A 115,343-nucleotide genomic window follows, 5' to 3' on the forward strand; every position below is an offset into this window, starting at 1 on the left:
CACGTACTTCAGCATGTATAAGATCGCGAAGCTGTACCCGGATACGACCACTTACATTCATCCGAGGAACACTTATTTGCTCAGGGCTTACAACATTTTCAAAGCGTTGTACGACGGTCCCGTCGCCTATAACTGGAATACGGGGCTGATGGGCGAGCTGACGACGCCGGAAATCATCAAAGCGTTGCAAGACGAAGGCTATACAGCCCAAGCGAACGACGTCATCGCGAAGATGGCGACGAAGTACAACAACTTCAAGAATACGACTTATCCGTACGGCTCCGAGTACAACTATGACAACACCGGCGAAGAAGCGGTATATACGCTGGCTAAGATGAACAACAATACGACGATGAAAAGCAAGATCAACGCCAAAACCCGCGCAGCGCGCGGACATATGCCGATCTGGTATTACTATGCGGATCCGGTGACCATTACGGGCGAGAACTGGTGGAACTTCCAATACACCGTCTCCTTGGCGGGCTACGCGATGGACGATTGGATTCGCAACCATTCGTCGACGCCGGAGGTCGAGCAGCGGATGTCCTACGCAGCTAAGATCGCCAACGTAGGCGCGATCAACTCCGGACAGATCAGCTCCGATCCGGCGAATATCGGGGCGGTGGCATGGACCTATCAAGCGGAAAAAGGCAACTACGGCGCATTGGGGCACGGGGGAGGGCCGTTGCAGAACGGTTGGAGAGGAATGTCGGGAGAGGCGGATTTGGGCTTGTTCGGAGCGATTAAGATTCTAAGCTCCGACGTTGCCGTAGACCCGATATTCGGCTTATATTGCTACGGTTGCGACGTCACTTCCAGCGGAGGTAACTACACGGTTATTCCGAAGGACGGCGTATTCCAGCGCCTCAACTTGATCACCGAGAAGTTCGGGATGGAACTGGAACGCGACAAGTATACGGCGGCAACGGTCGCGATCGCCAAGAACAGCGTCAACTTCACGTTGAAAAATTCTACTCTTGGAGCGGCTCATGCGACGAAGGTAACGTTCACCGGACTTGCTCCGGGCTCCTACAACATTTTAGTGAACAACGCCGCAGCGGGAACGGTCAACGTTACCAGCGGCAATAAAGCGACGATAAGCCTCAACGTGGGAACGGCTGCCACGTACGACGTGAAGCTTCAGCAGGGAACTCCTCCCGCGAATACGGCTCCCGTCGTGAACGCTGGCACGAACGCGACATTCACGTTGCCCGCAAGCGTCGTTTTGGCCGGAACGGTAACGGATGACGGATTGCCTAGCGGAACGGTAACGACAACATGGAGTCTCCAAAGCGGCCCAGGCACGGCTACTTTCGCTAACGCCGGCGCTGCGAATACGACCGCGACCGTATCGGTTGCCGGAACGTACGTATTCAAGCTGACCGCGAGCGATGGCAGCTTGTCTTCTACCGCAACGGTAACCCATACGGTAAATCCGGCGTTACCGGTACCGGAAGTCATCGCGAACTATTTGTTTAACGAAACGTCCGGGGCTGCCGCGAACGACTCCTCCGGCAATGGCAAACACGCCGCGCTGACCGGCGGGACTTCTTGGTCCGCCGGTCATGCCGGGAATGCTCTTACCCTGAACGGTTCTAACGCATATGCGACCCTGCCAACCGGAATCGTAAGCAATCTAAACGATTTTACGATCTCGACTTGGGTAAAGGTGAATAGTTTAAGCGACTGGGCGCGCATCTTCGACTTCGGCACGGGCACTAACAATTACATGTTCCTCGCGCCGCGCGCGGGCGGCGCAGGACTTCGGTTCGCGATTACGACGGGCGGCAACGGCTCCGAGCAAGCGTTGAACGCGCCTGTATTGCCGACCGGCGTATGGAAACACGTCGCCGTCACGTTATCCGGTTCAACCGGTAGATTGTACGTCGACGGGGTTCAGGTGGCGAGCAATACGAGCATGACGCTCAAGCCATCCAGCTTAGGCAATACGAATTTGAACTATATCGGCAAGTCTCAGTTTAGCGATCCTTACTTCAACGGATCGATTGACGATTTCCAAATTTACAGCAGGGCGTTAAGCGCCGGAGAGATCAGCACTCTATTCAACGGAAGCCCGACCTCTTCGAATATTGCCCCGCTAGGCACGGCGTCCACTTCGTTCGTTTCGAGCTGGGAAAGCTTGACCGGCTTGAACGACGGGTACGCGCCGACCAGCTCGAACGACCGCGGACATCCGGTCTACGGCAACTGGGACAACCCGAATACGACGCAATGGGTTCAGTACGATTTCGCTCAGAACTACACGATATCCGGCGTCGAAGTGTATTGGTTCGACGACGATGACGGCATCGACCTTCCGGCATCGTATACGATCCAATATTGGAACGGAACGGCTTGGGTTAACGTAGCCGCGCCATCAGGACTCGGGCTGCTTGCCAATCAATACAACGTGACGACGTTCACGCCCGTATCGACGAATAAGATTAGGTTAAACGTGACCGCCAAGGCTACGACCTCGACGGGAATCGAGTCGTGGAAAGTCATAGGCAATTAGTTAAGTTCTAGTATGGAATCTAGCCACCCCAACGGTATGGGATGCCGTTGAGGTGGTTTTTATCCGTTGCGGACGTTGTCGATTCCGATGTAACCCTTTACAATGGAAAATGGAAAACCTAACTTTCAATCGATTCTTATAGCTGAGCGAGGAGATGCGAGAGATGGCTGACAAAGATAGAGAATGGATCCGCTTATGGCAGGACGGCGCACCTGGAGCGCAAGGGAACGGGGACGAGGATATTCCCGCGATTAAGGCATATCCGGTAAACGAAGCCGGTAGAGGTGCCGTCATCGTATGCCCCGGCGGCGGCTATGGCATGCGTGCCGATCACGAAGGCGAACCGATCGCTTTATGGCTGAACAGCATCGGCATCCCCGCATTCGTATTACGGTATCGAGTAGCGCCGTATCAATATCCTTGCGCGTTGAAGGACGTACAACGTGCCGTTCGATATGTTAGGCATCATGCGGACAAATGGGGGATTAACGCAAGCAAGATCGGGGTGCTCGGCTTCTCCGCGGGAGGCCATTTGACGGCTTCGATCGGTACCCAATACGATTCCGGCGATCCGTCCGCCGAAGATCCGATCGATCGGCAATCTTGCCGGCCTGACGCCATCGTCCCGTGTTATCCGGTGATTACGCTGACGCAACCGTACACCCACGCGGGTTCATTATTGAATCTATTGGGAGAAAACCCGGAACCCGCGATGGTAGAGTCTCTTAGCTGCGAGAACCGCGTGACTTCGGACACGCCTCCAACGTTCCTATGGCATACGGCGGACGACGGTGCGGTTCCCGTAGAGAACGCGCTGCTCTTCGCAACTTCCTTGAGCAAAAATAAAGTTCCTTTCGAACTGCATGTCTATGAGAAAGGGCGGCATGGCCTTGGATTGGCTGAGGATGACGCCCATGTCGCGTCGTGGAGTACGTTATGCGGAACATGGTTGAAGCGACAGCAATTTTAGGATAGGAGCTATCATATGCTTGTCGTCTGGATCGCATTATGGTCTGTAGCGCTTATTTTGTGTTTGGCCGATCCGCGCTCTTCCGTTAATCGCACACTAAGCGCGGTTGCCTTGTTCGGAGGAGCCGGGGCGCTGGCCGCGACGCTGGATAACGTGTTTATTCCTTATCTCCAAGTGAATCATCCCCACCAACGGGTGGAGGATATTTTGTATACCCTTCAAGCAGGTTCATCCTTAGCTTGTAATTACGGCCTTCCTTATTCTTTTCTCTTATTCGCGATGGCCTACAACCCTAGCAATATGACGAGCAAAACGCAGCGGATCATTCAACTGGCGTTGCTCATCCCTATCGTGTTGTGCGTTTTATTTACGCCTCCTTACAATGAATATCGACCGATCAGCCACTCTATCGTCGTTTGGTGGGCCGTTCCATATATTGTGGCCGGAACGTACTTCGTATTGTCCAGAAAATCGAGGCATTTCTCGTTATCCCATTCCCACTGGATCATTTGCTTGGCGGTGTTGCCGCCGGTATTGTTCGCTATGGCGATGAATTATATTTTGCCGAGCTTCGGTAAACTGAACATGTGGAAATACAACGTATGGGCCGTACTGATCGCGGTAGCCGTCTTCCTCATCGGATTGTTCACTTACGGATTTCTCGGCTTAAGAATCTTCATTGATCGTCGCAGGCTCGATTCCACGTTGCGGGCCGTCACGTCCGGTACCGCCATTCTCCATCATGCGATCAAGAACGACGTCGGCAAAATGCGGCTGTTTACCGAGAAAATGAAAGCATACGCCGAGTCGACGAACCAGCCGGAGCTGCTGGAAGACATTCGCGTCGTTCAGAGCGCGTCGCACCATATCCAGGACATGATTTCAAGGGTTCACCGACGTACGGAAGATCTTGAAATTCAGCCTAGAGAGGTGGAACTCGGCTCGCTCCTGCGGGAAACGGTGAAGGGGCACGAACCGTCCATGGGGAAAATAAAGCTTCATTTTACGGTCGCTGGCGGCTGGCGATGCAGGCTGGATCCGGCGCAAGTAGGGGAAGCGTTGAATAACGTCATTTCCAACGCCATCGAAGCGATGGGCGGGGAAGGAAATCTGTTCGTTTCGTTGCGGGAAGGAAAAAAAGAACTAACCGTGGAAGTTCGCGATACGGGAGCGGGGATGGATAAAGCGCAATCGTCAAGAGCGTTCGAGCCCTTCTATACGACCAAGTCCGGTAAAGAAGCCAACTTCGGACTCGGCCTGCCCTATGCTTATTATGTGATGCGCAAGCATGGAGGGTCGTTGCATATTCGAAGCAAGCCGGGAATCGGTACGCGGGTTTATTTCATATTTTCTAAGAAAAGCGTGGGAGCGGTAAAGGTTCCGAAGTTGGAAAACGCGTTGGTAGAAGGAGGCGCCGGTCATGGCTAACGTCAAGGTGTGGATCGTCGAGGATGATCAAGATTGGTTACGCGGCTTATGCGCTTATTTGGGCTCGCAGCAGGGAATAGAAGTCATCTTCACCGCCGACAATCCGGAAGACGTTCGGCTTGCCTTGGTCGGGGACGCGAATGCGGGCGCGGCGGACGTCGTGTTAATGGATATAATGCTGGACGGGGTTCCGGCCGGAATCGCGTTAGCGGAAGAAGTAACGCTCGCGACGGGAGCTAGAGTGATCATGCTAACCTCGATGGAGGAGAAGGAGCTTATTTTCCGTTCCTTCCAAGCGGGCGCGATCGACTATCAAATCAAATCGGAGTTCGAGTCGTTGCCAACGGCTATCGTCGCCGCTGCACGCCGCGAAGCTCCGATCAGCTCGTTAGCAGCCGAACAGATGCGCGAGGAGTTTCGTCGGTTGAAGAAGCTGGAACGCGAGTTCGAAGTTAAGAAAATGCAGGATCTCATTACCCCATCCGAGTTAGAGCTGCTTAAGCTCGTCGACCAAGGCTACACGCAAACCGAGATCGCCGGCCGGCTTGTCGTCTCGATCCGCACCGTCAAAAACCACATCAACCACATCCTCAAGAAGCTAGGCTCCAAAGGCTCCAAGGAAGCGGCGGAAGCGGCTAAGGAGAAGGGGTTGTTCTAGTTAGGGTCGTATGTTTTAGTACGATTTAACCCGAGTGAGTCGTGCTAATTGGCTTCCAAGTATGTTTTCGTACGGTTTAACCCGAGTGAGTCGTGCTAGCTGGCTTCCAAGTATGTTTTCGTACGATTTAACCCGAGTAATTCGTGTTAATTCGCCACCAAGCATGTTTGCGTACGATTTAACCCGAGTAAATCGTGTTAATTTTCCCCCCAACCAATCGTTCCCAAGTAGAACTCCTTATCATCCCTACAAAACATAGCCAGATGAATAAGGTTAAGCGAACCGCTCCGAGGGTACCAAATAAAGTTGGTACTATTTTTTTTGCGCCGATTTTCTAGAATGAAGGTGTAAAAGGGCAATCCCGCTCAAGGAAAAGAGGAACGGAAATGGCATTCATACCATTCTCGTGGGCTCATGGATTAGGGCTGGCCATGGCTGCGGCGATCGTGCTGGGAGTCGTGATCTTCCGCAAAAGCTTGCGAACGACCAGGTCAAACCGCAGCGCCAGATACGCATTGGTCGCCGTGCTCGTGGGCTGCGAACTATCGCTGCAAGTGTGGTACGGGCTAACCGATAACTGGGGGCTATACTCGCTCCCGTTTCAGCTTTGCAGCATCATGATGTGGTTATCGGCGCTGTTGTTGCTTACGCGCAATCGCAGGCTTTATGAGATTACGTTTTTCCTCGGGATCATGGGAGCCATGCAAGCGTTGCTAACGCCGAATCTGGATGCCGCTTTTCCCCAATTCCGCTACTTTCATTTCTTCATCGCCCATGGCGCGATTATCGGGGCAAGCGTCTTCCTAACGGTTATCGAAGGCTATCGTCCGACTGTCGCGTCCGTATTCCGGGCGATCGGCTGGCTGCACGTCCTGGCGATTCCCGCCGCGATCACGAACAGTTTGGCGGGCACCAACTTCATGTTCCTCGCCCGCAAGCCGGATACGGCTTCGTTGCTGGATCTGCTGGCTCCTTGGCCATGGTATTTGCTCCAACTTGAACTGGTCGCGCTTGTTCTATGTTTTTCTTTGCTTGGCATCGTGAAAGGGCTTGATCGGTGGTCGCGCGGATTAACGGAAAGCGGAAGAGGGTAAAGACGAGCAAACCGGCGAATTCCGATTTGTGACGAATGTCACATTTTTTATATCCTCAATATGATATAGTCAAACCATCGAAACCATCTCAACCAAGAGACGCTGAGGGGGGAGCGCAAATGGAGACTGAAGCCTTACAGAAAGTCGAACAGCTAGCCTCGAAAAAAGTAAAAGTATACGAGCACGGCCGGCTGCGTTATCTTGCGCGATCCATGTTAGCCAGTATGTTCATCGGCTTCGGAGTCATCGTCGCCTTCAAGACGGGCAGCTTCTTCTACTCGGAGCATTCTCCGCTCACGTATCCGATGGCCGCCCTTACGTTCGGAGCCGCAATCATCTTAATCTCTTACGGCGGCGGCGACCTGTTTACCGGAGATACGTTCTATTACACTTATGCGGCGCTGCGCAAAAAAATAAAAGCAAGCATGGCGGCGAAGTTATGGGTATGGAGTTACATGGGGAATGTTTTGGGTGCGGCGGTATTCGCTTTTCTAATTTATACGACCGGGCTTTTCGACGAATCGTCCGTAAACGGGTTTCTGCTCAGCGTAGTGGAGAAGAAAATGCATACACCGACGATGGAGCTGTTTTTTCGGGGAATTTTATGTAACTGGCTCGTCTGTCTGGCTTTCTTCATTCCGTTGTCCATGAAGGGCGACGGGGCCAAAATGTTCGCCATGATGCTGTTCGTGTTTTGCTTTTTCATTTCCGGTTACGAGCATAGCATCGCCAACATGTGTACGTTCGCAATCGCGCTCGTGCTTAACCATCCGGGAACGATATCGTTCGATGGCGTCATGCACAACCTGATCCCGGTAACTTTCGGAAATTTGATCGGCGGCGGGTTGCTAATGGGTTATATGTATTATTATGTTAATAAGCCTTTTATGGAAGATTAAATGCTGGGAGAGTGTTGAAGATGGCAAAAAGAACAAGAATCGTCATTATCGGTGCGGGTGCCGTAGGATCGACGACGGCCTACACCTTATTGTTGAGGAATAGGGTAGACGAACTGGTATTGATCGACGCGAATCATAAAAAAGCCGTCGGCGACGCGTTGGACATGAATCACGGCATGCCTTTCTTAGGAGGGGCTAAGCTATGGGCGGGTACATACGAGGATTGCCGCGAGGCGGATATTATCGTGATCACGGCAGGCGCCGCGCAGAGAGAAGGAGAGACGCGAGTCGATCTTCTGAAGCGTAACGTGGCTATTTTCGATAGCATCATCACGGAGGTTCTGAAGCATAACTCGCACGGCATCTTATTGATCGCATCGAATCCGGTAGACGTCATGAGCTATTTCTCGTGGACCAAATCGCAATGGCCGGTTAACCGCGTCATCGGTTCGGGAACGTTGCTGGATAGCGCCCGGTTCCGTTATTTGATCGGAGACAAGCTGGCGATCGATCCGCGCAGCGTGCATGCGCACATCGTAGGGGAGCATGGGGATTCTGAGCTTCCGATCTGGAGCCTTGCTAACGTGGCGGGATCGCAGATTCAATTGGACGATGAAGCGAAAGAAGAAATTTTCACGAACACCCGGGATGCGGCGTATCAAATCATCAGCGCCAAAGGAGCGACTTATTACGCGATCGCCCTTGCGCTAGACCGGATCTGCACGGCCATTCTGCGCGACGAAGGAGCCGTCCTGAACGTCTCCACCTTGCTGAAAGACTACCATGGCATTTCGGACGTATTCTTAGGCGTACCGTGCGTCGTCGATCGGACGGGCGTCAGGGAAGTGTTGCCTATCCAATTGGCGGACGAGGAGAAGGCGCTCCTTCACCGGTCGGCCGATAAGCTCAAAGGCTTGATCGAATCGATATCCTAATCAGGTTAAGATAAAAGGCGTCTTGGCGAAGGGAATTCCTTCCCAGGGCGCTTTTTTTACGTTGTCGCTTGATAAAAAGTCCATGCCAAGATCTAGTAAATCGCCTATTATTAATTGTACAATGGCAGTAGTCGAATCAATGAAAACGAATTCAGTAGGTCGGGGGAGAGACGGAAATGTTGTTGCAACAAGGTCAGAAAGTATTATTCATCGGGGACTCGATTACGGATTGCGATCGGGCGAAGCCCGCGGGAGAAGGATTGTTCGGAGCGCTGGGCAGAGGTTACGTGTCGTTGGTGGATGCCTTGCTGCAAGCGATATATCCGGACCTGGGCATTCGCGTGGTGAATACGGGAATTAGCGGCAATACCGTCGTGGATCTCGAAGCAAGATGGCAAGAGGACGTATTGGACCGGAAGCCGGATTGGCTATCGATAATGATCGGAACGAACGATGTTTGGCGCCAATACGATACTCCGTTCATTAAAGAATGGCATGTATACCCGGACAAGTACGAAGCGACGCTTCGTGCGTTGGTTGAGCGAACCAAACCTCATGTCGGCAAAATTGTCCTTATGACGCCATTCTATCTCGAAAGCAACGAACAGGATGCGATGAGACGGACGATGGATGAATACGGGGCTATCGTGAAGAAGATCGCGGAGGAAACGGGATCATTGTTCGTGGATACGCAAGCCGCGTTTAACGTGGTGCTTAAAGATCTCTACTCGGCAACCCTCGCATGGGATCGCGTACATCCGACGCAAGCCGGGCATGCCGTTCTTGCCCGGGCATTCCTGAACAAAGTCGGGTTTGATTGGAATAGAGAATAATTTTCTGCCCAGCGCCGCGGTGTCGGTACTGGGCTTTTTTTTGTATCGTCGGAGGCACCGGCTATTACGAGAAATCCAAGCCGTTTCCATCCATATTGAATCTCTCCAAGTGGCGGATCAGATTTTCTTTGCGGAGAATTTCCTGCTGTTTAGCTCCCATCAAGTCGAAGTGGGGGAACGGAGGACGGTTATGAATGTAATTTGGATTGAGTCCGTTGGCCGCGCACCATTCGGTTAACCGTTCAAGATTCGCGTTGCCTACTTTGGTTACCGTACGAAATTGCGGAAAACGCGGATCGAACCAATAGTGGGTCAAGAAGGCTGTTTCTCCCCTGATGACGGCTGCTTTCCACGCGTTCAACTCCGCTCTTTTTATGCCGAAAGCCATGGTGCTTCATCCTTTGCTCGAGAAATATCGGTTTGCTTCCCGTTTGCATCAGGAATAGTATAGCATGAAGATAAGGTTTGACGTGTTGCGGCAGGGGGAGGATAATTGACCGCATGGACATTTTTCTGCTTATCCTTACGAATAACGTACTGCCGTTATCGCTCATCATCGGTCTTGGGATCGTGCTGCATCGTATCTTCACTTTGGACATCAAGACGTTATCGAAGCTCAATTTCTATCTATTTTCGCCGGCGATCATGTTTGAGTTGCTGTATGGTACCGCGATTTCCGCCCAGTTGTTCGGGCAAGTACTGCTCTTTTTCGTCGTGTTCATGTTAGCGCAGTATGGCTTGCTCGAAGCCGTCGTTCGCCTGCGAAAATACGACGGGGGCATGCGCGCGGCTATGAGGAACAGCGTTCTATTCTACAATAGCGCGAACTATGGCATCCCTATTAACCAGTTGGCTTTTGCCGGCAATCCTTACACGTTGTCCGTGCAGATCATTATCATGATGATGCAATCTCTTATCCCGAATACTTACGGTATCTATAGCGTGAACGCTCACAAAGCGAATTGGCGAGAAATTCGCAAAGTGATCTTATCGATGCCCGTCATATACGTCATTCCTCTTGCTTTGTTATTGCGGGGGTTTCACGTTCCGTTGCCTGAATTCATGAGCATATCCGTCGGCTATTTGTCCCATGCGTTCATCGGTACGGCGCTTTTTACGCTTGGCGTACAACTGGGCAGCATGAAAGGAGCGTTCAGCCGCAAGCTGGCGTTCGATGTCGGCTTGGCGTCCGTGCTTCGTCTCATCGTAGGTCCGTTGCTGGCCTGGGGCGTCGTGCTCTTGTTCGACGTAGAACCGACCGTAGCCGCGGCGCTTATCGTATCTTCGGCCGTCCCGACGTCGTTATCAAGCGTATTGCTAGCCGTCGAGTTCGACAACGAGAAGGATTTCGCTTCCCAGACCGTGCTCGTATCCACTGCGCTGAGCATCATAACCGTCACCGCGGTTATTTACTTGTTGCGGGTTTGATTAGTATTCTGTTTAACAATGCTGCTAGCATTTAGGAACTCAATAGTATCGCCACGCGGTACTAATCCCGGTAATCGAGCACGATCGAGCCGAGGCGGGTTGGCGATGAAAAAGAGAAGTATCTATCGAAATGGGGCATTCTCTAAGATCGATCTTGATCTTAAGAGAAAGCCCCTCTCTCATTCTTCTGGATAAAGTCGAGTTAGCGAGTAGACTCACAGTTAAATGCGTCCTAATAATCGTTCCTCAGAGTGAAGTTCATCCACAGTTAAGGTGATACAATACCTGTAGATGAATATCAAGCGAAGAAGGAAGGCGAAACCCGTTGAACAAAGTGAGGATCGGTATCATCGGCCTAGGAAACATGGGGACCGGCCACGCCCAGTATTTGATTGAAGGTCAAGTGGCCGGAGCCGAATTAACTGCCGTCAGCGATGTTCGGCCGGAGCGTTTGAAGCTGGCGAAGGAGCAAGGGGGAGACGGCGTTCTGACGTTCGAGACGCCTGAGGCGATGTTTCGTTCCGGGGCGGTGGACGGCGTGTTATTGTGCACGCCTCACTACGATCATCCGAAGCAAGCGATCGAGGCTTTCTCCCATGGTCTTCATGTGCTCGTGGAGAAGCCCGCCGGCGTCTACACCAAACAAGTTCGGGAAATGAACGACGCCGCGACAGCAAGCGGCAAAGTATACGGGATCATGTACAATCAGCGCACCAATCCGCTCTACGCAAAGCTGCGCGACTTGATTTCTTCGGGGGAGCTTGGAGAGATCCGGCGTACGAATTGGATCATTACGAATTGGTACCGATCTCAAGCGTATTATAATTCCGGCGGTTGGAGAGCGACATGGGCCGGAGAAGGCGGCGGGGTACTCATTAATCAGGACCCTCACCAATTGGATCTGTGGCAATGGACAACGGGCTTAATGCCGAGGCGGATTCGCGCGTTCTGCGCTTTCGGTAAAAATCGCGATATCGAGGTCGAGAATGACGTGACCGCTTACGCGGAATACGAGAACGGCGCGACGGGGGTGTTCGTCACCTCTACGCATGATTGCCCGGGAACCAACCGATTCGAGATTTCCGGCGATCGCGGCAAAATCGTGATCGAAGACGATAAAATGACCTTCTGGCGATTAAGGGAATTGGAGTCGGAGTTTAATAAGAGCAACAAGTCGCCTTTCGCCCAACCGGAAGTTTGGAAATGCGACATTCCGGTGGAAGCGGGCGGAGCTCAGCATTTGGAAATCACTCGAAACTGGACGGACGCTATTCTTAACGGCACGCCGTTGCTGGCGCCGGGCGAAGACGGAATCAAAGGGCTCTCGATCTCCAACGCGATGCTGTTGTCGACTTGGACGGACAACTGGGTAGACCTGCCGCTGGACGAGGATTTGTTTTACGATAAGCTTCAAGAGCAAATTTTACGTTCGAAGAGCAGCGGAAGAAAAGGAGAATGACGATGTCCAAAGCCAATGGCATGAACTACGCGCCGCAAGGGAAGCCGCGGCCGGTTGTCGGCGACGGAGAGTTCGCGTTCGCGGCGATGTCGCTTGATCACGGTCACATCTATGGAATGTGCAACGGGCTGCGGGAAGCGGGAGCAACGTTGAAGTGGGTATATGATCCCGATCCCGAGAAGGTGAGCAAGTTCATCCAAACGTACCCTAACGTTCGCGTCGCCGAATCCGAGCAGCAAATTTTGCAGGATACGGAAGTCGCGCTCGTTGCCGCCGCTGCCATTCCTAGCGAACGCGGGCCGCTCGGCGTGAAAGTGATGGAGCACGGCAAAGATTATTTCACGGACAAAACGCCGTTTACTTCTATCGATCAATTAGAACGGGCTAAACAGACCGCCGAGTCGACCGGACGCAAATACGCAGTCTATTATAGCGAGCGCCTGCATGTGGAAAGCGCGGTATTCGCGGGACAGCTTATTCTTAACGGGGCGATCGGGCGCGTGGTTCAGGTGCTCGGGCTTGGACCTCATCGGTTGAACGCGCCGCAAAGACCGGATTGGTTTTTTAAGAAGCAGCAGTACGGAGGCATACTGTGCGATATCGGCAGCCATCAGATCGAGCAATTCCTCTACTATTCGGGTAATCAAGACGCCAAAGTGCTGCATAGCAAAGTGGCGAATTACCATAACAAGGGGTATCCCGAACTTGAGGATTACGGCGACGCCACGCTTGTCGGCGATAACGGGGCGACGAATTATTTTCGCGTGGACTGGTTGACTCCGAATGGACTGTCGACATGGGGGGACGGCCGGACGGTGGTTTTGGGGACGGACGGGTATATCGAGCTGCGCAAATATGTCGACATCGCGCGAGCTGCCGAAGGGGATCAGCTATACCTCGTGAACGGGGAAGGCGAGTTCCGCATGGAACTCGGCGGGAAGGTCGGTTTCCCCTACTTCGGCGAGCTTGTGCTGGATTGCTTGAACCGGACGGAAAACGCGATGTCCCAGGCTCATGTTTTCAAGGCGGCGGAGCTTTGCTTGCGGGCGCAAGCTCAAGCTGTTCGCGTCGAATAACTAGCGAATAATGATTCCTTAAGAGGAGGAACGTACTTTATGATTAAACTATCCGTCTTTACGGTCGCGACTCCGGAACTAGAACCGGAAGAACTCGCTGCGGCGGCCAAACAAGCAGGTTTGGCGGCAATCGAATGGCGCTATAAGGACACCCCCGCGGATGCGGCGAACGAGAAACCGTCTTACTGGGGCAACAATCGCTGCACGATCTCTCCGGCCGGCGGCGTAGCGGAACTGGATCGTTTTAAGCAAGCGGCGGAAAAACACGGACTGGCCAACTTGAGCGTCACCCCTTACTTGCGCGCGGGAGATTTGGAGGAGACGGAGAAGGTATTGCAAGCCGCGCAATATATGGGCGCTTCTTATATCCGCTTGGGCGTGCCGGGATATGACCGCAGCCGACCGTTCGGCGAATTGTTCGAGCTTGGCCGTACCTATTTGCAAGAAGCGGAAAAGCTATGCCGGAAGTACGGCGTTAAAGGTTTAATCGAGATTCACCACGTTACGATAGCCGCTTCGGCTTCCGGAGCGAGGAGACTGGTCGAGGGCTTGGACCCGAACGCGATCGGCGTACTCTTCGATCCGGGCAATACGGTACACGAAGGGTTCGAGAATTACCGAATGTCGTTGGAGTTGCTGGGGCCGTATTTGGCGCATGTGCATGTAAAAAACGCGGGATGGAGCATTAAGGAGACGGCCGAAGATGGAACCAAGAGCTGGCACTGCGATTGGATGGGGCTTAAAGACGGCATTGTTCCATGGAGACAGGTGGTATCCGACCTGATCGCGGTCGGATACGACGGTTACCTCGGAGTCGAGGATTTCAGCGGGCAATTTCCGGATTCCTCGCAAATGCTGAACCATTTTTCCGTGGTTATCGGAGGACTGTTGACGGAGCTGCAACCGAATGTTTGAGTACAATTACCGGTCGACGGGCGTATTCGAGCCGGTGTTTCATTCGCATACGTTCTACGAGGTGTATTATTTTCATGAGGGTAAATGCAATTATTTGATCGGGGACCAAATCTATAATCTCGCGCCGGGCGATCTTATTCTCATGTACGGCATGACGCTTCACTGCCCGAAGATCGACCCGTCCGTCCCGTATATCCGGTCGATTATCCATTTCGATCCATCCATCCTTCGTCCTTATACGGATTTGCCGCAAGCGGTTCCGATATTGCAGCCTTTCGAGCAGTTCAGAAATTACAGGCTCATCTTAAGCGCGGAGGATAGGGAAGAATTGGAGAGAATACTCGTGTTGATGCACGGCTATCAGCAACGGGGAGATCATGTCGGCGAAGGCCGGTTAATGCTTGCGTTCTTGGATTTGCTGCATTTTATTTACGACCGTTGCCGTCAACCGCTTCGGGAACAGAGGGAGTTTCCGTCGGATAAGGAAAAGGCGGTACAAGACGTAATCGCTTTGCTCGAGACCCGGTATACGGAAGAGGAACTGAGCATGGAGCGGCTCCAGCAAGAGCTTCATCTTAGCAAATCGTATTTGGCGAAAATCTTCAAGGAAGTAACCGGGGTAACGATCTTCGAGTACGTGTATCGGAAACGGATCAACGAAGCGAGAATCTTGTTTTTGCTCCATCCGGGCTTGGCGGTTACGGATGCGTCTTTTCGCCTCGGGTTCAAGCATCTCGCGCATTTCAGCAGGCTGTTCAAAGAGCATGTCGGCGTATCCCCGGAACGTTACAAAAAGCAATTGAAGGACGAGCAAGCCGCGATGAAAAGATCAGGAAAGCACTGAATAGTCAAAAAAAGATATATATATGCAGGAATATGATGTTTCATCGCGTTGACCGTGGTGGTAAAATGGGATACGTTGGTTACGGTGAATAGAAAGATCGACTACACCCAAAGGAGTTTTCATATGCCTTCAGAAATCATGCAAGCCTTGTCACGAGAGAAAATCGTAGCGATTATTCGCGGCATTTCCGCGGAATCCGGAGATGCGACCGCTAAAGCGTTGGCGGACGGCGGAATCGTTTTCCTTGAAGTTACTTTGAATACCGATGGCGCGCTAAACATGATCTCGCGTTTCCGCGAAAACTACGAAGGCCGTCTGCGCATCGGCGCGGGCACCGTGCTTGACTTGGGACAAGCCAAGGAAGCGGTCGCGGCGGGCGCGGAATATATCATTTCGCCTAACTTGGACGAAGAAGTGATTTACTACGGCGTCGAGAAAGGCGTCGAAGTATGGCCGGGCACGATGACTCCGACGGAGATCGTCCGCGCGTATAAGGCGGGGGCATCCGCGGTCAAGGTATTCCCGATGGGCTCTCTAGGCATTAATTACTTGAAAGAGATTCGCGCTCCGTTGAACCATATTCCGATGGTCGCCACCGGAGGCGTGAACTTGCAAAATATCAATTCCGTTCTGGATGCCGGCGCGATTGCCGTAGGATTAGGCGGAAACCTAGTCGACAAGCAACTGGTGAAGGACGGGAAGTTCGACGAGCTGCTCAAGCTGGCTCAGGCGTTCGTGAATGAGGTTCAAGGGGCGAAGCAGGCATGAGCACCCCTCGGGAAACGGATGTCGTTACTCTAGGGGAGAGCATGGTGTTGCTTCAGCCGATGAGCGAAGGCTCGTTAGCTTATGCGCCTTTGTTTACCCGTTCGATCGCCGGCGCGGAATCGAACGTTTCGATCGGCCTATCCCGGTTGGGATTTAAGGTTCGTTGGATTAGCCGCTTAGGCGCCGATCCGTTCGGCGATTTGATTTTATCCACTTTGGCCGGCGAAGGAATCGACGTGACGCACGTTGCCAGAGACAACGCGTATCCGACCGCGATTTATTTCAAGGAGTTTAAGGGATACGGAGATCCGAACGTCTATTACTATCGCAAAGGATCGGCGATCAGCCGGTTAACGCCTCGCGACGTGGAAGCTTCTTGGCTTCAAGGGGCGAAGCATTTGCATGTAACGGGGATCACGCCTGCCCTCGGCCCCGAGACGGGCGATGCCGTTAAAGAGTTGATGAAGCAAGCTCGCCGGCAGGGAATGACGATCTCTTTCGATCCGAACTTGCGACGCAAGCTTTGGGGCGAAGAGGAAGCGCGGGCGATGCTGCTTTCCTTGATTCCTTTGTGCGACATTTTCTTGCCGGGCGTCGAGGAGGCGGAATTTCTCGTCGGTGAAATGCCTGAAGACCAGTATGGGCCGCGGTTTCTTGAATTAGGAGCCAAGGCTGTCGTGCTTAAGCTAGGTGAACGCGGTTCCAAGGGATTCCTCGCTAACCGTACGGTCGAGGCGAAGCCGTTTCCCGTATCGCGAGTCGTGGACACCGTCGGCGCGGCGATGCTTTCGCTGCCGGATTCCTATCGGGATTTCTGGAGAACGGAGATTTGGAGCAGGAGGACAATCTGCTCAGGGCATTGGAGAGAGCCAACTTCATGGGATCGTTGGCGACGCAGTACAAAGGGGATTGGGAAGGCCTTCCGAAACGGGAAGAGCTTCTCAGGCTATTGTCCGGCGGCAAGGAAATAACGCGATGATGCGAAGACAACCGAGCAGGGGATCATCCCTTACGCTCGGTTGTTTTGTTATTGTGATAGACTAAGATAAGGCGTCGGGAGCATCATATACGCCCAGTTTGATTAGGATCGCTTCGAATTCGCTTTTTAAGGCGGCTTTCTCATGGCTTTCGAGGAAGGAAGCCTCCACTCCGTTCAGAATGAGCTTCGTGATCTCCCGCAGCGTGAAGCCGAACTTCTCCGCGATGACCCGGTATTCATTCGTAATATCCGTACCGGAAACGCCGGGGTTATCGGTATTGACCGTAAACACGATTCCTTGATCGTAATATTCCCTGATCGGATATTCCTCCCAGCCGAGTACGGCTTTAGTCTGGATGTTGCTTGTGGGGCAGAGTTCTAAGGGGATTCTTTGTTCTTTGATCATGTTCAAGACGTCGGAGTTTTCCTTTAACCGTACTCCGTGCCCGATCCGGCGAGCTCCGAGGCGGAGTACCGCCTCTTCGATATTATCCGGACCGGCAGCCTCGCCCGCATGGATCGTTACGGGAATGCCCAGTTCTCTTGCTCTGGCGAACACCTCGCGGAATCGCGCCGCGGGATAGGTCGTTTCATCGCCCGCTAAATCTACGGCTACGAGCCCGTGGCCGATATAATGGAAAGCTGCTTCGATGACTTCCAGGTTCGTTTCGGCGGAATGGTTTCTCATGCAGATGGCGATTGCTCTTGCTTTTACGCCGAACCGGGCTTCTCCGAGCTTTAAGCCTTCAATGACATGGTAGATCGCGTCGGCGGCGGATAGTCCGCCGCTCCGGTGCAATTGCGGGGCGAATCGCACCTCGATATATTTGATCCGTTGCTCGGCTGCTTGTTCGACGACTTCGAACGCGACCTGTTCCAACGATTCTTTGGTTTGCAGATAAGGAAGCACGAAATCGAATTTCGTTAAATATTCCGTAAGATTCGTGCATTCCTCGCCTACTTGCACGTAAGGAAGCAGATCCGTGGCTTCGTAAGATGGAAGGGGAAGGCCTTGTTGATCGGCCAGCTTAAGAAGCGTGGCGGGTTTGATGCATCCGTCGAGATGAACGTGTAAATCCACTTTCGGCAATTCCGACAAAAGGTGCAACGATTCCATCTTGATCAACTCCCTCGCAAATATATGTTATAGAATATAACATGATGATGGAGAAAGTGAAATCCCCTGTTTGTAAATGTGATGTAAATGTAAGGTAAATATTTGATTTTCGGAGGTTGAAATGGTAAACGGGAGCATTTTCGATTCGAATTTATTGAAGGCGGATTACTCTCCGCGCGTATATGCTTACTATTTCAAGCAGTGGGAACAGTTTCGAATGGCTTTCCATCAGCATGATTCCACCGAAATCATGTATGTCATCCAAGGCGATTGCGTCGTCGAATGGAACGGGGGAGCGGGACTTCGGGAGTCGATCAAGCTTACGAAAGGCGAGTTTATCTTATTGGATGCGAACGTGCCTCATCGGCTTATCGTCGAACGGACTTGCCGCATGCTGAACGTCGAGTTCGGTTTTGCCGAGCATGCCGGGAGCTTTCCCTCGATCAAACAAATCGCCGACGAAGAGGATTCGTTGCGCGCGATGATCGAAGCCCCGGCCTCCTATTTGATGCTGCAGGATCCGGATGAAGTTTATCACTCCCTGAAAAGCCTCGTACTGGAACTGGATAAGAGGGACGGCGACGGGGGGATGCTCGATCGTTTGCTCCTAACGCAGCTGTTCATTCGGATTAGCAGGCTAAGAGCCGATTCCCGGAAGAGCGGTTGGCAACAGGCCGAGCATTACGTCAAGCAAAGCATTGAGTTTCTGCACCAGAACTACGATCGCAATATTCTCGTACAAGAGGTTGCCTCCTTCGTGAGCTTGCATCCCGGTTATTTGCAAAGGATATTCAAGTCGCAGACGGGACAAACGTTAATGGAATATTTGACGGCCGTCAGAATGGAAAAGGCGAAAATGCTGCTCCTGCACACCGATATCCCCGTGGCGGACATTTCCGAATACGTCGGTGCGGGCAGCCGGCAATATTTTCACGCGCTCTTCAAGAAACATACGAACATGACTCCTATCGAATTCCGCAATACGATGAATACGCATCATTATCCGGGAATGAAAAAGTGAGGATTGTTGACAGCTTGAGGTTAAGATAGTCATGATTCCGATAACGCTTCCCCGATTAGGCTTGTTACAATGAATTCATCAAATCGATTTCATTTAACATGGACCTGGAGGGCTGTTGATATGTCATTCAAGATTGCATTCATAGGCGCGGGGAGCATCGGATTTACCCGCGGATTGCTTCGTGACTTGCTGAGCGTACCCGAGTTTAAAGACATTGAGGTTGCTTTTACGGACATTAATTCCCGCAACCTCGAGATGGTGACGGAGCTTTGCCAGCGTGACATTAACGAGAACGGGCTGGCGATTCGGATACAAGCGACTACGGATCGGAGACAAGCTTTGACGGGGGCGAAATACGTATTCTGCACGATCCGGGTCGGCGGCTTGGAAGCGTTCGCGACGGATGTAGATATCCCGTTAAAATACGGCGTCGACCAATGCGTCGGCGATACGTTGTCGGCTGGCGGCATTATGTACGGTCAACGCGGTATCGTCGAGATGCTGCAAATTTGCAAAGATATTCGCGAGGTAGCGGCGAAAGACGTTCTGCTCATGAACTACGCCAATCCGATGGCGATGCTGACATGGGCGTGCAATCAGTACGGCGGCGTACGCACGATCGGACTCTGCCATGGCGTGCAGGGCGGACATCGGCAAATCGCCGAGGCATTCGGACTGGAGAAGCAAGATGTCGACATCATTTGCGCGGGCATCAACCACCAGACTTGGTACATCCAGATTCGCCATAGAGGAGAAGATTTGACGGGGAAATTGCTCGAAGCGTTCGAACAGCATCCGGATTTCAGTCGTACGGAAAAAGTGCGAATCGATATGCTTCGCCGATTCGGCTATTATAGCACCGAATCGAACGGCCATCTGAGCGAATACGTGCCATGGTACCGCAAACGCCCGGACGAGATCGAGCAGTGGATCGACCTGGGCAACTGGATTAACGGAGAGACCGGCGGATACTTGCGCGTCTGCACGGAAGGGCGCAATTGGTTCGAGACCGATTTCCCGAACTGGATGAAGGAGCCGGCCATGAAGTATGCGCCGGAAGAACGCGGCGAAGAGCATGGTTCCTATATTATCGAAGGCTTGGAAACCGGCAGGGTTTATCGAGGGCATTTCAACGTAAGAAACAACGACGTCATTGCGAACTTGCCTGGAGATGCCATTATCGAAGCTCCGGGATATGCGGATCGCAACGGAATTTCCATGCCGATCGTCGGCAACCTTCCGCTGGGTCCGGCAGCGGTATGCAACGTCAGCATTTCCGTTCAACGTCTTGCGGTTGAAGCGGCCGTTCATGGCGACGACAAGCTGCTTCGTCAAGCTTTCATGATGGATCCATTAGTCGGAGCGGTGTGCAATCCGAAAGAAATATGGCAGATGGTAGACGAGATGCTCGTCGCTCAGGAGAAGTGGCTTCCGCAATACGGAGAAGCGATTGCCGAAGCGAAGCAACGTCTTGCCGCCGGCAACCTCATCCCGACGAACGAAGGCTACCGCGGCGCCGCTCGCTTGAAGGTGAAGACGGTGGAAGAGATGCAATTGGACCGAGAATCCGCCAACAAGAACGCCGGCGATTCCGACAAGGGCAAAGAACGGACGAAGGTTGGTCACTGAGGCGATCGAGAAGAGTGGATGATCGGGGTGTGAGCCCCGTGCTTCCACTCTTTTTTGCGATTTATAAAGTGGCTGAGCCGAGAGTGGTGAATTAACGGTGCTGAGCACCGTTAATTCGCGTCGGAGCCCGCAAAAAGCGTTAATTACGGTGCTGATGCAACTAGAATAAAAAGTGGACACCTCATAAGAGAATGCAGATAATTAACACAACAAAATGAAGAGGTGTCCGGCATGGGTGAGCATAGACAACGTTACAGCGACGAATTTAAGGAACAAGCAGTCAAGTACATTCAGGAACAAACGAAGACAATACCTCAAATTGCAGAGGAACTGAATGTACCGGTAGGCACATTGCATCAGTGGATGGCGAAGTACCGCAAGTTCGAGAACGAGCCGCTGGTAGATCGCGAGACAATCCGCCAGAAGGATGAGCAGCTTCTAGAGCAAGAGCGCCAGATCGAAGACCTCAAGGAGGAAATCGCCATCCTAAAAAAGGCCATGCACATCTTCAGCAAAGAAAGGAACTAAGGTTCCGGTTCATTGAAGATCATCGCTCCGAGTTTCGAATCGAGAAGATGTGCGTCGTTTTAGATGTATCGCGGAGCGGCTACTACAATTGGGTTCAAGAGAAAGCCGAACAAAATAGCTATCAGAAACGTCGTAAGGCACTACTGGCGCGTATTACATGGCTTTTTCTAGATTCCAAAAGACGTTACGGCAGCCCGAAAATCACGAAGCTACTGCGGGATGAAGGATGGACGGTTTCCGAGCGTTTGGTCGGCAAGCTCATGAGCGAAAACGCGCTTCGGTCATGCGTTTCTAAGAAGTTCCGTGTCACTACGACGGATTCCAATCACACGCTCCCTATTGCGCCAAATGTACTGAATCAGAATTTTAAGACAACGGCTCCGAACAAGGTTTGGGTAACGGACATTACTTACGTACCGTGCCGCGAAGGGCGCATGTATCTGGCAAGCATCATGGATCTTTACACGCGCAAAATCGTGGGCTGGAAGTTGGGTGACCGAATGACGACGGATTTAGTGCTAGCTGCGTTGGACCAAGCTTATAAGGCTCAAAAGCCCTCAAAAGGGCTAATACACCACTCCGATCGCGGCTCACAGTATGCCTCGGACGAATACCGCAAACGGCTAAAACAGTACAGAATGAAAGCCAGCATGAGCCGGAAAGGCAATTGCTACGACAACGCCTGCATCGAATCGTTCCATAGCGTGCTCAAGAAAGAGTTTATTTACTGTACGCGTTTCAGGACGAAAGTCCAAGCACAGCAAGAGATGTTCGAGTATATTGAGTTCTTTTATAATCGTAAAAGAATTCATGGTTCTTTAGGCTACGTTTCGCCGGATCGGTTCGAAGCCATGTACTACAAGATGTTGGGGTAACTTCGCTTAACGGGTGTCCACTTTCTTGACAGAGGTCCATGAGCACCGTAATATCACGGCGGAGCCCGCAAAAAGCGTGGATAACGGTGCTGAGCACCGTAATATCACGGCGGAGCTCGCAAAAAGCGTGAATAACGGTGCTGAGCACCGTTATTTCGCGTCGGAGCCCGCAAAAAGCGTGAATAACGGTGCTGAGCACCGTAATATCACGGCCCGCAAAAAGCGTGAATAACGGTGCTGAGCACCGTAATATCACGGCCCGCAAAAAGCGTGAATAACGGTGCTGAGCACCGTAATATCACGGCGGAGCCCGCAAAAGCGTGGATAACGGTGCTGAGCACCGTAATATCACGGCGGAGCTCGCAAAAAGCGTGAATAACGGTGACTGATGCAACTAGAATAAAAAGTGGACACCTCATAAGAGAATGCAGATAATTAACACAACAAAATGAAGAGGTGTCCGGCATGGGTGAGCATAGACAACGTTACAGCGACGAATTTAAGGAACAAGCAGTCAAGTACATTCAGGAACAAACGAAGACAATACCTCAAATTGCAGAGGAACTGAATGTACCGGTAGGCACATTGCATCAGTGGATGGCGAAGTACCGCAAGTTCGAGAACGAGCCGCTGGTAGATCGCGAGACAATCCGCCAGAAGGATGAGCAGCTTCTAGAGCAAGAGCGCCAGATCGAAGACCTCAAGGAGGAAATCGCCATCCTAAAAAAGGCCATGCACATCTTCAGCAAAGAAAGGAACTAAGGTTCCGGTTCATTGAAGATCATCGCTCCGAGTTTCGAATCGAGAAGATGTGCGTCGTTTTAGATGTATCGCGGAGCGGCTACTACAATTGGGTTCAAGAGAAAGCCGAACAAAATAGCTATCAGAAACGTCGTAAGGCACTACTGGCGCGTATTACATGGCTTTTTCTAGATTCCAAAAGACGTTACGGCAGCCCGAAAATCACGAAGCTACTGCGGGATGAAGGATGGACGGTTTCCGAGCGTTTGGTCGGCAAGCTCATGAGCGAAAACGCGCTTCGGTCATGCGTTTCTAAGAAGTTCCGTGTCACTACGACGGATTCCAATCACACGCTCCCTATTGCGCCAAATGTACTGAATCAGAATTTTAAGACAACGGCTCCGAACAAGGTTTGGGTAACGGACATTACTTACGTACCGTGCCGCGAAGGGCGCATGTATCTGGCAAGCATCATGGATCTTTACACGCGCAAAATCGTGGGCTGGAAGTTGGGTGACCGAATGACGACGGATTTAGTGCTAGCTGCGTTGGACCAAGCTTATAAGGCTCAAAAGCCCTCAAAAGGGCTAATACACCACTCCGATCGCGGCTCACAGTATGCCTCGGACGAATACCGCAAACGGCTAAAACAGTACAGAATGAAAGCCAGCATGAGCCGGAAAGGCAATTGCTACGACAACGCCTGCATCGAATCGTTCCATAGCGTGCTCAAGAAAGAGTTTATTTACTGTACGCGTTTCAGGACGAAAGTCCAAGCACAGCAAGAGATGTTCGAGTATATTGAGTTCTTTTATAATCGTAAAAGAATTCATGGTTCTTTAGGCTACGTTTCGCCGGATCGGTTCGAAGCCATGTACTACAAGATGTTGGGGTAACTTCGCTTAACGGGTGTCCACTTTCTTGACAGAGGTCCATGAGCACCGTAATATCACGGCGGAGCTCGCAAAAAGCGTGAATAACGGTGCTGAGCACCGTAATGTCGCCGCTTTGGCGAAATCCCATCGTCAACAAAAAAGGTCAACCATGTCTGGTCGACCTTAATCATATTCCTACCATAGGTTCTCCTATGGGCAAGCCTATTTAGATGAATGTGACCTAAACGCCCGAATATGCCATGAAGCCGCCGTCGACGGGAATGACGGTTCCGGTAACGAATCCGGAGGTCGTGTGGTCCGCCAGCCAGAGCAGCGTGCCGATCAAGTCGTCCGGCTCGCCGAATCTGCGCATAGGCGTGTTAGATAAGATTTTATGAGACCGTGCGGTAAGCGAGCCGTCCGGGTTGGTGAGAAGACTGCGGTTCTGCTCGGTTAGGAAGAAGCCGGGCGCGATCGCGTTAACGCGGATACCCGCCTCCGCCATATGAACGGCCAGCCATTGCGTAAAGTTGTTAATCGCGGCTTTGGCTGCGCTATAAGCGGGTACTTTGGTCATCGGGCTGGGCGCGCTCATCGACGAAATGTTGATGACGGTAGCGCCGGGACGTCCGATCATCCCTTTCGCGAACGCCTGCGTCGGAATCAGCGTTCCGATGAAGTTAAGGTCGAGCACGTTGCGGAATCCTTGGACGCTAAGGTCGAAAAATGTCGTCCGTTCGGGCTGATCGAGGTCATCCGTGTTAAAGGTTTCCAGAGTCGTGTTCGCGCTAGGATGATTGCCGCCGGCCCCGTTAATAAGGATGTCGCATGGACCTAGCCGTTCGCGGACGAACTGCTCGGCCGCCTTGACGCTATCCGCGTCGGTCACGTCGCATGCAGCCGATATCGCGTGATGTCCGAGTCGGCGAATGTGCTCGGCTACCGCGGCTCCTTTTGCCTCCGTCCGGTTCAAGACCGCAATCTTGGCGCCTTGTCTCGCTAACTCCACTGCCATCGCTTGGCACAGAACGCCGGAACCGCCGGTCACGACTACGACTTTTCCATGTAGATGAGGGTGCTTCGGCCATTCCTTCATACGGATTTTTTCCTCTCTTCCCGTTGACTAGCGCGTTCCATAGAATCCCATACTCCCCACAAATACATAATCCCTAGAGCCCGATCGTATAAACCGTAGCCTGGACGGCATTGCTCTCCCCATATGTGCCTGCCATGATCCGGTCGGCAGTAGCCTTTATAACCGTTCTCATGGTATGCCCGCACGATTCCGGCGATATCGACCGTTCCGTCCTGGGTTCGATGGGAAGTCTCGATGAAGTCTCCATTGTCGTATACGCGTACGTTGCGAATATGAGTGAACGGGATGCGATCCGCGAATTCATGAACCATCGACACGATATCGTTGGCCGGGTTGGCGCCGAGCGAGCCGCTGCATAGCGTGATTCCGTTAGACGGACTATCATGCAGTTTAAGGAATCTTCGCAAATGGCGTTGGCTCGTTATGATTCGCGGCAGCCCGAAGATCGGCCAAGGCGGATCGTCCGGGTGGATAGCCATTTGGATGCCGTTGCGTTCCGCTGCGGGGATGATGGCTTGGAGAAAATAGTCCAAGTTGCGCCATAAGTCTTCCGCGGTAACATCGCGATAGGCATCGAATAAGGAGGAGAGATGCGCCAGGCGTTCCGGTTCCCATCCGGGCATGCTTAGCTCGGAGTTTTCCGTAATATTGCGAACCAGCTCAGCCGGATCTACGTCGGTTGTCTTGCTATTCTCGAAGAATAGCGCGGTAGAGCCGTCATCCATCGCTTTGAACAAGTCGGTCCGAACCCAGTCGAACACGGGCATGAAATTATAGCAGATTACTTTGACCCCGATCTGTCCAAGCTTCTCGATCGTGCGAACGTAATTCTCGATGTATTTATCCCGGGACGGAAGCCCAGCTTAATGTCCTCATGAACGTTGACGCTCTCGACGACCTCGATGTGCAGTCCAGCGCGGGCCGCTTGTTCGCGGATGCTTATCAAGCGATCCAACGGCCATTCTTCTCCGGCCGGCACGTCATGGAGCGACCAGACGATGCCTTCCACGCCGGGGATTTGCCTGATTTGATCTAGCGTTACGGTATCGTTTCCTTCTCCGAACCAACGGAATACCATGCGCATCGTTCTCACCGCCTATTTGAGTTTGAAAAAATGAGGATATTCCTCTTGCAGCACGACCAAATTGGAAATGCTTAAGCTTAGGTGCTTCTTCATGATGCTTTCGGCATAATCCGGATTCCGATTGCGAATCGCTTCTACCAAATCTTTGTGCTGCTCGTAGAGCGGTTCCCAATGCGAATCGGCCAGAAGCCAGAGAACCCGGCTGCGATTGAAGTGGGCATTCATCTGCTCGATGGCGGACCAAGTCCTCAGCTTACGGCAACCTTCGAATAAGATTCGGTGAAAAGCGTCGTCAAGCCGGTACATGCGTTGATTGTCTTGTTGGCCAATGCTTTCGACTTGCAGGTCGAGATTGGCATCAAGAGCCTGAAGCAACGATTCGGGAAATCTTTCACAGGCTAAGCGAACGACAGCTCTTTCCAGCTGTTCCCGCATGAAACGCCCTTCCTCGATGAGTTCCGGATCGATAAGCGATACTTGCGTGCCTCGTTGCGGCAGGACGTTGACGAGTCCTTCCTGAGCAAGCCTAACGAAGCTTTCTCGTACGGGCGTACGGCTCATTTGGAACACGGCGGACATCTCTTTCTCGGATAGTGCCGTGCCCGGGGGCAGCTCGAGACTTAGAATTTGTTCCTTCAACCGCGCGTAGACGATGTGGCTTGCCGTTCCCTGCTGCGGCTCCGAGCTCTGGTTCAATGAATTCACCACCATTACGTTTATCGTATAGTTAGATTGTAACACACTGACATACTAGTATGGTAGTATGTCAGTTCATTTTTTCAACTCGAATTTTCCGCACGCATAATAGAAGTTATCTCTATTAATTAATCATTAAAAAGATAAAAACGACCGAATTTCAACAATATATAAAGATATAGGGTTAAATGTTGTGTCATAAATAGGATTATGGTATACCATATATAAGATTTGCATTCGTTGAGAATAACGGAAGCGGGCTTTAAGGCCAAACGAAGGAGTGAGACGGCTATCGAACTCACGGTAAGGCAGTTAGCGATTATCGATCTCGTGAAAAAACAAGCTCCCATTACCGGAGAGCAAATCGCCGAGTATTTGGGAATCAGCCGTCCGACCATCAGGTCGGACTTGTCCGTATTGGTAATGCTGGGCTATATCGACGCCAAGCCGAAGGTCGGGTACTTTCTCGGCAAGGTCATGACCTCCGAGGGTCGGCAGAGCGAGAAGTTCATGAACCTTAAGGTGAAGGACGTCATGAACCGGCCGGTCGTCATCGCGGAGAGTTCAACGGTAAACGATGCAGTCATTTCCTTATTCGTCGAGAATACCGGATTCCTGACCGTTACGGACGAACAGGGCACGCTTACGGGAATGGTTTCCTTGAAAGATTTGCTTAAAGTAACTTTGGGCAATCCGAATGCGACTTCTATCCCGATCAGTATGGTCATGACGAGAGTGCCTCGTCTTGCGTTTGTTTCTCCCGATGATTCCGTGCTGGAAGCCGCCAAAAAAATGCTGGATCATCATGTAGGAGGGTTGCCGGTCGTGAATGCGCATGGTGACCGCAGCCGTCTCGAAGTAGTCGGGAGAATTACGAAAACGAACATGACGCAAGCATTGGTAGACTTGACCTCGGGGTTTATTGCTGAGTAGGGGGAGAATGGATGTCGGAGCAAAGCCAGAAGGTTATATTCGTCTGTTCGGACGCCGTCGGGGAAACCGCGGAGGCCGTCGCGAAAGCGACAGCTCGTCAATTCGCGACCGAGCAGGTCAAGATCAAAAGATACGGACACATTAAACACGAGGATGAGATTAAGTCCATCATCCAAGAGGCGATCCAGGCGGGCGGTTTCATCGCTTATACTCTCGTTCAGCCGGAACTGCGCGAGACGATGAGGGAAGAGTCGATCAAGCAAGGCGTGAGGGCCGTCGACGTCATGGGCCCGATGATGCAAGCTTTTATCGAAACGTTTAATGACTCGCCCAAATATAAACCCGGATTGCTGCATGAAATGGACGAGAACTACTATCGTAAAATAGAAGCGGTCGAGTTCGCGGTCAAATACGACGACGGAAAAGACGTTCGGGGATTGTTGCAAGCCCAGGTCGTACTTGTCGGGGTATCCCGAACATCGAAAACGCCGCTAAGCATTTATTTGGCCCATAAGGGGATCAAGACGGCGAACTACCCGCTTACGATTGAGGTTAAGCCGCCGCAAGAACTGTTTACTGCATCGAATCGGCTTGTCGTCGGCCTGACGATGCAGCCCGAGCGATTGCTGAAGATCCGCACGGAACGATTAAAAGCTCTAGGGCTGCCGAGCCAGGCGAATTACGCCTCCATGGAGCGGATACAGAAGGAACTGCGCTTTGCGTCGGACATCATGGACAAATTGCAATGTCCGATTATCGATGTGTCCGAGAAGGCGATCGAGGAAACCGCCGGACTCATTATGGAGTTGCTGACGCCTTGAAAAGAAGCTGTCCCGGTAGCGGAACTTTTTGTTTCCGTTAGACGGGACAGCTTCTTTTTTATGAACTCTTCAATTCCTCGATCGATTGGACGTCCATATATTTCGGCACGACGAAGCCTAATCTCGTTCCGGTGAGGTTCTCGCCTAAATCCTCGAATTTGCCTTTGTACTTCTTGTAATAATCGATGGAAGTTGTCGGGAGCCAGGCAGCCACCATCGCATCCGCATCCCCGTTCGCGATACCCGCCCACATGGGGCCGATCTCCACTTGGAGCATATCGACCTTATAACCGAGCCGATCTTCCAATACGTTCTTGACGACGTAAGTGCTGGCTATTTCGGAGTCCCATGCGACGTATGCCAACTTCAGGCGCCGGCCGGAACCGGGAGAGACTCCTTTCACCCACGATTCCACGAGACCGGAATTTTCTTTCACCCATTGGTTAGCGGCATCGTCGGGAGCGGCCCCTCCGCTAATCCGGATCATGACCTTCTCCATGTCGGAGGGCTCCCAATGGAATCGGTCCAGAAAGCGAAAGGCGGCAGGCTCATCCTTGCTCAGGTTAAGGCGGGTTATCGTATGGATTTGCTCGCTTTCCCCGAAAGCTTGTTTGGGATCGTCCAAATACTTGAGGTCGTACTTCACGAACATCCAATGAGGCGTCCACCCGGTCACGATAATCGGTTGTTCGTTCTTGTAAGCTTTATCCAATGCGGCCGTCATGGCCGTGCCCGATCCCTCCAACAAAGTCCAACCTTCTAATCCGTAATCCTCGATCGCTTTGGCCGATGCCTTCATCAATCCGGCTCCCGGGTCAATCCCGACGATGCGGTACCCGACCTGTTCCCCGATCGCGTTTTTGTTGCCCTTATCCATAGTTAAAGTACTCTGATATATCCATGCTGCCGCCAGTACGACGACAAGACCGATTGCGAACAGCGATACGCTTCTTAACCAGCCCTTGTTCCTCTTGCGGTTGGAATTAACGAGTTTTTGCGACATCCGATCCAGCAGAATGGCTAGAATGACGACCGCCAATCCTGCCTCGAAGCCTTTGCCGGTATTCAACTGAGTAACGGACCGGTAAACGTCTGCGCCGACCCCTTGGGCTCCGATCATGGAAGCGATGACGACCATCGATAAGCTAAGCATGATCGTCTGGTTAATGCCGGCCATCATGCTGGGCAGAGCAAGCGGCAATTGCACTTGGAACAATTTCTGGCGAGGAGTAGAGCCGAAGGCGTCGGCAGCTTCGATGAGCTCTTCCGGCACTTGGCGGATTCCAAGATTCGTTAAACGAATCGTGGGCGCGATGGAAAAAATAACGGAAGCGATGACCCCCGGAACGACTCCCAATCCGAAAAAGGTAACGGCCGGAATCAAATAGACGAACGCCGGCATCGTCTGCATGAAATCAAGTATCGGGGTCAGGACGTTCCGCACGCCGCGGGATCGCGCGCAGGCGATGCCTAACGGAAGACCGAGCACGAGCGAGACGAGCGAAGCGGTTAAGACGAGAGCGGTCGTATCCATCGTGGGCGACCAATATCCGAGATTCCAAATTAACGACAATCCGATTACGGCGAACAGGGTAAGCGACCAACGTCCTAATCGATAGGCGGCAACGCCTAAGAGCGCGATAATTAGCCAGGCGGGCAGTAATTGAAGCACGTTGGAAAACGCGGTTACCGTTCCGCCGATAATCGAAGCCAGACAATCGAATAGGAAACCGATGTTCGCGGCCAACCAGTCCACGATCGTCTCTACCCAACGGTCCAAGGGAAGCTTAGGCATTCGGTTGTCCTCCCGTACCAGACTCGTCGGTACTGCCCGATAACGCGGACAGAACGGCGCCTCGCAAAATGATGCCCAGCAATCTTCCGCTTTCGGAGACGACGGCTCCGGGAATGCGGCTGTTGCCCACGACGTCGAACAGCTCGTTCAGATGCTGATCCGGGCTGAAGACCGGGACGTCGCGAATGACGATGTCCATGAGCGTCTGCCCGGCGCGGATGGCCGTTAAAGCGTCTTCGGCCGTTATCGCTCCGATCAATTTCTTGGACTTATCGACGACGTATAGATTGGATACCCCGCTGTCGCGCATGAACTGCAGCGCGACGCGAGGTCCGCGATCGGGACTTATCGTCTCGGGTCTGATCATGACATGGGAAGCGGTTAGCACTTTAGACAGATCGACGTCTTCCACGAATCGCGCGACGTATTTGTTGGCGGGATTGATCATGATCTCCTCGGGCGTTCCGATCTGAACGACCGAGCCGTCGCGCATAAGCGCAACCCGATCGCCGATACGCAGCGCTTCGTCGAGATCGTGCGTAATGAAAATAATCGTTTTCTTCATCGTGCTTTGGAGCTCCAATAGCTCGTCCTGCATGTCTTTGCGGATAAGCGGGTCCAGCGCGCTAAAAGCCTCGTCCATGAGAAGAATATCGGGTTCGTTGGCGAGCGCCCTCGCGAGTCCCACCCGCTGTTGCATGCCTCCGCTCAGTTGATCGGGATAGCGGGACTCCCATCCTTCCAAACCGACGAGCCGGAGGGAGTTTAATGCTTTTTCGCGTCTCGTTTGCTTGTCCGTTCCTCTGATTTCCATCCCGTATTCGACGTTCTCGATAACAGTTTTATGCGGGAATAACGCGAATTTTTGGAACACCATAGCCATGCTTTGTCTCCGAACGGTTCTCAGTTGTTGCGGATTCATGGCGACGATATCTTTCCCGTGGATCAGCACGCTTCCTCCGGTTGGCTCGATTAAACGGTTCAAGAGGCGGACCAAAGTCGATTTACCGCTGCCGGATAGTCCCATGATCACGAAAATTTCGCCTTCTTCTATGCTAAAGCTGACGCGGTTGACTCCTACCGTCATTTTGGTTTTCTCGTAAATCGCTTTTTTGCTTAACCCTTGCGCGAGCAGAGCAATGGCTCTCTCGGGCTCGCTGCCGAAAATCTTGGTTAACTCCCTTACTTCGACTATAGGCATAGACCCTCCGCTTTCTTGACGTTGACTTTGATCGATCGCTAAGTGTTAGATTTAGCCAAATAAGGCAACTTTACGCGCGAGAGGGTAGGGAATGTTCGATTTCCGGGAAAACAAACAAAGCCTGGGTCAACCGAGGAAGAATTCTCCCTGGGTTCACTCAGGCTTTGTTTGATTGCTTATCGTTACCCGACCGATTACTGATCGAGTAAATGACGAATCATCTGTTGCTTGCGTTGGGAGCAAGGAAGGCGTTTCGAGGTGTCGCCGAAGAAAATATGCTGTTCACCCAACACCGAAATGTTGCGTACGTTGACGTAACAGTCGGACGAGACGCGGAAGAAAGTCGAAGTATCCGTAATGAGGCGGTTTCTTTCATCGGCGGACATTCTCTTTTTGATGTTGTAATTCCGTCCGTGAAAGCTGATTAATCCATGTGCTCCGACTTTGAAGAACAACGTGTCCTGACGAGGCTCGAAGTCCTCGTACACATTTTTCCCCTGCAGCGCTACATTCATCGTTCCAATTCCCCCTTAGAATGATGTTGCTTTGGTAGCGCTTTCAGTATAACACAGATTTCGGCGTTTTGGGTAACATTCCTAAAAAAATTATAAAAAATCACAATAAATGAAGAAGCCTCGAAGCGACTAAGGAATGAATCCCTAAGGTAACTTCGAGGCTTTTCGTTATTGCAAGCTGATTCGAATGACGTTCCACGATGCTTTGCTCAACGCGGCATTAATCTTCGTACCGTCCGCAGCAGCGTTACCGTTCGCGTTCGGTTTAACGCGGCCGGGTTGGCTAGCCGTATTCGTCGCCTTAAGGTCATCGTTCTCGAGCACAATATGCTCGATGACGCTGCAAGAGCCGAAGCTGCGCAGGTCGACTTCCAGCGGCAGGGAGTCGGTCAGATTGCGATTAACCGCGAATACCGTTACTTCCTTAGCTTGCTCGTTGTATACGGCGATCGATTCGAGGTAAGGAATATCCGTAATTTCCTTCGTATCGTATTTCGGAGACTGAACAAGCGGAACGAGCGCTTGGCCGCGGCCGAATACGGATGCGTGCATGTAAGGGTAATAGATCGTCTGCGCCCAAGCTTGGCCGCCATTCTCCGTCATGATCGGGGCGATGACGTTAACGAGTTGGGCTAAGCAAGCCATCTTGACTCGGTCTGAGTTTTTCAGCAGGGCGATAAGCAAGCAACCTACGACTAAGGCATCTTCCATCGTATAGACGTCTTCCAGCTGCGGAGGCGCGATTTGCCACGGCTCGATTTGTTTGTCCGCGTCGTTGGAGTGGAACCATACGTTCCACTCGTCGAACGACAGGTTCATCGTTTTCTTGCTTCTTTTCTTAGCTTTAATGTAGTCGCAAGTCGCGACGACGCTGCGGATGAAATCTTCCATCTCGAGCGAACGCCCGAGGAAGGTAGCCGTATCGTTCCCGTGATTACCGTAGTAGCTGTGCAAGGAAAGGAATTCAACGTGGTCGTAAGTATGGTCGAGAACGGTAGCTTCCCATTCCGGATAGGTGGCCATCATCTTGCCTGAGCTGCCGCAAGCGACGAGCTCGATGGAGGGTCGACCCATTTCATGACTTTCGCCGATTCGGCGGCGATCCGGCCGTACTCGACCGCCGTCTTCGCGCCGATCTGCCAAGGGCCGTCCATCTCGTTGCCTAAGCACCATGTTTTGATGCCGTGCGGCCGTTCGTAGCCGTGACGGATTCGCAAGTCGCTCCAATAAGAGCCGGAAGTGTGGTTCGCGTATTCGACGATGTTGCGAGCTTCATCGACCCCGTGAGTACCGAGGTTAATGGCCCACATGATATCCGTGCCCGCGATGCGGGACCAGTCGACGAATTCGTTCAGTCCGAATTGGTTAGGCTCGACCGTTCTCCAAGCGAGCTCAAGCCGGCTTGGGCGCTGATCCTTCGGTCCGATTCCGTCTTTCCAATCGTAACCCGAGACGAAGTTGCCTCCCGGATAACGAATAATCGGGACGCGAAGGTCTTGGATCAAAGATAGAACATCTTTGCGGAATCCGCGCTCGTCGGCTGCGGGATGGCCCGGTTCATAGATTCCGCCGTAAACCGCGCGGCCAAGATGCTCGATGAACGAGCCGTAAATACGATCGTCGATTGCGGAGATAACGAAGTCTTTGTCGACGATCATTGTAGCTTTGTTGGACATGATGATCTCTCCTTGGAATAACAAAATTATTAATCAATAAACATATATATCTATTCAAAACATATTAAACAGGATAGAGAGGCGTTTGGCAACATGTTTTTAACAAAAAGATTTGATCTTTTTAGGATTTATATTTATATTAATCTAAGGAAAAGAAGGGGAGGTCCCCGATGATAAGAGCGAATACGGATCGAAAGTGGCTTCCGTTGTATGAGGCTCTGGCAAGCGAAGTGCGCTTGCGGATCCTGGAATTGTTAGCCGAGAAGCCCATGAACTTAAAGGAAATCGCCGAGAGGCTTGAACTGAGCAGCGCGATTCTTACTATGCACGTGCGCAAGCTGGAGCTGGCGGAATTGATTCATACGAAGATGGTTCGCAAGGAAGGCGGTACGCATAAGATTTGCTCTTTGGCGGAAACCGGAGTGGAAATCTCGTTGCCGCAGGCCGGCGCGACGGAAAGACTGTACTACGAGCAAAATATTCCCGTCGGTCATTACACTTCGTTCGAGGTTTATCCGACGTGCGGATTGGCTACAAGAGAGAAGATGGTCGGCCAATACGACGACCCGCGTTATTTTCTGGATCCCGAACGGGTGAACGCGGCCATCCTATGGTTCGGCAAAGGCTACGTCGAATATAAAGTGCCGAATTACTTGTTGCCCAGCCAGGCGCCGGAGGAGTTGGAAATCTCGTTCGAGATCGCGTCCGAAGCGCCGGGGGCGAACGACCAATGGCCTTCGGATATCCGCTTCTATCTTAACGGCGAGCGGCTAGGGGAATGGACGAGCCCGGGCGATTTCGGGGCGCACACCCGAGGGCGTTTCACCCCGGAATGGTGGCGGATCGAGGTCAACCAATACGGCTTATGGAAAGTCCTTCGAATCAATCGAAGCGGCACGTACATGGACGGCCAGAAAATATCCGATACGACGCTAGACGAGCTGAGACTGGATAAGCACTTCTGGACGCTGAGGTTCGCGGTGGAAGACGATGCGCCCCATGTGGGCGGCCTGACTTTGTACGGATCGGGCTTCGGCAACTATAATCAAGATATTCAAATTCGCGTGTATTACGGCCAGAGGAGATAACGAACTATGATTAACCGTAAAATTACCCCTTCCGAGGGCGGCAAAAGGCTGCATCGGTTCCTTAGAAACTTGATGCCCAACATTCCTCTGGGGCAAATCTATAAGATGATCGATTCCGGCAAAGTCAAGGTGAACGGGAAGAGGAAAAACCAGAATTACGAATTGGCAGCCGGAGACGAGCTCGTACTGTACGTAGAGGAAGCGGCATATCAAGAGGCGAGTATCGGCCAGAAGAAAACGAAGTATGTCGGCGTTAACGCCAATATTGACGTCTTGTACGAAGATGCCGAGCTGCTGGTCGCAATTAAACCGGTAGGCATGCTGACGCATCCCGATCAAGCGGATCAGAAGGACACGCTGGTCAATCGCGTGCATGCTTATTTGTATCGCAAAGGGGAGCTGGACAGTCCGCTGTTCATGCCCGCGACGGCAAACCGGTTGGATCGGAATACGAGCGGCATCGTGCTTGTCGGGAAGACGGCCGGGATGCTGCATCAATTAAACCAATGGATCCAGAAGCACGAGCTGCAAAAATATTACGTCACGATCGTCGAAGGCAGGCTGGCGGGCGAAGGGACATTGGCGGGAGATCTTATCCGCGACGAGAAGAAAAATCGGACCCATGTCGTAGGCAGCCTTACGGATGTTGCGAAGCACGGAGGCGCAGATCAGGTGAAGTCGGCGGAAACGCGTTACCGGGTGCTGCAAACCGGTGCTTCATACTCCTTCGTAGAGATCGAACTGATCAGCGGCCGGACGCATCAAATCCGCACCCATTTTCAGAATATCGGGCACTCTCTGCTGGGAGACATCAAGTACGGGGGCAAGAGATTCGGCGACGTGAACCATCAGTTGTTGCATGCTTGGCGCATCGTCTTGCCCGACGGCCGGGAGTTCAAGGCTCCGTTGCCGGTCCAAATGCGCACGGTCGCCGGCCAAGTCGGGTTGAATCCGAACGTTTAGCAAACGTGATGGACGGGAGTGAGGGGAACGCGTATGAGCGAATATACGGACAAACTGGCGGCTTGGTTCAGGCGGCATGCCGACCGGGAGAAGGCGCTGCCGATGGAAAGCTACATGCGGAATCGGTTTTCCTTCCTGGGAATCAAGACGCCGGAACGGACAAGCATAACCAAACGATTCTGGTCCATGCACGGATTGCCTTCCGGCAAAGAGATGCTTGTCGTTGCTCAAGAGTTGTGGCAACTGCCCGAGCGGGAATTCCAGAACGTAGCGATGGCTTTCTTGGAGAAGTACGGCAAACTGGCCGTTAAGGAAGACATCGATGCTTTCGAAAGATTCGTCACGACGAAACCCTGGTGGGACACGGTCGATTATCTAGCCTCGCATACGATGGGCGACCACCTGCGGAAATTCCCGGAGCTGATCCCGGCATATACGGAGCGTTGGATCGAATCGGACGATTTCTGGCTGCGCAGGACCGCGATTCTCTATCAATTGAGATATAAGCAACGGACCGACGTTGCGAGGCTCTTCGATTATATATTGCGATGCAAAGACGAAAAGGAGTTTTTCATTCGCAAGGCGATCGGTTGGGCGCTGCGCGAGTATTCGAAAACCGATGAGACGGCCGTTAGGGAATTCGTGTCGGTTAATGAGCTTTCCCCGTTGAGCGAGAGGGAAGCGTTGAAGTACGTTAATCGTCCGAAATGACACAACTTATTCACAGCATTCCGTCATGACCGTTGGTATGATAAAACTAATTTGGTCAGTCGGAGGTTATCAATATGTTAAAGACGCCGATCGGTCGGCTCCGCGCAATCGGCACGGCCGAAGCGATATCTTTCTTGGTTCTGCTGTTGATCGCGATGCCGCTTAAGTATTGGGCCGATATTCCCGAGGCCGTAACGGTTGTCGGGATAGCTCACGGAGTTTTGTTCACCTTGTACCTGCTCGCGGTTCTTAATGCTCTCATCGCGCGCAAGATTTCGTTCCTCATGTCCGTGCTTGCGGTTATTGCCGCCTTTCTGCCATTCGGTCCTTTTATCGTAGACCGTAAAATTCGTTAATCGAGGGATCGCCCATGATCGTTGACCACCTGTTCGATCGCTTTCCGGTTCTAGAATCGGATAATTTATTGCTTAAGAAAGTAGAAGAACGGCATCTGGACGGGCTTTACGAGATATACGACAATGAGCGGGTGTTCGAATATTGCGGCATCGTCCCGAAACACAATAAGGAAACGGTAGCTAACATGATCGGCCATTTCGAACGGGATTACAACAAACGTTTCAAAGTGAAATGGGGCATTTTCCGTAAGCAGGAGAGCGATGCGTTAGTCGGCATTATCGATACGTTCGACTGGAACCAACGCGTGGACATGGTGACTGTCGGATTTTACTTGGCGGAAAAGGTCTGGGGACAAGGGATCGCGACCGAAGCGGTTGGGAGATTGATTAAGTATTTGTTCGAGGATATCGGCGTAAATCGCATTCAAGCCGAAGTGATGCCGGATAACGGGCACTCCAAGCGAGTACTGTTGAAGAACGGATTTCTCTTGGAAGGGACGCTCAGGCAAGCCCGGATTTGGACGGGAAAAGGAATCGTGGATCTGGAGATTTACGGCTGTTTGCGCGAGGATTACATAACTAAATAATATAGAATAGATGGCCTTCAGGGGTCATCTATTTGTTTTCCGTTCATATTCAGTTCATAATAACGTCATATTATCATTTTTACATATTGAAAGTTTGGATGCATGAATTTATAACCCGGAGTTGATGCGTATGATAAAGCTTTTTCGGTACCTTAAGCCATATCGCTGGGCGGTTGCGGCGGTTATGGCGCTTATTCTCATGCAGTCTCTTAGCGAGCTGTATCTGCCGACTTTGATGGCGGACATCATCAATGATGGCGTCGTTAAAGGTGACACTGCGTACATTTGGAAAATAGGAGGTTTCATGCTCGCGGTCACGGCGGTAGGTACATTGGTGTCTATCGCGGCTAGCTATCTCTCCTCCAAGATCGCTTCCGGTTTCGGAAGGGATGTGCGCAGCAAGACGTTCCGGCACGTGGAAAATTTCTCGTTGCAGGAATTCGATAAAATCGGGACCGCCTCGCTCATCACTCGCACGACCAACGATATTACGCAGGTGCAAACGGTGCTCATGATGATGATGCGGTTGATGGTAGCCGCTCCGATGATGTGTATTGGCGGACTGATCATGGCCATATCCAAGGACGCCCATCTGTCGCTTGTATTTGTTGGGGCGATTCCGATTTTGGCGTTAACGATCCTGATTATCGCCGGCAAAGGAATTCCCTATTTCAAAGTGATGCAGAAAAAGATCGACAAGCTGAATCTGGTGCTTCGCGAAGGGTTGACGGGAATCCGCGTCATTCGTTCGTTTAATCGTTTCGAGCATGAGACGAAACGATTCAAGGAAGCCAACCAGGATCTGACGCAAACCGCGATCAAAGTAAACCAGATCATGGCGTTCATGATGCCTATGATGATGTTGATCTTGAACTTCTCGTCGATCGCCATTATCTGGTTCGGAGGCATCAGGGTCAGCGACGGCGATATGCAGGTCGGCGATTTAATGGCGTTCCTGCAATACGCGATGCAAATCATGTTCTCGCTTCTGATGGTGTCGATGATGTTCGTCATGGTTCCGCGCGCCTCTGCTTCCGCGGTTCGAATTAACGAAGTGTTGAACACGGAGCCCGTTATCGTAGATTCAAAAGGGAAAGAAGCAACGACGGCAGCAGGAGACGATTTGGAAGGGCAATATCCCTCCCCGCAAGGGTCGGTCGAGTTCGAGGATGTGACTTTCCGGTATCCGGGCGCCGAAAGCCCGGCGATCACGGGGATTTCTTTTCAGGCGAGACCGGGCGAGGTTACGGCGATTATCGGGGGAACCGGCTCCGGCAAATCCACTCTGATCAGCCTGATTCCAAGGTTCTACGACATTGAAGAGGGCGCTGTTCGAATTAATGGTACGGACGTACGCGAACTGTCGCTCGACGAACTGCGATCGGCTATCGGACTTGTCCCCCAGAAGGCGCTTCTGTTCACGGGGACGGTCGCGGACAATATTCGCTACGGGAAACCGGACGCAACCGATGAGGAAGTCAGCGAAGCCGCCAAAATCGCCCAAGCGAGCGATTTTATCGAGGGCATGCCGGAGAGCTATTCCGCGCATATCTCGCAAGGCGGAGCGAATCTGTCCGGCGGGCAGAAGCAACGGTTATCCATCGCGCGCGCGCTTGTTCGCAAACCGCAAATTTATTTGTTCGACGATAGCTTCTCCGCGCTTGATTTTAAGACGGATGCCAAGCTAAGGGCGGCACTTAAAGCCGAAACGACGGAAGCGACCGTCATTATCGTTGCGCAACGGGTGAGCACGGTCATGGATGCTGACAGAATTATCGTGCTGGATGAAGGCCGGATCGTCGGAATGGGCAATCATCGGGAGCTGATGGATACAAGCGGCGTCTATCGCGAGATCGTATCCTCGCAACTGTCCGAGGAGGAGATCGCATGAGCGAACAACGTGGAAATCAAGGCGGGGCAGGCCAAGGCACGGCTCCGGGAGGACCTGGCAGAGGCCCGGGAGGTCCGGGCATGGGTGGAATGGGCGGCATGGGCGGCATGATGCCCGTGCAAAAAGCGAAAAATTTCAAAGGCACGCTTCGCAGATTAATGGGGTATTTGCGCCCGCAGCGCTTTAAACTGTTGGCCGTACTCATTACCGCTATCTTAAGCACGGCGTTCGCGATCTATAGCCCCAAAGTGCTGGGGGAAGCTACGACGAAGCTATTCGAAGGCATGATGGGCAAGCTGAACGGCGATCCGAACGCGCATTTCGATTTGGCGGGCATTTGGCAGATCGTCGTTTTCCTCGCGGGGTTATATGTGGTGAGCTCCATTTTCAGTTATATCCAGCAGTTTTTAATGGCGGGAGTCGCTCAGAAAACGGTATTCGGTTTGCGTAACGAAGTGAACGCCAAACTCGGCAAGCTTCCTCTTAAATATTTCGATAGCCGCGCGCATGGTGAAATTCTAAGCCGCGCCGTCAACGACGTAGACAATATCAGCAATACGCTGCAGCAAAGTTTGACCCAACTTATTACTTCTCTTATTACGATAATCGGCGTAATCATCATGATGCTTACGATCAGTCCGTGGCTGACGCTGATCCTGTTGCTTACGCTGCCGCTCTCGATGATCGTCATCAGAGGCGCGGCCAGCAGATCGCAGCAGCATTTCAAGTCCCAGCAGATGGAGTTAGGGAAGCTGAACGGACACGTCGAAGAGATGTTCTCGGGACATAAAATCGTCAAAGCGTTCGGGCAGGAAGAGAAGTCCGTCGCGAAATTCGACGAGATCAACGAGCGCCTGTACGAATCCGGCAGAAAGGCGCAGTTCGTCTCCGGAAACATTATGCCGCTTATGAGCATGGTCAGCAACATCGGCTACGTCTTCATCAGCGTCGTCGGAGGGATCATGGTCGCGCGGGGATCGATCTCCATCGGGAACATTCAAGCTTTTATCCAATATGCGAGACAGTTCTCGATGCCGCTCGTGCAAACGGCGAATATCGCGAATATCATTCAGTCGACGATCGCTTCGGCCGAGCGCGTATTCGAGTTATTGGATGAAGAGGAAGAAGTGCCCGAAGCAGCCGACGGGAAAGACGTGAAGTTGACTGCGCCGAAAGGCGAAGTCGCGATGCATGGCGTTAACTTCGGCTATAGTCCGGATGCGATGCTGATCGAGAATATGGATATCGACGTCCGAAGCGGGCAGATGGTGGCCATCGTAGGACCGACGGGTGCCGGCAAAACGACGCTCGTTAACTTGCTTATGCGGTTCTATGAAGTAAACGACGGCAGCATTACGGTCGACGGAGCCGATATTACGAAGATGAAACGCGGGAATTTGCGCAGCTTGTTCGGCATGGTGCTTCAAGACACATGGCTGTTTAACGGCACGATTCGCGACAACATCGCTTACGGTCGCGAAGGGGCGACGGATGAGGAGATTGTCGAAGCGGCCGTTGCCGCGCATGCGGATCATTTCATTCGTACCTTGCCGGAAGGCTATGATACGGTGTTGAATGAAGAAGCATCCAACTTGTCGCAAGGACAGAAGCAGCTATTGACGATTGCCAGGGCGATATTGGCGGATCCGGCCATACTTATTCTGGATGAAGCGACTAGCAGCGTAGATACGCGTACGGAAGTTTACATTCAGAAGGCTATGCATCAGCTCATGCAAGGAAGAACGAGCTTCGTCATCGCTCACCGGTTATCGACGATCCGCGACGCGGATTTGATCTTGGTCATGAACCATGGAAGCATTATCGAGCAAGGCACGCATAACGAATTGCTCGCGAAGGGCGGTTTCTATGCGGACTTGTACAATAGCCAATTCGTGGGCGGAAACCTGCAACAAAGCGCGGGATGAGTAAAACGTTCAATTAACGAAGGGATAGATGGGGATGGCTAGCTTAGAAGAAATCATTCAAGGCAGACGCAGTATCGGAAAGGTCAAGGATGACCCCGTGCCTCGGGAATTAATAGAGAAGCTTCTTGAAGCGGCGACCTGGGCGCCGAGCCACCATGCGACGGAGCCGTGGAAATTCGTGGTCATGACGGGGGGAGGCAGACGGGTGCTTGGTCAAGCGTACGCCGACATTGCAGAGGATACAATGCAAGATTTAGCCGGAGAGGATCGTAAGCAGCGACTAGAGAAGGAAGTTGCCAAAGCGTTCCGGGCGCCGTCGTGATCGCCGTGGCTTGCTCGCCGTCCGATGCGCCGCGGGTGAATCCGGCCGAGGAGCTTGCAGCGGCGCAAGTCGCCGTGCAAAATCTATTGCTTACGGCGCATGCGAGCGCCTTGGAGCGGTATGGCGTACGGGTGATCCTGCCTATCATCCGAAGATGAAGCAAGCGCTAGGGTTTAACGGAAACGAGCAGGTCGTCGGCCTGATCTACGTCGGATATCCCGACATGAACCCGCCGGCGGGCAAACGAGTGCCCGCGGCCGAGAAGACCGTCTGGCTGGAAGGTTAAAGTCATATTAATAATCGAAAGAGCCGATCGCCGCGTTAATCCGTGGCGATCGGCTCTTTGTGCGCTTGGTAGAGAGCCGAGACTCCGACTCTCATAGGAGACCAGGAACCGGTCTAATTCCGACTTTAGATTATACCTTCTACCGCCGATACCGAGCGCCGAACGATCATGTCCGCGGGAAGGACGATTTTTTTCCACGGCAGGCCGGTTTCTCCGCGTTCCTGAATTCGTTCAACGAGCATCTGCATGCCGAGATAACCGAATTGGTAAGCTTGCTGGGCGATTACGGTCAGGAACGGATCGATCTCCGAGTACGGGCCAAGATCGTCGAAGCATACGACCGATATCCGATCGGGTACCCTAATGCCCCGATCGTGAAGCGTTCGTATGACTTCTACCGCGAGCACGTTGTTTCCCGCGACGATCGCCGTCGGCAAGGGGGACATTCGATCCAGCCAGCTTTCGATTTCGGACAAGTCGCTTCGCGGCTCGAAAGCAGTCTCGAGTACATAAGCGTCGTCGTATGCGAGATCGTTAAGCTTTAAGGCTTCCCGGTAACCTTCCAACCGCAATCGGGCGCTGGAAATGTGCGGCGAGCCGTTAATCAGCGCGATTCTACGGTGGCCTTGGGAGGTCAAGTGGTCCACGAGCTTCCGGGCGCCTTCCTTGCTATCCCCCAGCACCACGTCGCTATCCATTCCGGGCACTTCGCGGTCGAGAAGCACGAACGGGACCTGATGCTTGCGCAGCGTCTCCAAATGAGGCAACGAAGGATCGCCGGCCGGGGCGACCAATACGCCGTCCGCTCTCGTCGCTAGAATCGTATCCACGTAATCCTTTTCTTTGTCCACGCTTTCGTCCGAGTTCCCGAACAACAGTCGGTAGCCGTATTTTTTGGCGGCATCCTCCGCGCCTCGGGCCAATGTCGTGTAGAAAGGGTTAGTAATGTCGGTAATGAGCAGGAACAGCAGGTTGGATTGCTGCAGAACCAAGCTTCGGGCCATATGATTCGGGACGTAATTCAGCTCTTCCATCACGCGCCTGACTTTCGCCCTCGTTTTATCGCTGATTTTGCCAGTGTTATTGATAACCCTGGATACGGTCATCGCAGAGACGCCAGCTTTGGCCGCAATGTCGTAAATGGTAACCATGGGTGAAGCTCCTTGTTGTCAGGATGTTGTTTTTATATTACCGAATTAAACAATTGACAGCAAGCGTTTACCCTGATAATTTAAGGTTATCGGTAACATTATTTCTCCCATTTGGAGGTACTAACATGGTAGAGCAGCATTTCAGATGGAACGGCGGATTTCCGAAAATCGGCATTCGTCCTACGATTGACGGCAGACGCAAAGGCGTCCGCGAGTCGCTGGAAGATCAAACGATGAACATGGCCAAAGGCGTTGCTAAGCTGATTTCCGACAACTTGCGTTACCCGGACGGTTCGCCGGTCGAATGTGTCATTGCGGACTCAACGATCGGCGGCGTTGCGGAATCCGCGGCTGCGGCAACCAAATTCGCCCGCGAGAACGTCGGGGTATCGATAACGGTGACGCCGTGCTGGTGTTACGGTACGGAGACGATGGACATGGATCCGACGATTCCGAAAGCGGTATGGGGCTTTAACGGTACGGAGCGTCCGGGCGCGGTATATTTGGCGGCGGTTCTGTCCGCATACGCGCAGAAGGGCTTGCCGGCGTTCGGCATCTACGGCCATGACGTTCAGGATGCAGGTTCGACGGAAGTGCCGGAAGACGTGAAGAGCAAATTGCTCGGATTCGCGAGGGCGGGACTTGCGGTTGCCCTCATGAAAGGCAAATCCTACTTGTCGATGGGTTCCGTATCGATGGGAATCGCCGGCTCGATCGTGAACGATAGCTTCTTCCAGGAATACTTGGGCTTGCGTACGGAGTACATCGATATGAGCGAGTTCGTTCGCCGCATGGAAGAGAAAATCTATGATCCCGCGGAATACGAGAAAGCGCTTGCATGGGTTAAGGAAAACTGCATCGAAGGCCCGGACAACAACCCGCCGCAGCTGCAGACGTCCCGCGATCAGAAAGACAAAGATTGGGAAACCGTCGTCAAAATGACGATTATCGCCCGCGACTTGATGATAGGCAACCCTCGTTTGGCCGAGCTGGACTTCGGAGAAGAAGCGCAAGGTCATAACGCGATCGTCTCCGGTTTCCAAGGGCAACGCCAGTGGACGGATCATTTCCCTAACGGCGACTTCATGGAGACGATTCTGAATTCCTCGTTCGACTGGAACGGAATTCGCGCGCCATACATGGTGGCAACGGAGAACGATAGCCTTAACGGCGCGGTTATGCTGTTCGGCAACCTGCTCACGAATACGGCGCAAATCTTTGCGGACGTTCGTACGTACTGGAGCCCGGAATCGGTAGAGCGCGTTACGGGACATAAGCTGTCCGGCGCGGCGGAGAACGGAATCCTGCATTTGATCAATTCCGGTTCCGCGACGATGGACGGTACGGGAGAGCAATCGAAAGACGGCAAGCCGGCGATGAAGCCGTACTGGGAAATCTCCGCCGAAGAAGCGCAGAAGTGTCTCGATGCGACCTCCTGGCGTCCGGCATCCGTCGAATATTTCCGCGGGGGCGGCTATTCGTCGGATTTCCTTACCCGCGGCGGCATGCCGATGACGATGTCCCGCTTGAACCTGGTCAAAGGAATCGGACCGGTGCTGCAAATCGCGGAAGGTTATTCCGTAGATCTGCCGGCGGACGTTCACGATACGCTCGACAAACGTACGGATTCCACATGGCCGACGACTTGGTTCGCTCCGATCATAACGGGCAAAGGCTCGTTTAGAAGCGTATACGACGTCATGGACAACTGGGGCGCTAACCACGGATCGATCAGCTACGGACATATCGGCGCGGATCTGATCACGCTGGCTTCGATGTTGCGTATTCCGGTCAGCATGCACAACGTATCGGAAGAGAAGATTTTCCGTCCTCGCGTCTGGGGCCTGTTCGGAACGGACAACGCGGAGAGCGCGGACTATCGCGCCTGCAACAACTTCGGACCTCTTTACAAATAAATCTACCGACGACGCTGTCGCCTGTTTCTTCCGGGAGGCAGGCGGCGGTTGTCTGTCCATCGAATGGAGCGAACACAACCATGAGCAGCCAAGATATTCGTCTCGAATTATGCAAATACGCGCAAAAAACCGTGTCCAACAAGCTTGTCGTCGGTCCGGGAGGCAATATCAGCGCGCGTTACGAGGGGAAAATGTACCTTTCTCCAAGCGGTTTCGCATTGGACGAAATTAAGCCAGAGCAGTGGGTGGAAGTAGACATCGAGACCGGCCATATTACCGATATCGGACTGCGTCCATCCTCCGAAGTGCTTATGCACTTGTATGCTTATCGCCAAAACCCGAACATCGGAGCGATGGTGCATACGCATCCGCCCTATTGCATCGCGTTTACGCTAGTTGAGAAAGACTTGCCGATCATGTTCCCGGACCAAGCCGCTCTAGTAGGCAAAACCGTATACGTAGATTACGTGCTGCCGACGACCGATAAGCTCGCGGACGCCGTAGTCGAGAAAATCGAACATTCCTCGATCTTGCTTGGCAATCACGGGCTGGTAACGACGGGGCGCAACCTGCGCGAAGCTTATTACCGTACCGAGGTCGTAGAGGAAAGCGCGAAAATTTTCCTGATCGCCAAAGCGATCAAGGAGCCGAAGGTGCTGACCAAAGAAGAGTTCGAGGAGATCGCTTCCTTGGAGAGCGAAGCGTATCGCATCGAGCTGCTGCAGAAAATGAAATAGAAGCTCTCGCTTCGAAGAAGGGAGGGAATTACGATGACGACGGCAACGGATACGACGATATTGGCGTTCGACATGGGCGCAAGCAGCGGCCGGGCGTTAATCGGACGGCTGACGTCCGGATCGGATGGACGGCGGAAGCTGGAAGTGACGGAAATCCATCGCTTCCCCAACCATGCGATCCATGTCGGCAACCATTTGCATTGGGACGTTCTGAGATTGCTGCACGAGATGAAGAAAGGGATCCGATTGGCATTCCAAGGCGGTTACGAGCCATCCACGTTCGGTATCGACACGTGGGGCGTCGATTTCGGTTTGTTGGATGCGAACGGAGAGCTGCTTGGCAATCCTTATCACTATCGCGACTCGCAGACGGAAGGCTTGATCGAGGAAGTGAACGGTCTCATCGGTCAAGAAGCTCTGTTCCGGCAAAGCGGCTTGCAGTTCATGCCCTTTAATACGCTTTACCAGCTATATGCCATGAAGAAGGCGGCATCCCCGAAGCTGGACATCGCGCGGACGTTATTGCTCACCCCGGATTTATTGGCTTATTTGCTAACGGGAATCAAATCGTGCGAGTTCACGATGGCCACGACGACGCAGTTGTTCGATCCGGGCGCGCAAGCGTGGAACGCGGAGTTGATGGATAAGCTAGGAATTCCTTCCCGGTTGTTCCTCGATCCTGTACATCCGGGGACGATTATAGGGCCGTTATCGCCAGAGGTTACGTCGGAGCTGGGCGTTCCGGCGATGCGCGCGGTAGCGGTCGGAACGCACGATACGGAGTCCGCGATCGCCGCCGTACCGGCAGGGGACGATCCGTTTGCCTTCCTCGTATGCGGGACTTGGTCATTGTTAGGAACGGAGATGTCCGGGCCGCTGCTCAGCAATGAGACAATGGAATTGGAATTTTCCAACGAAGGCGGAATAGGCGGGACCTACCAGCTGCTTAAGAACATCATGGGCTTGTGGTTGCTGCAAGAATGCAAACGGGAATGGGACGAGAAAGGGAATGAAATCGGTTTCCCCGATCTCGTGCGCATGGCCGAACAAGCGACGCCGTTCCGCAGCCTTATTCATCCGGACGATCCGAGATTTTTCTCTCCCGGCGGCATGGCGGACAAAATCCGGGCTTTCTGCGAAGAGACGAAACAACCTATTCCGGAGTCCGAAGGCGAAGTGGCCCGTTGCATTCTGGAAAGTCTCGCGCTGCGTTACCGTCAAGCCCTGGAGCAAGCGGAGAAGCTGACGGATATTCGATACGGCGGCCTTCATATGGTCGGCGGAGGCATCCAGAATAAGCTGTTATGCCAATTCACCGCCAATGCTCTGGGAAGACCGGTTTGGGCCGGTCCGATCGAAGCGAGCGCGATCGGCAACATGCTGATGCAGCTTGTCGCGCTCGGCCAATGCAAGGATTTGCGGGAAGCTCGCCGGCTCGTTGCGGCTTCCTTCCCGATCGACGTTTACGAACCGGAAGCGGCAGCGAACTGGGTTGCGGCTTACGAAGTTTTCATCGGCTTCGGCCGGGTATGAGGAGGAAGGAACGTTTATGTTGATCGGAATATCCAGTTTGATTTCTCCCGAGCTGTTGAAGGTGCTGATGGAGATGGGCCATAGCGACGAAATCGTGCTCGCGGACGGCAATTTTCCCGGGGCGAGCCATGCGCAGCGCTTGATCCGCGCCGACGGCCACGGCATTCCTGAGCTGCTAGATGCCATTCTTCGTTTGTTCCCGTTAGACCCGTACGTGGACAAACCTGCAGCTCTGATGCAGGTCGTGCCGGGGGATACGGTGGAAACGCCGATATGGCAAACCTATGGCGAGATCATCGAGGCGCGCACCGGGTTCACGGCGCCTTTCGAGGAAGTGGAACGCTTCGCGTTCTACGAGCGGGCTAAGAAAGCCTACGCCGTGATCGCAACCGGGGAAAGCGCGTTGTACGCGAACTTGATTTTGAAAAAGGGCGTTATTTCGGAGTAGTTCGGGTTCGTTACGGTGCGATTCGTTAGCCTTGTTCGCGCCAGGTAAATGGATTTATACAGTTATTTTGTTGCGGAATGCGCTCTATATCTAAATTAACGGGAAAATACAGTTATTTATCGTCGGATGGACCTCATTCCATCAGAAGACGAACAAATAACTGTATTTTTCCGCTTATTTCGCTAGCGTCAAATATCAAGGGTTAGATTCCGAGCCAGACAGAACGCTTTTACTTCGTCCATAGTAGGGATTCCGTCTTGTGCACCGTGCTTTGTCACTTTTAGCGCGCTGACGATGGAAGCGAACTTAGCGGCATCCGGTAAAGGTTGCCCCTTAGCCAACGCATATGCCAGCGCCCCGGCATAACAATCCCCTGCTCCTACCGTATCGACGGCATGGACGGAAACGCCCCGGATATGCACGCACTCTCCATCCTCGTATACAAGAGATCCATGGGCCCCCATCTTGATGATGCTTTTCGCTATTCCATATTGTTCGTGCAGGTAGATCGCCGCTTCTATGGCGGAAGGGATATTGTTTACCTCGATATGGGTTAGCGCCTTTGCTTCTTGTTGATTCGGAACTATGATATCCGCATACCTAAGAGCTGAAATACGGATGCCGTCCGCAGGCGCAGGGTCGAGTATCACGGTCACCCCATGCCTTTGGGCCGTTTTCATTGCGTATAACATGACTTCTTCGGGTATTTCCATTTGAACAAGCAGGATATTGCTTTTGCTAATCTGATCCTCGCAAGCTTGAATATCCTCGATCGATAGACATTCGTTTGCCCCTTTGATAACGAGAATAGTATTTTCGGCGGTTGAATCGACCGTCACCTGGGCAGTTCCTGTACCCGTATCGTTAACTGTTTTCATAAATTCTATATTTACATGATTGCTCCGTAATTTGCGAAGCAGCGTCCGTCCAAAAGAATCATTGCCGACGCATCCGATGAAGTTCGTTTCCGCGCCTAGCTTAGCGCAAGCCGTTGCTTGGTTTGCTCCCTTTCCCCCGGGAGAGTATCTGATTTCATTGCCGAACACGGTGTCTCCGCGCCGGGGGTAATGTTCGGTCAGAAAAACGATATCCATCATGGTGCTCCCGACAACTGTGATCGTCATCCGTTTACCTCCTCAATGCTCGGATCCGTTGAATTCCTATTTCGATTGATAAGATGTTTGACTTGCCTCACGGAATGCTCCAGCGGTTGTCCCGGGATAAATACGCTCGATGTGCCGCATACGAGCATTTCGGCGCCATGATATATCACTTCGGGAATAATTGCGTTGCTGATATTTCCGTCTACTTCGATAGAGATGTCCGGTTTCTCCCGAGCGATCTTCTGCTTTAGATCTTTTATTTTGCGCAGCGTACTCGGAATAAACTTCTGGCCGGCGAATCCGGGGTTAACCGTCATTACGCAGACGTAATCAAGGCAATCCATCACGTAATCCAACTCGCATAACGGCGTCGAAGGGTTAAGAGCAACTCCGGCTTTAAGCCCATGACTTCTAATTTGCTGAAGCGCTCTTTGCAAATGCACCTTGGATTCCGAGTGGATCGATATCATATCCGCGCCTGCTTCGGCAATCAATTCTATGAATCTCTCGGGCTCCTCGACCATCAAATGCGCATCGAACGGTTTGTCGGTGTGCGGACGCAATGCTTTTAGCAGATCAGGTCCTAAAGTAATATTAGGAACGAAGTTGCCATCCATAATATCGAAATGATAGAAGTCTACCCCGGACATATCTAACTGATGGATGTTCTCGATTAATCTGCCAAGATCCGCGCACATTAAAGATGGACCTATTTTCCCCAAACCGTAATCTCCCCTTATTATCCAGTTCGAATCATTGTTTAATGATTTATAATCAAACTATATAAATAGGCGAGACCGAAGAGAATGAACGTATCCAACGACTCATTTGAACAAATAGTAGCGAATTCGAGGCCGATATCAATGATTTGTGCCATCAACCTATAAGGTTTGTTCCATCAGCCGCGTTTCGAATTCGATTAAAATAAGATAGAACGGATCAGTAGACACAGGTGGAAGGGAAACGCATAAACATGATGACGATCTATCATAAAATAAAACCGAAGAGCTTAAAGTCGAAGCTTTTTCTATCTCTGTTAATCCTCATCATTACTCCTTTAATCGTTCTATATCTTTATTTGTTCAACCAATTCGAAGGCGCCTTGCAGGACAAAATCGTAACGCAAAGCTCCAAAGGCTTGGATCAAGTCCAGCAATCGACCGAGGATCTGATGAGCTTGGTTTATAAAACCCTAGTTATGGTTCAGAATGACAAGGTGATATACGATGTGTTGACGGAGCCCGAGAAATATACGGAATTGGATCGGGTGCATCTGATCGAGCGGGTATTGAAAAATATCGACAATAGTATTTTTTTATTTAATTCGCAAATCGTGTACTATACTTTGCTTGATGAATATGGAAGCGTTTACACTTCTTTTCAGCCTCAGCAAATGTTGGACTATAACGCGATTAAAAATGAGCATTGGGCGAAACAATTAAACGTCGATCGTCCTTATTTGTGGATTGCGAATGACCCGAATTACGTCGTGCGAGACGTCACGAGCAGTAAGTATTTGCTGACGCTTGGTTCGACGATGAGAAATACGGACAATACTCCTTTCAGCTTAGCCAGAATAAGCATCGATTATGAAAAATGGTTCAAAGCGTCCGTGCATAGCGACGAAGAACATCAGTATTACCTTATCGATAAAGCAGGGACGCTTGTTTCTTCTTTTAATAGCGGACTCGTGTTGGACTCCCAGGTACTCCATTTCTTTAGGGAAACAACGGAAAAAGGCGGTTTTTATTTCGATCAAAGAACGGATTCTCTCGTGAACTACCGAAGCATTCCCCAACTTGATTGGTACTTCGTTGATGTTATTCCTAGAAAGGTGTTATTCCAGGAGATATGGGATTTGAAAGTCAAATTTTTTAGTATTTTTATCGCGTTTATCGTACTTTTTATCGGGATCAATATGTTTATTTCCTACAAATTCACCAAGCCCTTAACGGTGCTGGAAAAGAAAATGAGCAGCATCGTCAAGCAGAACTTAAAAGTAACGATTTCGGAAAAAAACTATACGGGCGAAATTCTTCAATTCATCCGCTCGTTCAATCAGATGACGACGGATATGAATACGATGGTGAAATTATTGAAGGACGAGCAGAAGCAAAAGGAGCTCGTTCATTTTCAGATGCTCCTGTCGCAGATAAATCCTCATTTTTTGTTAAATACGTTGAATACGATCAAGTGGCTTGCCATTAGAAAAGGCGACAAGGATATTCCGGATATCTGCTTATCGCTAGGCAATATTCTCGAAACGAGTTTGCATTCGGAGGTTGAATTAATCTACCTCAAAGACGAGCTTAAGCTGATCGAGGATTACTTGCTCATTCATGAATTGCGTTACAATGACCAACTAAACGTTGACTATGACTTTAATTCGGGAATGGATTATGCGCTTGTGCCGAAATTAAGCATTCAGCCTTTAGTAGAGAACTCAATCCTGCACGGGATAGCTCCGCTTAAAGGTCAAGGAAACATTATCATTCGCATATTTACCGAGAATAAGCTTCTCTATATTGAAATCGAGGATAACGGGGTTGGCATACAAGAACAAAACAAGGCGCAAAAAGGGCGAAGCCGCAAAGGGATAGGCTTGCAAAATTTGAAGGACAGGCTTCAGATCTTATTCAAAGAAGACGGCAAGCTTGAAGTGATTCCTTTGGAGCATGGGACGTTAGTTCGAATGCAATTGCCATATTTGCTTTCAAGTCCTTACGAGGGAGGTTGACGACGATGTGGAAGGTACTGCTGGTCGAGGACGAATTGTTCGTAAGAGAATCCATAAAGATGATTATTAATTGGGAGGAGCTTGGCTTTGCCATTCAAGGGGAAGCGGATCATGGTGAAGAAGCGTTGCGGCTGCTTCAAGAAAAGCACTTCGATCTCGTCATTACGGATATTAAAATGCCCGTCATGGACGGAGTCGAACTGCTAAAACAAGCAAGAACGCTGGATTTGAATTGCAAGTTCATCATGTTAAGCTGCTTGAACGAGTTCGAATACGTGAGACAGGCTCTTGAATATGGCGCTTCGAATTATATTTTGAAGCTGTCCATGAGCGTATCCAGCCTAGTCGAATCCCTAACCAAAATTAAATCGGAGCTTGAGGTGCGCAACCAATACGCGGATCAGAAAATCCATCATTATTACGAGCAGATTTGGCTAAGGATTAACGACTTGAATCAAGATGAGCATGAAGCCGTTCCTTCCGTCATCTCGGATCTGGAGCATTTCAACCTCACGATCGTATCCGTCATTCGCGGCGAGGAGCGATGGAATGCCCAAGATCATAAGCACGCCTTGCCTATTATACAATTCCGTTTCGCAGAAGCGGTTCATATGTATCACGGCGACGGTCTGACTACCGTATTCGTCTGGCACAAGCCGGGAATAGCGATCGTCGATGCCCTTGCGGCCGATAAGAAATATGCGATCGTATATGCAACCGATTTTCATTCTTCGCAGTTGAACATGCAATGGAGAAAAGTGATTCAACAGTTGGGTTACGCGTGGTACGAGGGGGCGAAAGGGGCATTTTCCGTTGAAGACATCGAATATAAGGAATCCGCTCCCTATTTCGCATGGAGAAAAAAACGAGAGCTTGTGGCCAGCTTTGAAAGAGATGAAGAGAAACGATGCTATGAGCTAGTCGATGAAATATGGATGGATATGCGAAATAGCCATTTGACGATGATCGACGCGAAGAGAATAGCGGCAGACGTGGATTATACGCTCTATTCGATGATCCAAATAGGAAGCCACAATCAAAGCCCGTTGTTCGATGCAAGGAATCATGAGGAATTGAAGCAAGCGATGAGAACGAAACTGCACGCTTACTTGGAAGTTTATAAACAATCGCAGCCCACGATCTTAACGGATCATCCGGAAGTGAATAAGGTCATTGCCTATATCAACGATAATTTCCACAAAGAGATTTCGGTGAAGAGCATGGCGGCTATGATCTCGATGGACGAGAACTATTTCAGCAGCTTATTCAAAGCCAAAACAAAGGAAAGCTTGATTACTTACGTGCATCATCTGCGGATCAACAAAGCGATGTTTTATTTAACCAAGACCGATCTTACGATTAATCAAATCTCGGACAACGTAGGGTTCAACAATATTAATTACTTCAATCGGATTTTCAAACGAATTACGGGAGCTACTCCATCGCAATATCGAGATTAATGCGGAATCGCATTTCAATGGTTTTGTTCTAATCGGTTAATGGATATGTTCATTCTTTTGAGCTTCAATCCTTTATATGATGGACAGCGTAAGATCAAAAACAGATGGAGGTCAAAAGAAGATGAAGAAAACAAGTATCGTTCTAGCGCTTATGTTGATTGTAGTCTCTGTCCTATCCGCTTGCTCGAGTAACGGCAATAACGGCAAAGAGTCGAGCGGACAAGCGGGATCATCGGCCGAACCTTCCGAAGACGTCGTGAATCTGACGTTCTGGGGAGGAGTACCGCCCGAAGCAGGTCCGCAAGAGATCGTGGATAACTGGAACAAAGCGAATCCCAACATCCAAGTGACCTACACTCGATACGTAAACGATGACAGCGGGAACTTGAAATTGGATACGGCTCTCATCTCGGGCCAGAGCGTAGATATTTTCGCAAACTATACGAAGCCGTTACTAACCAAACGGGTAACATCGGGTTCGGCACTCGATTTAAGTCAATTTACGGATTATAACATCGACGACAAGATGGGGCCCAGCGCCAAGGAATGGGCGGTAGACGGTAAATATTATGCCATGCCGACGAAGAGAAACATGCACTTCGTATGGATGAATAAGGATGCTCTTGACGAGGCGGGGCTGCCCGTTCCAACGGATTGGACGTTGGCGGACGTCGAGAAATACGCCAAAGCGCTTAAAACGGACACAAGATGGGGTTATACGATTTTTCCGTTCTGGAGAGATATCGTTACATTCGACGGATCTTTGGCGGTGCAAGGATACGTCAAAGAAGACGGTACCTCTAACCTCGGCGCGCATCGTAGAAAAAGCTTTGCAGGCTCATTACGATATGATGCATGCCTCTAAAGTGAGCCCGCCGATCAGTTTGATCGAGACGACGAAAATGAATGTCATTGGAGAGTTTTTGGGCAATAAACTGGCAATGTTGAATGCGGGAGAATGGGTGTTCCGAGATGCTAATAATTTGAAGGATTATCCGCGCGACTTCAAGGTTGCTTTTGCTCCATTGCCTCGAATCACACAGGATCAAGACGATTTCAGATATTTGGGCGGATTGGGCGATGCTATAGCAATTAACGCCAAATCCGAACATAAGGAAGAAGCATGGGCGTTCCTGAAATGGTACGCGGACGGCGGTATGCTCCCTCAGGCCTCGGGAGGCCGCATCCCGGCATCGAAAGACGCCGACCAAGAAAAAGCATTGGAGCTGTTGATCGGCGATTTGGGAGATAAATACGACGTAGAGTCTCTTAAGAGAATTCTAAACAATGATCTGCCTACGTTCCAAGTCACGCTTCCGCAAGAAGTCATCGATATTAGACGCGAAGAGTTTGATAAATACTATATTAAAGCCCAGTCCTTAGAGGACACGATTAAAAATCTCGTCAAGAGACACAATGACTATCTGAAGCGAAAATGACGATGCACTAACAACAAGAGTGAGGGCATTGACGGCAATGCCCCTCACTCTATTAGGAGAGGCTGTAGATGAAGCTAAACTGGATGAGAAAACAACAACTGACAGGGTATTTGTTCATTGCTCCCAATATGATTGGCGTTTCTCTCTTCATCATTATTCCCGCTTTATTTTCTATCTTTTTAGCATTTACGAACTGGGAGTTTCCGCTGCTTAAAGCCGACTTTGTAGGTCTGAGCAATTTCGAGAGATTGATTCATGACGAAGTGTTCTATACGGCATTAAAAAATACGTTGATCTTCCTGGGATCCGTTCCGATCTCCGTAGGTCTCGGATTTTTGACGGCGCTTGTGTTGAACAAGAGCGTATATCTCAAGAACATGCTTCGCACGATGTTTTTTCTTCCATACATTACGACGGGAGTTGCGATCGCTTTCGTATGGATGTTAATCTTTCAACCCGAAAACGGACCTATCAATTCGTTATTAAGGAGCATTGGAATCGATCATCCGCCCGGTTGGCTTTCCTCGACTTCTTCGGCCATATTCGTATTCGATATTATTTGGATATGGTTTTTGCTAGGGTACAACATCATCATCTATTTGGCGGCATTACAGGAAGTATCCTCCGAGCTGCTTGAAGCCTCCAGGATAGACGGCGCTCGCAAGCTGCATACGATTCGATACGTGATCTGGCCTTTGGTCAGTCCGACAACGCTGTTCCTGCTCATGACGGGATTTATCTTATCGATTAAGCAAATGGGAATTTTCCAAGCGATCACGGACGGCGGTCCGGGAAACAGCACGACCGTGCTTTCCTTGTTCATCTATAAAACGGCCTTCCGATATTACGATATGGGGTATGCGTCCGCGATATCGGTATTCCTTCTCCTTATTATTATCGCGATTACGGCAATACAATGGATCGCACAGAAAAAATGGGTTCACTATTCATGAAGGGATAGAGCATATGCGTAAACTTTTTCCCACGATTATGATGTTGATATTTGCATTCGTCATGATCTATCCGTTCCTTTGGATGATAAGCACTTCCTTTAAACAGCCATTCGAAGTGTTTGAGTATCCGTTTCATTGGATATCCGATCACCCTACGATCAAATATCACGAGAATGTATGGACAGGGCCGGCTAGTTTTGCTAATTATTATCTGAATTCTCTGAAAATATCGATCATTAGTACGATAGGAGCTGTATTTCTTGCGGCCGTAGCCGCTTATGGATTCTCAAGAATCGAATTCAAAGGCAGGGACACGATGTTCGTCATCTATCTCGTCGCAATGATGATTCCGAATCAAATCATTTTTATTCCGAAATTTATTATGTTTAACGCGATCGGGATCTATAACACGCATATGGCATTGATCTTGCCGGGCATATTTACCGTTCTTGGCGTATTCATGCTTCGACAATTTTTCATTGCCGTACCTAAAGATATTTCGGAATCGGCCATGCTCGATGGCGCGGGACACTTCGGGATCTTCCTTCGTATGATGCTGCCGATGGCCAAGCCTTCGCTGGCAACATTCGCCATTATCGATTTCTCGTGGCATTGGAACGATTTCGAGAATGCTCTTATTTTCTTATTGGATAAGAAGCTGTACACGGTCTCGCTCGGATTGCAAAACTTCGTCCTGGAGAACACCGTGGATTACAACGGAATGATGGCGGCGGCGACGGCCGGGATGATTCCGATGATTATCGTCTTTCTGATCGGTCAGAAATTTATCGTCGAGGGATTAGCGAGCTCTGCTGTTAAAGGATAACGAGAAGCCAAGTGCCGAAAGGGGTAAATGAAATGAGATTTGAATCGGTGAAGTCGGATGTTACGGTGATCGGGGGCGGGCTGTCGGGAGTGTGCGCAGCCGTAGCGGCCGCTAGAAACGGAAAAAAGGTAGCTTTGGTGCAAAATAGGCCCATGTTGGGCGGGAATTCAAGCAGCGAGATCAGAGTGTGGGTGGTCGGCGCGACGGGGCATGGCGTAAATCGTTATGCGCGAGAGACCGGGATTATGGGCGAAATGTTCCTTAAGAACCAATACGTAAACCCGGACGGCAATCCGTATTTATGGGATATGGTCGTTCTGGAGACGGTCAGGAACGAGAAGAACATTCAGCTATTTCTGAATACGGACGTTCACGAGATCGAAGCCGATGGGCCGCAAGACGCTCGGGTTATCCACTCCGTGACGGGGTGGATGATGGGCTCCGAGCGCAAAATCAGGTTCGAGAGCCCCGTGTTCATGGATTGCACGGGCGATGGCCTTGTCGGTTTCTTGGCGGGAGCGAAATACCGGATCGGGCGGGAAGCCCAATCCGAATTTCTGGAAAAGTGGGCACCGGAAGAAGCGGACGACATTACGCTGGGCAGCACGTTGCTGTTCTATACGAAGGAAGTCGACCATCCCGTTAACTACATCGCGCCAAGCTTTGCGAAGGACATTACCCAAACTCCGATTCCGATCAAAAGAGTGCTGAGAAGCGGCGATTCCGGATGTCACTATTGGTGGATAGAGTGGGGCGGAGAAATCGACACCCTTCACGATAACGAACGCATTCGGGACGAGCTGTGGTCGGTCATTTACGGGATCTGGGATTACATCAAGAACTCGGGCAAATTCGACGCGGAGCGGATGACGCTGGAATGGGTGGGCAGCGTACCCGGCAAACGAGAATACCGGCGTTTTATCGGCGATTACGTCCTGAATCAAAACGATCTCGAAGTCCAAACGCAATTCGACGATTGCGTCACTTTCGGGGGCTGGTCTATCGATTTGCATCAGAAGGAAGGCATGTATGCCGTAGATCACTTGTCTATGCACTTCCATAGCGACGGCACATTCCAAATTCCTTATCGCTCCTTGTATTCCACCAACGTCCGCAATCTGCTCTTCGCGGGACGGAACATTAGCGCGACCCATATCGCGTTCGGCGCAACGCGAGTCATGGGTACGTGCGCAACCATCGGCGAGGCGGCGGGGACCGCTGCGGCTTTATGCGTGGAATATGGCGTAACGCCGCGAGGGTTATATGAGAATCATATCAAAGAATTGCAGCAAGCTTTATTATGGCAAGACGCTTCGATTATCGGCCTTAAGCATGAGGACGAGAACGATTTGGCGCGACATGCGAAGATTTCCGCTTCCAGCTACGCTGCGGCAATCCGCATCGATTCCCCGGCCGAGAAGCATCCTTTGGTTGGGGATGCCGGTATTCTGGTGCCGGTTGATCCTGGCATCGCTAACATCGAGATTCTAATGGATGTGACGGAAGCGACAACCGTGGAGGTCGAGCTGTGGAGTACGGGTAGACCGGAAAATTATATTCCCGTGGAACTGCAGGTTAAGGATGCCGTACTCGTTCAAGCGGGCGATTTGCAGTGGGTTTCGTTTCATTTGCCATGGAATCCGGCTCAAGCCGAGAACGCGTTTATTATCGTTAGAGAAAATAGCAACGTTCAGCTTCATTTGTCGCACAAGCCTTGGAGCGGCGTGCTCTCCTTCGTGAGGGAAAAAACATTGAACGCGGCCAGAGGTTTAGAAGGCCTTGATCCAAATCAGCTTGTCGTTCAATGGAATATGAGACGAACGGTAAGGAAGCCATTCTGCATCAGACTGCAAGAGCCGATGGAAGCCTATCATCCATCGAAAGTGTCCGATGGTTATATGAGGCCGTACGGCGGCCCTCATATGTGGTCTGCCAAAGCGGCCGGTCAACCGGAGTGGCTGGTTTTGCAATGGGATGCACCCGTTGCGGCGAATGAGGTGCATATTACTTTTAACGACGACGTGAATGAAGATTTGATCAATTTGCATCATCATCGTACGCCGTTCGAGGTCATTCCCGAACTCGTCAAGAGCTACAAGATCGAAGTCCTTCGCAACGGGGAGTGGATTGCGGTCGCGGAAGTGGACAATAATCGCCAACGGAAGCAGGTCCATCGTTTCGAGGGATCGCTTACGATGCAGGAAATGCGAATCGTCTGTACGGAGACGAACGGTCATTCGCAATACGAGATCGCGGGAATTCAAATTCGATAGTCGAGAGGCTGGGGAGCAGAGCATGGGGAACGTTATGATGAACGCGGCGATAATGAAAGAGAAATTACGCATCGAAGTGGAACGGATCGAAAAACCTGCTCCGGGACCGAACGAAGCGCTGATCAAAGTGCAGTGCATCGGCGTGTGCGGCTCGGATATTCATTATTACGAGCATGGCAGAATCGGAAGATACGTGGTGGAAGAGCCGTTGATTCTAGGGCATGAAGTGGCAGGTACGATCGTCGAAATCGGGTCAAATGTCAGCAACGTAAAAGTAGGGGACAGGGTGGCGATCGAACCCGGGGTGCCTTGCGGGCAATGCGAGTATTGCAAGGGGGGGAGATATAACCTGTGTCCGGACGTGTTCTTTCTGGCTACCCCGCCCGATAACGGAGCTTGGGCCGACTATATCGTCATGCGCAGCGATGTCCTGTTTCAACTTCCGGATACGATGAGCTTCGAGGAAGGCGCTTTATTGGAACCTTTGTCGGTAGGTTATCATGCCATGAATCGCGCACAGGTGAAGCCGAGCGATAAGGTGTTCATCACGGGTCTTGGTCCGATCGGCTTGTTAGCCATCCAAGCGGCCAAGCTGTTCGGAGTCAAAGAGATTTATGCGAGCGACGTTGTGGCGTTTCGCCGGGAATTCGCGCTGAAGATGGGGGCAACCGCGGTCTTTAACCCGCTCGAAGATTCGATTGCCGAGGAGATCGCGAAGCTCACGAACAACTCCGGCATCGACGTAATCATGGAGTCTTCGGGAAATCGGAACTCCATCTCAAGCACGGTGAATTTGGTGAAAAGAGGCGGCAGAATCGTATTTGTGGGTTTGCCTCCCGAAAATGAAGTTCTGCTCAACGTAGATAAAATCATTGATTCCGAATTAAATATTTACGGCGTCTTTCGATACGCCAATACCTATGCGGCAGCCATACGGGCGTATGCCAAAAGCGGTCTAAATATTAGCGAAGTCATTACGCATCAGTTCGATCTGCAGGAGATCAATGCGGCTTTGCAGCTTTCCAGAACGCAAAAGGATAAAGCGATTAAAATCATGATCTATCCGAAAGCAGAATAAAAACGTACTGCTAGCGCAAAACCGCAACCTCCTGGAGGTTGCGGTTTTGGCATGGATTGTCTTGTTGTATTTCGTACACTTATTTGAGCCCGAAAGTCGATACTGAACAACTAAATGCAAAAATTACAATTCGTTCACCTGAATTCGAACAAAATCAAGTTGACGCAATGAAATAGATGTAGAAAATGCAACTACTTTCCGAAGTTCGAATGATGGGGCTACTTTAAGTGTACAAAATGCAACTAGATGCAGCTTCATGAGGCGTACGAGTCCGTTCTTGCTTAAGTTTACTTTTTCCGTTACAATACTGAATAAATGTTCAGTAATATTCGGGATTCGGAATCTTGTTCGGGATAAGCATTTATCCTTCGAATAGGGAGTGGGAAAGTTGAATAAGAAGAAAATCCAAAGCGAGCAAACGAAAAAACGAGTGGCAGACGCGGCCAAAGCCTTATTCGTGCAGAAGGGTTACAAGGCCACTTCCATCGAAGACATCGTCAACGCGACGGGCAGCAGCGCGGGCAACATCTATTATCATTTTAAGAGCAAGGAAGGCTTGTTTCTCTACCTCGTCAGCGAATGGGATCGGGATTGGGAGGAGAAGTGGCAAGCAAAGGAGCCGCTATTCAAGACGTCCAAAGACAAGCTGTACGGAATGGCGGAACATCTGGTGCTCGAAAATCTCAACCATCCGCTCACCAAATCGGCCGACGAGTTTTTCAATGCCACGGATAAGGCAAGCGACGTCGAAGATAAAATATCCGAAATGATGGCTGGATATCTTAAGTTTAATCAGAAATTGCTGCAGCAGGGAATCGATAACGGGGAATTCGCGGAAAATAACGTGGAGAACCTCGCGATCATTTTGGACAGCCTCATTATCGGCCTAAGCCAGCACTCCCGCCAAGCGAGCCGGGAAGATGCGCTCGCGTTATATAAATCGGCGATCGACGTGTTCTTGAACGGCATAGCCAAGGATCGCTCTTGATCCTTTGACGTTATAATATAGAATGAACGTTCAGTATAAATATTCGGTATTCCCTATTCGTTTTTGTTTTTCATCCCAGATATTTAGCTTAGAAGCTTGGAGGATTCATTATGTCGTTACTTTTAAGAAATCGAGCAGCATTATTGCTCCTCATGTTTAACCTTTTTCTAGTTTTTACGGGAATCGGCCTAGTCATTCCGGTTATGCCTAAGTTCATGACGGAGCTTGAGATCAGCGGAAGTATCGTCGGGCTGCTCGTTGCGGCGTTTTCGCTTACCCAGCTGCTATTCTCGCCATTGGCCGGGAGGCTGTCGGATTCGTTAGGACGAAAACCGATTATCGTATCCGGCATGATCGCGTTCGCGCTTTCCGAATGGCTCTTCGGCGCGGCCGATTCGACGTTTGTTCTGTTCGCGTCAAGAATGCTGGGAGGAGTCGGCGCGCTCTTATCATGCCCGCGGTCATGGCTTACACGGCAGACGTGACATCCAGCGAAGAACGGGCCAAAGGCATGGGATTCATGAACGCGGCGATCACGACGGGTTTTATTATCGGACCCGGAATCGGCGGATATCTTGCCGAGTTCGGCATTCGCGTCCCTTTCTATGCGGCGGCCGTTGCCGGCGCCGTAGCGGCGATCATTACCGCGTTCATCTTGCCCGAATCGTTGTCCGCGGATCGACGGGCTCAATCGAAGCCGATGCCTCTGCGGAAGCAAGAACCGAAGCATAATCTTCTTACGCAACTGATCCGTTCATATCGCGAGCCTTATTTCTTAAGCCTGGTCATCGTGTTCGTCATGTCGTTCGGATTGGCGAACTACGAGACGATCTACAGCTTGTTCGTCGATCATAAGTTCGGTTTTACGCCGAAGGATATCGCTTTTATTATTACGTTCGGCTCCATTGCGGGCGCCGTTGTTCAAGTAACCGTATTCGGATGGCTCTTGAATCGGTTCGGCGAGCAAAGAGTCATTTCGGCCTGTCTGCTCATGGCCAGCATATTTGTCTTTTTGACGCTTTTCGTGAGCAGCTTTTGGATGATTTTCGCGGTTACGTTTATCGTGTTTCTTTCCATCGACATTTTGCGCCCGGCCGTCAGCACGCAGATGTCCATCATGGCGGAAGATCAGCAAGGATACGTCGCAGGCTTGAACTCGGCCTTTACGAGCCTTGGAAATATCATCGGACCGGTGGTCGCGGGAGTGCTGCTGGACGTGAATCTCAACTATCCGTATTCATTGGCGGCGCTCGTCTTATTCATCAGCTTCGTCATGTCCATCGGAATTAATCGAAACGTTCGGAATTAAGAGCCTGAACCTTTTTACCTTTTCCGACCAATATAGGTTGAGAAATCAGGTGACTGCCATTAAGGGGCGAGGTTCGGACGATGCGGTATTTTTTTGCTTTTTTGTTGATCGCGATCTGTATAACGGCCGATTGTAATCTCCTCAAGGTCGAAGCGTCGAATCGACCAATAGACGAGAAGAAAGTGGACGAGATAGTGGAGCAAGGGATGAGAAATTACGATATCCCCGGCCTCTCCCTTGGCATAGTCAAGGGAGATCGAGTCGTATATCTCAAAGGTTATGGAGTAGCGGACGACAGCGGAAGAGAAGTGACTCCTCAAACTCCTTTTATGCTCGGGTCGGTTAGCAAATCCTTTACCGCGTTAGCCGTGATGCAATTAGCGGAACAAGGAAAGATCGATTTGGATACGGCCGTGCGGCGTTATTTGCCGGAGTTGCGGTTGGAGGATCCCGGGGGAGCTAGACAAGTTACCGTTCGCGACCTGTTAAATCAGACAAGCGGAATTTCCACCTACGACGGAAGGGACATTTTAACTGCGGGCAATCAATCATTGGAGGAAGTCGTCCGCCGGCAGAGTAACTTGAGGCTGACCAAACCGGCAGGAACCGCATTTCAATATTCCAATACGAATTACATCCTTTTAGGTGAAATCGTTCGGCGAATTTCAGGGTTGGACTACGAGCAATATATAGAAGATCGAATTTTTGACCGGTTGGATATGAGGAATAGCTTTACGCGAAAATCGGAAGCCGAAACGAACGGATTGGCAAGCGGTTACCAGTCCGTATTCGGAAAGATGATCTCGACCGATCCCAAGATTCACCGATCTAGTGTACCGGCCGGGTACATCATTTCTTCCGCGGAGGATATGACGCATTATGTTATCGCCCAGATGAACGGAGGCACTTATCTCCATGCTGCCGTCATCTCCTCGGAGGGAATGAAGGCTATGCATCAAAGCTCCGCCGTTTTTCCTTATGGAATGGGCTGGTTTACGGATGCTCGCACGATTTCCCACGGCGGGGACACCGAAAACTTCCATTCCGATGTCATTATGATTCCGGAGAGCGAGTGGGCCATCGTCGTCCTTATGAATACGAACGATGCTTTAAAGACCAAGTTGTATGGGAACGTTTATGAGCAGCTATCCTATCGCATTATGAATGTGGTTTCCGACGGAGAGTTGTTTTTTATGGGGATCCCGGAACCGACCGAGTTCGGTAACGTGGATTTGTACGCGAATAGCTTATTCATCCTTGTGAGCCTTTGGATTGTTTGGTCTACTTACGGCTTAATTAAAATGAGATCAAGCTATAAAGGAATAACCTTGAAATTTGTCATTGTCTTTTTGGCAACCGTCCTCTTTCACATTGTTTTACCGCTTGCGGTCATTGTACGCGTTCCGAAATTAGCTTCGGCTCCTTGGGGGACGATTTTTAACTATATGCCCGGTATTGGTCATGCTTTAATGTTCTTTTCGCTTGCGTTACTGTTGATCGGTCTAATGAACATCTATCTTAGGATGGGACAGATACGAAAAGGATATTCGAAGGTGCAGTAACCGCGATAATCGACTCCAATTTCGGATACCGCGGTTACGTTTCATTGTCCGGCAGACATCAGAGCATCATCAGAAATTAAAGTTGTCCGGATCGGGACCAACCCGGTGATTACGATTCAAAGCATCGATTCGCGTCATTTCCTCGTCGGTCAACTCGAAATCGAATACGGATGCATTCTCGATAATGCGTTGCTCTTTCGTCGACTTCGGAATCGTAACGACTCCATGCTGCAAATCCCATCTCAGAATGATTTGGGCGATCGATTTGCCGTGTGCGTTAGCGATATCCCGCAAGGTAGGGTTATCAAGCAATTGGCCTTGCATTAGCGGAGACCAGGCTTCCATCTGAATGCCCTGATCCTTGCAGTAACGGATGAGTTCCTGTTGCGTCAAATAGGGATGGAATTCGACTTGGTTCACCATCGGCTTGATTTCGGCATCCCGCATTATGTCTTCAAGATGGTGGATTTGGAAGTTGCTCACCCCGACGGCTTTTACCCGGCCGTCTTTATAGAGAGTTTCTAGAGCTCGCCAAGCTTCTTTGTACTTCCCTTTGACAGGCCAATGAACGAGATAGAGATCGAGATATTCTAATCCTAGTTTATTAAGGCTTGTTTCGTAGGCGGCCAGCGTCGATTCGTAGCCAAGATCGGCATTCCATACTTTCGAGGTGACGAAGAGATCTTGTCTGGCAAGTCCCGTTGCGAGAAGCGCCTCGCGAATTCCTTGTCCGACCCCTTGTTCGTTCTGGTAGATGGCGGCCGTATCGATGCTGCGATATCCGTTACCGATGGCGAACTTCACCGCGTTCACCAATTCGGCGCCTTCTTCGACCTTGAATACTCCGAGCCCGAACCAAGGCATAGACACGCCGTTGCTTAAGGTTGTTGTAGCTTGCAAATGGTTTAGCTTCATTCTAAAATCCACTCCTATTATGAATTATTTTACAGGATCGCTTTATTGTCCGTTACACTCACGCAGAGATACCCAGTTTATTGGGCTCGGACGCATCTCGGGCTTCCGAAGCTCGAATCCAACCCGTCAAAACGACGGCGCCCGCGACCATCAGCGAACCGATCCAAGCGGTATGAACTAGACCGATCGTATCCGCGATTATACCTCCCAAGTATGCCCCGATCGCGATTCCCGCATTAAACGCGGCAATATTGAACGCGGAAGCTACATCCACCGACTTTGGCGTATACCGCTTAGCCAACATTACTACGTAGACTTGCAGCCCCGGAACGTTCATAAAGGCAAACAATCCCATCAAGAGGATCGTAATGAACCCGGCAACCTTGAATGGTGCGGTGAACGTAAGCAACAGCAGCACTAGAGCTTGTACCGCAAACATATAAAACAAGGCAGTCGCGGGGTTGCGGTTGGCGGCTTTTCCCCCGATCACGTTACCGATTGCAATGGCGATCCCGTATAAGACGAGAATGACGACTACCGCTTCTTCGCTAAATCCGGTTATGTCGCGGAGTAACGGGGATAAATAAGAAAAGACGACGAAAGTACCCCCGTAACCTAACGCGGTGATGGCAAACGCAAGCAGCAAACGTCCGTTCGTAACGACTTTGAGCTGATCGCGCAGCGGCGTAACCGTACCTTTGCTTAATGAAGAGGGGACAAGCACCAGATTGGCGATGAAAGCAAACACGCCGATCGCAACGATTGCGAGGAAAGCGATTCTCCAACCGAGTTGCTGACCTAGCCAGGTGCCAAGCGGCACTCCCGTCACGGTAGCGATGGTGAGCCCCGAGAACATCGTGGCAATGGCGCTGGCCCTGCGATTCTCGGGCACGTGATCGGCCGCGATCGTAGAACCAATGGACATAAATAAGCCATGGGCGAACGCGGACAAGACGCGGGCGAGCAGCAGGATCGCAATTCCGTTAGCGGCGGAAGCGAGCGTATTGCCGATGATAAAAACGACCATGATCGCTAACAACAATCGTTTGCGCGAGACGTTAGACGTTAGCCATGTCAGAATCGGAGCTCCTATCGTAACTCCCAAGGCATACAGCGAAATCGTTAAACCCGCGGTTTTGATCGATATGTGCAAGTCATCAGAGATGAGAGGCAAGAGGCCCACGCTGATGAACTCCGTCGTTCCAATGGCAAAGGCGCTTATCGCTAAAGCAAGGAGCGCCAAGGTGTCTCTCTGTTTATTTAATAATAACATTCTCGTCACTCCCCGGTATGGTATCGCCGGCCGGCAAATGTTATTATGAGTTACTCTATCCGATAAGGGTAGTACGCACTTTAAAGTACTATAGGCACTAAAAAGTAATATAGGCGGTATATCAAGTTGGTTTATCATCAGGAGGGAACGGCCGTGACGCAAAAGAAATACAACATTTCCGTGGAAGCGACCTTGGATGTCATCGGAGGCAAGTGGAAGTGCGTAATCCTCTGCCACCTTACGCGCGGAAAACAACGAACGTGCGATTTCAAAAACGTGATGCCGGCAATCACGCAAAAAATGCTTACTCAACAGCTTAGGGAGTTAGAGAGCGACGGGATCGTAAACCGCATTAGTTACAATCAAGTTCCGCCTAAGGTCGAATATGAGTTAACCGAATACGGAATGAGCCTGAAACCGATCTTGGATGCCCTTTGCGCTTGGGGAGACAATCATATTATTAAAGAATACGGAGATAAGAGCGCGATGCTGGAAGACAACATCTTAAATCAAGTTCCTAACCAATGAAAGCCATTGTCCGTATGTGGTTCCATAAAACGATTTTCGCAGCACCCATCGATCTCATAGTCGAAAGCGATGCTTTATTCGAAAAGGAAAGCCTCCATCGATAGAAGGACGCTCAATCGGACAATGAAAATCGAAATGTGATATATTGGATATCAATCATTTATAACTAGGTATGGAGGGGAAGGAATGAACGTACGCGTAGACCAAAAGGGAAACTCCAGCGTAGCGGTGATCGATAGCGATCAATTGCTTATCGAAGATGTCCAGGGAGCGCTCGATTTGATGGCGACGGTGAGCTATAATGACGGGTGTCACAAACTGCTCCTCCGTCATGCGAATATATCGGAGGCGTTCTTCGATTTAAGTACACGCCTGGCGGGCGAGATTCTTCAGAAGTATACGAACTATCAGGTGAAGCTTGCGATCGTCGGGAATTTCGACGGCTATTCGAGCAAGAGCTTAAAAGACTTTATCTACGAATGCAACAAGGGGAACCAGGTGTTTTTCTTGCCGGATGAGGAGTCCGCTCTCGAAGCGCTTCATCGGGTTTAGGGAAAGCAGCCACACCCGGTGCATCCGCCGTTTATTTTTTTCGACATAAATAGACCTTTAAAGTGAATATTTTCATGTGAAAAATTCACTTAACAAAAAGGTTGAAAATGGTAAAAGAGATATACAAAGATTTATATCTTGATAAAAAATTTATAAAGTTTTGGATAAATATGTATGGTGAATATGCAAGAATACGGGGTTAGCAAAAAAAGCTAACCTTTTTTTGCGTATAATCGATGCCTTGCACGGAATACAATAGGGGGTGCTCTTGAAGACGCGTTGACGGAATGAGATCGCACAGCATCGGGAAGCTCCCCGTTAAGTAGAAAAGAAAGCAGCGATTTCTTCCAATGAAAGCCGGATCGCGGAAAGTTCGTCAATCGGGATCGAATGGCATACGGATAACATATAATCGGGTTCGGGTTGCATCGAATGGAGAAACCATGTCCGATCGGACGTTTGCACTTTCGTTCCGGTTGCCTCCGGGAACTGAATTTCAAACGAATCGAGGGGGGTAGACAGTCCGGAGCCTGTCGCTTTGAGATAGCTTTCTTTTTGCGTCCAAATTCGATAGAACGCCGTTAATTTGTTTTCGTCGCCTTGTTCAGATACAAAGGCGTTTTCGTTACGCGTGAAATACCTGTTCGCTATGCTGGAATATTCGAAATCCCGCATGTACTCGATATCGATGCCGATCTCGCTGCTATCGAAAATGCAAGTTACGTAATCTTCCGCATGCGAGAGATTGAAATACAGATGGGGATGGGAAATCAGATAAGGTTTGCCGGAATGCCGATAACCCCACTCTAAATCTCGTTCCAAGATGCCGTAATGGGTCATAAGGATATAGTTGACGAGTAGTTCGCCGGCAATAGAACGGTTAAAGTCATTGAGCATTTTAAACCTGATCGCTTTATCCATCCGAGTCTTGGATACGAAGATCGATAACCGTTTGATGAGACTCGCGTGGTATTGATGATCAATTCGAATGAGATAGACTTTCATGCTCAACTCTCCTGCCCAATTTAATAGAAATGGGTAAGTACAATCATATAACATTATATTCCAAACATATTGTAAGTTATTGGATTTTATTTCACTTAAAAAAATCGACAAAATCATCGTATGTATAAGTACTAATCGGGACTATTAGTCTATTCTTTCTGTGTTTTAATAGGTCAAAATGACTATGTAGAAAACTATGAATCCAGTGATACAATACAGATCTCACAAAATTTAGCCGAATTAATTCCTATTATATCTGATTTGTATCATTTTTGTTTGTCGCGAATAGCGGCTCTAAATTGGTATAAATAAGAAAAGTAATCGCGACCGCGGATTTTTTTTGCTTATTGTGCAAACGTTTGAACAAAGGAATGAGATCGAGGAGGAATAGAGTGACGAAACGATATCATAATCTTAACGAAGCTTTTGAATCCGCTAGCCGAACGGATAAAGGCATTGTTTTTGTCGAAAAAAACAAGGATCGAAGAGTGCCGTATCATCAACTTTACGAACAAGCCAACTCCATTCTTTATCAATTGCAACAAAAAGGCATGAGAGCGGGAGATCTTCTGCTGTTCCAAATCGAAGAGCCGCATCCTTTTCTCGTATTCTTCTGGGCGTGCTTGCAAGGCGGCATAATTCCGGTACCTATCACCGTGGGAACAACCGCCGAACATCGCTCGAAGGTTACGCGAATTTGGGAACTTTCCGGCAGGCCGTATTTGATCGCATCTCCGGAACTGCGCAAATCGTTCGAGGAACAGAACGAGCAGGGCGAACTCGGCCGACCGGCGGCGGAATTTACGGAGCTCTTGTGGGATACGGACTCCTTCGGGCATGATTATTCCAACAAGGCTGCCGTATATTCCGCCGAAGCTGACGATATAGCATTCATCCAGTATTCGTCGGGCTCAACGGGAGACCCCAAGGGAGTTATTCTTACCCATCGGAATTTATTAACGAACATTGACGCTATATTGACTTGTTCGAATGCCGTTCCGAGCGACAGATCGCTTAGTTGGATGCCGCTGACTCACGATATGGGGTTGATCGGGTTTCATTTAGCGCCTCTTGCCGGTTCGATGGATCAATGGATCATGCAGCCGAGATTGTTCTTAATGAGACCCCATCTTTGGTTAAGCAAAGCGGACGAATACCGCGTCACCCAGATTTCGTCTCCTAACTTCGGCTATAAGCATGTGTTAAATCATCTCAAGCCCGAAGAGGACTACAAATGGGATTTATCCTCCATCAAATTTATTTTTAACGGCGCCGAACCAATATCCGTGCAATTAGCGAACGAATTTCTAACGCGGATGGAGCGGTATGGTCTACCCAGAAATGCGATGTTTCCCGTTTATGGAATGGCGGAAGCCAGCTTGGCCGTCACTTTCCCGCCGATAGAAGAGGAGCTTCAAGCCGTTCATATCGAGCGAAAGTCAATCGGAGTCGGAGCTGAGGTCGCGTATGGTCAAGCGGACGGCGCAACAAGCGTAGCGTTCGTCGATGTAGGATATCCCGTCAGCGACTGCGAGGTACGAATATGCGATGATACGGATGCACCGCTAGCAGATCACTATATCGGCAACATTCAAATCAAAGGGAACAACGTAACTAGAGGTTATTACCGTAACGAAGAAGCCACGAAACGTTTAATCTCCAATGACGGATGGTTGCAAACCGGCGATATCGGATTTATGCGGGAAGGCAGATTGGTCATTACGGGGCGGAAAAAGGACATTATCTTCGTCAACGGCCGTAATTATTTCCCTCATGATTTGGAACAATCGGCGGAGGAAGTCGAAGGAGTTGAACTCGGCAAAATCGCGATTTGCGGCGTGGCTAGCGACGAGTTAGGGACCGACGAAATCGTTGTTTTCCTCCAATATCGCGGCAAGGACGAAGCTTTTGCTTCGATCGCATGGGAGCTAAGAAGGCATTTGAGCAGGAGTACGGGAGTAACCGCGGCCTGCGTCATTCCGATCAAACAAATACCCAAAACGACGAGCGGCAAGCCGCAGCGATACAAATTGGCGGAACAATATACAAGGGGCGACTTCCAAGAGGGTATCGAAAAGTATCGCGGCATGATGAATAGTCGAATGGATTCAAGCTACGAAGGTCCGCATAACGAGGTGGAACGCAAGCTGTCATCGCTATGGTCGAGCGTTATGGGAAACGCGGCCGGAATAACGGATTCCTTCCACGATCACGGCGGAGATTCTCTGAAAGCCGCGATGCTTATCGCTCACATTCATAAACATTTTCAGGTGGAAATTCCCGTTAAGCACTTTTACGAAAATGCCACAATCCGCTCCATTGCACATTACATTCGCCATTCCGATGCCACTCCCTACGTTTCGATCGAGAGTGCGGAGGCGGCAGCGCATGATCCGGTGTCTCCGGCGCAACGGAGAATGTATCTTCAGGAACAATTCATCGGGACCGGAACGGCCTACAATATGCCTTTCGCGTTAAAACTCGAAGGGGCAGTCGATGCGGATAGGCTCGAACGATGTTTACGACAAATCGTTAGCCGGAACGAAGCGTTACGCACGTCATTCGCGATGATCGAAGGCAATGTGCGGCAAATCATTCATCCTAGCGCGGATGTCCCGTTGGAACGATTGACAACGGACGACCGGAATTTAACGGAACTATTAAGACGACTCATACGACCTTTTGACCTACACAACTTGCCTCTTGTTCGCAGTACCCTCATCTCAGTGCACTATCGCGTACCCTATCACATCCTTCTCCTAGACATACATCACATTTGTTCTGACGGAATATCCGTAAATCTCTTGCTTAACGAACTGTTTCAACTGTATCAAGGAATCGAATTGCCGCGGCCTTCCTTGCAGTACCGCGATTACGCGGTGTGGCTGGATAATGCGCCCCGGCATGAAGAGAAACGTCGGCTAGCCGAGTATTGGTCCGAACGGTTGCATTCGGATTTGCCGACGCTAGATTTGCCTACCGACCTTAAGAGACCCGAGCGAAGAACATTCGACGGGGATACGATACGGCTTCCTATTCCGGAGCCTCTATCCATCCGAGTACTCAATCGGATTCAGGAGGAAAAGGTATCGGCGTATGCGTTCTTAATGTCGGTATATTCCTTATTGCTTCACAAGTATGCGCGTCAGGATGACCTGATCGTAGGAGCTCTGGCGGCCGGCAGGAATCATGCGGATCTGATGTCGGTTATGGGAGCTTTTATCGACTATATTCCGGTTCGTTTCCGAATCGATTCCGATTCGAGCTGGTCCGACTATATCCGTAACACGCACCAAGCGATCGTCGAAGACTTCGAACATCAGCAAATGCCTTTTGAAGATATCGTATCGCTAACGAACTATACGACGTCTCGGTCCCGCAACCCGTTATTCGATACGATGGTCATCTTGCATAATCAGCTGGACGTTGCAACAACAGTCGCTTTAAGGGAGATGTCCGTTACGAATTATCCGCTGCCAGGCGGAACGGCGAAGCTGGACATTAAGCTGGACATCTTCATGCATGGTTTATCGGAATGGGAGTTCGTATGGGAATATAATACGAATTTGTTCCATCGGACGACGATCGAACGGTTCGCTGCCCACTTTGTTCGCTTGTTAGAGCAAGTAATCGAACGGCCGAATACGAAATTGATAGATTTGATGCTGCTTACTCCCGAGGAACAGCAACGGCAATCGATGGAATGCAATCCGGCCGCGGTGCCATTCTCCGAGCATCGCCTTGTGCATCAATGGGTTGAAGAGCAAGCAGAAGAGAGAGCCGATAAAATCGCCGTAGCATTCGATCGCACGGAATTGTCATACGGACAATTGAACGCCAGGGCGAATCAGCTAGCTCGATTGCTTCGCGAACGGGGAGTGAAGCCGGATAACATCGTACCGATTTCCGTAGACCGTTCTCCGGCCATGATCGTCGGCATATTGGCTATTTTGAAAGCGGGGGGTGCCTACTTGCCGATAGCGCCGGAAACTCCGGCAGAACGTATCCGTTACGTTCTCGAAGATAGCGGAGCAAAGTGGCTGCTAGTCAAAGACGATAGGTTCGACGCTATTCCTTTCGATGGCGAACTCATTCGTTTGGATGACGAGAATATATACGCAGGAGATTCCGCTAACCTCGCGACGGTAACCGAGCCTTATCATTTGGCGTACGTCATTTACACTTCGGGATCGACCGGTAACCCGAAAGGGGTCATGATCGAGCACCGTTCGGTCATCAATCGATTGGAATGGATGCAAAAGGCGTATCCGCTGAACGAACGCGATGTCATCTTGCAGAAAACGGCGTTTACGTTCGACGTGTCGGTATGGGAGCTCTTCTGGTGGGCGCAATCCGGCTCGTCGGTACATTTTCTCGTTCCGGGAGGCGAGAAGGATCCGGAAACGATCGTGAAGGCAATCGAGAGAAACGGCGTCACGACGATGCATTTCGTGCCCTCCATGCTGCATTTGTTTTTGTCTTACATCGAAGACAATCCGGGACGGATCGAAGCCTTGCAGAGCTTACGCTATGTGTTCGCAAGCGGAGAAGCTTTGCCGCTGCGGCATGTAGAGCGGTTTAACGTATTGCTTCACGAACGTTACGGCACCAAGTTAATCAATTTGTACGGTCCTACGGAAGCGACGGTGGACGTGTCTTATTTCGATTGTTCGGCAGGAGAAGCGTTAAGCTCGGTTCCGATCGGCAAACCGATCGACAATACGCAGTTGTATGTCGTCGATAGCCGCAACCGATTGTTACCCCATGGAATTCCGGGAGAGTTGTGCATCGGCGGCGTCGGCTTGGCGAGAGGATATTTGAACCGACAGGAGCTGACGGCTGAGAAATTCGTGCCGAATCCGTTGCAGCAGGGAGCGCGAATGTATCGCACGGGCGATTTGGCGAAGCTGCGTTCCGACGGCAACATCGAATATTTAGGGCGACTCGACCACCAAGTGAAAGTTCGCGGCTATCGGATGGAACTAGGCGAGATCGAGCATCATCTGTTGCAGCACGATGCTATTCAAGAGGCTGTAGTAATCGCCAAAACCGAAGAGGACGGGAATACGGAGTTATATGCTTATCTAGTAGGTCTGCAGCAATTGAATGCGGCAGACATCCGTTCGTTCCTGCACAAGCGATTGCCCGAATATATGGTTCCCGCTCATTTCGCGCGAATCGATCGTATGCCCCTCTCTTCCAGCGGTAAAGCGGACCGCAAAGCATTGGCCGGCGACAAGCGGAAATGATGTTAAGCAAACCGTTCATGCCGCCGGAAAGCCGGTTGCAGATTGCCCTGGCTGAGATTTGGCAAGACGTGCTTCAAGCGGACCGCATCGGAATCGATCATGATTTCTTCGAGTTAGGCGGTCATTCGCTTAAGGCGGCACAGCTCGTGCAAACCGTGCATAAAAAGCTTCGGATCGAATTAACTTTGAGCGAGATTTTCAGTTCTCCGACGATTAAAGAGCTGGCGATGCGCTTGGAGAATCGAACGGAAAGCATTCTCGCTCCGATCGTTCCAACGAAGAGCCGGGATTATTATTCGTTGTCATCCGCGCAAAACCGTCTGTATATTCTGAACAAATTCGAAGGCATCGGAACAACCTACCATCTTCCGGTCGCATTCGTTGCCGAGGGAACTATCGATCCTATTCGATTCGAACAAGCGGTTCACGCGCTCATCGCCAGACATGAGAGTTTGCGGTCGACTTTCGATCTCGTTGACGGCGTTCCTATGCAGATGATCCATGAACAGACCGCATTTCGACTCGAATCTTTCGATGGAAATATAGCGAGTATGGAAGAGACGCTCGAGAAATTCATTCGTCCGTTCGATTTCGACCGCGCTCCTTTAATGCGGGCAGGTCTGAAGGAACGGGCGGATGGAAGGCAATTGATCTTATTCGATATGCATCATCTAGTATCCGACGGCGTGTCAATGGGCGTTCTCGTTCGGGAATTCGTCGAGCTGTATACGGGAAGAGAGCTTCCCGCATTGCATGTGCAATACAAAGATTATACGGCTTGGCAAAAGGAGCAATTAACGGCCCCGCCGCTGCTTAAACAACAGCGATACTGGCTGAACGTATTCGCCGACGGCGTGCCTGCGTTGAATCTTCCCACGGATTTCAAAAGGCCTACCGTCAAATCGTACGAGGGCAACCTTCTGCCATTCAGCTTAACCGCGGAACAAACCCATGCCCTGAAAAAAATGGCGGGGGATTCGAAAACGACGATGTACATGGTCATGCTGGCGATGTTCAATGTTCTGCTCGCCAAGTATTCCGGCCAAGAGGATATCGTCGTCGGATCGCCGGTATCGGGAAGATCCCATACGGACGTGAACGGCTTGATCGGAATGTTCGTCAATACGATCCCGTTCAGGAATTATCCATCCGCGGATAAAACGTTCCAAGAGTTCTTGCAAGAACTGAAGACGAACGCGATTCATGCGTACGACAATCAGGATTATCCGTTCGAAGAGCTGGTCGGCAACTTGCAAGTGAATCGCGATTTGAGCCGTAATCCCTTGTTCGACGTTATGTTCGTCATGCAGAACATGGATATTCCCGATCTGAAGCTCGACGGGATTAAGTTGGAGCGGGTAACGATGCCGCATTCGCACGCTAAGTTCGATCTCGCGTTGGAAGTCGTCGAGCAAGCCGACACGCTCTCTTGCCATTTCGAATATTGCACAAGATTATTTACGGCCGAGACGGTCCAACGTTTCATTTCGCATTTCCAAGCGATCATTTCCAGCGTATTGACGGATCCGCATAAGCGGATCGGCGATATCGAAATGATATCGACGCAAGAACGGCACCGGATTTTACGGGAATTCAACGATACCGCATACGATTTTCCGTCGAACGAGACGCTTCATCAGTGGGTGGAAGCCCAAGCGGAGCTTCGGCCGGAAGGGGTTGCGCTCCTCTATGGGCATACCCGTTTGACGTACGCGGAGTTAAATGCGAAAGCGAACCAATTGGCTCGCGTGTTAAGCAAGAACGGGGCGGGGCGAGACCGGATTGTCGCGGTTATTGCCGAACGTTCGCCCGAGATGATGATCGCCCTTCTGGCCATATCCAAAGCGGGCGGCGCCTACTTGCCGGTCTCTCCCGAAAATCCGGGCGATCGGATCGACTATATGCTCAAGGACAGCGAGGCCGTCATCTTGCTCGCGCAGGAGCGATGGATGGCTGAGCTTGCGCCACGGATTACTTATTCCGGGATGAAGATCCGTTTAGACGACCCGTCTCATTTTGAAGGCGATGCCTCGAACTTGCCGCAGGAGGCTTCGCCGCGCGACTTGGCTTATATGATCTACACTTCGGGATCGACCGGAAATCCGAAAGGAGTCATGATCGAACACCGCGCCGTAGCCAATCGAATCCATTGGATGCAGCGACAATACCCCATCGGCCCGGGTGACGTGATTTTGCAGAAAACGGCGTTTACGTTCGACGTATCCGTCTGGGAACTGTTCTGGTGGAGCTTAGCGGGTGCAACCGTCTGTTTCTTGGAACCCGGCGGCGAAAAGGATCCCGACAAAATCGTTCAGGCGATCGGGCGTTACAAAGTGACGACAATGCATTTCGTCCCTTCCATGCTTCATCTCTTCCTTGACTATCTCGAGAGGCGGGCGGACCTCGAAAATTCGGCAGTCTCAAGCTTAGCAAGCTTGAAGCAAGTGTTCGCAAGCGGAGAGGCTTTGCCGATTCAACAAGCCAATCGATTTTATGAGCTGTTTCGGACTCGCATGGCAACCGCGGCAAAGCTGATTAATTTGTATGGGCCGACCGAAGCGGCGATCGATGTTACTTATTACGACTGCGTGCCCGATGATCAGGCCGATGCGATTCCGATCGGCAAACCCATTGCCAATATTCAGCTGGTTATCGTGAATTCGCACAATGGTTTGCAACCTGCGGGTATTCCCGGCGAGCTATGCATCGCTGGCGTCGGGTTGGCGCGAGGGTATATGAATCGCCCGGAGCTGACGGCGGAGAAGTTCGTGTCGAATCCATTCGCGCCGGGAACGCTCATGTACCGAACGGGGGATTTGGCGAGATGGCTTCCGGACGGGAACATCGAGTATATGGGCAGGTTGGACCACCAGGTGAAGCTTCGCGGTTACCGGATCGAGCTTGGAGAGATCGAAGCGGGATTGCTGCGAAACAAAGAGATCGCCGAAGCGGTCGTGCTCGTGAAAGACACGCCGCAAGGGGATAAGAAATTATGCGCTTTCTTCGTATCGAGACAAGAGCTGGATGCCGCTGCCGTTAGGCAAAATCTATCGCGCTTGCTGCCGGATTATATGATTCCTTCCTCGTATACGCGAGTAGATGCCATGCCGTTGACCGCAAGCGGCAAAGCGGACCGCAACGCGTTGGCAAAGCTGGAACTGAACTTGCAATCGAATCAAGACTATGTCGCGCCGCAGAACGAAATAGAAGAGAAGCTGGCCGGGATATGGAAGGAGCTTCTGAACGTAGACCGGGTCGGCATACGCGACCAGTTCTTCGATATCGGAGGCCATTCGTTGCTTCTCCTCCGCATGCATGCGATGTTGGACGGCGAATATCCGGGTAAAGTGAAGGTCACCGATTTGTTTGCCTACCCTACGATCGAGAAGCTCGCCGAGTTTCTCGCTCCTATCCGCGCGGGATCCGAATCGGAAACGTCGTTGGCGTATATCGAATTGCCGGGCGAGTTTTTCTCCGGCGGCCAGGAGCTCCAAGAGACAGGGACGGCTTTCAAAATCCAGCTCGACGAAACGGTTTCGAAGGATTTAATCCGAGCGGGCAACGAGCTGAACGGCGGATTGGAACCGATTCTCTTTGCGCTCTACGCCTATCTTTTCGCCCAAGTGACCAAGAAGTTCGACAATGGGATTAACGTGGGAGTATCCGATCAGAAAATTTATCCGGTAGAGGTCGATCTTCGGCAAATTGGTCATTTTTCGTCTTTAGCGCAAACGTTTGCGCGTGTAAAAGATGACATATTGAAGTCAGGCAACGGTTTCGAATGGAGCGATGTTGCGAAGCAACGGCCTTCTCCGCCGGAGAAGAGGATTTCCGCATTGATATACGACGCTGATCTTTACGCGGCTCAAACCCGGGCAACGGAAAGCTTCGATCTGATTGTTTCTTACCGAATCGCAACGAATCAGATCGTACTGTTCTGCGATTACAACGGCAGACGATTGCGCAAGGAGAAAGTCATGCAGCTCATTCAAGGATACGCAAAATTAACCCGTTGGTTCGTCAGCCAATATAGCAGCGACCGTAAAGTGTCGGCTGCGCGGGATGGGGGGACGGTATGATCGGTAAAGTCGCGTTGATCTTTCCGGGAACGGGCTCTCAGTACGTCGGCATGTTTAAGTCTTTCTATGAACGGTATGCGATCGTAAGAGAGACTTTCGGCGAAGCGGAAGACGCGCTCAAGCTGGATTTGGCGACGATGTGTTTCGAGACCGGCTTCCGGGAGCAGACGAGTATCGCTTATGCGCAGACCGCGATATTCGTCTGCAGCGTGGCGGCCTGCCGAGTGTTCATGCACGAAGTAGGCGTAAAGCCAAGCTTGATGGCAGGCCATAGTTTAGGAGAGTTATCGGCTTTAACTTGCGCGGGCGTCTTCCGATTGCAAGACGCGGTTAAAGCCGTATGGTTTAGAGGCGAAGCGATGGAAGACGCGGTCCCCGAAGCCGGGGGCGCCATTGCGGCAATCAAACATCTGTCGGCGGAGCGGGTGAAAGAGCAATGCGAGCGCATGGACCCGGTAGGGGGTACGGTCTCGATTGCTTGTTACAATTCATCCGATCAAGTCGTGATAGCCGGCTATAGCGAAGCTGTCGGCACGGTGTCGGACGCGCTGAGAGAGCTTGGCGGGCAAGCGATCGCGATCCATTCCAACGTCCCGTTTCACACGGCCCTCATGGCTCCGGCCGCGGATCGTTTGAGAGAGAAGCTTATGCAGGTCCAGATGCGCGATCCAACCAGTCCCGTCATTTCGAACGTGACCGCGTTGCCCTACGAACAGGGGGCGGCGAACGTAGTCGAACTGCTGTCGCGACAGCTGACGCATCCGGTTCGTTGGGAAGAAACGGTTCGATACATGCAGCAAGAAGGAATTTCGTACGCGGTGGAGCTAGGGCCGAATACGATTCTCAAGAAGCTGAACCGAACGACGGCGCGCAATATTCGGGCTTATTCCTGGGATGAGGCTGACGACTTCCAACGAATCGTTGAATTGAAGCAGCTGAGGCCCGCATTTATCGACGTTTGTTTATCGATCGCAGTCTCTACGCGAAATCATAATGACAATCCGGATCAGTACGAGAACGGGGTTGTCGAACCATACAAGACGATATTACGAATCCGGCAAGAGTGCGAGCGCATCGGTCAATCGCCGACGTCCATGCAAATGAAGGACGTCTTCGAAAGTCTTCGTTCGATCCTGCTGACGAAAAAAGTAGAACAAGCGGAACGGGAGCAGTTGTTGCAACAAGCGGAGCTAGAAATGATCGGCATCCTATAGTCCTATCGCAAGCGATTATTATTCGAGAGGGAGAAGACGATGAAAAAATATTTGTTAATGGCCGGGGAAGTCGCGTTGCTGCTGGGTACCTTTTTGGGGGTATCCATCGTTCACAACAATATTCTCGTACCGAATTCGGGTGCTTACGGACAATTCGTAGGGAAAAATCTGCTATCTGGATCACCATGATGTTTTTGATAACGTCGGTTCTCTACGTGATTTATTTCCAAGTAAAGAAACGAATCGCGAAACAAAATTACGAGAGCATTGTCCAATTAAGCAATTTTTCGAAAATGAACAAAATCGACGTGACGATTTCCGCCTTAATCGGTTTGTTCTTGGGCGTCTTCTTTATTTGTTTCATGAAGCTGTCGTTTATTATCGACGGGTTCCCCGACTTCGAGAACTATGTCGCCATGTTTATGAATTCGGAATCTTTCATCGTCACGATCATCGGATTGTCGATCATCGGTCCCTTATTCGAGGAAGTATTATTCCGGGGGTTGCTGTTCAACATCATGCGCAAAAGCTTGCCTTTCGTTGCGGCGCTGCTGCTGCAAGCCGTCTTTTACGGATATGCCCAACCGAATCCAAGCATACAAGTGATGGCGTTTTTCCTGGCGCTCGTCTACGGGATTCTCTATTACCGCTTAAAGTCGATCTGGTCCTCGTTGATAGGGGCCGCAGTGATGAACACCGTCATCTTCGTAACAAGGGAGTACGGCGTACAAGAGTCGATCGAGACGATTCCGGATCATATTCTGATGTTTGTTTCCGGATTCTGTCTTTTCTTTATGATCTCGTTGCTGGTGTCCGTATGGAAAGGCGACACGAAAGCGGCCGTCTTGAAAATGACCGGAAACTTGTTGTTATGGACGTTCGTATACGCGGCTTTCTACTACCCTTTCATCTTCATCGTATGGAATCAATATATTATGGGCATCGATTCGATATCGACTTGGCTCGGGCAAAATAACGTCATCGGATTCGTTCCTTACGATATTCTTGCGTTCGTCATTTATTTCTACGTCATGAAATGGGTGAATAAGAAAAATCTGATCAAAGCGAGCAATTTCACGCGCATGTCCGTCAAGAACGGGGTTCTGATTTCCATATTGGGAATCGCGATGGGCGTATGGGTTCAATGCTTCTTCGAAATTCCTTATTTCAGAGACAATTATCCTCAATTCGAGCAATTGACCGTCTATTTGACGACTACGATCGTGCCTGTTTATTTATTGTTTTTGATCATCCATTCCATTTATAAAGAAATTTATTTCCGCGCGCTCATTTTTAACGTTCTAAGATCGGCGATGCCCGTCTGGGTTTCGGTTCTGGGGACGGGGATCATCTACGGCGGCTTGTTCTTCAACTGGGACGTTCCGCTGACGATTTACGCGTCGCTCGGAGCCCTTATATTCAGTCTCATGTTCGAATGGTATAAGTCGATCTGGGCGCCGATCATTAACGAGTTTTTCGTCTTTGCGGCGTATTACGTGCTAAGGAAATTGAATCTCTCTTACGGACCGGGCGTAGTGTGGGCTCTTGGCATCAGTTCCGTCGTCGTCATCGGCTTGATGTTCTATCTTTGGAAAAATCGGGAGACGAAACGCGCGCGGAACTCCGCTAACGAAAAGGCCGGCACCATGGTTGCTTAGGAGGGAAATCCATGCTGGATTTTAACTTGATCGAATTTAACGATACGGATGCAGATCAACTAGAGGAAATAGAAGAGTTGTCATCGCAGGAAATCGCCGTCATCGGAATTTCGGCAAAGCTGCCTCTGGTCGATAACCTCGATCAATTCTGGAAGTTCGTACGCAGCGGAGTGGATTTCATTTCGGAATTTCCCAAGTCCAGGCGCCAAGATACGGATATCTACGCCCGGGGCAGAACCCGGGAAGGGGAGCAGCCTGCCTATTTCGACGGAGCTTATTTGGAAGACATCGATTGTTTCGATCATGCTTTTTTCCGTCTATCGCCGAAGGAAGCAAGCTTGATGAGTCCTAATCAAAGGTTGTTTCTCGAAACGGCGTGGAAAGCGATCGAGGATGCCGGTTATAGCAAGCTTCAGATGGCTGGAAGCCAGACCGGAGTTTATGTCGGATTCAACACGGATACGCTCTACGACTACAAAAGAATGATAGCCGAGACGGACCCGGACTCCCTTTCGCTTGCGGTACCGGGAAACCTGACGTCGGTCATTGCCGGCAGACTCTCGTATTTGCTCGACTTGAAAGGCCCCAGCATGTGCGTGGATACGGCATGCTCCTCTTCACTAGTGGCGGTACATCTCGCTTGCCAGGCGATCCGCAATCAAGAATGCGAGATGGCGATCGCGGGCAGCGTCAAAATGAATTTATTGCCGTTAGAAAATGAGGTCAAAATCGGGATCGAAGCTTCCGATTGGCGAGCCCATACCTTCGACGATAGTTCCGATGGTACGGGAGCAGGCGAAGGCGTCATTGCGTTTGTGCTGAAGCCTCTGCATAGAGCGCTCCAAGACGGGGATTTCATTCATGGCGTCATTAAAGGCAGCGCGGTCAATCAAGACGGCAGCTCGGTAGGCATGACAGCTCCTAACGTGAAATCCCAGGAGGAAGTGATCGTCCGGGCATGGCAGAACGCGGGCATAGATCCCGAGACGATCTCTTATATCGAGGCCCACGGAACGGGAACGAAACTGGGCGATCCGATCGAGATCGACGGCCTCCATCGCGCGTTCCGCAGATTTACGGATCGCAGGCAGTTCGTCGCTATCGGATCCGTCAAAGCGAACTTCGGCCATCTGGACCATGCCGCCGGTATGGCCGGCATGCTGAAGGCCATTATGGCGATGCGGAATCGGGAAATTCCGCCTTTGCCGCATTTCGCGAAGCCGAACCGGGCGATCGATTTTATTCAATCTCCTCTGTACGTCAATGACAGACTAACGGAATGGGAGACGAACTCCTATCCGCGCAGATGCGGGGTCAGCGCATTCGGCATGAGCGGCACGAATTGCCATGTCGTGCTGGAAGAAGCTCCGAAGAAGGAGGACAAAATGGACTCGGGAGAGGGGATGCAAGAAGAGCATCTTTTAACTTTGTCTGCCAAGAGCGAGGCTGCGCTTGGAAGGTTAGTTCAACAATACGCCCGATTAAGCTTGGAGCAAATTTCTCTTGCCGATCTTTGCTATACGGCCAATACGGGCAGAGGGCATTATGAATATCGTTTGGCGGTCGTTTTCCATAATGCCGGCGAACTGTCGGAACAGCTCGCAAGGCTTATCGACGGCGGCTTAACCGACAATCGATCCCAAGGCATCTATTATGGCAATCCGAAATCCATTTCCGAAGGAATTGCGGGGACTGGCGCATGGAATGCCCAGCGCCACGTAACCGATGTCCGTACGGACCCCCGAAGGGACATCGCTCGTTCGTATACGGAAGGAGCGGACGTCGAATGGAGCAAGCTTTACGCAGGACAGCGGCGTTATCGCATCCCGTTGCCGACGTATCCTTTTGAAAAAAGCCGTTGCTGGCTGGATGCTCCTAATCCTGCGCGGTTCGGAACGGAGTACGACGCGCGGATCGAGCGGAACTCCTCGCCGGACAGGGAAATCGTAATAACCGGAAAACCGAACGGCAGCTATTCCGACATTGAGACCGTAATCGCTCAGGCATGGGGGCATACTCTCGGGCTTCGTCAGGTGGATTTGGCCGATAACTACTACGAGTTGGGCGGAGACTCGATTATGGCGATGAAAATCGTCAACCGAATCAGTCTGCAATTGTCAGTCCGCTTGGAAGTGGCGGATTTGCTCAAACATGCTACCATAGGCGATCTGGCTTCCTTCATCGAGCGGTTGCCGATCGATGATCCGCAATCGGCCAGCGGGATCGCTGCTTTGACCAAGATAGACGCCAGGGAGCAATATCCGTTGACGTCCTCTCAGTACCGCGTTTTTATACAAGAGCAATTCGCGGCCGCCGGAACCGGCAATAATACGCCGTTCGGTATCAAGGTAACCGGAGAACTGGACGCAAGTCGGTTGGAATCCTGTTTCCGGCAATTGATCCAAAGGCATGAATCGCTAAGATCTTCCTTTGCATTCGTTAACGGGGAAGCCGTAACGCGCGTCGATCTAGATCCGGAGTTTCAGGTGCAGCATTTTCGCAGTTCCGAGGAACGGCTGGACCAAGTCGTTCGGGAATTTATACGCCCTTTCGATCTGGAGAAGTCGCCGTTGCTGCGCGTCGGACTCGTGGAAATATCAACTCGTCAGCATCTGATCTTAATCGATCTGCATCATATCGTTTCCGACGGCGTATCGACGAGCATTCTGATCAAAGAATTTTGCGAGCTCTACAAAGGCGCCGCTTTGCCGGAATTGCCGCTGCAGTATACGGACTATTCCGTTTGGCAGCGGGAGATGTTGGAGAGCGACGGCTATCGGCAACAAAAGCAATTTTGGCTCATCCAATTGTCGGGCGAGCTTCCTTTGCTGAATATGCCGGTGGATTATGCCAGAGGGGATCGCAAAGCGTTTAACGGAAATACGCTTCATGCATCGATATCCGCCGAGTTGAAATCGAAGCTGGAGCGTCTGGCCCAACAACGCAACATGACCTTGAATTCGTTATTGTTCTCCGTCTATGCATGGATGCTAAGTCAACGCTCCGGCCAGAACGATCTCGTCGTCGGCACGCTTGTCGCGGGGAGAAACCAACCTCACTTGGATAAGATTATCGGAATGTTCATTAACTTTTTGCCGATACGCGTCGGGGTGCAGCCGGAGCTCTCTTTCGCAGATTTCGCCTCCGAAGTTCATCGTTCGATCGTAGAGGCTTACGCGCACGATTATCCTTTCGATCAGATGATCAACGATTTGCAAGTCAAGACGGAGCGGTCGCGTAACCCGTTGTACGATACGATGTTCGTTTACCACAACGAGTTCAGCATGAATCCGACCGATCGATTGAACATGGACGAAGTGGGTTTGCTCTTCGAACAGTATCCGTTGCTGAATCCCGCGTCGCCGCTGGATTTCAAACTGGACGTATGGAACGGACTCTCGGAAAGCTTAACGCTAGTTCTCCAATACGATACTTCATTGTTCAAGGAAAGTACGATGCAGCAAGGGCTGAACCATTTCGTGAAGTTGGCGGAGCTCGTTGCGGAGAACCCGGATCAGCTTCTCTCCAGCATCGTTTTATTCGATGCGTCCGAAGCTGCCTCAAAGGCCGATTCACGGTTGAAGGAACCTTTGCCGGTAGCGGTAAGCGCGACTTTCACCGCCGAGCCGATCGCCGCTTCCGTGGAATGGTGGTGCCGGCAATTCCATCAAGAAGTCGGGATCGAATTCGCCGCTTATCATCAAGTTTTTCAGCAGCTGCTTGACCCCAACAGCTTGATTTCCGTTAACGACGGAATCAATCTGTTGCTGATCCGGTTCGAAGATTGGATTCGGGACGACGATTCTGTCGCAATGGATGGGATAACCAGTAAGCTTGAGCGCATATATAGCGATCTGATGACGGCTCTTCGCAATCGCAGCAAGTTGGGAACTTATTTGATCGGAACGTTTCCGGTTTCCGCTCGTTTGACGCATTCCGGCGAAATATCCGCTTACTTGGAAAGCTTGAATGAGCGCTGGATGAACGACCTGGCCGGTCTCGGAAACGTGCACGTTATCGACCTGGGACAATCGTTGGCGGCGCTCTATCAGGTTCCCGAAATTTTCGATCCGGTCAAGGACCAAGAGGGGCATATGCCTTTCACCGATGAATTTTATGGCGCGATGGGTACTGCCGTTGCCCGTACGATCGTTAGCAGGAACGCGCATCCTTTCAAAGTTGTCGTCTTGGATTGCGACAACACATTATGGCGAGGCGTTTGCGGGGAAGACGGACCGTTAGGCATCTCGATCGACGAACCTTTTTTGGCTTTGCAGCGGTTTATGCTGGACCGATACAACGAGGGCATGTTGCTGGCGATTTGCAGTAAAAACAATGAACCGGACGTATGGGAAGTATTCGATCGCAATCCGAACATGCTGCTTAAGAAGGAGCATTTCGTAGGAGCCAAGATCAATTGGTCAGCCAAAGCCGACAATATCCGCACGTTATCTGAAGAGCTGAACCTAGGTTTGGATAGCTTTATTTTCGTGGACGACAATGCCAAGGAATGCGGAGAGATGATAGCGCGTTGTCCCGAAGTGCTGACGTTGCAAATTCCGAAGCTGGCATGGCAAATTCCTTATTATTTGAAGCATGTATGGGCATTCGATAAATTCGTCGTCACCGAGGAAGACCGGCAACGGTCGGCGTATTACGCGGCCGAGTCCCAACGGCGCAGCATGCAGGACCATGCTGCGGCTTCCATCGACGAGTTTCTCGGAAGCTTGGACCTTAAGTTGAAGATGCGTCTCTTAACCGAGGAACAGATTGGCCGCGCCGCGCAATTGACGCAGCGAACGAACCAATTCAATCTCAGTACGATCCGCAGAACGGACGAGGACGTTCGGAGGTTGATCTCGGACCCGAACATGATGTGTTGGGGGATCGAGGTGGCGGATCGCTTCGGAGATTACGGATTCGTAGGTCTCGTCTTCGGCTTTGCGGAAAGAAACGCGCTCGTGCTGGATACGTTCTTGTTAAGCTGCCGGGTGCTCGGAAGACGCGTGGAGCAAGCGATATTAAGCGAATTGAAACGAGTTGCCGTCGCCGCGGAAGCGCATTGCATTGAAGCGCCGTTCGTCGCCACGGCCAAAAATGATCCTTTCAAGCTGTTTCTTGAACAAACCGGGTGGGAGCACTCGGAAAATCAGCCTGACGAAGAACGTTACGTCCTGCCGCTGGAACGTATTCCCGATGAGGTTGCGTGGATAACGGCTTGGGAAGACAACCCGGAATTAAACCTTCCGGAGCGTCAGGTTGCAGCCGGTTATTCAAGGGCGTCGAATTTGGCTTCCCAGCCGGAAGCGCGGCAAGAGCAACCAATGCTTTGGGATGTACTTGGCTATGAGGACGTCGAACTGACTCATCGCAACCAACTTTTGCCCTTGCAATTCCATAGAGCGGAACAATTAATGAAGCTGACGATACGTACTCGAGAAGAACAGCAGCGAATGGGCAAAGAGTATGACGAGCCAAGCAATGAGACGGAGATGGAATTGACCTCCATCTGGGAAGAGATTCTCGGCATGGAACCGATCGGCGTTCAGGATCATTTCTTCGATATCGGCGGCAATTCCTTGCAAGCCGTGTCGCTGGCATCCCGCATCCACCAACGTTTCCAAGTCGAAATTTCCTTGCGCGACTTGTTTGCCATACCTACGATCCGCCAATTGGCGAGCCTGATCAATCGGAAGGAACAATCGGAGCATAGCTCCATCGAACCTGCGATAGAACAAGTCGCATATCCGGTTACATCGGCCCAGAAGAGACTGCTCGTGCTTCAACAACTGGATGTGCCGAATTTGGCCTACAATCAGCCGGTTTTATTTACGGTTGACGGCGATTTGGACGTGGGACGCTTTCGTTACGCATGCGAGCAGTTGGTTCGCAGACATCGCATTTTGACGACGGCTTTCAGATGGGAGCAAGGCGAATTCGTAGGTTGGTTAGATGAATGCACGGATTTCGCGGTTGATTATGACGAGTTAGCGGGGAAGAGCTTGACAGAAGCGATCGCCGAATTCATTCGACCGTTCGATTTGACGAAAGCGCCTCTGTTCCGCGCCGGATTAATCCGAACGGATGAGCGAAAGCATGTCCTGCTATTCGACATGCATCATATCGTAGCGGACGGCGTTTCCATCAGCCTGCTCATGAAGGACTTCTTCGATCTGTATCAAGGGACGCTTTTGCCGGCGCCGCGAATCCAATATCGCGATTATGCCTTTTGGCAAGGAGGATTCTATTCCGAACCCTCTATGCGGCAGCATGAATCTTATTGGTTAAAGGTATTCCCGGACGAGATACCCGTATTGAATTTGCCGGTTGATTCCCCGCGTCCGGTCGTACGCAGCTACGCCGGTCGACGCTTCGGCTTCGAGCTTGCTTCCGACTTGCGGGAAGCGGTCAAGAAGCTTGCGTTCGGAATGGGTGCCACGCCGTATATGGTTTATTTGGCCGCGTTCAATATCCTCTTAGCCAAAACCTCGGGACAAGACGACATCGTGGTCGGTTCGCCCGTTGCCGGCAGGCCTCACGCCGATCTTCAAACGATGGTCGGCATGTTCGTTCAAACGCTGGCGCTACGGAACAAGCCCGTCGGTACGAGAACGTTCCGGCAGTTCGTCGCGGAAGTGAAAGATAACGCGCTGGAAGCTTTCGAACATCAAGATTATCCGTTCGAGTCGTTGGTAGAGAAATTAAACGTCCCGCGCGATCTCAGCCGAAATCCGCTGTTCGATACGATGTTCGTCTATCAGAATATGGACTGGACGAATCAACAAGCGGCGGGGCTGCGGTTTCAACCTTATCTTTACGATACCGAACAGAGCCGCTTCGATCTGACGCTGGAGTTGGCGGAAATCGGTGATGGCATGCGGGTTCATTTCGAATTCGCGACGGATTTGTTTTTGCCGAAGACGATCGAACGGCTTTCCCGCCATTTTATACAAATTCTAAAAGAAGTCACCACTGCTCCGGACATTCCGTTGTCCCGGATCGATATGCTTGAAAAAGCCGAGAAGTCGCAGATTTTATTCGGGTTTAACGCGACTTACTCCGATTATGCGGGAGATAAGACGGTTCATCGGCTATTCGAGGAGCGGGTTCGCCAAACCCCGGATCAGGCGGCGCTTGTTTGCGAAGACAAACATCTAACTTACCGGGAGTTGAATGAAAAGGCGAATCGGTTAGCCCGAGCGTTAAGGGACGAAGGGGTACAGCCGGATCAATTGGTCGGCATGTTGGTCGAGCGGTCGTTCGAAATGCTCATCGGCATTCTCGCGATTTTAAAAGCAGGGGGCGCTTACGTTCCGATAGATCCCGAATATCCGCCGGAACGCATGAGCTACATTTTGGAAGACTCCGGAGCGAAGCTATTGTTGCTCCAAGGGCGATTGAAAGGAAGGCTGCCCGAGGAAGGCTTTTGCGGGAAATTGATCGAATTGGACGACCCGCGAACATACGATCGGGACGGGGCGACGGTCGAGGCCGTTGCGGCGCCGTCTCACTTGGCTTACGTCATCTATACTTCGGGTTCCACGGGTAAACCGAAAGGCGTCATGATCGAGCATCGATCCGCCGTTCACATTCTTAGTCAACTGGAACGCAAATATCCGATGCTCCCGGGCGATCGGTATTTGCTGAAAACAACCTACGCGTTCGATGTATCCGTTGCCGAACTGTTCGGTTGGTTTGCAGGGAACGGAACGTTGGTTATTTTACCGCCGGGACACGAGAAAGATCCGACATTGTTGCTGCATGCGATCGAACGCCAGCGTATCACCCACGTCAACTTCGTTCCTTCGATGTTTCATGCCTTGTTGAATTCATTCTCGGAATCGCAATTGGCCGGCGCTCGGAATTTGAAATATGTTTTCGTGGCCGGCGAAGCGTTATCCAAGAAGTTAGTAGACCAATATCACAGTCTGCAATTGCCGGCTAAGCTGGAAAATATTTATGGACCGACGGAAGTGACGATCTATGCAACCCAATATCCGACAGTGCTAGGCGCTACGGCTTTGTCGAACGTCCCGATCGGCAAACCGCTGGGTAATGTTCAAGCTTGGATCGTGAACGGCGACTTCCAGCTTCAGCCGATCGGCGTACCCGGCGAATTGTGCGTATCGGGAGAGGGATTGGCGCGGGGCTACTTAAACCGGCCGGACTTAACGGAACAAAAGTTCGTCGACAACCCGTTCGTTCCCGGGGACCGAATGTACAGAACGGGGGATTTCGTTCGCTGGCTGCCGGACGGAAATATCGAATATTTGGGACGGATCGACCATCAGGTCAAAATTCGCGGCTATCGGATCGAGCTTGGAGAGGTGGAATCCCAACTGCGGCAGACTGCGTTAGTCGAAGAAGCGGTGGTGGTCGCTTTAACGGACGGGACGGGGCAAAAGGTTTTATGCGCTTATTTCGTTGCCGGGGAGCCGTTGTCCGCCGCCGAACTGAGAGGGGCGCTCGCTAAGGAGCTGCCTGGTTATATGATTCCTTCCCGCTTTATGCAACTGGAGAGCATGCCGCTGAACGCCAACGGGAAAATCAATCTCAAAGCGCTGCCCGAGCCCGTGTTCGAGCTTGATCAAACCTACGAAGCGCCGAGTAACTCGCTTGAATCCGAGCTGGCGCAAATTTGGTCGGATGTGCTCGGGATAGAGACGATCGGCGTGCAGGAGCGTTTCTTTGAAATAGGAGGCCATTCCTTGAACGCGATCGCGATGCGGACCCGAATCCAGCAATCGTTCCAAATCGAGCTTTCCTTAACGGACATTTTTCAATCTCCTACGATAAAACAGCTCGCCCAGGCGATCGAGCAAGCTTCTCCGGCCGTTTACGCCGGCATTCCGCTGGCGGAACAGCGGCGCGATTATCCTTTGTCTTCGGGACAGTTGAATCTGTTCGTCCTTCATCAACTCGAAGGAGGAGCAACCGCCTATAACCTTCCCGGCCTCTTCAGGGTGGAGGGAGCCATAGATCGGCATAGGGCGGAAGAAGCATTCCGGAAGTTGATTCGCAGACAGGAGTCGCTCCGCACGTCCTTTGCGGTTGACAATGGCCGGTTCGTGCAGATTATCCATTCGGAAGCGGAGTTTGAGATCGAGTATCGGGAGGAGTACGAGGATACCTTCGAGTCCGTCTGCCGTTCCCTGATCGCGCCGTTCGATTTAAGCCGTCCGCCGCTCGTGCGAGTTGCCTTGATCAAATTGATCGATAGGCGCTTGATCGCACGGGAAGCTTCCGCGACAGAAGAAGATCAACGCCACGTGTTGTTCTTCGATATGCATCATATCGTTTCTGACGGAGTCTCCTTAGCCGTAATGATGCGCGATTTCGTGCAGCTGTACGATGGCAGGGAACTCCCCGAGCTGCGCATTCAATATAAAGATTACGCGGTATGGCAACAGCAACAGATGGAGAGCGATGCGTACGCGCGGCATGCGGCTTATTGGCATAACGCGTTCGGCGGCCCGCTGCCGGAGCTTAGGCTGCCGACGGACTTCCCGCGTCCTGCCGTTCAAAGCTTCCAAGGCAATCGGGTCCATCTTTCTCTCGACGAGGATTTGACGGAGAAGCTGAAGGCGATCGCCGCCGACAACGGCGCAACGTTAAATATGGTTTTATTTGCTGCTTATTCCATACTGCTCTCCAAGATTAGCGGACAAGAGGACCTGGTCATCGGAATTCCATCAGCGGGCAGAACGGACCACGATTTGCAGCCTTTGATCGGGATGTTCGTCCAAATGCTGGCTTTGCGGTGCAAACCGACTAACGGCCTTACTTTCGATCGTTTGTTGCAGGATGTCAAACAACTGACGTTGTCTGCCTTCGAACATCAGCATTATCCGCTCGAAGAGCTGATCAAGGGATTGAACCTTCCTCGCGATATTAGTCGGAATCCGTTATTCGACGTTTCGTTCGTTATGCAAAATTACGAGAAAACGGAGTTCAAAGCCGATCGGCTTAGCGCTTCGCCTCTTGCTTTCGTTCCCGATTCGGCTAAGTTCGACCTCACTTTGGAGGCGGTCGAGTCGGACGGCCGTCTGGATTTGTCGTTGGAATACGCGGTCAAGCTGTTTCGGATGAAGACGGCCGAAAGATGGCTAGACGACTTCGCGCGCGTTCTGCAAGTCGTCGTATCCGATTCGAAAATCGAATTGCGCAACGTGACATTGGACAGCGGCTCGTTCCGTAACCAACCTTTAATGCTCGAGGACGTGGATTTCAACTTTTAATGGGGAGGAATAAAAGTGATCGATAAGCAAAGGCAGAACGGGACGGAAGTCCATGCCGATTATGAGATCGACAAGCAATACTGGTTGAAGCAACTCCAGGGAAATCCGGCTCCTTCCGCGTTTCCCTTCGATTTTACGATCGCCGATCGGAGTAGCCGTAGGATTGACGAGATTAGCGTCCCGATACCGGATGCGCTGGCAGCCAAGCTGACTTCCGCGAGCAACGGTTCGGACCTTGGCCTATATATGATCTTACTGTCCGGCATCTTGTATTTGTTGCACAAATATACCCAGCATACGGATTTGGTCATCGGGTGTCCCGCGCTGCGCGGCGATGCCCCGAGGCTGAACCATATGCTGCCTGTCAGGGTGGAAATCGACGGAGAGATCACGTTCAAAGAGTGGATGTCCTCGATTAAACGGGCGGTAGCGGACGCCCTTCGGCATGACCGGTTCCCGCTGCAGCAGCTCAGACGGGATGCCGCATTGTCCCGAGTGATCGTCTTGCTCGACCCCCTTCAGGAGCAGTCGCACGCGAAGAGCGCGGATGCCGACATGCTGCTGAGCTTCGCCAAAGACATAGACTCGTTACGCTTGACGCTGCAATTCGATGCCGGTCTGTACCATGATCAGACCGTGCATGCCATAGCGAACCAATCGATCGCCTACTATTCCTCCGTCATGGATTTCCCGGGTTGCCGGTTATCGGAGATCGAACTGCTGGCGCCGCAAGAAAAGGAACGGTTAGCCGGTTTCAACGGCGCAGCCGCAACGTATCCTCGAGAGAAGACGATCCATCGGCTGTTCGAAGAGCAGGCCGAGAAGACGCCCGACGCAGTGGCCGTCGCCTATGAAGGCAGCCGATTGACGTATGCGGAGCTGAACCGAAGAGCCAACCGACTCGCCCGTACGCTAAGAGCTCAAGGCGTTCAGGCCGACCAACTGGTCGGAATCATGGCCGAACGCTCGCCGGAGACGATTGTCTCCATCCTTGCGGTCGTAAAAGCCGGCGGCGCTTATGTCCCGGTCGATCCGGACTATCCGCAAGAGCGCATCGCCTACATGTTGGCCGATTCGGGCGTGAAGGTGCTGCTGATGCAACGGCAACAACGCGAACGCGTTTCGTTCACAGGCACCGTCGTATATGTCGACGATCCATCGGCTTATGATGCGGACGGTGCGAATTTGGAGCCGATATCGGGCCCGGATCATTTGGCATATGTCATTTACACGTCGGGATCGACGGGGAATCCGAAGGGAGCCTTGATCGAGCATAAGAACGTTGTCCGGCTGTTATTCAACAGCGACAATTTGTTCGACTTCGGCGCGGAGGACACGTGGACGTTATTCCATTCCTTCTGCTTCGACTTCTCGGTATGGGAAATGTACGGGGCTCTGCTGAACGGGGGAAAACTGGTTATCGTTCCAAGCCTTACCGCGAGAAATCCGGAACAATTCCTGAGACTGCTCCAAGACGAGCAAGTGACGATCCTGAATCAGACTCCGACCTATTTCTATCAAGTCGTTCAAGCGGATCAAACCTATGATGTCCGCAACCTGCGCTTACGAAAAGTAATCTTCGGCGGAGAAGCGTTAAGCCCCTATGCGCTGAAGGACTGGAAAGCGAAATATCCGAATACGCAGTTGATTAATATGTACGGCATTACCGAAACGACCGTCCATGTTACCTATAAGGAAATTACGGAGTTGGAGATCGAGCAGGCGAAGAGCAATATCGGCAAAGCGATCCCGACGCTGCAAGCGTACATTCTGGACGACAACGGCCGTCTTCTGCCGATCGGAATGCAAGGAGAGCTATACGTCGCCGGGGACGGTCTGGCGCGAGGTTATCTTAACCGGCCGGAGTTGACGGCCGAGAAGTTCGTGACTCATCCTTTCAGCCCCGGCGAGCGGATGTACCGGACGGGGGATTTGGCGAGATGGCTGCCGGACGGCAACCTCGAGTATTTGGGACGGATCGACCACCAAGTGAAAATCCGCGGATATCGAATCGAGCTAGGCGAGGTGGAAGCCCAGTTGTTGAAAGCGGCGGCCGTTCAGGAAGCGATCGTCATCGCGCGGGAGGACGGCGCGGGGCAGAAGGAGCTGTGCGCGTATTTCGTGTCGGACCGGCCGAGAGCGGCGGGCGAGCTGAGAGAAACGCTGGGGCAAACGCTGCCGAGCTACATGATTCCGGCTTACTATGTGCAATTGGAGCAGATGCCGTTGACCTCCAATGGCAAGATCGACCGCAAAGCTCTTCCCGCGCCGCAAGATATCGTTCAGTCCGGCGCGTCGTATCAAGCGCCAAGAAATACGGTTGAAGAGAAGTTCGCGCAAGCGTGGCAAGAAGTGTTGGGGCTTGCGCAAGTCGGCATTCACGATCCGTTCTTCGCTATCGGCGGAGATTCGATCAAGGTGATCCGCATCATCAGCAAGATTAACCAGCAGCTGCGAACGTCTATAACGGTGGCGGATTTCTATACTTCTCCGACGATCGCCGAATTGGCGGTTTTGGCAGAGAGCCGTCCGGCGGCAGGCGATGAACGGGAGAAGGGCTTGCGCATGGTGGCCGACATCAAGGAAAAGATCGCGGCCGAAACGGCTGAACGTCCGTTACCGGAACATACTGAAGACTACTATCCGCTCAGTAACATTCAGATGAGCATGGTGTTCTACTCGAAGATGATGCCGCAGCAACCGATCTATCACGATCAATTTTTCTTTCTGTTGGAAATGCCCGGCTTCGATTGGGACACCTTTCAACGGTCGATCACCGTCTTGGCGCAGCGCCATCCTATTCTGAGAACGTCCTTCGATTTGCAAAGCTACAGCGCGCCGCTTCAGATCGTTCATCGTAATCGTTTGCCGCAAGTGGAGTTAACCGATTTGACCGAACGCCGGGAAAGCGAGCAAGAGCAGGCGATTCGTGCTTATATGGCGCAAGATCTGCAGGACAAATTCAAGTTCGACGGAGATCTAATGTGGCGCCTGCGCGCGTTTCGTTTGACCGACAGGGAATTATGCCTCGTGCTGTCGTTCCATCATGCGATATTGGACGGTTGGAGCGTGGCGACCTTCAACAAGGAGTTGATCGAAACATACAGCGCGCTGGTCGCCGGCAAGCCGTATACGTTTCCTGCTCTGAAAGCGACTTACAAAGATTACGTGGCCATTCAGCAATCCCGACAAGAATCGGAAGAAACGCGACGTTTTTGGAAGGATTGCCTGCAAGGCTACACGCGCAACAAGCTTCCGTTCAATTTGGCCGGCAAAGTGATCGGCGAGCAAGCGGGGAACGCCATTTACCGGAAACAGGTGGATCCGCGAACGTGGGGCTCGCTAGTTAAGTTCTCGCAACAGCATCGGTATACGATGAGGGAAATTTGTTTCTCCGCTTATTTATACTTGATGCACGTTCTCACGACGGAGCACGACCTGGTAACGGGAATCGTTACCCACGATCGCCCGCAAATCGAGGACGGGGACGCGATGCTCGGCTGCTTCTTGAACACGTTGCCGTTCCGGATCGACGTCGACCGCAAGTTGACGCGGCTGAAATTCCTCGAACAAGTGAAAATCCGGATGCACGACATGTTCGCGCACGAGCTCTTCTTAGTGGATATCGCTCAAGAGGTCGGAGACGCGAAAGGGGATTTAAGCAATCCTTTGTTCGATGCTTTGTTCAATTATACGGATTTCCATGTGATGGACGGGTTGGAGAACAACGCGTTCATGCGCGCTTCGGAACGCCGGATCGAACTGTCGTCCAGCGAAATGACGAACACGCTGTTCGACCTGGAAGTGTCTAGCGCGATGGATCAGACTTACATCCAGATTAAATACGCGCAAACGCATTTTCATAAGACGGAGATCGAAACCGCGTTCGACCTGTACGTGCGGATTTTGCAAGCGTTCGCCGATCATCCGGGCAGCGCGCTGCAAGAGATTCCGGTGCTGTCGGACGCGGAGCGCAAGCGGATTCTCTACGATTTCAATGCGACGGAAACGGCTTACGCCAAAGAGAAAACGTTGCATGCCTTATTGGAAGAACAAGCGGAGAGAACGCCAAACCTCGTCGCCTTGAAGCAAGACCAAGCCGTGATGACCTATGGGGAACTAAACGGACAAGCGAACAAAGTTGCCCGCATGCTGATCGACAGAGGGGTAAAGACGGGCGATCACGTGGGCTTGGCGGCAGAGCGCGGGTTCGATATGATAGTCGGCATGTACGGCATTTTGAAGGCCGGCGCGGCTTACGTTCCGATCGACCCCGAATATCCGGATGACCGCAAAGATTACATCTGCCGCAACGCGGAGACGATGGCGTTGCTCGCGGATCGCGACTATGGGCTCGCGATCGAGAATACGGTACCGCTCGACGCAGGAACGTATGCCCAATACCCGGACAACGATCTTGCGCTGCCCAAGGATTCGGGAGATCTGGCGTATATCATCTACACATCGGGCTCCACGGGCACGCCGAAAGGCGTCATGATCGAGCACCATTCGGCCGTGAATCTCGTTCAGTGGGTGAACAAGCGATTCGAGGTGGGCGAACGGGATACGCTGCTGTTCGTGACTTCGATGTGCTTCGATCTATCGGTTTACGACGTATTCGGCACGCTGGCTTGCGGAGGCAAGGTCGTCATCGCGCGCAAGGAGCAAGTGCAGAACCATGTCGAACTCATTCGCCTGATGAAAGAGGAAAACGTGACGTTCTGGGATTCCGTTCCTTCGACGATGAACCATCTGGTCAACATGATCGAGCAAGAAGAGCCTAGCTTCCTGCAGAGGAGCCTAAGGCTCGTCTTCTTAAGCGGGGATTGGATTCCCGTTCCCCTGCCGAATGCGATCCGTTCCTTCTTCCCGAATGCGGAAGTGATCGCGCTCGGAGGCGCGACGGAAGCGACCGTCTGGTCGAACTATTATCCGGTCCAAGCGGTAGAGAAGACGCAAACGAGCATTCCGTACGGCAATCCGATGGACAATAATACGTTTTATATTTTAGACGATCAAATGAGCCCCGTGCCCTATGGCGTAGCCGGGGAGCTGTATATAGGCGGCGTCGGGGTCGCCCGAGGCTACATGAACGACAGCGAGAAGACGGCGAATTCCTTCGTGCCTAACCCGTTCATAGACGAACCTGGATCAACTATGTACAAAACCGGGGATTTAGGCCGGATGCTGCCAAGCGGGGCGATGGAGTTTCTGGGCCGGAAGGATCATCAGGTTAAAATCCGGGGATTCCGCGTGGAGCTCGGAGAGATCGAAAGCCATCTGTTCAAGCACGAACAAATCAGGGAAGCGGTCGTACTGAGCAAACAGGATGCGGACGGGGTCGCCTATTTGTGCGCCTATGTCGTCTTCCATGAAACGATGACCTCGCAGGAATTGAGAGAATACTTGTCCGCGAAGCTGCCGGGTTACATGGTGCCTTCGGCATTCGTGACATTAGAGCGGCTTCCGTTAACTTCGAACGGCAAAATAGACCGGAAAGCGTTGCCTGAGCCTGAACGGCATACGAGGAGCGATTCCGCGGAATCGAAGCCAAGAACGGGGCTCGAGTCGCAGCTCGCGCGAATTTGGCAAGACGTGCTAGGCCTGGACGAGATCAACAGAGACGATAACTTCTTCGAAATCGGAGGACACTCTTTGCGGGCAACGAGCTTGGTCACGAAGCTTCACAAGGAGATGAACATTTCTTTCCCGTTGCGGGAAGTGTTCGAATTTCCGACGATCGAGCAGATGGCTCAAGCGATTGAGGGCCTGCAACAAAACGCGTATTTCACGATACCCGTCGTGGAAGAGAGGGAGACTTATCCCGTTTCTTCCGCGCAGAAGCGGTTGTATATATTGAGCCAAATAGAGGATGGCGTAACCAGCTATAACGTTCCGGCCGTCCTAACCGTCGAAGGGGCGATTGACAGGACGCGGCTGGAAGCTACGATTCGGCGATTAATCAATCGCCACGAGACGTTGCGAACGAGCTTCGAGTTGGTTGACGGGGAACCCATGCAGCGAGTGCACAAAACGGTGGAATTCGTTGCGGAATACAGCCAGCTAGGCAATGAAGATTTAGAGGCGAGAGTTCGGAGATTCGTGCGCGCGTTCGATCTAGGGCAGGCGCCTCTCTTCCGAATCGAGTTGATCGAGCTCGAAGCCGAGCGCCACGTTCTATTGTTCGATATGCATCACATCGTCACGGACGGAACTTCGATGGGAATTCTCGTTCGGGAATTTTCCAGCTTGTATGCGGGAGAAGATCTGCCGCCCTTACGAATCCAATACAAGGATTATTCGGATTGGCAACGTCAGCAAATGCACAGCGAGCGTTATCGGCAGCAAGAGAACCATTGGCTTGAGACCTTTGCCGGCGAATTGCCCGTATTGGACTTATTCACCGATTTCCCAAGACCTGCCGTGCGCAGCTTCGAAGGATCGCATGTCGAATTTGTCGTGCCGAAAGAGCTAACGGAACGGTTGAGGCGATTGGCGGCGAACAGCGGCAGCACGTTATATATGGTTCTAATGGCTGCTTATACGACGTTGCTGCATCATTACTCGGGGCAAGAGGATATCGTCGTGGGAACTCCGATCGCGGGAAGGTTATCCGCGGACTTGGAGCCGCTGATCGGCATGTTTATCAACACGCTGGCGATACGAAATTATCCGACGAAGGATAAAGCGTTCCTCGAGTATTTGGCGGACGTGAAGGAAAACGCCTTGCGAGCTTACGAAAATCAAGACTATCCGTTCGAGGAATTGGTTTCGAAGCTGAACGTGACGCGGGATCTCAGCCGCAATCCTTTATTCGATGCGATGTTCGTGCTGCAGAATACCGAGAACGGGAAGCTCGAAGTCGAATCGCTAAGCTTCCTGCCCAACGTTCAGGAGCATGCCATCGCTAAATTCGATCTTACGCTCACGGTCGTAGAACTAGGAGATGAATTGAGCTGCAGCTTGGAGTACAGCAACGCTCTATTCAACGAAGCTACGATCCGCCGAATGTCCGGTCACTTCGTTCAGCTCTCTAGATCCATCGTGGACCAGCCTGACGAAAAGATCGGATCGCTTACCCTTATGACGCCGTCGGAAACCGAGCAGATCGTGCGGTCGTTCAACGATACGAAAGCGGACTATCCGCGCGAGAAGACGATCCAGCAGTTATTCGAAGAGCAGGTCGCCAAGACGCCGAACCATGTGGCGGTCGTGTTCGCCGATCGGCAGCTTACCTATCGGGAATTAAACGAACGAGCGAATCAATTGGCCAGAGGGCTGCGCGAACAGGGAGTACGTTCGGAGAGCGTCGTGGGGATCTTGGTCGAACGTTCGCTGGAGATGATGATAGGAATATTAGGGATTTTAAAGGCAGGAGGCGCCTATTTACCGATAGATCCCGATTATCCGCAAGAACGGATTCAATACATGCTAGAAGATAGCCGCGCGAAGCATCTGCTCTCTCAGAAGTCGATCTCTGTCCCTGCAGCGTACGACGGAATCCGGTTGGACATCGACGACAACCTCTATGAACTCCATGACGATTCGAATCTGGAGCTGGAGCAAGCTTCGAAACGGCTCGCTTATATCATTTACACATCGGGATCTACGGGGAAACCGAAGGGCGTCATGCTCGAGCATAGAAGCGTGATCAATTTTATCCAAGGGATGAAGGATCGAATCGATTTTTCCGCCGATAAGACGATTCTATCGTTGACCACGATCTCGTTCGATATTTTCGTGCTCGAAACGATCGTTCCCCTTACGCAAGGAAGCAAAGTCGTTATCGGAAGCGCCGACGATCAACAAGATCCGAAGCTCATCAGCGACCTGGTGAATAATCACCGGGTAAACATCGTGCAGATGACGCCTTCGAGAATGCAATTGTGGATGAGCGATCCGACGCATGCGTCGGGCATCCGTCAATTGACGGAAATTCTAATCGGAGGAGAAGCGTTTCCGGCCAAGCTGCGGAACGAATTGCGCCAAGCCGCCTCGGCCCGGATATATAATCTGTATGGTCCGACGGAAACGACGGTATGGTCGGCGATGTCCGAGATCGGTGCCGACGACGGTATTTCGATCGGATCGCCGATCGCGAACACCCAAATCTATATCGTGAACGACGGCGACCGTTTGCAGCCAATCGGGGCGATCGGAGAGCTGTGCATTGCCGGAGACGGGCTAGCCAGGGGGTATTGGAACAGGGAAGACCTTACCGCGGAGAAGTTCGTGGACAATCCGTTCCGTCCGGGAACGAAGATGTACCGTACGGGCGATTTGGCTCGCTGGCTGCCGGGAGGAAACTTGGAATACGCAGGCCGGGCCGATCATCAGGTCAAAATTCGCGGTTATCGTATCGAGCTTGGCGAGGTAGAGGATCAACTGCGGAAGCTGGCGTCCGTCCAAGAGGCGGTCGTTGTCGCGAGGAATGACGATAACGGGCACAAGAGCCTGTGCGCCTATTATGTAGCGGACGCCGAATGGAGCGTTGGCGAGCTAAGAGGAGCGCTTGCCGCTCGACTGCCGGGGTACATGGTTCCTTCCCATTTTGTTCGATTGGACCGACTGCCGCTAACGCCGAACGGGAAAATAGACCGCAAAAGATTGCCTGCTCCGGAGTCGAACAGAGCTTTGATCTCGGCGTACGAAGCTCCGTCTAATTCAACCGAGGAACAGCTGGCCGAGATCTGGCAGGAAGTGCTTCGGGTTCCCGTCGTCGGCGCGCATGACAATTTCTTTGAATTGGGCGGAAATTCCTTGAATTCCATCCAAGTCATCGCAAGGACGAATACGCTTCAGTTGAACCTATCGGTTAAAGATATTTGGGACTATCAAACGATACGGCGAATTACGGAGAATAAGAGACTGAATCATTCGGCAACGGCGGTTAAGGCAAATAGAAGGTTTAATCGATCTTTCGAAGTCACTTACGATTACCCTTACTATTATCCGTGTCTCATCGCGGTTATGTATGAAAAAATGAAACATCAATTCGGTTACTCGCTTGCAAGGGGTTTCCTCCCGGTTTTCGACGGTCTGGCTTTGCCGACAATAGAATTCGGGAGATCGGAACAGGGCGTTAATCGCAAGAAGTACTGCAAACTTCCTTCCGTTCCGTTTATAGGGCTTATCAAGATGATGGAGAAGACGGGCATTTCCTTTGATTTTATAGCTTACCCTTCGTTGGAGGAAGGTATTGCGGCGATCGACCGGAGCTTAAGCAACAATGAAATCGTGGCGATCGGCGGCGTAACTTATTACTTGAATTATTCGCCGGATTACAAGCTGCCCGAGGAGGAATGCCGAGAAAGATTGAAAAAACCGGCTGCTAACGTTCCTTTCGATCATTCGTTGCTGGTCATCGACCGAACGGAGTCGGGGTACATCGTCTACGATACAAGTTACCAATTTTTCGGGGAAATCCCCAGCGAAGATTTGCATCAATCCTTTTCCGGTTATCGCGATCTGTCTTTCATGGATACGATTCCGCGATTGACGGATTACTCTTACCGGGTGTTCCAGACTAACAAACGGGCGCCGGGGCCGGATGAGCTTGAAGATCGGCAATGGGAACTGACTATGTTTATCGAGTTGATCAAAAATTGGTTAACTTTGCAAGAAAGGGATTACGAAGCGGAAGGAACTGTCTATTCTCAATTTGCAGGAATGGGCGCCATTAACGAAATGATGAACATTTTGAGAGACGAACGATTTTTGACGGACGTTCAGGCAGATCGAACGTTCCTGTCCGCGGTTCTAATCGACTGGAAATACAACTTTGTTTTCTTAAGGGACGTATTGGATGATTTGTCTAAGTCATTCGCCGAATTTAAGGGATCGTCAAGACGAATCGACGAGATCATCTCGTCCTTTGGAGAAGCCTATAACGACAGCTTAACCCTTAACGCGGATAATGGAATACCCTTCGCAAGACGTCTAGAAAGCACGTTGGAAGGGATTCATTCCCAACTTAGCTTGCACTTGCCTCAATGGAGTGAGTTAGCCTCCAAATATAGAAATGAACATTCTCCGCGCAATTAAGGAGGAGGACAAAGGTGAGCGGTAAAATCAAACTGTTTTGTTTCGCCCATGCCGGAGGTTCGGCCGTCGGCTTCAGCAGGTGGCGCAAGCTGCTCGATCCCCGCATAGAGCTCATTCCGATCGAGCTTAGGGGACGGGGGGCTAAGGCCGGATTGCCTTTCTACGAAAGCATCGAAGAAGCCGTAAAGGATTTGTATCCGCAGTTGGAGCGGGAGGCGGGTTCGAGTCCGTATGCGTTGCTCGGCCACAGCATGGGGACGTTGCTCGTCTATGAGATGTGCCGCCGCATCCGAGCGATGGGGTTCCGGGATCCGGCCGCAGCGTTTTTCTCCGGTCGGATTGCCCCCCACTTGAAGGAAGACGAGAAAATTTTACATCTCTTGCCGGACGACGAATTTACGGAGGAAATCAAGAAGCTGGGTTTGACGCCGGCCGAGCTGTTCGAACACCAGGAGCTCGTGAATCTCTTCTTGCCGATCTTGAAGGCGGATTACCGGATGATCGAAACGTACGAATGCGATGTACGAACGGATCCGATTAACTCCGAATTCGTCATCATGACGGGCAAGGAAGACCAGTGGACGCAAAATCGAATCGAAGAGTGGGCCCCCCTAACGTCCAGGGGGTGCCATTTTCAAGAGTTTGCGGGAGGCCATTTTTTCTTGTACGAACGAACGGCGGAAGTTCGTAGACGCGCTGAACCGCCGTTTGTTATCCCATACAGGGACGGTGTCCCGATAAAACGGAATTCCGTCGGATACCGAGGAGGGCTCATGTGAACAGCGTTTACGAGATTCGCAATTTGCGGAAGGTGTATAAGAAAGGCAAAAAGCTTGCCAACGACGATATAACTTTCGACGTGAAGGAAGGAGAAATCTTGTCGGTGCTCGGCCCGAACGGCGCCGGCAAGTCTACTCTCGTGAAACAGATGGTGGCGCATGCCAGACCGACATCCGGTTCTATTCTTCTTTTTCGGCGAGACTTGATTCAACATTCCCGCGACGTATCCCGACAGGTCGGGTACTACGCGCAGGAATCGTGGGCATTGGCGAACTTAACGGTGAGGGAAGCCATATTCTTCACGGCCCGGTTAAGAGGAATCGGGAAGCAGGAGGCGGAGCGGCTTACCGGATGGTGGATGGAAAAACTCAGCCTGGGGGCCATTTCCGACAAAATGATGAAGCGGATATCCGGAGGGCAAAGGCGGCTTGCGGGACTAGCTGCCGTTATGATCGGGGATCCGCCGGTGCTTATTCTTGATGAGCCGACCAATGAGCTAGATCCCGTTAAACGCAAAATCGTATGGGATTTAGTGCGCGAGAAAAACCGGGAATGCGGAACGACCGTACTTCTCGTGACCCACAACGTGTTGGAAGCGGAGCAAGTCGTGGACCGGGTTGCCATTATTAATCAGGGCAAATTGCAAGTCATTGATTCGATTACGAACTTGAAAAGCCGAGTGGACCCTCGCTTGAAAGTAGAAATCATCGTGCAAAGCGGTAAACGCGATGCGGCCGAGAAGCTTTTGAATCAATGGGGGACAGTCGAGATCATCAGCGAGAATCGCGTGCAAATGCTCGTCGGACGCGAAGAAGCGAACGGACTCGTCTCCCGAATCACGACGAATCTCGACGAGTTGGCGTGTACGGAGTACAAGATCGTTCCGCCTAGCCTGGAGGACGTTTATATGAAATTGGGAGGAGATGTCCACGGTGAATCCGATTGAGGAGGGCTTGGCGAAACAGAGCGCCGCTCCTGGCGCGGCGTTAACGTTGGCGCAAGCAACACCCGTATCGACGCTGAGAAGCGTCGCGGCATCGGCGACGGAATTGATGTATTTGCTGCGAATTCAGTATGCGGAAGTCCGCGAAACGTGGATGTGGGTAATCGGCTTGGCCTCGATATTTCCGTTCACTACGCTGCTGTTCATGAAGTTTTTTCTGGAATCGCCAAGCCCTGACGTCGTGATGAGGATCGTAAGCGGCAATATTGTATTTCCGATCATTATTATGGGGATCAACGGTCTTGGCAATCACATCGCTTGGAGCAAGCAGCAAGGGCAATTTACGTTTTACGCTTCGCTGCCGATCTCCAAAATCAATTTTCTCTTGGCGTTCATGATCCGCGGATTTTTGATGTCTTTGCCTTCCGTCATCATCATGTCGATCGTCGGGCACTTCGTGTTTCACATTCAGATTCAACTGACCTTCGGCTTGATTCCAATGGTGTTGCTATCCGTAGCGGCACCGGCCGGATTCGGGATCCTTATCGGGTTCCTATCGAAAAATCAGGATTTGACGGGCATGATCACGAACTTGCTGATGGTCTTTTTGAATTTTCTGACGCCGGTCATGATCGATATTAAGCAATTGCCTGCCGCGTTGCAGACGGTTTCTTATTTGTTCCCGACCACTTACGCGGCAGACGGCTTAAGACAACTGCTCCAAGGGACGTGGACGACATCGGTGACGATAGATATGCTGGCCCTTATCTTGTTCACTTTCCTTACATTCTGGATCGTTGTTCGGAAAATGGATTGGAGACTCGAGAAGTGAGCTAGGGCTGATACGAAAATCCAATCTTGACTTTTACAAGCTTCATTCTGTAAGATTACACACAAGAAATTCATAATCGGCATTGACCAAAGACACGATTCCCTTTACGGGCCGTACAGAGAGAGAAGATCAGGCTGAAAGCTTCTCCGGTAACCGGTTGCGGAATTACCCCTTTGCAGCCGTGGCGTTGAACCCGTCGAGCCATCGTTCGCGGCAGTAAGCGACACCGTTTTATCCCCGATACCGGATACCAATAAGGTCCTTGCATGTTATGGTGCAGGTCGAATTAGGGTGGAACCACGAGCAGAACGCACTCGTCCCTTTCTGGGAGAGATGCGTTTTTTTGCGTTCATACAATCAAGCGGAAACGGAGGAAAAGAACATGGAGATCAACGTAACGTTGCCGGATGGATCAATAAGGAGGTATCCCCGGAGCACGACAATCGAAAGCGTAGCGGAATCGATTAGCTTAGGGTTGAAGAAAAACGCGATAGCGGGAAAGATCGACGGCAAGCTTGTCGATCTGCGACGATCGATCGAGCGCGACTGCTCCGTCGAAATCGTGACGCTGGACGGCAAAGACGGTCTGGATATCTACAGGCATAGTACGGCGCATGTCATGGCGCAGGCCATTAAGCGCATTTACGGAGACCAAGCCGTTAAGCTCGGAATCGGACCGGTCATCGAAGACGGATTTTATTACGACATCGATATCGCAAAGCCGTTGTCCAGCGACGATCTAGCCGCGATCGAACGTGAGATGGACCAAGTCGTCCAAGAAAACTTGCCTATCGTTCGCCGGGCCGTCAGCCGCGAGGAAGCGGTGCAAACGTTCAAGAAGCTGGAAGAACCGTTAAAGCTAGAGCTGATTGAAGGATTGTCGGAAGATGCCGAGATCACGATCTACGATCAGGGGGAGTTTTTCGATCTTTGCCGGGGACCGCACCTTCCTTCCACCGGACGCATTAAGGCGTTCAAGCTGTTAAGCGTGGCGGGCGCATACTGGCGGGGAGATTCCAACAACAAGATGCTTCAGCGGATTTACGGGACGTCTTTTCCGAAGAAAGCGGAGCTCGAACAACATTTGCACGTGCTGGAGGAAGCGAAGAAGCGCGACCATCGCAAGCTTGGCAAAGAGCTTGGCTTGTTCATGTTCTCCGAGGAAGCGCCCGGCATGCCTTTTTATCTTCCGAAGGGGATGGCCATTCGCACGGAGCTTGAAGATTTCGCCCGCGAAGTTCAGAGACAGCGGGATTACGATGAAGTGCGCACTCCGCTCATGATGAATAATCGGATTTGGGAACAATCCGGACACTGGGACCACTACAAAGACAACATGTACTTCACTAACGTGGACGACACGAAATTCGCTCTTAAACCGATGAATTGTCCCGGCCACATGCTGATTTACAAGAACAGCTTGCGTCCTATCGGGAGCTGCCCATCCGTCTATCGGAATTCGGCCAGGTACATCGCCACGAATATTCCGGAGCCCTTAACGGAATGATGCGCGTTCGCACGTTTTGCCAGGACGATGCTCACCTCTTCGTTCTGCCCGAGCAAATAGAAGATGAAATCGGGCGGGTCATCGAGCTGATCGGTTACATTTACGAGGTGTTCGGATTCGAATACAAGATCGAGTTATCCACTCGGCCCGACGATTATATGGGCTCGGATGAATTATGGGATCAAGCGGAAACGTCGCTGCGGAACGTACTGGACAAGCGCGGCATAGTTTACCGTATCAATGAAGGCGACGGCGCTTTCTATGGACCTAAAATCGATTTTCACATTTTGGACGCGCTTAAAAGGAGCTGGCAGTGCGGAACGATCCAATTGGATTTCCAGATGCCAGACAAATTCGAACTCGCTTACGTCGGCGAAGATAATCAAAAGCATCGTCCGGTCGTCATCCATCGCGCGGTTTACGGCTCGATCGACCGATTCATCGGAATTCTTACCGAACATTACACGGGGGCTTTCCCGCTGTGGCTAGCGCCGGTTCAAGCGAAGCTGCTTCCCGTGTCGGACAACTATATCGATTATGCATTGCAAGCGAAAAAAACGTTGGAAGAGTCCGGCATTCGCGTCGATGTCGATATCCGCAACGAGAAGCTGGGATACAAAATTCGCGAAGCCCAACTGGAAAAAGTGCCTTATATGCTCGTGCTGGGAGAAAACGAGAAAAATTCCGCTACGGTATCGGTTAGGAAGAGAGGACAAGGAGACCTCGGGACGCAAAGCCTATCCGCGTTGAAAGAGCAAATCCTCGAAGAAATTCGGATTAAAGCTTAATTGGACCACCGAATCGACAAGGAATTGGCACTGTTCATTCTAGCGTAGATCGAATACGATCTACTGAAAAACGCAAGGGATGTGCAGTGCATTGCGGACTATCGAGTATAAGATAAACGAGCCGCTCCAAGCCCGGGACGTATCGGAAGTATTCCGCGGCTCCGGAATCAAACGGCCTGCGGACGATCTCGTCCGCATTCAACGAATGATCGATAACGCCGACATCAACGTATCGGCTTGGGACGGAACTCGGCTCATAGGAGTAGCGAGAGCGATTACCGATTACGCGTATTGCTGTTATTTGTCCGATCTGGCGGTGCGCGGCGAATATCAGAAAGCCGGAATCGGCAAAGAACTCGTGCGAATCGTTCGGGAACAGATCGGGGAAGAGGTATCTTTGCTCCTTCTGTCCGCGCCGTCCGCCATGGACTATTATCCCCGTATCGGCTTCGAGAAGAAAGACAATGCTTTTATAGTTCCAAGAACCAGATAAATTTTCGTTCAGAACGGATGGTGAACATGAAGCTTGACCGTTTGCTCGGAATCGTCATTATGCTGATCAATCGTAGGATGATCCAAGCCAAAGAACTTGCCGATCATTTCGAGGTTTCCGTGCGCACCATCTATCGAGATATCGAGGTCATCAATCAAGCCGGCATCCCCGTCATCTCTTATCAGGGAGCCGGCGGGGGAATCGGCTTGTCGGAAGGCTACCGTCTAGATCGCAACGTTCTGACCAACAATGAACTCGTCGCGATCGTAACCGCTCTGCAGAGCGTCTCGACGACATACGATAACCCGAACCACAAGCAACTGCTCGAGAAGATGCAAAGCATCGTTCCTGCGGAGGAAACGGAGCAATTCCAATTTCGGACTCAGCAGTTCATCGTCGATCTGTCCCCGTGGGGCCGGAAAGGACATTTGGAAGATAAGCTCGCCAAGCTTAAGACGGCGGTGGAAGAGAGCCGCGAAGTGTCGTTTGCGTACTGCAGCGCGCAAGGGGAAGTAACCGAACGCCGGGTTGAACCCTACACGCTCGTGTTGAAGAAGCAAACGTGGTACTTATACGCTCTCTGCCTCGATCGCCGGCAATTTCGATTATTCAAGCTGTTCAGGATGAAAGGAATAACCGTAGAGGAGCGCGCGTTCATCCGGCAATCGATCCCGATCGAACAAATGCCTTGGAAACAGGATTGGTCCGCGCCTGAAACGGCTACGAAAGTGGTACTGCGATTTCATCCAAGAGCCAGGCATCTGGCCGAGGAATGGTTCGACGTCGAATCGCTCGTTGCGGAAAAGGTGGAGATTCCGGGAAAAGATGCGGAGGAACGGTACGTCGTCTCGATGCATTTTCCGGAAGACCGCTGGTTGTACGGGTTTATCCTTAGCTTCGGACAAGACGTGGAAGTGTTGGAGCCGGAGCACATCCGAATTAAGATTAGAGAGATTGCCATGAACATCGGAAAAATTTATGATTCGCTCCCTTGAAAACCTGACAATCAGTTGTCAAGTTACTCCTAGTATAGTCAGGGTATAACCGATAAGGAGTGATTGAGATGTCGCAACAACAGGTTGAATCGCAATGCCAGAGCTGCGGAATGCCGCTAACCGGTCCAGAGGTGTTCGGATCGGATAAGTCCGGCGCCCCCGTTGAGGATTATTGTAGCTATTGTTATACGAACGGGGAATTCACCCAACCTGACTTTACGGTAAACGATATGGTCGGCTTCTGCGTTCCGTTTCTAGTCGAGCAAGGAATGGACGAGAATACCGCTCGCGGGATGCTGGCGGGGTCGCTTCCAAGCTTGAAACGTTGGTCATCCGTTCGAAACGAGCCGTCATACGCGCTGGTGCATAGGGACGAAATCAAGCTGGTCGGCATCGCGACGACGACTTCCAATGAGCAAGAGTTCGGTCCGCAAGCCCAAATCGGCGGTTTGTGGGATAAGTTCTGGAAGGAAGGCGTCCGGCAGTCGATTCCGCATGTGCAGCAAGAATCTCCGCAGCCGATCTACGGATGCTACACCGATTACAAGAACGGAGCGGCGGGCGAATATAAGCTTCTGATCGGCTGCAGCGTGTCCGAGATCGGTCACCTTCCGGCCGGATTGGAGGCCAAGATCCTGCCTGCCTCGCAATATGCCGTATTTACGACTATGAGAGGCCACGCAACGACAGTAGTAATAGAAGCATGGCAAGCGATATGGAGATGGTCGGCCGCATCGAAACTGCAAAGAACGTTCACGGGCGATTTCGAGCTCTACGACGAACGCAGCTCCGATCCCGACAATGCTCAGATCGATATTTACATCGCGGTTAAATGATTGGAACTACGGTTTAAATGATACCTCGCCTTTATAGGTGAGGTTCTTTCTTTTTTCTTCACCTTTATCGATGAGATACATCCCCGCAAAAGATAATTAATAGATTTTCTAACAGATAGAAAAAAATTCAACTACTTTCGAACGTTTTTACATTCCTTTAACGTTTCCAAGAAGTTACGATTGAATTATTTCTATTTATCCGACGGGGGATATTCCTTCTTATAATATGTTAGACTCAGTTAGTGCACGATCGAGCAGATCGATTTTATCGCGTCCGTAGCCCACTAGATCAACAAGAGGCGGGGATATCATGTATAAACTACTCATCGTCGACGACGAAGCATTGGTACGGGAAGCGATCAAGGAACAGATGAGTTGGGAGCAGCTCGGCTTCGTATGTATCGGCGATTGCGAGGACGGGAAGGAAGCGCTCGAATTCATCGAACGGGAGACGCCCGACGTCGTCCTGACCGATATCGGAATGCCTTTCATGGACGGCCTTGAGCTGACGAGCGAGCTGTCTATTAAATATCCGAACGTGAAGGTTATCATTCTGACCGGATACGACGATTTCGAATTCGCGCAGCAGGCATTGAAGCTGCAAGCCGTGGACTATATTTTGAAACCGATTACAGCTACGGAGCTCGAAGAGATCATCCGTAAGCTCGCCCGGGAAATGGATCACGAGAGAAGGCAGATCCAAGATTACGAGCATCTGAAACGCGAGTTAACGGCAAGCATGCCTTTGCTTAAGGAGCGGTTTCTGGAGCGGCTCGTTACCGCGCCTATGACCGAGAAGCAGATCAGGGAAAGCTCCGGTTACTTCGGAATCGAATGGAACGGACCGTACTTAATCGAGCTCGCGATCGACGTGGACGAATTCGAGTGGAGCGTTCCTTCAACTTTGTCCGATCAGGAGCTTATTCGATTCGCTCTCTTTAATATCGCGCAAGAAATCACGGAGAAATATACCGGAACCGCGATTTTCCGGGATCGGGAAAATCGCGTGCTCGTACTGCTATCGGGTCCGGATTCCGATGAACTGCAAGAATATTCACTGTCGGCGGCCGATGAAATCCGCAGCGCGGCTACATCTTATTTGCCAATCAAATTATCGATAGGGATAGGGCATGCGAGTATGTTGACGGACAATGCGCCAATAGTCCACCGATCCGCGCTGTCCGCGTTGGACTATCGCTACGTCATCGGAATGAACGAAATCATACGCCTATCCGATATGGAGCGGCGGGAACGGCCGGAACTGCTATCGGTCGTAACTTGGGAAAGCGAACTGGTGACGAAGCTGAAGACCGGAACGCTTCAAGAGATGGACGAATGGCTGAGAAAGCTGTTCGCGACGTTCCGGGAGCATGTATTTCCGATCGATATTTGTTATATCTATCTGCAGCGTATTCTATTGACGATGATGCACACCTTATATGAAGTAAACGGTCACGAGTCGCATGCGTTCGGTGAAGGCGTTAATCCGGTGACCGACATTAACGGCATGACCAATCTGGACGAGATGGAAGAATGGATGAAGGCGCTGTGCGGCAAAGCGGTTACCGTAATCAGAAGCTCGCGCGAGGATCAAAGCGCATTCCAGATAGCTAAGGCTATCGAGTTCGTTAAGGAACGTTATTCGGACCCGGACTTATCGTTAAAGTCGGTTTGCCAGCACGTTTCGTTAAGCTCCAGCTATTTCAGCAGCATGTTCAAGAACCATAACGGCAAATCGTTCGTGGAATTCGTAACGCACGTGCGAATGGAGAAAGCCAAGGAATTGTTGAATTTGACGGCGATGAAGAGCTACGAAATCGCTTATGCGGTAGGGTATAGCGACCCGCATTATTTCAGCGGTGCCTTCAAAAAGCATACCGGAGATACGCCTACGGACTATCGCAATAAAATGACGACAGGGAAAGCGTGATGACAGGTGGGTATCTTCTCGCGACTACGCAGCATTCAGACGAACATGGTGCTCGCATTTGTTATTCTGATTTTGATGACCATACTGATCATGAGCATTACGTCTTACTATTTGACTAAAGAAGCGGTTAAATCGAAAGCGCAAGCGTACACGACCGAGCTTGTGAAACAGGTAAATAACAATATCAAATCTTACGTGAACGGCATGAAGAGCATGTCCGATCTCGTAGTCGGCAACCACGCCGTTCAGCAATATTTGTCCACCACGGAATTCGGCAGCCTGCAAGAGGAGAAGAAAGCGAAGGAAGCCGTAGCCGATATGCTAGAGTCGATGCTCGTATCCCGGACGGATATTTCGTCGGTTAACGTGATCGGTTACGGAGGACAGTTCGTGTCCGGAAGGAAGGATCTGGAGCTTAATCCTTACATCGATATTACCGGTTTAAGTTGGTATACGAAAGCGAAAGAAGCGGGCGGGGAGAGCGTCATCTCTCCCTCGCACGTCCAGCCGGTGTTCAAAGATCGATATCCTTGGGTCGTCTCGCTAAGCCGGGAACTCATCAGCAGGGACGGACAGACGAAGCTCGGCGTCTTTTTGGTCGATCTGAATTTCAGCGTCATGAACGATATGGTCAAAGAGATTAGGCTTGGCCAACGGGGTTATTTGTTTATCGTCGATTCCGGCGGGAAAATCGTGTACCATCCGCAGCAACAGCTCATCTATAGCAATTTGAAGTCCGAGATGATCGATCAGGTGCTCGAAATCGAGAACGGTACGTTCACGAGCGACGAAGGCAGCGATAGTCGGATGTATACGGTGCAAAACTCCGATTTCGGCTGGAAAATCGTCGGCGTATCGTACGTGAACGAACTTGTCGATAACCAGAACGAAGTTCGGTTGTCCTTTATTATTCTGGGGTTGATTTGCATCGTCATCGCGATCGTCATTTCGGTTTTCCTATCGCAGCGGGTCAGCCGGCCGATCAAGCAACTGCAGGACTCCATGAAAGAAGTGGAGAAAGGCAATTTCGATATTCACGTGAGCGTTCCCAAGACGATCGAGATCGGCAGGCTTGCGCGGGCATTCAATATCATGGTCGGGAAAATCAAAGAGCTGATGTCCCAGACGGTGCTCGACCAGGAGCAGAAACGCAAGAGCGAAATCAACGCGCTTCAAGCTCAGATCAACCCGCATTTTTTGTATAATACGTTGGACTCCATCGTTTGGATGGCCGAGAGCAATAAATCCCGAGAGGTCGTATTGATGACTTCGGCGCTAGCCAAGCTGTTCCGGGCGTCTATCAGCAAAGGAGAAGAGCTGGTATCGATCAAAACGGAAATAGACCATATCACGAACTATTTAATGATTCAGAAAATGCGTTACAAAAACAAATTGGACTACCAGATTGAAATTAGCGATTCGATACAGCATTTTTTGACCATTAAAGTCATTCTGCAGCCGATCGTCGAGAACGCGATCTATCATGGCATCAAGATGAAGCACGGGCCTGGCTTGATTACGATTACGGCCGAGGAGACGGAAGCGGATATCTTCTTGATCGTCGAAGATAACGGAAAGGGCATGGACGAGGACAAGCTGCGGACGATGCTGCTCCCGGCGCCGCAACAGAGCGAAGGAAGAGGCGTAGGCGTAAGAAACGTTCATGAACGGCTTCAATTGTATTTCGGGCCGCAATACGGACTGACTTATAAGAGCTCGTTAGACCAAGGTACGACCGTCTATATTCGCATCCCTAAATCGATTCCGCCGGCAAAGGAGGAAACCTGATGCCTAAGGCACACCAACGGTCGATCGGGGCGATCTTCCTCATTCTCGCAGTCATCGCAGGTCTCTTGTACGGGTTCAACGGACTGTCCGACAAGAAACAGTTAGACATCACGGTCATAATCAAGTCGACGGATGCTTCGATCGAGTTCTGGGAAGTGTTGGTCGATGGCATCCACGAAGCTTCCCAGGAGTTCGATACTAACGTACAAGTGTGGGGCTCCAAAACCGAAACGGACGTCGAGGAGCAAATTGCCCTCGTGGAGAAAGCGATACATGACCGGCCGGACGCCATCGTGCTGGCTGCGAACGACTACGATCTATTGGTTCCCGTCGCGGAAAAGGTGAAGAAGAACGGGATCGATCTCATTATCGTCGATTCCGGAATCCGTTCCGACGTCGCGAGGAGCATTGTCGCTACGGATAACGTCAAAGCCGGCAAAGAAGCGGGCCAAGCGATGAAGCAGCAATTGGCCGGTCCGGCGAAAGTAGCGATCATCAGTTATGTCAAAAACGCCGCTTCGCATATCGACCGGGAAAAAGGAGTTCGGGAAATTCTCGCAGGCAATCCGAACATCGAGTTGCTAGATACTTTTTATGTCGAGGGGTCCGAACAAAATGCTTATTTCATGGCTAAAGAGATATTAAGCAAGTACCCCGACATGCTTGGAATCGTCGGGCTTAACGAACCGACGACGGTAGGAGCGGGAAGGGCGATCCAAGAGCTTGAGCTTAAGGACAGGGTCAAGCTGATCGGGTTCGATAGCTCCTTCAATGAAATCAAGCTCCTGGATGAGGGAGTTATTCAGGCGACCGTCATTCAGCGTCCGTTTCAGATGGGATATTTAAGCATCAAGACGGCAGTGGAGGCGGCAAGGGGGGAGCAAATTCCCGATAGAATCGACACGGGCTCCTTGCTTATAACGAAACAAAATATGTACGAAGAGGAAAACCAGAAGCTGTTGTTCCCATTCGTCGGCAACTGAAGAGGCGGTTTCGGAAGGTCGGTAAACGACTTGCCGAAACCGTCTCTTTGTTTATATTCGCTGAAAGGCAACCTCATAAATTATTCGACTCTTACAGGAAGAAATCACATGTAAGCGCTTCGATTCTGCGTGTAAAGTGAATATCAACAACAAGAACAAGGAGTTGGGAGGGAAACAGCGGTGAGTCAAGTTGTCGTGAAGATGGAAGGTATCGAGAAGCATTTCGCCGGCGTTCACGCCCTAAAGCAATGCCAATTCGAACTGCGTGCCGGGGAAGTGCATGCCCTAGTGGGAGAGAACGGCGCGGGAAAATCGACGATGATGAAAGTGCTGACCGGCGTCTATCAGAAAGATGAAGGGCGCATTATCTATCAAGGGAACGAAGTTCACATTCCCGATACGGGCTCGGCTCAGAAATTAGGCATCAGCATGATCCACCAGGAGTTGAATCTGGCCCTCGATCTAACGGTCGCGCAAAATATTTTTATCGGCAAGGAGCCCCGCAAGGCGATTCGCTTGTTCCTGGACGACAAAGAAATGAATCGGCAGACGGCGATTTTGCTGAAGCAAATGAATTTGGATATCGAGCCGACGACTCCCGTGTCGGAGTTGACCGTGGCCAAACAGCAAATGGTAGAGATCATTAAAGCCATCTCTTACGACTCTCAAGTCATGATCATGGACGAACCGACGGCCGCTCTTAGCGACGCCGAGATCGAAGAGTTGTTCAAGATGATCGATAAGCTAAGAGCCAAAGGAGTAGGCATCGTATATATCTCCCATCGGATGGCCGAGTTGAAAAGAATAACCGATCGAATTACGGTCATGCGGGACGGAAGCTATATCGATACCGTGAATACAGGCGAAGTCAGCATTGACCGAATTATCTCGATGATGGTAGGCAGAGAGATTTATCAGCCGACCAAGCCGGATCGCCGAATGCCGGGCGACAACGATGTCGTGCTTGAAGTACGCAATCTGAACCGCGGGAAAGTGCTTCAAGATGTTAGTTTTTCGCTCCGCAAGGGAGAAATTCTCGGCGTAGCCGGACTCGTCGGAGCGGGAAGAACGGAAACCGCGCGCGCGATATTCGGAGCCGACCCGGTCGAATCCGGGGAGATCTATATTCGCGGCAGTAAAGTGCGGATTTCGGGACCGGATCAAGCGGTCAAGCACGGCATTGGGTATTTGTCCGAAGATAGGAAGCACTATGGCTGCCTGCTAGAGATGGACGTCAAAACGAACGTCGGGATTGCCGCTTTGGAACGGTTCGCGAAAGGCTTCGGCTGGATGAACGACAAGCGAATGGCGGACGTGGCGAACAACGTTGTCGAGGAGCTGAAGGTCAAGACGCCGGGCATCGGGCAGAAGCTGAAAAATTTGTCCGGCGGCAATCAGCAGAAAGTCATTATCGGCAAATGGCTAACGCGCGACTGCGACATTCTGATCTTCGACGAGCCGACGCGCGGAATCGATATCGGAGCCAAGAGCGAGATTTATAAATTGTTGGAGAGTCTAGCGGCCTCGGGCAAGTCGATCATCATGATCAGCTCGGAGCTTCCGGAAATCTTAAGGCTTAGCCATCGCATTATCGTCATGTGCGAAGGAAGAATTACCGGAGAGATGATCAATGACGAACAGGCTACGCAAGAACAGATCATGACGTACGCAACGGACAGAATTAGCTAGAACCGGTATTAAGAAAGAGAGGGAGTCTTCATGAAATTAGCAACAGGAGAAATCCGGAAAAAGCGGTTTGCGGTTAACGCGGGACTGCAGCAGTTTTTGGCCTTCGGAAGCTTGATTTTACTCGTCCTATTTTTCTCGTTAGCATCCGGCAATTTTTTCAATTTCTCCAATATCGTCGGGATTCTGCTCTCTACCGCGGTTATCGGCGTACTGGCGCTGGGGGTCACTTTCGTAATCGTGACCGGAGGGATAGACTTGTCGGTCGGAACGGTAATGACGCTGAGCGCGGTAATGACGGGCGTGTTCATCACGATGTGGGGCTTGCCGGTGTGGGTCGGCATTATCGGGGGCTTGTTAACGGGGGCGCTGTGCGGTTTCGTGTCGGGTTATGCGATAGCGCGGCTAGGCATTCCGCCGTTCATCGCCACGTTGGCCATGATGATGATCGCCAAAGGGCTTGCGCTCGTCATTTCGGGCACGAAGCCGATCTATTTCACGGACGACGAAGTGTTCATGGAAATTTCGTTAGGTTCGGTGCTGGGAGATTTGATTCCCGGATTCGATATTCCGAACGCCGTGCTCGTATTCTTCCTCGCGGCGGTCATCGGCAGCATCTTGCTGGCTCGTACGATCGTCGGACGCTACAACTTCGCGATCGGCAGCAACGAAGAAGCGACTCGTCTCTCCGGGGTTAACGTTCGGAAATGGAAAATTATCATCTATATGATTACTGGCGTGTTTACCGGTCTAGCCGGCGTGCTCATGGCGTCTCGCCTGAACTCGGCGCAGCCTTCGCTTGGAATGGGTTACGAGCTCGAGGCCATCGCGGCCGTCGTCATCGGCGGCACTTCGCTCAATGGCGGTAAAGGAACGATCGTAGGCACGGTTATCGGCGCGTTGATCATGAGCGTATTGACGAACGGTCTTCGCATTATGTCGGTTCCTCAAGAGTGGCAGACGGTCGTCGTCGGTTTTGTTATCTTGCTCGCCGTATACGCGGATATTTTACGTCGTCGCAAAGCCTAACGCTGGTATGGTCTCCGATGGAGATTATATAAATCAAGCAATTATCTTTCATAACAAAGGGGATACGAGGATGAAAAAGGGTTGGTTATTGATGGTATTGGCGCTTATGCTCGTCATCAGCGCTTGCGGTTCGAACAACAACAACAACGGCAACAAAGGAAGTTCGTCGTCGCCTGCGGCTTCTCCAAGCGCGGAAGCGAAGGCCGAAGGACAAAAGATGTACATTCCGATCATCTCCAAAGGGTTCCAGCACCAATTCTGGCAAGCGGTCAAAGCCGGAGCGGAGAAAGCGGCCGCCGAATTGAACGTCGAGATTACTTTCGAAGGACCCGAAACCGAATCGCAAGTCGATAAGCAGCTTGAGATGCTTCAAGTAGGCTTGGACAAAAAACCGAGCGCGATCGGATTCGCTGCGCTCGACAGCCAAGCTTCGATTCCGCTCCTGAAGAAAGCCCAAGATGCCGGAATTCCGATCGTCGCATTCGACTCCGGCGTGGAAAGCGATATTCCGGTAACTACGGTTGCAACGAACAATGCGGTAGCGGCAGGCATCGCGGCGGATAAAATGGCCGAGCTTATCGGCGGCGAAGGCGAAGTCGCGGTCATCGCGCATGACCAAACGAGCCGCACGGGCATTGATCGCCGCGACGGATTCGTAAACCGTATAAAAGAAAAGTATCCGAACATCAAAATCGTCGATATCCAATACGGCGGCGGGGACCACTTGAAATCGACCGATGCCGCTAAAGCCATTATGCAGGCTTACCCGAACCTCAAAGGCTTCTTCGGCACGAACGAAGGCTCCGCGATCGGCGTCATCAACGCGGTAGCCGAAACGAAAAAAGAAGGAAAAATTACCGTTATCGGCTATGACTCCGGCAAAGCGCAAATCGATGCGATCAAAAACGGCCTGATGGCGGGAGCGGTATCGCAAAATCCGGTCGGCATCGGT

General features: G+C 51.4%; 81 protein-coding genes and 4 pseudogenes (2 of these 85 running past the window's edge). 70 read left to right on the forward strand and 15 right to left on the reverse strand.

Annotation, left to right across the window (positions count from 1 at the left end):
- The 8 genes from FPL14_RS25445 to FPL14_RS25480 form a co-directional block, all read left to right on the forward strand.
- On the forward strand, window positions 1-2,515 hold the 3' portion of the coding sequence (locus FPL14_RS25445; protein ID WP_182304162.1) for a DUF5695 domain-containing protein. Its footprint begins 1,457 nt before the window's first position; only the last 2,515 of its 3,972 coding nucleotides appear in the window; its start codon lies off the left edge, out of view; it ends in the stop codon at window positions 2,513-2,515.
- 163 nt (window positions 2,516-2,678) lie between these two features.
- Entirely contained in the window at window positions 2,679-3,485 is an 807-nt protein-coding gene (locus FPL14_RS25450) for an alpha/beta hydrolase (protein ID WP_182300351.1), read from the forward strand.
- A gap of 15 nt (window positions 3,486-3,500) precedes the next feature.
- Entirely contained in the window at window positions 3,501-4,913 is a 1,413-nt protein-coding gene (locus tag FPL14_RS25455; RefSeq protein WP_182300352.1) for a sensor histidine kinase, read from the forward strand.
- The gene (locus FPL14_RS25460; RefSeq protein WP_182300353.1) at window positions 4,906-5,571 is read left to right on the forward strand and encodes a response regulator transcription factor; all 666 of its coding nucleotides are present in this window, start codon (window positions 4,906-4,908) and stop codon (window positions 5,569-5,571) included. Before FPL14_RS25455 ends, FPL14_RS25460 begins: the two co-directional genes overlap by 8 nt.
- A 386-nt stretch (window positions 5,572-5,957) precedes the next feature.
- Entirely contained in the window at window positions 5,958-6,665 is a 708-nt protein-coding gene (locus tag FPL14_RS25465) for a YwaF family protein (protein ID WP_182300354.1), read from the forward strand.
- Between the two features lie 119 nt (window positions 6,666-6,784).
- Complete coding sequence (locus tag FPL14_RS25470) at window positions 6,785-7,564, forward strand: formate/nitrite transporter family protein (protein ID WP_182300355.1); 780 nt, start codon at window positions 6,785-6,787, stop codon at window positions 7,562-7,564.
- 20 nt (window positions 7,565-7,584) lie between these two features.
- Window positions 7,585-8,499, forward strand: a complete 915-nt coding sequence (locus FPL14_RS25475; RefSeq protein ID WP_182300356.1) for an L-lactate dehydrogenase — start codon at window positions 7,585-7,587, stop codon at window positions 8,497-8,499.
- Window positions 8,500-8,675: 176 nt separating this feature from the next.
- Window positions 8,676-9,332, forward strand: a complete 657-nt coding sequence (locus FPL14_RS25480; protein WP_182300357.1) for an SGNH/GDSL hydrolase family protein — start codon at window positions 8,676-8,678, stop codon at window positions 9,330-9,332.
- A gap of 64 nt (window positions 9,333-9,396) precedes the next feature.
- Here FPL14_RS25480 and FPL14_RS25485 read toward each other — a convergent pair whose 3' ends face one another.
- Complete coding sequence (locus tag FPL14_RS25485) at window positions 9,397-9,720, reverse strand: hypothetical protein (protein ID WP_182300358.1); 324 nt, start codon at window positions 9,718-9,720, stop codon at window positions 9,397-9,399.
- 113 nt (window positions 9,721-9,833) lie between these two features.
- Here FPL14_RS25485 and FPL14_RS25490 point away from each other — a divergent pair, with 113 nt between their 5' ends.
- The 7 genes from FPL14_RS25490 (at window position 9,834) to FPL14_RS25520 (ending at window position 16,793) form a co-directional block, all read left to right on the forward strand.
- Window positions 9,834-10,760 (forward strand): AEC family transporter, encoded by a 927-nt coding sequence (locus FPL14_RS25490; RefSeq protein WP_182300359.1) that lies wholly within the window; start codon window positions 9,834-9,836, stop codon window positions 10,758-10,760.
- Window positions 10,761-11,085: 325 nt separating this feature from the next.
- The gene (locus FPL14_RS25495; protein WP_182300360.1) at window positions 11,086-12,219 is read left to right on the forward strand and encodes a Gfo/Idh/MocA family protein; all 1,134 of its coding nucleotides are present in this window, start codon (window positions 11,086-11,088) and stop codon (window positions 12,217-12,219) included.
- 2 nt (window positions 12,220-12,221) lie between these two features.
- Complete coding sequence (locus tag FPL14_RS25500; RefSeq protein ID WP_182300361.1) at window positions 12,222-13,295, forward strand: Gfo/Idh/MocA family protein; 1,074 nt, start codon at window positions 12,222-12,224, stop codon at window positions 13,293-13,295.
- A 42-nt stretch (window positions 13,296-13,337) separates the two neighbouring features.
- On the forward strand, window positions 13,338-14,210 hold the full coding sequence (locus FPL14_RS25505; RefSeq protein WP_182304163.1) for a sugar phosphate isomerase/epimerase family protein: 873 nt from the start codon (window positions 13,338-13,340) through the stop codon (window positions 14,208-14,210).
- Complete coding sequence (locus tag FPL14_RS25510; protein ID WP_182300362.1) at window positions 14,203-15,054, forward strand: AraC family transcriptional regulator; 852 nt, start codon at window positions 14,203-14,205, stop codon at window positions 15,052-15,054. Before FPL14_RS25505 ends, FPL14_RS25510 begins: the two co-directional genes overlap by 8 nt.
- A 123-nt stretch (window positions 15,055-15,177) precedes the next feature.
- A complete protein-coding gene (locus FPL14_RS25515) occupies window positions 15,178-15,822 on the forward strand; it encodes a bifunctional 4-hydroxy-2-oxoglutarate aldolase/2-dehydro-3-deoxy-phosphogluconate aldolase (RefSeq protein WP_182300363.1) in 645 nt (214 codons plus the stop codon).
- On the forward strand, window positions 15,819-16,793 hold the full coding sequence (locus tag FPL14_RS25520; RefSeq protein ID WP_229263671.1) for a sugar kinase: 975 nt from the start codon (window positions 15,819-15,821) through the stop codon (window positions 16,791-16,793). The genes FPL14_RS25515 and FPL14_RS25520 overlap by 4 nt, the downstream gene beginning before the upstream one ends.
- A gap of 69 nt (window positions 16,794-16,862) precedes the next feature.
- Here FPL14_RS25520 and add read toward each other — a convergent pair whose 3' ends face one another.
- Window positions 16,863-17,918, reverse strand: a complete 1,056-nt coding sequence (add, locus tag FPL14_RS25525; RefSeq protein ID WP_182300364.1) for an adenosine deaminase — start codon at window positions 17,916-17,918, stop codon at window positions 16,863-16,865.
- 121 nt (window positions 17,919-18,039) lie between these two features.
- Between add and FPL14_RS25530 the strand changes: the two genes are divergently transcribed.
- From FPL14_RS25530 to FPL14_RS25550, 7 genes are all read left to right on the forward strand, one after another.
- Window positions 18,040-18,939, forward strand: coding sequence for an AraC family transcriptional regulator (locus FPL14_RS25530; protein WP_182300365.1), 900 nt, complete (start codon window positions 18,040-18,042; stop codon window positions 18,937-18,939).
- Between the two features lie 120 nt (window positions 18,940-19,059).
- Window positions 19,060-20,568, forward strand: a complete 1,509-nt coding sequence (gene melA, locus FPL14_RS25535) for an alpha-glucosidase/alpha-galactosidase (RefSeq protein ID WP_182300366.1) — start codon at window positions 19,060-19,062, stop codon at window positions 20,566-20,568.
- A gap of 231 nt (window positions 20,569-20,799) precedes the next feature.
- A complete protein-coding gene (locus FPL14_RS29670; RefSeq protein WP_220471186.1) occupies window positions 20,800-21,096 on the forward strand; it encodes a transposase in 297 nt (98 codons plus the stop codon).
- Window positions 21,097-21,107: 11 nt separating this feature from the next.
- A complete protein-coding gene (locus FPL14_RS25540; protein WP_229263952.1) occupies window positions 21,108-21,971 on the forward strand; it encodes an IS3 family transposase in 864 nt (287 codons plus the stop codon).
- A gap of 25 nt (window positions 21,972-21,996) precedes the next feature.
- The gene (locus FPL14_RS25545; RefSeq protein WP_182300367.1) at window positions 21,997-22,203 is read left to right on the forward strand and encodes a hypothetical protein; all 207 of its coding nucleotides are present in this window, start codon (window positions 21,997-21,999) and stop codon (window positions 22,201-22,203) included.
- Window positions 22,204-22,436: 233 nt separating this feature from the next.
- Complete coding sequence (locus tag FPL14_RS29675) at window positions 22,437-22,733, forward strand: transposase (RefSeq protein ID WP_220471186.1); 297 nt, start codon at window positions 22,437-22,439, stop codon at window positions 22,731-22,733.
- Window positions 22,734-22,744: 11 nt separating this feature from the next.
- Entirely contained in the window at window positions 22,745-23,608 is an 864-nt protein-coding gene (locus tag FPL14_RS25550; protein ID WP_229263952.1) for an IS3 family transposase, read from the forward strand.
- A 220-nt stretch (window positions 23,609-23,828) separates the two neighbouring features.
- On the opposite strand, the gene FPL14_RS25555 is transcribed toward FPL14_RS25550, so the two are convergent.
- The 3 genes and pseudogenes from FPL14_RS25555 to FPL14_RS25565 form a co-directional block, all read right to left on the reverse strand.
- Window positions 23,829-24,683: an SDR family oxidoreductase gene (locus FPL14_RS25555; protein WP_182300368.1), complete on the reverse strand. Its 855-nt coding sequence runs from the start codon at window positions 24,681-24,683 to the stop codon at window positions 23,829-23,831.
- Window positions 24,680-25,767 (reverse strand): annotated as a pseudogene (gene uxuA, locus FPL14_RS25560) (mannonate dehydratase). The gene FPL14_RS25555 and the pseudogene uxuA overlap by 4 nt, the downstream one beginning before the upstream one ends.
- Window positions 25,768-25,779: 12 nt before the next feature.
- Window positions 25,780-26,463 carry a GntR family transcriptional regulator gene (locus FPL14_RS25565; protein WP_229263672.1) on the reverse strand — a complete coding sequence of 228 codons (684 nt, stop codon included), beginning with the start codon at window positions 26,461-26,463 and terminating at the stop codon, window positions 25,780-25,782.
- A gap of 240 nt (window positions 26,464-26,703) precedes the next feature.
- Between FPL14_RS25565 and FPL14_RS25570 the strand changes: the two genes are divergently transcribed.
- Complete coding sequence (locus tag FPL14_RS25570) at window positions 26,704-27,396, forward strand: helix-turn-helix transcriptional regulator (RefSeq protein WP_229263673.1); 693 nt, start codon at window positions 26,704-26,706, stop codon at window positions 27,394-27,396.
- An 11-nt stretch (window positions 27,397-27,407) separates the two neighbouring features.
- Window positions 27,408-28,217: a pyruvate, water dikinase regulatory protein gene (locus tag FPL14_RS25575; protein ID WP_182300370.1), complete on the forward strand. Its 810-nt coding sequence runs from the start codon at window positions 27,408-27,410 to the stop codon at window positions 28,215-28,217.
- A 58-nt stretch (window positions 28,218-28,275) separates the two neighbouring features.
- Here the strand turns inward: FPL14_RS25575 and FPL14_RS25580 are convergent, their stop codons facing one another.
- The 4 genes and pseudogenes from FPL14_RS25580 to arfA all read right to left on the reverse strand — a co-directional run bounded on the left by FPL14_RS25580 (window position 28,276) and on the right by arfA (window position 33,404).
- The gene (locus tag FPL14_RS25580; RefSeq protein WP_182300371.1) at window positions 28,276-30,012 is read right to left on the reverse strand and encodes a glycine betaine ABC transporter substrate-binding protein; all 1,737 of its coding nucleotides are present in this window, start codon (window positions 30,010-30,012) and stop codon (window positions 28,276-28,278) included.
- The gene (locus FPL14_RS25585) at window positions 30,005-31,213 is read right to left on the reverse strand and encodes a quaternary amine ABC transporter ATP-binding protein (protein WP_182300372.1); all 1,209 of its coding nucleotides are present in this window, start codon (window positions 31,211-31,213) and stop codon (window positions 30,005-30,007) included. The genes FPL14_RS25580 and FPL14_RS25585 overlap by 8 nt, the downstream gene beginning before the upstream one ends.
- Before the next feature lie 194 nt (window positions 31,214-31,407).
- Window positions 31,408-31,728, reverse strand: a complete 321-nt coding sequence (locus FPL14_RS25590) for a hypothetical protein (protein ID WP_182300373.1) — start codon at window positions 31,726-31,728, stop codon at window positions 31,408-31,410.
- A 168-nt stretch (window positions 31,729-31,896) separates the two neighbouring features.
- Window positions 31,897-33,404 (reverse strand): annotated as a pseudogene (arfA, locus tag FPL14_RS25595) (arabinosylfuranosidase ArfA).
- A 170-nt stretch (window positions 33,405-33,574) separates the two neighbouring features.
- Here arfA and FPL14_RS25600 point away from each other — a divergent pair.
- The 9 genes from FPL14_RS25600 to FPL14_RS30635 all read left to right on the forward strand — a co-directional run bounded on the left by FPL14_RS25600 (window position 33,575) and on the right by FPL14_RS30635 (window position 41,533).
- Window positions 33,575-34,492: an ArsR/SmtB family transcription factor gene (locus tag FPL14_RS25600; protein WP_182300374.1), complete on the forward strand. Its 918-nt coding sequence runs from the start codon at window positions 33,575-33,577 to the stop codon at window positions 34,490-34,492.
- 6 nt (window positions 34,493-34,498) lie between these two features.
- Window positions 34,499-35,455: an RluA family pseudouridine synthase gene (locus tag FPL14_RS25605; RefSeq protein WP_182300375.1), complete on the forward strand. Its 957-nt coding sequence runs from the start codon at window positions 34,499-34,501 to the stop codon at window positions 35,453-35,455.
- 33 nt (window positions 35,456-35,488) lie between these two features.
- A complete protein-coding gene (locus tag FPL14_RS25610; RefSeq protein ID WP_182300376.1) occupies window positions 35,489-36,166 on the forward strand; it encodes a DNA alkylation repair protein in 678 nt (225 codons plus the stop codon).
- 74 nt (window positions 36,167-36,240) lie between these two features.
- On the forward strand, window positions 36,241-36,522 hold the full coding sequence (locus FPL14_RS25615) for a DUF3817 domain-containing protein (RefSeq protein WP_182300377.1): 282 nt from the start codon (window positions 36,241-36,243) through the stop codon (window positions 36,520-36,522).
- Window positions 36,523-36,536: 14 nt separating this feature from the next.
- Window positions 36,537-37,109 (forward strand): GNAT family N-acetyltransferase, encoded by a 573-nt coding sequence (locus tag FPL14_RS25620; protein WP_182300378.1) that lies wholly within the window; start codon window positions 36,537-36,539, stop codon window positions 37,107-37,109.
- Between the two features lie 130 nt (window positions 37,110-37,239).
- Entirely contained in the window at window positions 37,240-39,000 is a 1,761-nt protein-coding gene (locus tag FPL14_RS25625) for an ABC transporter ATP-binding protein (RefSeq protein WP_182300379.1), read from the forward strand.
- Entirely contained in the window at window positions 38,997-40,925 is a 1,929-nt protein-coding gene (locus FPL14_RS25630) for an ABC transporter ATP-binding protein (protein WP_182300380.1), read from the forward strand. Before FPL14_RS25625 ends, FPL14_RS25630 begins: the two co-directional genes overlap by 4 nt.
- Before the next feature lie 34 nt (window positions 40,926-40,959).
- Complete coding sequence (locus FPL14_RS30630; protein ID WP_324617846.1) at window positions 40,960-41,247, forward strand: nitroreductase family protein; 288 nt, start codon at window positions 40,960-40,962, stop codon at window positions 41,245-41,247.
- Window positions 41,219-41,533, forward strand: coding sequence for a nitroreductase family protein (locus tag FPL14_RS30635; protein WP_324617847.1), 315 nt, complete (start codon window positions 41,219-41,221; stop codon window positions 41,531-41,533). The genes FPL14_RS30630 and FPL14_RS30635 overlap by 29 nt, the downstream gene beginning before the upstream one ends.
- Window positions 41,534-41,658: 125 nt before the next feature.
- Here the strand turns inward: FPL14_RS30635 and FPL14_RS25640 are convergent, their stop codons facing one another.
- The gene (locus tag FPL14_RS25640) at window positions 41,659-42,684 is read right to left on the reverse strand and encodes a LacI family DNA-binding transcriptional regulator (RefSeq protein WP_182300381.1); all 1,026 of its coding nucleotides are present in this window, start codon (window positions 42,682-42,684) and stop codon (window positions 41,659-41,661) included.
- 125 nt (window positions 42,685-42,809) lie between these two features.
- On the opposite strand from FPL14_RS25640, the gene FPL14_RS25645 reads away from it, so the two are divergent.
- The 4 genes from FPL14_RS25645 (at window position 42,810) to fucU (ending at window position 47,318) form a co-directional block, all read left to right on the forward strand.
- Window positions 42,810-44,600: an L-fucose isomerase gene (locus FPL14_RS25645; RefSeq protein ID WP_182300382.1), complete on the forward strand. Its 1,791-nt coding sequence runs from the start codon at window positions 42,810-42,812 to the stop codon at window positions 44,598-44,600.
- A gap of 80 nt (window positions 44,601-44,680) precedes the next feature.
- Window positions 44,681-45,337, forward strand: coding sequence for a class II aldolase/adducin family protein (locus tag FPL14_RS25650; protein ID WP_182300383.1), 657 nt, complete (start codon window positions 44,681-44,683; stop codon window positions 45,335-45,337).
- 33 nt (window positions 45,338-45,370) lie between these two features.
- On the forward strand, window positions 45,371-46,870 hold the full coding sequence (locus tag FPL14_RS25655) for a rhamnulokinase (RefSeq protein ID WP_182300384.1): 1,500 nt from the start codon (window positions 45,371-45,373) through the stop codon (window positions 46,868-46,870).
- Between the two features lie 16 nt (window positions 46,871-46,886).
- Entirely contained in the window at window positions 46,887-47,318 is a 432-nt protein-coding gene (gene fucU, locus FPL14_RS25660; protein ID WP_182300385.1) for an L-fucose mutarotase, read from the forward strand.
- Window positions 47,319-47,506: 188 nt separating this feature from the next.
- Here fucU and rbsK read toward each other — a convergent pair whose 3' ends face one another.
- The gene (gene rbsK, locus FPL14_RS25665; protein WP_182300386.1) at window positions 47,507-48,442 is read right to left on the reverse strand and encodes a ribokinase; all 936 of its coding nucleotides are present in this window, start codon (window positions 48,440-48,442) and stop codon (window positions 47,507-47,509) included.
- Window positions 48,439-49,143 carry a ribulose-phosphate 3-epimerase gene (gene rpe / locus FPL14_RS25670; RefSeq protein WP_182300387.1) on the reverse strand — a complete coding sequence of 235 codons (705 nt, stop codon included), beginning with the start codon at window positions 49,141-49,143 and terminating at the stop codon, window positions 48,439-48,441. The genes rbsK and rpe overlap by 4 nt, the downstream gene beginning before the upstream one ends.
- A 251-nt stretch (window positions 49,144-49,394) precedes the next feature.
- Between rpe and FPL14_RS25675 the strand changes: the two genes are divergently transcribed.
- The 11 genes and pseudogenes from FPL14_RS25675 to FPL14_RS25720 all read left to right on the forward strand — a co-directional run bounded on the left by FPL14_RS25675 (window position 49,395) and on the right by FPL14_RS25720 (window position 63,046).
- Complete coding sequence (locus FPL14_RS25675) at window positions 49,395-51,158, forward strand: cache domain-containing sensor histidine kinase (RefSeq protein ID WP_182300388.1); 1,764 nt, start codon at window positions 49,395-49,397, stop codon at window positions 51,156-51,158.
- A 5-nt stretch (window positions 51,159-51,163) separates the two neighbouring features.
- Window positions 51,164-52,618 carry a response regulator transcription factor gene (locus FPL14_RS25680; RefSeq protein ID WP_182300389.1) on the forward strand — a complete coding sequence of 485 codons (1,455 nt, stop codon included), beginning with the start codon at window positions 51,164-51,166 and terminating at the stop codon, window positions 52,616-52,618.
- Window positions 52,619-52,739: 121 nt separating this feature from the next.
- Window positions 52,740-53,483: an ABC transporter substrate-binding protein gene (locus FPL14_RS30150; protein ID WP_229263674.1), complete on the forward strand. Its 744-nt coding sequence runs from the start codon at window positions 52,740-52,742 to the stop codon at window positions 53,481-53,483.
- A complete protein-coding gene (locus FPL14_RS30155; RefSeq protein WP_229263675.1) occupies window positions 53,467-54,057 on the forward strand; it encodes an extracellular solute-binding protein in 591 nt (196 codons plus the stop codon). Before FPL14_RS30150 ends, FPL14_RS30155 begins: the two co-directional genes overlap by 17 nt.
- A 68-nt stretch (window positions 54,058-54,125) precedes the next feature.
- The gene (locus FPL14_RS25690) at window positions 54,126-55,010 is read left to right on the forward strand and encodes a carbohydrate ABC transporter permease (protein WP_182300390.1); all 885 of its coding nucleotides are present in this window, start codon (window positions 54,126-54,128) and stop codon (window positions 55,008-55,010) included.
- Window positions 55,011-55,023: 13 nt separating this feature from the next.
- The gene (locus FPL14_RS25695) at window positions 55,024-55,836 is read left to right on the forward strand and encodes a carbohydrate ABC transporter permease (protein ID WP_182300391.1); all 813 of its coding nucleotides are present in this window, start codon (window positions 55,024-55,026) and stop codon (window positions 55,834-55,836) included.
- Window positions 55,837-55,868: 32 nt separating this feature from the next.
- Window positions 55,869-58,109 carry an FAD-dependent oxidoreductase gene (locus FPL14_RS25700; RefSeq protein WP_182300392.1) on the forward strand — a complete coding sequence of 747 codons (2,241 nt, stop codon included), beginning with the start codon at window positions 55,869-55,871 and terminating at the stop codon, window positions 58,107-58,109.
- A 22-nt stretch (window positions 58,110-58,131) separates the two neighbouring features.
- Complete coding sequence (locus FPL14_RS25705; RefSeq protein WP_182300393.1) at window positions 58,132-59,187, forward strand: NAD(P)-dependent alcohol dehydrogenase; 1,056 nt, start codon at window positions 58,132-58,134, stop codon at window positions 59,185-59,187.
- Window positions 59,188-59,575: 388 nt separating this feature from the next.
- Entirely contained in the window at window positions 59,576-60,175 is a 600-nt protein-coding gene (locus FPL14_RS25710; RefSeq protein WP_182300394.1) for a TetR/AcrR family transcriptional regulator, read from the forward strand.
- A 110-nt stretch (window positions 60,176-60,285) separates the two neighbouring features.
- Window positions 60,286-61,484 (forward strand): annotated as a pseudogene (locus FPL14_RS25715) (MFS transporter).
- An 80-nt stretch (window positions 61,485-61,564) separates the two neighbouring features.
- Window positions 61,565-63,046 (forward strand): serine hydrolase domain-containing protein, encoded by a 1,482-nt coding sequence (locus tag FPL14_RS25720; protein WP_182300395.1) that lies wholly within the window; start codon window positions 61,565-61,567, stop codon window positions 63,044-63,046.
- 69 nt (window positions 63,047-63,115) lie between these two features.
- Here FPL14_RS25720 and FPL14_RS25725 read toward each other — a convergent pair whose 3' ends face one another.
- A complete protein-coding gene (locus FPL14_RS25725; protein WP_182300396.1) occupies window positions 63,116-63,961 on the reverse strand; it encodes an aldo/keto reductase in 846 nt (281 codons plus the stop codon).
- Window positions 63,962-64,019: 58 nt separating this feature from the next.
- Entirely contained in the window at window positions 64,020-65,234 is a 1,215-nt protein-coding gene (locus FPL14_RS25730; RefSeq protein WP_182300397.1) for an MFS transporter, read from the reverse strand.
- 153 nt (window positions 65,235-65,387) lie between these two features.
- Here FPL14_RS25730 and FPL14_RS25735 point away from each other — a divergent pair, with 153 nt between their 5' ends.
- On the forward strand, window positions 65,388-65,762 hold the full coding sequence (locus FPL14_RS25735; protein WP_182300398.1) for a winged helix-turn-helix transcriptional regulator: 375 nt from the start codon (window positions 65,388-65,390) through the stop codon (window positions 65,760-65,762).
- A gap of 186 nt (window positions 65,763-65,948) precedes the next feature.
- On the forward strand, window positions 65,949-66,314 hold the full coding sequence (locus FPL14_RS25740; protein WP_182300399.1) for a DUF4180 domain-containing protein: 366 nt from the start codon (window positions 65,949-65,951) through the stop codon (window positions 66,312-66,314).
- A 318-nt stretch (window positions 66,315-66,632) separates the two neighbouring features.
- On the opposite strand, the gene FPL14_RS25745 is transcribed toward FPL14_RS25740, so the two are convergent.
- Window positions 66,633-67,319: a 4'-phosphopantetheinyl transferase family protein gene (locus FPL14_RS25745; RefSeq protein WP_182300400.1), complete on the reverse strand. Its 687-nt coding sequence runs from the start codon at window positions 67,317-67,319 to the stop codon at window positions 66,633-66,635.
- Window positions 67,320-67,711: 392 nt separating this feature from the next.
- Here FPL14_RS25745 and FPL14_RS25750 point away from each other — a divergent pair, with 392 nt between their 5' ends.
- From FPL14_RS25750 to FPL14_RS25845, 20 genes and pseudogenes are all read left to right on the forward strand, one after another.
- On the forward strand, window positions 67,712-72,568 hold the full coding sequence (locus tag FPL14_RS25750; protein WP_182300401.1) for a non-ribosomal peptide synthetase: 4,857 nt from the start codon (window positions 67,712-67,714) through the stop codon (window positions 72,566-72,568).
- Window positions 72,565-76,647 (forward strand): non-ribosomal peptide synthetase, encoded by a 4,083-nt coding sequence (locus FPL14_RS25755; protein ID WP_182300402.1) that lies wholly within the window; start codon window positions 72,565-72,567, stop codon window positions 76,645-76,647. The genes FPL14_RS25750 and FPL14_RS25755 overlap by 4 nt, the downstream gene beginning before the upstream one ends.
- Entirely contained in the window at window positions 76,644-77,861 is a 1,218-nt protein-coding gene (gene fabD / locus FPL14_RS25760) for an ACP S-malonyltransferase (RefSeq protein WP_182300403.1), read from the forward strand. Before FPL14_RS25755 ends, fabD begins: the two co-directional genes overlap by 4 nt.
- Window positions 77,862-77,900: 39 nt before the next feature.
- Window positions 77,901-78,050: a hypothetical protein gene (locus FPL14_RS25765; RefSeq protein ID WP_182300404.1), complete on the forward strand. Its 150-nt coding sequence runs from the start codon at window positions 77,901-77,903 to the stop codon at window positions 78,048-78,050.
- Between the two features lie 5 nt (window positions 78,051-78,055).
- Window positions 78,056-79,519, forward strand: coding sequence for a type II CAAX endopeptidase family protein (locus tag FPL14_RS25770; protein ID WP_182300405.1), 1,464 nt, complete (start codon window positions 78,056-78,058; stop codon window positions 79,517-79,519).
- 11 nt (window positions 79,520-79,530) lie between these two features.
- Window positions 79,531-89,757, forward strand: a complete 10,227-nt coding sequence (locus tag FPL14_RS25775) for a non-ribosomal peptide synthetase (protein ID WP_182300406.1) — start codon at window positions 79,531-79,533, stop codon at window positions 89,755-89,757.
- A 15-nt stretch (window positions 89,758-89,772) separates the two neighbouring features.
- Window positions 89,773-99,801 (forward strand): non-ribosomal peptide synthetase, encoded by a 10,029-nt coding sequence (locus tag FPL14_RS25780; RefSeq protein WP_182300407.1) that lies wholly within the window; start codon window positions 89,773-89,775, stop codon window positions 99,799-99,801.
- A 14-nt stretch (window positions 99,802-99,815) separates the two neighbouring features.
- A complete protein-coding gene (locus tag FPL14_RS25785) occupies window positions 99,816-100,580 on the forward strand; it encodes a thioesterase II family protein (RefSeq protein WP_182300408.1) in 765 nt (254 codons plus the stop codon).
- On the forward strand, window positions 100,577-101,527 hold the full coding sequence (locus FPL14_RS25790; RefSeq protein ID WP_182300409.1) for an ABC transporter ATP-binding protein: 951 nt from the start codon (window positions 100,577-100,579) through the stop codon (window positions 101,525-101,527). The genes FPL14_RS25785 and FPL14_RS25790 overlap by 4 nt, the downstream gene beginning before the upstream one ends.
- Entirely contained in the window at window positions 101,514-102,356 is an 843-nt protein-coding gene (locus tag FPL14_RS25795; protein ID WP_229263676.1) for an ABC transporter permease, read from the forward strand. Before FPL14_RS25790 ends, FPL14_RS25795 begins: the two co-directional genes overlap by 14 nt.
- 382 nt (window positions 102,357-102,738) lie before the next feature.
- Window positions 102,739-104,651: pseudogene (gene thrS / locus FPL14_RS25800) on the forward strand (threonine--tRNA ligase).
- A gap of 91 nt (window positions 104,652-104,742) precedes the next feature.
- Window positions 104,743-105,144 (forward strand): GNAT family N-acetyltransferase, encoded by a 402-nt coding sequence (locus FPL14_RS25805; RefSeq protein ID WP_229263677.1) that lies wholly within the window; start codon window positions 104,743-104,745, stop codon window positions 105,142-105,144.
- Between the two features lie 26 nt (window positions 105,145-105,170).
- A complete protein-coding gene (locus FPL14_RS25810; protein ID WP_182300412.1) occupies window positions 105,171-106,139 on the forward strand; it encodes a helix-turn-helix transcriptional regulator in 969 nt (322 codons plus the stop codon).
- Between the two features lie 68 nt (window positions 106,140-106,207).
- Window positions 106,208-106,975, forward strand: a complete 768-nt coding sequence (locus FPL14_RS25815; protein ID WP_182300413.1) for an effector binding domain-containing protein — start codon at window positions 106,208-106,210, stop codon at window positions 106,973-106,975.
- A 310-nt stretch (window positions 106,976-107,285) separates the two neighbouring features.
- Window positions 107,286-108,905 carry a response regulator transcription factor gene (locus FPL14_RS25820; protein ID WP_182300414.1) on the forward strand — a complete coding sequence of 540 codons (1,620 nt, stop codon included), beginning with the start codon at window positions 107,286-107,288 and terminating at the stop codon, window positions 108,903-108,905.
- A gap of 6 nt (window positions 108,906-108,911) precedes the next feature.
- Window positions 108,912-110,693 (forward strand): cache domain-containing sensor histidine kinase, encoded by a 1,782-nt coding sequence (locus tag FPL14_RS25825; protein ID WP_229263678.1) that lies wholly within the window; start codon window positions 108,912-108,914, stop codon window positions 110,691-110,693.
- Complete coding sequence (locus FPL14_RS25830) at window positions 110,693-111,676, forward strand: substrate-binding domain-containing protein (RefSeq protein ID WP_182300415.1); 984 nt, start codon at window positions 110,693-110,695, stop codon at window positions 111,674-111,676. The genes FPL14_RS25825 and FPL14_RS25830 overlap by 1 nt, the downstream gene beginning before the upstream one ends.
- Window positions 111,677-111,856: 180 nt before the next feature.
- Window positions 111,857-113,365, forward strand: coding sequence for a sugar ABC transporter ATP-binding protein (locus tag FPL14_RS25835; protein ID WP_182300416.1), 1,509 nt, complete (start codon window positions 111,857-111,859; stop codon window positions 113,363-113,365).
- A 30-nt stretch (window positions 113,366-113,395) separates the two neighbouring features.
- Entirely contained in the window at window positions 113,396-114,391 is a 996-nt protein-coding gene (locus FPL14_RS25840) for an ABC transporter permease (RefSeq protein ID WP_182300417.1), read from the forward strand.
- A gap of 70 nt (window positions 114,392-114,461) precedes the next feature.
- On the forward strand, window positions 114,462-115,343 hold the 5' portion of the coding sequence (locus FPL14_RS25845) for an ABC transporter substrate-binding protein (protein WP_182300418.1). It continues 132 nt past the right edge of the window; only the first 882 of its 1,014 coding nucleotides appear in the window; the start codon lies at window positions 114,462-114,464; its stop codon lies off the right edge, out of view.

It is taken from the genome of Cohnella cholangitidis (assembly GCF_014107495.1).
In the GTDB taxonomy this organism is placed as follows: Bacteria; Bacillota; Bacilli; order Paenibacillales; family Paenibacillaceae; genus Cohnella; species Cohnella cholangitidis.

Excerpts from the sequence above, each read along its gene's own strand:
- FPL14_RS25680 (WP_182300389.1), top strand. The coding sequence starts at position 51,164 with ATGTGGAAGGTACTGCTGGTCGAGGACGAATTGTTCGTAAGAGAATCC.
- FPL14_RS25450 (WP_182300351.1), top strand. The coding sequence starts at position 2,679 with ATGGCTGACAAAGATAGAGAATGGATCCGCTTATGGCAGGACGGCGCA.
- FPL14_RS25740 (WP_182300399.1), top strand. The coding sequence starts at position 65,949 with ATGAACGTACGCGTAGACCAAAAGGGAAACTCCAGCGTAGCGGTGATC.
- FPL14_RS25620 (WP_182300378.1), top strand. The coding sequence starts at position 36,537 with ATGATCGTTGACCACCTGTTCGATCGCTTTCCGGTTCTAGAATCGGAT.
- FPL14_RS25585 (WP_182300372.1), bottom strand. The coding sequence starts at position 31,213 with ATGCCTATAGTCGAAGTAAGGGAGTTAACCAAGATTTTCGGCAGCGAG.
- FPL14_RS25610 (WP_182300376.1), top strand. The coding sequence starts at position 35,489 with ATGAGCGAATATACGGACAAACTGGCGGCTTGGTTCAGGCGGCATGCC.
- FPL14_RS25640 (WP_182300381.1), bottom strand. The coding sequence starts at position 42,684 with ATGGTTACCATTTACGACATTGCGGCCAAAGCTGGCGTCTCTGCGATG.
- FPL14_RS25580 (WP_182300371.1), bottom strand. The coding sequence starts at position 30,012 with ATGCCTAAGCTTCCCTTGGACCGTTGGGTAGAGACGATCGTGGACTGG.
- rbsK (WP_182300386.1), bottom strand. The coding sequence starts at position 48,442 with ATGACGATCACAGTTGTCGGGAGCACCATGATGGATATCGTTTTTCTG.
- FPL14_RS25530 (WP_182300365.1), top strand. The coding sequence starts at position 18,040 with ATGGTAAACGGGAGCATTTTCGATTCGAATTTATTGAAGGCGGATTAC.
- FPL14_RS25650 (WP_182300383.1), top strand. The coding sequence starts at position 44,681 with ATGAGCAGCCAAGATATTCGTCTCGAATTATGCAAATACGCGCAAAAA.
- FPL14_RS25605 (WP_182300375.1), top strand. The coding sequence starts at position 34,499 with ATGATTAACCGTAAAATTACCCCTTCCGAGGGCGGCAAAAGGCTGCAT.
- FPL14_RS25485 (WP_182300358.1), bottom strand. The coding sequence starts at position 9,720 with ATGGCTTTCGGCATAAAAAGAGCGGAGTTGAACGCGTGGAAAGCAGCC.
- FPL14_RS25820 (WP_182300414.1), top strand. The coding sequence starts at position 107,286 with ATGTATAAACTACTCATCGTCGACGACGAAGCATTGGTACGGGAAGCG.
- FPL14_RS25480 (WP_182300357.1), top strand. The coding sequence starts at position 8,676 with ATGTTGTTGCAACAAGGTCAGAAAGTATTATTCATCGGGGACTCGATT.
- fabD (WP_182300403.1), top strand. The coding sequence starts at position 76,644 with ATGATCGGTAAAGTCGCGTTGATCTTTCCGGGAACGGGCTCTCAGTAC.
- FPL14_RS25455 (WP_182300352.1), top strand. The coding sequence starts at position 3,501 with ATGCTTGTCGTCTGGATCGCATTATGGTCTGTAGCGCTTATTTTGTGT.
- FPL14_RS30150 (WP_229263674.1), top strand. The coding sequence starts at position 52,740 with ATGAAGAAAACAAGTATCGTTCTAGCGCTTATGTTGATTGTAGTCTCT.
- FPL14_RS25720 (WP_182300395.1), top strand. The coding sequence starts at position 61,565 with ATGCGGTATTTTTTTGCTTTTTTGTTGATCGCGATCTGTATAACGGCC.
- FPL14_RS25705 (WP_182300393.1), top strand. The coding sequence starts at position 58,132 with ATGGGGAACGTTATGATGAACGCGGCGATAATGAAAGAGAAATTACGC.
- FPL14_RS25465 (WP_182300354.1), top strand. The coding sequence starts at position 5,958 with ATGGCATTCATACCATTCTCGTGGGCTCATGGATTAGGGCTGGCCATG.
- FPL14_RS25555 (WP_182300368.1), bottom strand. The coding sequence starts at position 24,683 with ATGAAGGAATGGCCGAAGCACCCTCATCTACATGGAAAAGTCGTAGTC.
- FPL14_RS25630 (WP_182300380.1), top strand. The coding sequence starts at position 38,997 with ATGAGCGAACAACGTGGAAATCAAGGCGGGGCAGGCCAAGGCACGGCT.
- FPL14_RS25655 (WP_182300384.1), top strand. The coding sequence starts at position 45,371 with ATGACGACGGCAACGGATACGACGATATTGGCGTTCGACATGGGCGCA.
- FPL14_RS25810 (WP_182300412.1), top strand. The coding sequence starts at position 105,171 with ATGAAGCTTGACCGTTTGCTCGGAATCGTCATTATGCTGATCAATCGT.
- FPL14_RS25775 (WP_182300406.1), top strand. The coding sequence starts at position 79,531 with ATGCTGGATTTTAACTTGATCGAATTTAACGATACGGATGCAGATCAA.
- FPL14_RS25590 (WP_182300373.1), bottom strand. The coding sequence starts at position 31,728 with ATGAATGTAGCGCTGCAGGGGAAAAATGTGTACGAGGACTTCGAGCCT.
- FPL14_RS25765 (WP_182300404.1), top strand. The coding sequence starts at position 77,901 with ATGAAAAAATATTTGTTAATGGCCGGGGAAGTCGCGTTGCTGCTGGGT.
- FPL14_RS25645 (WP_182300382.1), top strand. The coding sequence starts at position 42,810 with ATGGTAGAGCAGCATTTCAGATGGAACGGCGGATTTCCGAAAATCGGC.
- FPL14_RS25515 (WP_182300363.1), top strand. The coding sequence starts at position 15,178 with ATGCCTTCAGAAATCATGCAAGCCTTGTCACGAGAGAAAATCGTAGCG.
- add (WP_182300364.1), bottom strand. The coding sequence starts at position 17,918 with ATGGAATCGTTGCACCTTTTGTCGGAATTGCCGAAAGTGGATTTACAC.
- FPL14_RS25695 (WP_182300391.1), top strand. The coding sequence starts at position 55,024 with ATGCGTAAACTTTTTCCCACGATTATGATGTTGATATTTGCATTCGTC.
- FPL14_RS25745 (WP_182300400.1), bottom strand. The coding sequence starts at position 67,319 with ATGAAAGTCTATCTCATTCGAATTGATCATCAATACCACGCGAGTCTC.
- FPL14_RS25520 (WP_229263671.1), top strand. The coding sequence starts at position 15,819 with ATGAGCACCCCTCGGGAAACGGATGTCGTTACTCTAGGGGAGAGCATG.
- FPL14_RS25700 (WP_182300392.1), top strand. The coding sequence starts at position 55,869 with ATGAGATTTGAATCGGTGAAGTCGGATGTTACGGTGATCGGGGGCGGG.
- FPL14_RS25510 (WP_182300362.1), top strand. The coding sequence starts at position 14,203 with ATGTTTGAGTACAATTACCGGTCGACGGGCGTATTCGAGCCGGTGTTT.
- FPL14_RS25675 (WP_182300388.1), top strand. The coding sequence starts at position 49,395 with ATGATGACGATCTATCATAAAATAAAACCGAAGAGCTTAAAGTCGAAG.
- FPL14_RS25730 (WP_182300397.1), bottom strand. The coding sequence starts at position 65,234 with ATGTTATTATTAAATAAACAGAGAGACACCTTGGCGCTCCTTGCTTTA.
- FPL14_RS25575 (WP_182300370.1), top strand. The coding sequence starts at position 27,408 with ATGTCGGAGCAAAGCCAGAAGGTTATATTCGTCTGTTCGGACGCCGTC.
- fucU (WP_182300385.1), top strand. The coding sequence starts at position 46,887 with ATGTTGATCGGAATATCCAGTTTGATTTCTCCCGAGCTGTTGAAGGTG.
- FPL14_RS25830 (WP_182300415.1), top strand. The coding sequence starts at position 110,693 with ATGCCTAAGGCACACCAACGGTCGATCGGGGCGATCTTCCTCATTCTC.
- melA (WP_182300366.1), top strand. The coding sequence starts at position 19,060 with ATGTCATTCAAGATTGCATTCATAGGCGCGGGGAGCATCGGATTTACC.
- FPL14_RS30630 (WP_324617846.1), top strand. The coding sequence starts at position 40,960 with ATGGCTAGCTTAGAAGAAATCATTCAAGGCAGACGCAGTATCGGAAAG.
- FPL14_RS25470 (WP_182300355.1), top strand. The coding sequence starts at position 6,785 with ATGGAGACTGAAGCCTTACAGAAAGTCGAACAGCTAGCCTCGAAAAAA.
- FPL14_RS25475 (WP_182300356.1), top strand. The coding sequence starts at position 7,585 with ATGGCAAAAAGAACAAGAATCGTCATTATCGGTGCGGGTGCCGTAGGA.
- FPL14_RS25615 (WP_182300377.1), top strand. The coding sequence starts at position 36,241 with ATGTTAAAGACGCCGATCGGTCGGCTCCGCGCAATCGGCACGGCCGAA.
- FPL14_RS25500 (WP_182300361.1), top strand. The coding sequence starts at position 12,222 with ATGTCCAAAGCCAATGGCATGAACTACGCGCCGCAAGGGAAGCCGCGG.
- FPL14_RS30155 (WP_229263675.1), top strand. The coding sequence starts at position 53,467 with ATGATGCATGCCTCTAAAGTGAGCCCGCCGATCAGTTTGATCGAGACG.
- FPL14_RS25490 (WP_182300359.1), top strand. The coding sequence starts at position 9,834 with ATGGACATTTTTCTGCTTATCCTTACGAATAACGTACTGCCGTTATCG.
- FPL14_RS29670 (WP_220471186.1), top strand. The coding sequence starts at position 20,800 with ATGGGTGAGCATAGACAACGTTACAGCGACGAATTTAAGGAACAAGCA.
- FPL14_RS29675 (WP_220471186.1), top strand. The coding sequence starts at position 22,437 with ATGGGTGAGCATAGACAACGTTACAGCGACGAATTTAAGGAACAAGCA.
- FPL14_RS25600 (WP_182300374.1), top strand. The coding sequence starts at position 33,575 with ATGATAAGAGCGAATACGGATCGAAAGTGGCTTCCGTTGTATGAGGCT.
- FPL14_RS25690 (WP_182300390.1), top strand. The coding sequence starts at position 54,126 with ATGAAGCTAAACTGGATGAGAAAACAACAACTGACAGGGTATTTGTTC.
- FPL14_RS25725 (WP_182300396.1), bottom strand. The coding sequence starts at position 63,961 with ATGAAGCTAAACCATTTGCAAGCTACAACAACCTTAAGCAACGGCGTG.
- FPL14_RS25815 (WP_182300413.1), top strand. The coding sequence starts at position 106,208 with ATGTCGCAACAACAGGTTGAATCGCAATGCCAGAGCTGCGGAATGCCG.
- FPL14_RS25755 (WP_182300402.1), top strand. The coding sequence starts at position 72,565 with ATGATGTTAAGCAAACCGTTCATGCCGCCGGAAAGCCGGTTGCAGATT.
- FPL14_RS25625 (WP_182300379.1), top strand. The coding sequence starts at position 37,240 with ATGATAAAGCTTTTTCGGTACCTTAAGCCATATCGCTGGGCGGTTGCG.
- FPL14_RS25460 (WP_182300353.1), top strand. The coding sequence starts at position 4,906 with ATGGCTAACGTCAAGGTGTGGATCGTCGAGGATGATCAAGATTGGTTA.
- FPL14_RS25840 (WP_182300417.1), top strand. The coding sequence starts at position 113,396 with ATGAAATTAGCAACAGGAGAAATCCGGAAAAAGCGGTTTGCGGTTAAC.